We start from the raw sequence: 106888 nt of genomic DNA on the forward strand, positions 1-106888 counted from the left end.
GATTCGGTGGCGTCGCAACGGCTCCCGAGGGGACGAAGACCTTCAACCCGGCCTTCGACGTCACGCCCGCGGAGCTGGTCACCGCGGTGGTCACCGAATACGGCGTGCTCGATGACCCGAGTGCCGCCCGGACCCACGCTACCGAGCCGACCGGCACGGTCGGATCTGCTGCGGCCGGTGCCGAGATCGCCGACATCGCGCGCGGGCTGTACGCGAGCGGCTGGATGCCGGGCACGGCGGGCAATATCTCTGTGCGCCAGGGCGATACGGCCGTGATCACCGCGAGCGGTCTTTCGAAGGGCGAGCTCACCGCCACCGATATGGTGACCGTCGCGGTCGTGGATTCGAAGCCGGTCGACGGCTCCGGTCGCAAGCCTTCGGCGGAGACCACCATCCACACCGCGGTCTACCGCACCCGCGGCGCGGACGCGGTGGTCCACGTGCACCCGCCGCATGCCACGGCGGTATCGATCGAGACCGCTGGATCCGGTGTCACCACCGCGCGTTTCGCGGGCTACGAGCTGATCAAGGGCCTCGGTTCGGCGCGTCCGGATCTCATCGAGATCCCGGTGTTCCCGAATCACGCCGATGTCCCGCAGATCGGCGTGGACATCGAGAAGTACCTGACCGAGCATCCCGACGCCCCGCCCGTGCTGTTCATCGCCGGGCACGGCATCACCGCCTGGGGCTCGTCCCTGGCGCAGGCGCGGGATCGCGCCGAATGCCTCGAGGCCATGTGCGAGCTGACCACATTGACCGGTCACCGTGAGATCCCGGTGCGCCAGAATTAGTTCCGGAGAAAGGAACCCCCTATGACTCTGTTGCAGATCATGTCCGACAAGGATGCCGCCGATGTCGTGCTGCGCACCTCCGATGACGCGGTGATCGCCGCCGAGCTCGGCAAGCGCGGCATCACCTTCGAGCGCTGGCCGCTGCTGGAAGGCTTCAGCGCCGCCACCACCACCGAGGAACTGCTGGCCGAATACCGGTCGCGCATCGACGAATTGAATGCCGACGGCCGCTACAAGTTCATCGACGTGGCGCGCATCCACCCCGACGACGCCGACCCGGAATGGCCCGCCAAGGCGGTCGCCGCGCGCACCAAGTTCCTCGACGAGCACCGGCACGCCGAGGACGAGGTCCGCTTCTTCGCCGCCGGCGCGGGCTGCTTCTACCTGCACCTGGGCGACGAGGTGCTCGCCACCGTGTGCACCGCGGGCGATCTGGTGTCGGTCCCGGCGGGCACCCTGCACTGGTTCGACATGGGCACCCGCCCCGAGTTCGTGGCCGTGCGCTTCTTCGAAGAGGAAGACGGCTGGATCGGCGACTTCACCGGCGACAAGATCTCCGGCGGCTTCCCGACCCTCGACGAACTGCTGGCCCCGGCATGATCAAGGCGGTCGTACTCGACATCGAGGGCACCACCAGCCCGACCAGCTCGGTGCGGGAGGACCTCTACGGCTACACCCGTGACCGCCTGCCCGGCTGGCTGGCCGAAAACCAGGGCGGCGCAGCCGATCCCATCATCGAGGCCACCCGCACCCAGGCCGGCCGCCCCGACGCGGACGCCGCCGAGGTGGCCCAGATCCTCCTCACCTGGCTCGACACCGACGTGAAGTCCGAGCCCCTCAAGGCCGCCCAGGGCATCATCTGCGCCGAGGGCTTCCGCAACGGCTCCCTGCACGGCGAGTTCTTCCCCGACGTCCCCCCGGTCCTGCGCGCCTGGCGCGACGCGGGCCTCGAGCTCTACATCTACTCCTCGGGTTCGGTCCGCAACCAGAAGGACTGGTTCGCCTTCGCCCGCGGCGGCGACCTGTCCCCACTGATCAGCGGCCACTTCGACCTGTCGACCGCGGGCCCGAAGCGCGAACCGTCGTCGTACGAGAAGATCGCCAGCGCCATCGGCGTTCCGCCCGAACAGATCCTGTTCCTCTCCGACCATCCGGACGAGGTGGACGCCGCGGTCGCGGCCGGGTGGCACGCCGTCGGCGTCACCCGTCCGGGCGAGCCGAACAGCCCACGCGGCGAGCATCGCTGGATCAGCGATTTCGCCGAGATCGAACCCAACTGACCGCCTATTTCAGCAGGGGCTCGAGCAGAACGATCGGAATGACGCGCGTCGTATGACGTTGGTATTCCGCGATATTCGGCCAGAAGGCCGTATGGGATTCCCACAACCGATCGCGCTCCGGCCCCTGCGCTACCGCGGCTTCGGCCTCGAAGCGCTCGGATCCGGCCTCCACCGATACGTGCGGGTTCGCCAGCACATTGTGGAACCAGCCGGGATGTTTCGGCGCTCCGAGCTTCGAGGCCGCGACGACGTACCGGTTGCCGTCGCGGGTGTATCCCAGGGGACTGACGTACGTGGTGCCGCTGCGCGCGCCGATGGTAGTCAGCAACAGTGTCGGCGTTCCCTGAAACTGCCCCTCGGCGATCATTCCGCCGTTGGCTCGAAAGAGTCGGATCTGCTCCTGATTGAGCGCTTCCCATTCCGCACGGGAGAGCGCCACCCCCGCGGCACTGCTGAACTGCTCGATTTGTGTCTGACTCAAAGCCTCGAAGTCGAAGTCACTCATGACGATACATACACCCGACCACCCGAAAACTCATCGCTGTCGGAGACCCTCGCTAAAGTCACGAACGTGACCGACCGCGAGACCTTCGCCCCTCTGGTGTTCTTCGAGTACGACCACAAGCCCGGGTTCTACGGCCTGACACTGTCCGACTCTCACATGGTGGCCGCCGAACCCGTCTTCGCCGAATTCGGCTACTACGGAAACGGTTACGGCTGGGCGGGCGTGGCTCGCTCGGCCACGGCGACCCTGGAAGCCGAGCTGTTCCAGCGGATCAACTTCGACGCCGAAGCCGGATCATTCGTTGCCTTCGGCCAGGACCCCGACGCCCTGCGGCAACTCGGGACGCTCCTCCGCGACGCACTCCGGGACCCCGCCGCGCTGCGCAGGCTCATCGCCGCCGGCGACCCCGAATGGTTCGACTGAGCTACGGGAGCCGGCTGGATGCCGGGCTCCTTGCGGGTCACATTCCGGTGCGGTGACGCGGTCGTCGGCGACCTAGCCCGCGGAAGAAGCCTTGGCGAGAACGCTTCTCCGACTTGGCTTCTCCACGCGCCTGAGTGCGGGCTTCCTTCGATCGCGCCGCTTTGCGATCGGCCCACGCCGTCACTGTGGCTTCGGTGTCGCGTGGCATGGTGATCAGCGGTGGCCCCGATGGCAGTTGGTGGCGAGCGTGCATCACCCGTTCGTTGAACTGGGCGATCTCGTGTCGAACGGCCTTCTCGTTCGACAGTTGATCGAGTTGATCGTCCAGGGCGGCGTCATCCTTGCGCAACTGAATCGAGGGTGGCAGGAAGACGAGCCCCTCACGTTTCATGAAGCTCTTCACCCACCAATCCGGGTCATCGGCATCGGACAGATCGAGTGGCTTGCCACTGCCGGGAAGGTTGTCGAAATCGCCCCGTTCGATCGCCTTCCGAATATGCATGTCGGCGAGCAGTGCGATCACCGTCTCGGAGTCGAACGCGAACGCGGAGGGGTTGCAGAACGTGAGGGGGAGCTGCTCATCCTTCATCGGAACTCCATGACGCGGACTTATTTAGGTCAAGTGTATTATGTCATGTGTATTGCAAAAATGAGGGGGCCGAGTGCCGAAGCAGGTTGATCACCACGAGCGACGTGAGTCGATCGCCCATGCGCTCTGGCGCGTCGTTGATCAGCACGGCTGGGCACGAGCGACGATGCGCGAAGTCGCCCGCGAGGCCGGAGTCTCACTGGGGCAATTGCAGCACTACTTCTCCTCGCGCGCCGAGATGTTGGCCTTCGCGATGGAGTTCGCTTCAGAACAGACATCTCGCCGAGTCTCACGAAGCCTGAGGTCACTCGACCAACCTCCGCATCCTCGCGACGTGCTGCGAGTAGTCCTCACGGAGATGCTTCCCTTGCGACCCGACTCCCGTGCTACCAGCCGCATGAACGCGGCTTACGTGCTGGAAGCGATGCACGACCCGTCGCTGCGCCAACAGATTGGCCTCGGACTGCGGGACGGACGCGCGATGATCGAAACCCTCATTCGCGAAGCGATGAGCCAGGGTCATATCCGTAGCGATTGCGATCCGATCATCGAAACGGACCTGGTCCTTGCGCTGACCGGCCTCGTTCCCCTTCTCGACCTCGACGTCATCGAACCGCAGGCGGCGCTCGCAGCCATCGACCAGCATCTCGATCGACTCTTCGCACCCGCGTCATGACGGACGCAGATGCCGCCTGACAACGATCGCGTCCGCCCGGGTCATCGGGGGACGCGATCGTCGTTGGGGGAGCGGCGAATCAGACGCGGGCGCCCGCTGCGCCTGTCGAGGCCGCGCGCTCGATGAGGTACTCGACCAGGGTCATGAGTACGTTCTTGCAGGAGGCGCGGTCGCGGGCGTCGCAGAGGAGGACCGGGATGCGTTCGTCGAGGTCGAGGGCGTCGCGGACTTCTACGGGGGTGTAGAGGGGGGCGCCTTCGAAGCAGTTGACGGCCACAGTGAAGGCTACGCCGCGGCGTTCGAAGAAATCGATTGCGGCGAAGGAGCCTTCGAGGCGGCGGGTGTCGGCCAGGACGACGGCGCCGAGGGCGCCGCGGGCGAGTTCGTCCCAGAGGAACCAGAATCTGTCCTGGCCGGGGGTGCCGAACAGGTAGAGCACCAGATTCTGGTCGATGGTGATGCGGCCGAAGTCCAGGGCCACCGTGGTGGTGGTCTTGCCTTCGACGCCGCGCAGATCGTCCACGCCCGCGGACAACTCGGTGATGAGTTCCTCGGTGCGCAGCGGGGTGATCTCGGAGATCGCCCCCACCATCGTTGTCTTGCCCACGCCGAAGCCGCCCGCGATGAGGATTTTCACCGAGGCGGCCATGGGCTGGGCGGTATCAGAGTTTTCGAATGCCATCGAGTACCGCTCGCAGAATGTTGAGGTCACCGGGCACGGTCTCGGGGGAGGCCGGCGCTCGGAAGTTGAGAATGTTGTCTGAAATCAAATCCCCCACCAGGATTTTGGTCACCGCCAACGGCAGCCGCAGGGCGGCCGACACCTCGGCCACCGACAGCGGCAGCCGGCACAACCGGACGATTTCCGCATACTCCGGTTCGACACGACGCAGCGGTGGGGCGGCATTGGGCACCACCACCACCGTGAGCATGTCCAGATCGTGTCCCGCTCCCATGGTTCGGCCACCGGTCCGTGCGTAGGGACGCACGAGCGGACCGGCCGCGTCGTCGAACCACTGTTCCCCCGGACCCGGCCTCATGACAGTCGGGGGTTGCCTTGTCCGGCCAGGTTCTGGCGGGGCGTGGTGGACAGGTAGTTGCCGACACGTTGGACGGTCAGGTTCATCTCGTAGGCGACCATGCCGAGGTTGGCCTGCTCGGTGGCCTGTAGCGCTAGGCAGGCGTGGCTGCCCGCGGCGGTCACGAACAGCACCGCACGCTCGAGCTCGATGACCGCCTGGCGGACCCCGCCGCCGTCGAATCGGCCACCGGCGCTGCGCGCCAGCCCATAGAGGGTGGAGGACATGGCACCGAAGTGCTCCGCGTCCTCGCGGCTCATGGCGGAGGAGCGGCCCAGCAGCAGCCCGTCGGTGGAATGCACCACCGCGTGACGGACGCCTGCGAGCCGGTCGACCAGATCATCGAGAAGCCAGTTGAGATCACCAGCGTTTGAGGTGGTCACCGTCGCCTTCCTGTCGTTCCGACTGTGTACTTCCGAGCGGTCGGCCTTCGAAGAAGGCCTGTGACTCAGACCCGAACGAACCGGGATCGGCCTGGCGGCCCTGCCTGGTTCCGTTTTCGATGGCGGAGAAAAGGTCTCGGGCCTGCTCGGCCGAGCGGCTGGCCGGAACCGCCGACTCGGGGGTCGACTGCTCCTGCGCCAATTCCGGTGCGAGACTTGCCTGCCGGCGCCTACGCGGGAGCGCGGGCCGGGCGTCGGAGCCAGTGTAATGGGAGCGCCCGAAATCGCGAGACCGGAAACCGTTTTCGACCGGCGGAACCTGATCGGCGGGCGGATCGGTCCGCGGCCGCGGATTGGTCGGCGGATCGAACGGCGCGGCAGCGCCGAAGGACATCGCCGGAGGCGGGTACGAACCGGTGGACGGACCGAACGGATCGGCTTGCGGCGCAACCGGTGCGGCGGGCGCGGCCGGGGGCTCCGGCGCGGGCGGCTCGTACGCCGGGGCCGCGGCCTGGTAGCCGACGATGGGCAGCTCGTAATTCGAGATCTGCGACGGCGGCGCGGCGGGCAGCTGCGGCAGCGCGGCCACCGCCAGCGCCGCCGCGGACGGCTCGACCGCATCCAGTTGCCGTGGCACGACCGGGATCTCACCGGTGCGACCGGCGGCCTGCACGGTCAGGCTGGTCGGCACCAGCACGATGGCGCGGACGCCGCCGTAGTCGGATTCGGTCAACCGCACCGAGATGCCGTTGCGCGCGGCCAGCTGGGCGATCACGAATCGGCCCAGGCGGAAGTCGTCGGGCATCATGCTGACACCGAAGTCCGGGGCGTCGCGCAGTACTTCGTTGACGCGCGCGAGCTCTTCCTCGGGCATACCCATGCCCTGGTCGATGACCTCGATGGCCACGCCCTTGCCGACGATATTGCCGCGCACCTCGACCTGCGACTGCGGCGGCGAGAAGGCGGCGGCATTGTCGACCAGCTCGGCCAGCAGGTGCACGAGGTCGGCTACGGCGGTGCCCACGATGGACACCTCGGGCAGCCGGGAGATCTTGACCCGGGTGTAGTCGAGGGTCTCACCGACACTCGAGCGCACGATCTCCAGCAGCTGCACGGGATTACGCCACTGCCGTCCGGGCTGACCGCCCGCGAGGATGATCAGATTCTCGGCGTTGCGGCGTTCGCGGGTGGCCAGGTGGTCGAGGCGGAAGTAGATGTCCAGCAGCGCCGGGTCTTCCTGCTGCGACTCGGCGGCGTCGAGGATCTCGAGCTGCCGGTGCACGATGACCTGGCTGCGGTGGGCGATATTGAGGAACATCGCCTTGACGCCCTCACGGGTGCGGGCCTCGGTGATGGCGGCGGCCACGGCGGCGGAGTGGGCGTGGGTGAACGCCTTTGCCACCTGGCCGATCTCGTCGTGGCCGAAGTCCAGCACCGCGGCCTCGGAGGCCGCGTCGACCGGCTTGCTCTCGCGCAGCTTGGCCATGATCTCGGGCAGCCGCTCGTCGGCGAGCACCAGGGTCTCGTTGCGCAGGCCCTTGAGCCGGCGGATGATCCGGTTGGCCAGCACCAGCGAGACCAGGAACGCCAGCGCCGACACCGCGAGCATGCCGCCGCCGGCGAGCGCGGAGTCGCGGGCGTTGCGGTCGCCCTCCTTGGCGGCCAATCCCTCGTTGTGCCTGCTCATCTGGTCCCACAGGTGCAGGATCTGAGTGTTGAGCTTGGCGACCGTGTCGCGCCATTCCTGCGGCGTGAAGGTCAGCGCCGCCACCTGCGGCGCGGTGCCGGGCTTGGTGGGGAACACGGTGATCGGATCGAGCGCCCGCGAGATCAGGACGTTCTCCATCATGACGATCTTCGCCCAGTCCGGATCGTTCATGAGGGCCTGCATGTCCTTGTCACCGGTGCCACCGTCACCGCCGGCCAGGACGCCCAGGTTCACGCGGTATGTGCCCGCCACGCGCGAGAATTCGATGGCCAGCTCGGGCGGCAGGGTGCCGCCCGCGAGCAGCACCTCGGCCACCGCGGCCTCGCGCGAGAGCATCTCGGAGGCCTGCGCGACCTGCAGGCCGTTCGCGACCTCGAGCGCCACTTCGGAGGTGGGCGCGTTGTCGGCGACCATGCGGGTGCCGATCCAGACGACTTCGAGCAGCTTGCCGTAGAAGTAGTAGACGTCGGACACCGCGACGCCGTTGGTGTCGATCTGCGTGCGCACCCCGGCGAGCTGAGTGCTCAGGGTGGTCAGTCCGCCGACATTGTCGCCGATGCCCTGGGGACCGAGCTTCGCCATGGTCGGCGTGATCGACGCCAACTCCTGCAACGCCTTGTCCAGGCGAACGCGCGCCTGCGCCAGGGATTTCGGACTGGCGTCGTCACCGCCGCTCATCTGGGCCAGCGACAGCTGACGCTCCTGCTGTACCGCGGAGATCAAGTCATTGGTGATGGGGGCCGCGGAGGTCAACGCGTCCGCCCACTCCCGTGCGTGCTTGCCCTCGACCACCAGGTACCCCGCGCCACCCACACCGATCGCGAGCAGCGCCAGGCTCGGGACGAGTGCGATGGCGAGCACGCGGGTCCGGACCCCGAGCCTCGCTCTGAACATCGGGCAAAGGTAACGGGACGTATGTCACATTCGCCGCTTCGGTCCCGTTGAGCGGGAACATGATTGACAGTCGCTGTCATGTATGCATTTGCATGACAGTCCGTGCCGCCGTCCCGGCCTCGGTCGCGACCGATAATCGACGGCGGCACAGCGGAATTCACCGGATTCAGGCGCGATGGCGCGGGGCGGCGGAAAGGAACGCCCCGACGCGCTGCACGGTCAGGTTCATCTCGTAGGCGACCATGCCCAGATTCGCGTCCGCCGCGGACTGCAAGGCCAGGCAGGCGTTCGCTCCCGCGGCCGTCACGAACAGCACCGCGTGGTCGAGCTCGATGACCGCCTGCCGCACCGCGCCCCCGTCGAAACGGTGTCCCGCACTACGGGAAAGACCGAACAGCGTGGACGACATCGCACAGAAATGCTCCGCATCCTCGCGAACCATCCCCGCCGACCGCCCGAGCAGCAGCCCGTCGGTGGAATGCACCACCGCGTGCCGCACCCCCGCGAGCTTGTCGACGAGATCATCGAGGAGCCAATCCAGATCACCAGCGTGGGAGGTGTTCACCGTCGCCTTCCTGTGGGTTCGAGGACGCCACGCCGGGATCGGCCCGCCGCCCTTGTCGAGTGCCGTTCTCGATGGCCGAGAACAGATCACGCGCCTGCTCGGCGGGGAGGGGAGGGTGCCGGGGCGTGTGGGGGCCGAGGTGGGCTGCGATCTCGCGGGTCAGTGGGGATTGGCTTGCGGACTGCTCCAATTCGGCGCTGCGTTGCGGCGGGTGGTTGGCGGTGCGGGTGTCTGCGGCTGCGATTTCGCCGACGATTATCGAGGAGGGGATCAGGACGATGGCGCGGATGCCGCCGTAGTCGGAGTCGGAGAGGCGGACCGAGACGTTGTGGCGGGCGGCCAGGCGGGAGACGACGAACAAGCCCAGGCGTGAGTCCTCGGACAGGCTGGTGACGGCGAAATCCGGTGGGGCGGAGAGGAGGGCGTTGAGGCGGTCCAGGTGGTCGGGGGTGATGCCCACGCCTTGGTCGCTGATCTCGACGGCGGCGCCTCGGCCCACCGACGAGCCGGTGATCTCCACTCGCGACTGCGGAGGTGAGAAGTGGGCGGCGTTGTCGACCAGTTCGGCCAGCAGGTGGATGAGGTCGGCGACGGCCGTTCCGGCGATGAAAGCCTGTGGCAGACGGGCGGTCTGGACCCGGGTGTAGTCGGCGGTCTCGCCGACGGCGCTGCGGACCAGTTCCAGCAGCGGAACCGGGTTGCGCCACTGCCGTCCGGGGCGGCCGCCCGCGAGGATGATGAGGTTTTCGGCGTTGCGGCGTTCGCGGGTGGCCAGGTGGTCGAGGCGGAAGTAGATGTCCAGCAGCGCCGGATCTTCCTGCTGCGACTCGGCGGCGTCGAGGATCTCGAGCTGGCGGTGCACCACCACCTGGCTGCGGTGGGCGATATTGAGGAAGACCGATTTCACGCCCTCGCGGGTGCGGGCCTCGGTGACCGCGGCCGCGACGGCCGTGGCGTGGGCGTGCCCGAAAGCCTCGGCGACCTGGCCGATTTCGTCGCGGCCGAAGTCCAGGGCGGGCGTCTCCACCTCGAGGTGTTCACCGGCGGCCAGGCGGCGCATGGTCTCGGGCAGTTCTTCGTCGGCCAGGGCGAAGGTGCGGTCGCGCAGTCGCCTGAGCCGGCCGATGATGCGATTGGCCAGAGCGAGCGCGACCAGGATCGCGATCAGCGCGACCACGACCATGCCCGCCCCGGCCCACAGCGTTTGGCGTGTGGTGTCGGAGGCGGCATCGGCGGCCAGGTGCTGCGCCTCGGTGTTCTCCGCCTGCCACAGATCGGCCAGACCGTGCGTGACCTCGTCGGCGCTGCGCTGCCACTCCGCGATCGAGATCGGAAGCTGCTGTACCGAAGGGCGTTTCGCCGAGGAGTCCGCGTCGGTGAGCGTGCGCTGGGCCAGCACCGGCTCGAGCACGCCGAGCCGCTGCCACGCCGGGGTGGACACCAGCGCCTTGGCCGCCGCGGCCTGCTTCTCGTCGGGCGCGGTGACGATCCCGTCGATCCGGGTGCGGTAATAGCCGACCAGGCTGAGGTATTCGGCCCCGAGCGCGGGGGAGAGGTTGTCGCCGTCGATGAGCGACGCGCCCAGCGCGTAGGCCCGGCTCATGGCCTCCAGTGAGCGCAGCACATCGGCGGCCTGGGTCAGCTCGAAGGTGGTGGCGGCGTCGGGCGCGGTCTTCTCGGCGACCTCGACGCCCGCCATCACACTCTGCGGGATGCGGTTGTAGAAGCTGTAGGCGTCGGCCGATGCGACGCTGCCCGTGTCGACCTCGGAGCGCAATCCGGCCAGCCGCTTGCCCATCTCGCTGATGGCATCGGTGGCCTGCCCCATGGATTCCGGGCCCATCTGCGTGAGCTTCGACTGCGTCGGGACGAGTACCCGCAACGCGTTGTCGAGTCGCTGCCGGGCCGTGGTCAGCTGCCGCACATCGATATCCATCCCGGCCACCCGCCACAGTGTCAGCTGCCGTTCGGCCTGCACGGCCTCGATCAGCTCGCGGGTGGGCGCGATACCGCCCTGCATTTCGTCGGCCCAGCCACGGGCCCGATGGGATTGGTCCACCAGGGTGCCGGCCGCGCTCACGCCGATGATCACCAGCGCCAAGCTCGGAACCAGCGCGATGGCCAGAATCCGGGTCCGGACCCCCAGCTTGGGAAAGCGCATCGCAGCAACGTAACTGCGGTCCTCATGCAATTGCGACGCGAGTCTTCTTGTGCGGGACGGGATTTGACATTTCCGCGGCAGCTCACGTAAGCCGGGGGTTTGCCGGTACCCAGCTGGCAACAAGAGGATACGTTAACCTGCGAGCCAGCTGGGAGTTTCCTGTGAGTTGAACGCGGGCAAACATGCAGCATTACCTTCGGCGGCGCCCGGGACAGCGGGCCGCGCGCGGTGCACCCGGGCGCGAGGACGGAGGAGACGAAGTGCAGAACCGTAAACGCGCCGGTCTCGGCGCGATCGCGGCCGCGACGGCCGCCGTGGCCGGGGCCTCGCTGGTCGCCGGATGCGGGTCGGAGACGAAGGCCGACAACGAGGTACGCAACATCATCTACCTGCTCGGCGACGGCATGGGACGCTCGCACGTCACCGCGGCCCGGCAGCGATTCGTCGGCGCGGGCGGCCGCCTGACCATGGAACAGCTGCCCTACGTGGGCGCGGTCTCGACCTACGCGGTCGAACCCGGCAGCGCTGAGCCGTCTCTGGTGACCGACTCGGCGTCCGCGGCGACGGCCTGGGCATCGGGCGTGAAGACCTACAACGCCGCCATCGGCGTGGACGCCTTCGGCAAGGCGGTGCCGACGCTCATGGAGCAGGCCAAGGCGGCCGGGTTCGCCACCGGCAATGTCAGCACCGCCGAAATCACCGACGCGACCCCCGCGGCCATGGTCAGCCACACTTTGCTGCGTGGTTGCCAGGGGCCCACCTACAGCGAATCGACCTGCCTGCCCAAGAAATCCGAGGGCGGCTACGAGGCGCAACCGGCGGACAAGACATTGGTCACCCCGATCGCCGAACAGATCGCCCGCGGCAACACCGCCGACGTCCTCTTCGGCGGCGGCCTGGCCCGCTTCGAGCCCGAGGACCAGAAGGCCATGCAGGACAACGGCTATGAGGTGCTGGGCAGCATGGGTGATCCGGCGCTGAAGGCGCAGACGCCCGAGAGTCAGCGGGTGGCCACCGCCGCGGATCTGAAGGCCGTGACCGCGAAGAAGGTGATCGGCCTGTTCAATCGCGGGAACATGACCGTCACCAATTCCCGCGACGCGCTGCCCGATTCGGCCCCGCAGAAGCAGGAGCCGACCCTGGCCGCGATGACCACCAAGGCCATCGATCTGCTCTCGAACACCAAGGGCGGCAAGGGCTTCCTGCTGCAGGTCGAGGGCGCGCTCATCGACAAGCGCTCACACGCCAACGACGCCGCCCAGACCCTCGACGAGGTCAAGGCCTTCGACGACGCGGTGGCCGCCGCGGTGGACTTCGCCAAGAAGGACGGCCACACCATGGTGATCGTGACCGCCGACCACGAGTGCGCGGGCTTCAACATCATCGAGAAGGGCACCTTCACCAACGCCGAGGCCGTCGCGCCGCCGACCAATGTCGACGCCACCAACCCGGCCAACAACGGCAAGCCCGGCCGCGACGGCAAGGACAACGTGAAGGACCCGGCGCGCTCGACCGGTGTCGTCAACGGTGCGGGACAGGCGGATCCGCGCGATTTCGCCCCCGCGACCTTCCGCACGCCCGATGACCCGGCCGAGGTGAAGGACGGTTCCCCGGAGGCGAGCCTGTGGCTGACCTACCTGTCGGGCAACCACACCGGCGCCGATGTCCAGGTCTACGCCTACGGCCCGGGAGCGCAGGTGTTCGCGGCCAACCAGGACAACACCTCCCTGTACGCCAAGATGCACAAGGCCCTGCTCCCGTGAGACGCGGCGCCGGTGTCCTGATCGGGGGTCTGCTTGCGGCGGTGCTCGCGGGCTGTTCCGCCACACCGCACCCCGCGGATTCCGCGCCCGCGGCGGCCCCTGTCGCCGCGCCGCGCTCGGCCGAACCGCCCGCCGCCACGGCATCGATCGCGCCCGGCGAGGTACGGCTGACCCCCGGCCCGTTCACCGACCGAGTCCGAGTGCGCGACACCCGTGTCGACGTTTCCTCGGTCCACGGCGTTCTCACCATCACGAGCGATGTGAGCGACGTGCTGGCCCTCGAGGTCCACGCGGCCTTCTACGACGCGACCGGCCATCTGGTGGCCACCGGAACCTTCGAGCAGGCCGCCGAGCAATCCCTCACGCCCGGTGCCCACACGCCCGGCGAGGAAGGCATCCCCTTCACGATCACCGCGGCTCCGGCCGAGGCGACGACGACGTCCGCGGTGCTGACGATTCCGGTGCTGGTGAACGAATAGACCCGGACCGCAACGGCTTCCGTTGATCCCGCATCCGCACCCCTCGTGCGGATGCGGGATCGAGGCCGGATCGGTCGGCGCTGCCCTCGCCGCCGAATCCCTGTCGGGTACCGCTACCCCCTGCCCGGGGTTACTACTGGCTGTAAGTTCGCTCCGGGATCGCGATCGGTTACAGATCTCGCAGGTAGAAGCCGAAATTGCGGCAATAGCGACAATTCGCCGCACCCTTTTCACCCGCCGGAAAGCCGACCCGAGCGGCCGGGATTCCACAGTCGCGGTCCAGTGCGCGCCTCGCGGGGTAGATTGTCTGTATCCCGAAGTTACTCGTAAGTAGGAGGCGATGATGCCGGTGCCGGCTGCCGCGGTGTTCGAACGGCTGGGGTCGTTCGCGGCCGTGGATACCGATCAGGACCACACGGGACGAGCGATTACCGAGGTGTTCACGGGGGAGACCCTGGGCACGGTGCCGGTGGGGACCGCCGCGGATGTCGGCGCGGCCATGGCCAAAGCCCGTGCCGCGCAGGTCGAATGGGCCGCGCGGACGCCCAAGCAGCGCGCCGAGGTGCTGGAGCGGTACCGGGCGCTGGTGGTGGAGAACCGTGAATTCCTGATGGACATCGTGCAGGCCGAGACCGGTAAGGCGCGGTGGGCGGCACAGGAAGAGATCATGGGGCTGATGTTCGCGGCCCGCTACTTCTCCCGCGTCGCGCCGCAGCTGCTCGCACCCCGCAGCGTGCCCGGCGCGTTCCCGGTGCTGAACCGGGCCTCGGTGCGCGCGGTGCCCAAGGGCGTGGTCGGCGTCATCGCGCCGTGGAACTACCCGATGCTGCTCTCGGTCGGTGATTCGATTCCGGCGCTGCTGGCCGGAAACGCCGTGGTGGTCAAGCCCGACAGCCAGACTCCGTACTCGTCGCTGGCCAATGCCGAGCTGTTCGTGCGGGCGGGTCTGCCGCGCGATCTGTTCGCCGTGGTCACCGGACCCGGCACGGTGGTCGGCACGGCCATCGTGGAGAACTGCGACTACCTCATGTTCACCGGATCCTCGGCCACCGGGCGCACCCTGGCCGAGCAGTGCGGTCGCCGACTGATCGGCTTCTCCGCCGAACTCGGCGGCAAGAACCCGATGATCGTGACGCGTGGCGCCGATCTGGACAAGGCCGCGAAAGCCGCTGTGCGGGCCTGCTTCTCGAATGCGGGACAGCTGTGTATCTCGATCGAGCGCATGTATGTCGAGCGCGCGGTGGCCGAGGAGTTCACCCAGAAGTTCGTGGCTGCGGTGAAGGCCGCCGAACTCGGTGCGTCCTACGACTATTCGAGTGATATCGGCAGTCTGATCTCCGAATCCCAGCTGGAGACGGTCACCAAGCATGTCGCCGACGCGGTCTCCAAGGGGGCGAAGGTGCTCGCCGGCGGCAATGCCCGCCCCGACCTCGGCCCCCTCTTCTACGAGCCGACCGTCTTGGCCGACGTCACCGACGCCATGGAATGCGGCCGCAACGAGACCTTCGGCCCGCTGGTGTCGATCTACCCGGTCGATTCGGTCCAGGAGGCCATCACCCGCGCCAACGACACCGAATACGGCCTCAACGCCAGCGTGTGGGCCGCCAGTAAGGCCGAAGGCGAGCGCATCGCCGAGCAATTGCACGCGGGCACAGTCAATGTCGACGAGGGCTACGCCCCCGCCTGGGGCACCACCGGCGCGCCCATGGGCGGTATGGGCATCTCCGGTGTCGGCCGCCGCCACGGCCCCGACGGTCTGCTGAAGTTCACCGAGCCCCAGTCCATCGTCGTCACCCGGATCCTCAACCTCGACGCCCCGGCCTTCATCCCCCAGGACAAGTGGCAGGGCCTGCTGATGACCTTGGCCCGCAGCTTCCGCTTCCTGCCCGGCCGCTGAGCCGGACTGGACCGCCCGCCCGGCGTGCGTACACTGTACCCGTCGGAAGGGTGGTCCAGATGTCGGAGAATCCGCTTGCCGCGCCCGCGGCGTGGGATCAGGTCGCTGAGAGCTATGACGACGTCGTGTCGGAAATGATGCGGCCGTTCGCGATTCATGCGTTGGACGCGGCGGAGCTGACCGGTCGAGCCCGCATCATCGACGTGGCCACCGGGCCCGGCGTGCTGGCACTGCTGGCCGCGCCGCGGGTCCGGGAGGTCGTCGCGGTCGACTTCTCCGAGGAGATGGTCCGGCGGCTGCGGCGGGCGATCATGCAGGGCGGTCTCGGGAATGTGCTCACCGGTGTCGGCGACGGTCAGGAATTGCGCTACGCCGCAAATACTTTCGATGCGGCGTTCTCGATGTTCGGGCTGATGTTCTTCCCCGATCGCGCCAAGGGTTTCACCGAGCTGCATCGGGTCCTGCGCCCGGGCGGGACCGCGGTGGTGTCGAGCTGGGCTCCCATCACGGAATCACCGCTGATGACGCTGCTGTTCGAGGCGTTCCAGGCGGGGATTCCGGGCTTCCCGGCTCCCCGGCCGAATCCGGAGAGCCTCGAGAATCCGGATGTCTTCGAAAAGGAGCTGCTCTCGGCGGGATTCGAGGACGTGACGGTCCGCGCGCACGCCGAATCGTTCAGTTATGACAGCGCCGAGCAGATGTGGGACAAACTGACCCGGGGGAGCGCGCCGCTGCAGGCGACCCGGCGCCGGACCGACAAGGCCGCGTGGGCCGCCCAGGAGCAGACCATGATCGGCTACCTGCGCGAGCACTACACCCCGGGCACGCCGCTGTCCACGACCGCCTGGATCGGCGCCGGTCGCGTTCCGCGATAACCGTTTTCGCGTAGCGAAGATTTCCGATGGCGCGGCCGACCCGGAGAAACCGGCCGCGCCACCTTCCTTCATCCGGCCAGTTCGTTGCCGCGCAGCGGAGCGGGAGCCGCTTCCAACGCCGCTGCCTCGGCATCGGTGAACAGGCGTGACCGGATGACGAATCGGACTCCCTCGGGTGCTTCGAGGGAGAAACCACCGCCGCGGCCGGGGACCACGTCGACGGTCAGATGGGTGTGGCGCCAGTATTCGAACTGGTCGGCGCTCATCCAGAACGCCGTATCCGGGAAGACGCGGCCGAGCAGCACATCGGCCGCGCCCACCCGGAATTCGCCGAGCGGATAACACATCGGGGAGCTGCCGTCGCAGCAGCCGCCCGACTGGTGGAACATCACCGGACCGTGGTGGGCGATCAAGTTCTGCAGCATGTCCGCCGCGGCCTCGGTGATGGTCACCCGGGAAATGGAACCTGCTTTCATCACGCTCCTCGCAGACTGTGCGGCTCGTCTGTCCTGGCTGCGTCCGTGCCAGACGCCTTACGGGTCAGAAGAATCCGAGCTTCTTGGCCGAGTAGGAGACGAGCAGGTTCTTGGTCTGCTGATAGTGGTCCAACATCATGCTGTGGTTCTCCCGGCCGATGCCGGACTTCTTGTAGCCGCCGAACGCCGCGTGCGCCGGGTAGGCGTGGAAACAGTTGGTCCACACCCGGCCGGCCTTGATGGCCCGGCCCATCCGGTAGGCGGTGCTCCCGTCGCGGCTCCAGACGCCCGCGCCCAAGCCGTAGAGGGTGTCATTGGCGATGGTGACCGCTTCGACCTCGTTGTCGAAGCGGGTCACCGCTACCACCGGGCCGAATATCTCCTCCTGGAACACCCGCATGGAGTTGTCGCCCTCGAAGATCGTCGGCTCGATGTAGTACCCATTGGGATAGCCCTCGACCTTGCGCATCTCGCCGCCGTAGAGCACCTTCGCGCCCTCTTTGCGGCCGATGTCGATGTAGGAGAGGATCTTCTCGTACTGGTCGTTACTGGCCTGCGCGCCGATCATGGTCGAATCGTCGAGCGGATTGCCGCCCTTGATCGCCTTGGTCCGTTCGATGGCGCGCGCCATGAACTCGTCGTAGATGGACGAGTGGATCAGCGCCCGCGACGGGCAGGTGCAGACCTCGCCCTGGTTGAGCGCGAACATCACGAAACCCTCGACGGCCTTGTCCAGGAAGTCGTCGTCGGCGGCCATCACGTCGGGGAAGAAGATGTTCGGGCTCTTGCCCCCGAGCTCCAGGGTCACCGGGATGATGTTCTCGCTGGCGTACTGCATGATCAGCCGCCCGGTGGTGGTCTCACCGGTGAAGGCGACCTTGGCCACCCGCGGGCTCGACGCCAGCGGCTTGCCCGCCTCGACGCCGAATCCGTTGACCACGTTCACGACTCCGGGCGGCAGCAGGTCGGCAATGAGCTCGATGACCAGCAGCAGCGAGGCCGGGGTCTGCTCGGCGGGCTTGATGACCACGCAGTTGCCCGCGGCGAGCGCCGGGGCCAGCTTCCAGGCCGCCATGAGGATCGGGAAGTTCCACGGAATGATCTGGCCGACCACGCCGAGCGGTTCGTGGAAGTGGTAGGCGACGGTGTCGGCGTCGATCTCGGAGATCGTGCCCTCCTGCGCCCGCACCGCTCCGGCGAAGTAGCGGAAGTGGTCGACCGTCAAAGGCAGGTCGGCGGCGAGGGTTTCGCGGACCGGCTTGCCGTTCTCCCAGGTTTCGGCGACGGCGAGCTTCTCCAGGTTCGCCTCGATCCGGTCAGCGATCTTGTTGAGGATATTGGCACGATCCGTCACCGAGGTGGCACCCCATGCCTCGGCCGCGCGGTGGGCGGCCTCGAGCGCCATATCGATGTCCGCGGCACTCGAACGCGCGACCGCACAGAAGGTTTCACCGTCGATCGGCGAGGGATTGTCGAAATATCTGCCCTCGATCGGCGCTTTCCACTCGCCGCCGATGAAGTTGTCATAGCGGCGGTCGAAGCTGACGATGCTGCCGTCGGTGCCAGGTTTTGCGTAGATCATGGCGCGGCTCCCTGATCGCATATCTGCGGTGACGGGGGTCACTATGAACCGCGAAGGTTGGCGGGAGGTTGGCGTGGGGTTGGCGAAACGTTGCTGAGTCACTGCCTCAGGTTGTCGAGCTGTGACCTGCGGATTCGATTGCGAGGCGGGACAATCCGGGCGAGGACTCGGAGTGGGGGCGCGATATGCACGATTGCATCCTGTGCGTTCGCTGTGGTGTGGCCGGACCGCTCCGGCTACGCGTGCAGTGCGGTGTGCAAGCGTGCGGTCGCCAGCGCGCGGCGGCTGTCGCCGTGCGGCAGCAGGCGCAAGGCGTGCTCGTGGATCTCGATGTCGTCGGGACAGCGCTGCCCGAAACGCAGGGCGTGCTCGGGATTGCCGTCGGCGAGCACGGCGGTGCGCAGGCAGACGTCGAGATGCTCGCGCCACTGCACGATGCCCGGCACATCCGAATCCGGCAGCAGCGGACCGCGATACAGCCGCACGGCCGTCGCCAGATCACCCGACTCGAGCGCCCCGAGCAACTCGACGGCGTCGCAGGCCAGGGGCTCGGTGAGCATGTAGCGGCGATCGGCGATCTGCCCGTCGGTGGCGGCGCGCAGGCGGGAGACGTCGGCCTTGAGGGTGCTCGAGGACACCGACCGGTCGCCATAGACGGCCTCGTGCAAGCGTTCCGGTGTGAAGCCCTCCGGCTCCAGCGCCAGCAGGGTGAGGATCTCGAGCTGCCGCGGGCGCATCGAGACCTGCTTGCCCTCCTTGTACAACCGCGGCACCCCCAGCGATTCCAGGCGGGTGCGGCCCGTGGGCCGGGACTGTTCGGCGTGCACTCGCGCTTCGATGGCGGTCACCAGGGCTCGGACGGTCGTCAGGATGAGTGGATGCGAGCGGTCCCAATACGTCGATAGATCCAGCACGCCGAGCTGGCGGCCGTCGGCGGCGCGAATGGGCGCGCAGTAGCAGACCCAGCCGTGCAGGGCCTCGACCAGATGCTCTGCGGCCCAGACCTGTGCGGGCCGCCCGCTGTGCAGGGAGAGCGCCACGCCGCTGGTGCCCATGTACGGCTCGTCCCAGCAGCCGCCGGGGGCGAGGTTGACCGACTCGGCCCGCCGCCGGACCGACCGGTCGCCACAACTGAAGAGGACGGTACCGGTGTCATCGGTGACCACCGCGACCATGCCCGAGTCCTCCGCCAGCGCCCGCAGCTCGCCGGCCATCTCGGTGATCGGGATGCGCAATGGCGATTCGGCCCAGCGCGAACCCAATTCGTCGCGGTCGGTGGCGGGGGCGACGGCGCGGCCCGGATCCACGGTGCGCAGGGACCGTTCCCAGGACTCCACGACCTCGTGGCGCAGCACCACATCGGTACTCGGTGGTGTCTGCCCCGAGCCGGAAGTCCAGCGCTCCCACGCCTTCTCCAACTCCGCACGGTGGTGCGCCGGGGCGGGCAGCTGTGTCATGGCGCAAACTCCTCGCGGTGCGTCCGGACCGTGCGATATCCCATGATGGCGCGCGGTTCCGTCGCGCGGGCCGCATTCGCCGCAGTCCGTGCAGTAATTCGTTCCGTGCGGCTTCGCAGCCTTCGCCGCCGGACGATTCCGCGCCGGCTGGAGCCCGCCGGGACGGCCGGGCCGGATCCGGATTCCACTGGTAGACAAGAACCATGGTCCTCCCTTTCCGGTTCGGCGTGAACCTGCCCTCGCCCACCTCCCGCACCGAATGGATCGAGAAGTGCCGTCGCGCCGAGAGTCTCGGGTTCGACGTCATCGGTGTGCCCGACCATCTCGGCATGCCCGCGCCGTTCCCGGCGCTCATGCTGGCCGCCGAGGTGACCGAGCGGCCGCGGCTGAACACCTTCGTGCTGAACACGCCCTTCTACAACCCGACGCTGCTGGCCCGCGATGTGGCGAGCTTCGATCAGCTGACCGACGGACGCTTCGAGCTCGGACTCGGAGCCGGGTACGTGCAGGCCGAATTCGATACGGCCGGAATCTCGTTCCCCACCGCCGGGCAACGGATCGCCCACCTCGAACAGACGGTGACGACCCTGCGCCGGCTGTTCGCCGATCCGGAATACCGGCCGCGCCCGGCCGCGCCCGCCGGACCGCCGCTGCTCATCGCCGGATGGGGCGAGCGCGCCCTGGCGCTGGCCGCCGCGCACGCCGATATCGTCGGCTTCACCGGCGCGAGTGCCGCCGACAGCGGCAAACTCACCCTGGCCACCGCCGAGACGACCGAGAAGAAGACCGACCACGTGCGCGGACTGCTCGGAAACCGGGACGGCAGCGTGGAATTCAATCTGCTGATCCAGGGCATCGCGGCACCCTCCGAGCGCGACGCCGCCCTCGCGTACCTGACCGACCACCTGCCGTTCGGCTTCGCGGGCGCACCCGAGGACCTGCCGACCATCCTGCTCGGCACCACCGCGCAGATGGCCGAGGCCCTGCGCGAACGCCGGGAACGCTTCGGCTTCAACTACATCACCGTGCTCGAGCACAATATGGGCAAGTTCGCCGCGCTCATCGAGGAGCTGAAGGGGGAGTAGCGGCCGATCAGCTGGTGGGGGGCACCGCGTCGGGCGCGATGAACATGTAGCTCTTCTCCTCGACGCGCTGCTGGATGCGCCATTCGCCGTCCACCCGCACGAAGGTGTCGTGGTACCAGAGGCCGCAGAGCATGAGCCGGCGGGTGCCGTCGGCGGAGGTGACCAGCATCGGGTTGTGGCACATGGTGCGCGCGGTGGCGTGGTCGCCCTCCACCCGGATCGAGGAATTGCTGATCATGTGTTGGAAGGCGGAGAAATTGGGCATGACGGTGGCGAGGAATTTCTTGGTGGATTCCACGTCACCGGCCGGGCCGCCCATCGCGGTGTAGTCGATGTGGGCGTCGGGGGTGAAGAGCTCGTCCAGCAGCTCCCACTGATGGGTGTCCACGGCGTGGGAATAGCGGACCATGAGGTCCTCTATTTCCATCCGGTCCGAAATCTCCTGCAGGGACAGCATGGTGCCTCCGAGTCGTGCCGAAACTGTTCAGGGACGGTGGGCCAGCGTACGGCGAGGCGACCGTTGATCTTGCCTTTTCCGAAATATACGGGGATGCAATAGATCTCGTTCAGACCGGTCCGTCAGCGCCGGGCGGGGGATTCGGCGAACCGGTAATCCTTGGCTGCGATGGTCCGGGCGACCTTCTGCGGGGCGCCACCGATGAGTCCACGCCACGGCAGGTAGGGCAGCAGCCGCACGTTCAGATTGCGGAAAGCGATCATGGCCTTGCTGTTCGGCGCGTACCAGCCGCCCACGCCCTCGGCGAACTTCTGGCAGGCCTCCACCATGGGCCGCAGCTCCTGCTCGTAGCGGGCGAAGGCCAGCGTGTGATCACCCGCGGCGGCCGCCAATTCACCGGCCAGCACGTAGGCCCCGACGAGTGACAGATCCGCACCCTGACCCGAGAGCGGGGAGGCGCAGTAGCCGGCGTCGCCGACCAGGGCCACCCGTCCCCGGGACCAGCTGTCCATACGGACCTGGGCCATGGCGTCGAAGTAGAAGTCGGGGGCATCCGGCAGCGCCGCGAGCAGGCGCGGCACCTCCCAGCCCTGTCCGGCAAAGGTTTCGGTGAGGATGCGGCGCTGGGCGTCGGTGTCGCGGTAGTCGTAGTCGAGCGGGTCCGAGGCCCACGCGAAGATCGCCTTGGCCTCGGTGTTCTCGCGGGCGCTGTAGCTTCCGGCGATCGTGCCGGGGGCGTTGTAGTCCAGTTCCCAGTGGTCGAGGCCCAGCAGGTTCGGTGTCGTGAAGATCGAGATGTAGTAGCCCATGTGGTGCACGAAGTCCGACTCGGGCCCGAAAACCAGCTTGCGCGTGTGGGAGTGGACACCGTCCGCGCCGATGACCAGATCGAAGGTGCGGGCGGGGGAGTGCTCGAAGGTGACGTGCACGCCGCGCTCGTCCTCGCGCAGTGCCGCGATGGAGTCGCCGAACAGGTACTCGACGTCGTCGCGGGTGGCCTCGTACAGCACCTCGGCCAGATCGCCCCGCTGAATCTCGGTGTCGCCGTTGGCTCCGACGCCGTTGAACTCCTCGCTGGAGATGGTCGCGCGGGCCTTGCCGTCGGCATCTACATAGGAGGTGCCCCGCTTACCGGTGCTGCGGGCGTGCACCTGGTCGAGCAGACCCATGCGCCGCACCACCTCGGTGGCGGTACCCAGCACATCGATGGCCTGACCACCGGGGCGCAGGACGGGGGACTTCTCGACGATCGTCGGGTTGAACCCGTAGCGCTCGAGCCAGAAGGCGAGGGCGGGGCCCGCGATGCTCGCGCCGGAGATCAGGACGTTCTTGGAGCTGTTCTGGTGCATGTCCCCACGGTACGACGGAGTTGGGCAAATGCGCAAGACATTTGTCTCAGGCGAATGCGCTAGAGTGTCGACCATGGGAAATCGTGAGGACCTGCTCGCCGGCGCCCGGAAGTGCCTGTTCGACAAGGGCTATGCCCGCACCACCGTGCGCGATATCGCGACCGCGTCCGGGGTGAGCATGGCGGCCATCGGCTACCACTTCGGCTCGAAGGAAGCGCTGCTCACCGCGGCCCTCGCCGAGGCGACCCGGGAATGGGGCGATGAACTCGGCCACACGCTGGGTGCCACCGAATCCGACCCGGATCCCTTGCGTCGCTTCGCCGCCCGCTGGGACGCGGTTCGCGACTCCGTCGACACCCACCGCGGCCTCTGGGCGGCCACCTTCGACGCCCTCTCCCACCCCGAGACCCGCGCGCAACTCGCCGCCCAGACCGACGAATCCCGCACCGGACTGGCCGCGCTGCTGGAAGGCGACGAGGACCCCGACGCCGGTCGCACCGTCGGCGCGCTGTACCAGGCGCTCCTGATCGGCATTGCCGCCCAATCCCTGATCGACCCCGAAACCGCCCCCACCGGAGCCGATCTCGCCGAAGGGCTGCGCCGAATCACTGAGGGAGCAGACAAGATGTGATCAACTCCGACGCCCGACTGAAGACCCGGGCCACATCCGAGACGGTTTCGTCTCTGTCCTCGCCGAATACCCGACCCGCGCCGCGCCGCCGCTTCGGCATACGGCAAGGTGGGCCGTGGCCGCCCTCGTCGACTGTCGAGTACGGCGACGAGAGGGGCGATCTGCCTGCGGCCCCGGGGCTCGAAGGCTATCGACCACCGCCCCGCCGAATAGGCAACCCGCGCCGCGCTGTCGAGCCGGGATGCGGCAAGGTAGGGCTGTGCCCAGCATCGTCTTGGATCGGGTCAGTCTCGGGCACGGGGCGACCTCGGTCCTCTCGGAGGTCGACGCGACGTTCGCGGCCGATCGGTGTACCGCCGTGGTCGGGCCGAGCGGGGCGGGTAAGACGACGTTGCTGCGGCTGCTGAATCGGTTCGGGGAGCCCGATAGTGGGCGAGTGCTGCTGGACGGGACGCCCGTGACGGAGCTGGATGTGCTGGCATTGCGGCGGCGGGTGGGGCTGGTGCCGCAGCGGCCGACGCTGCTCACCGAAGCCGTGGGCGAGGAAGTTCGGGTGGGGCGGGAGGTGGGGGCGCAGCGGGTGGAGGAGTTGCTCTCGACGGTCGGATTGCCCGACGGGTTCGCTGGGCGGCGATGTGCCGAGCTGTCGGGCGGTGAGGCGCAACGGGTTTGCCTGGCTCGGGCGCTCGCCGTCGAGCCTGAGGTGTTGCTGCTGGACGAGCCGACGTCGGCGCTGGACGGCGCCTCGGCGGTCGCGATCGGGAAAATGATTCGCGCGCATGTCGGATCCGGGGGCAGCGTGGTGCTGGTCAGCCATGATCCGGGGTTCGTGGCCGAGGTGGCGGATGAGGTGTGGACGCTGGCGGGTGGGCGGCTCACCCGGGGCGCGGAAGCGGGGAAGTAGCTGTGACTCAGGGGCTTTCGGTGCCGGATTGGACAGGGGTCGGGGCTTCGCTGCTGCTGGTGGCGTTGGCGGCGGTGATCGCGTATCGACAGCACCTGCATTTGACACGGGAGTTGCTCATCGCGGCGGCGCGGGCGGGGGTGCAGCTGATCGCGGTGGGTGCGATTCTGCTGATCCTGTTCCGGCACACCGGGTTGCCGGGGGCGCTGGGGTGGGTGGTGCTCATGATCGTCATCGCCGGGCGGGTGGCCGGGCGGCGGGGTGAGGGGCTGCCGCATGCGCAGCGGTCGGCGACCGTCGGGGTGGCGTTCGGGGCGTCGATCACGCTGGGGTCGTTGATCGTGCTGGGCATCATCTCCACGCAGGCGCGGGTGGTGGTGCCGGTGGGCGGGATGATCGTGTCGTCGGCCATGCAGTCGACCGGAATCGCGTTGCGCCGCTTGGTCGAGGATGCCCGGCGGGCCCGTGATAGCGTGGAAGCACGGCTGGCGCTGGGGCTTTCGGCGCATCAGGCGTTCCTGCCCAATCAGCGATCGGCGCTGCGGACTGCTCTGATCCCGGCCATCGACTCGACCAAGGTGGTCGGTCTGATCAGTCTGCCGGGGGCGATGACGGGCCTGATTCTGGCGGGCGTGGATCCGCTGACCGCTATCCGGTATCAGATCGTGGTCATGTACATGCTGCTCGCCGCAACGACTTTGGCGGCCCTGGCCGCGACCCGGGTGGCCGAGCGGACGCTGTTCGATGGCGCACAACGGCTCGTGTCGCTGCCCGACTGACGACCGTCCAGCCCGCAGAATCCTAATGACTGGGATTTCAGATGCGAGTGCAAACGTCCGAAATGCCGTTATCGTTACGATGTCCTCGATAAACTGGTTGGGGGATAGGTAGTTTCGTATGGAAGCAATCGAATTCTTCATGCCATTCGACGCCGCGGGCCTCAACCCCGCGGAACCGGTGGCCGAGGCGGGTATGTGGTCGTGGCTCGAGGCCCACGACCTGGTGCCGACCGAGCTCACCCGCCGACGTATGGAGCGTACCCGGCCGGCCCGCATGTACGCCCTGTGGTGCCCGCGGGCCGCGGCCGAGGAGCTCACGCTGCTCAGCCAGTACACGGCCTGGGCGTTCATCGTGGACGACCAGTTCGATATCGAGATTCCCGAACCCGCGCGGTGTTTGGACGCCATCACCGCCATCGAAGCCGTACTGGACGGTACCGCAACACCTTCCGGGGTGCTGGCGGTCGCGTTCGCCGACCTGTGGGAGCGGCTGTGCCGCGGCCGTTCGACGGCCTGGCGCGAAAGTGTGCGCGGCGAGATCCGCGACTGGCTGTGGACCTACTACACCGAAAGCGTCGGCCGGCTCTCGGGCAACCTGCCCGACCTCGAGACCTACCGCGCGCATCGACGAGACGGGGTGGCGCTGTTCGTATTCCTCGATATCAGTGAACGCGCCGAGGGCGTCGACCTGAGTGCCGCGGTGCGGCATCTGCCCTCCATGCGCAGCCTGCGCGAGGCCGCCGTCGAACACATGGGACTGTTCAACGACGTGCTCTCGGTCGCCTCCGACGAGGCGTCGGGCTACCTCTACAACTCGGTGCTGCTCGCGCAATACCACTACGGGCACAGTCGAGCTCGAGCTCAGCAATTGGTCAACGACATGCTCTCCGAATGCGTCCAGCGCATGATCGACGCGGTGCAGCGTCTGCCGACCGAGCTGAACGATGCCGGCATCACCGGCGGCGAGTACAAGGACACTCTGGTCACAGCCCAGAACTACACCGACTACGTACGCGCCAACCACGATTACCACTATCAGGCGGCCCGCTACACGAGTGCACCCGCGGAAGCGCTCGAGCACGGCCTGCCACTGACCTGAGGTACCGGACCTGCTGACGTTGCCGAACTGGAATCCGCAGGCAACCCTTAGGTTCCGGGATGTGATGGGACCATGAGCATCCGTATCGGAGAGAGCGGGGCCGATTATGCGAGCGGCGAGAACGATCAAATTCACCGTCGGACAACACCTCGAGGGCAGGCGCCGGTGGGGACTGTCCCGCCCGGCGGCCGCCGCCCTCGCCGGGCATGATGAGACCTTCGTGCGCGCGAACGATTCCGTGTCCCTGCCACTGGACGGAGCGACCGAACGAAGAGCCCGGAAACGCCTGAGCGAGGCCCGGACCGCCATCGATCCGGTGCTGCGCGCCGCGATCGGCTCACTGGCCGAACCACTGGACCGGATGGCCGGATACCACTTCGGCTGGTGCGATGCCGATGGGGTGGAACTCGAAGGCGCGCAGGGTAAATCGCTGCGCCCGGCACTGACCTTCGCCGCCGCGGCGGCCTGCGGCGGCAGCGTCCAGGACGCGGTGCACGCCGCGGCCGCGGTCGAACTGCTGCACAACTTCTCACTGGTGCACGACGACGTGATGGACACCGCCCCGTTCCGGCACGGCCGCCCGACGGTCTGGCGAGTCTGGGGCGAGACCAACGCGACCCTGCTCGGGGACGCGCTGCAGGCCCTCGCGCTCGGCGTGCTCTGTGACGGCGCGCCGGAGGCGGTGACCGCCGAGGCGGTCATCCGGCTGGCGCGCACCACGGTCACGCTGTGCCGGGGCCAATACGAGGACTGCGCCTTCGAAACCCGGCCGACGGTCACCGTCGACGAGTATCTGAACATGGCCGCCGGGAAAACCGGTGCGCTGCTGGGCTGTGCGTGCGCCCTGGGCGCGCTGTGCGCGGGGGCCGATCATCGCGTGGTGTCGGCCATGCACACGTTCGGCACCGAACTGGGCCTGGTCTTCCAGCTCGTCGACGACTTCATCGACATCTGGGGCGATCCCGCGATCACCGGAAAACCCGCGCACAGCGACCTGATTCACCGAAAGCAGTCGTTCCCGGTGGTGTGCGCACTCGAATCGGAGACCGCGGCGGGCCGAGACCTGGCCCGCCTCTACCAATCCCGCCACCCCATGACCGCGGCCCGCGCGGCCCGGGCGGCGGACATGGTCGAACAGGCCGGTGGCCGTCAGCGCACGTTGGGGCGGGCGTCGGCCTCCTTGGACGCGGCCTTCGCGGCGCTACCGGACGACCTGGCCACCGACGACCTGACCGCCCTCGCGCACCTCGTGGCCCGCCGCGACCACTAGGGCACGCCGGGAGGCTTGTCCATCAACACCGGTGCGGTGACGGAACTCTCGGCGGTACCGAACCGAATACCCTTGGCCTCCTTGCCGATCGAGGTCAGGATCGCCACGGCCAGGAACACCGGCACCGCGGTGACGGCGAGAGCGAACGGGTAGCCGTGCGAGGCGGCCAGCCGCTCCTGGATCGGAAGGTTCAACGAGGCGAGCAGATTGCCCAGCTGATAGGTGACGCCGGGGTAGAAGCCCCGGATCGCGTCGGGCGACATCTCCGTGAGGTGTGCGGGGATGACGCCCCACGCGCCCTGCACCGCGACCTGGATCAGGAACGAGCCCAGGCACAACATCGCCGCGGTCTTGGAGTAGGCGAACAGCGGCACGATCGGCAGGCCGAGCAGGGCGCAGAAGATGATCGTGTAACGGCGGCCGTACCTTTGGGACAGCGTGCCGAAGACCAGGCCGCCGAGGATCGCGCCGATGTTGTAGATGACGGCGATCCATTTCGCGGTCACCGTGGACAATCCCGCACCGCCGTGCTCGTGGGCGGACAGGAAGGTCGGGTACACGTCCTGGGTGCCGTGACTCATCCAGTTGAAGGCCGTCATCAGGATCACCAGATAGATGAACCGGCGCACGATCGCGGGATTGGTGACAATGGTCTTGAACGAGGTCCGAGTGGACTTCAGCCGCTCCTGAGTGGTCTCCCAGATCTCGGACTCTTTCACCCGGGCGCGCAGGATCAGGATGATCAGGGCCGGGATGATCGACAGGCCGAACAGCCAACGCCACGACAGCCCGAGCCAGTTGGTCACCAGCAGCGAAGCCAGCGAGGCGAGCAGGTAGCCGAACGAATAGCCTTCCTGCAGCAATCCCGAGAAGAAGCCGCGGCGTTCCACCGGGATCTTCTCCATGGCCAGTGCCGCGCCCAGCCCCCATTCACCGCCCATGCCGATGCCGTAGAGCATGCGCAGGATGACCAGCACGGTGAAGTTCGGGGCGAACGCGCACATGAACCCGACCACCGAATACAGCGCGACGTCGACCATGAGCGGGATGCGCCGGCCGATCCGGTCGGCCCAGAGCCCGAATAGCAATGCGCCCACCGGGCGCATGATCAAGGTCGCGGTTGTGATGAACGCGACCTCGCTCTTCTGCATGTGGAAGCTCTTGGCGATGTCGGCGTAGACGAATACGACCAGGAAATAGTCGAAGGCGTCCATCGTCCAGCCGAGCTGCGCGGCAATGAAGGAGTTGCGCTGATCCGGCGTGAGTCGGGTGCGTATCGCCATGGTGCTGCGATCCTGTCCTCGGGAAACCGATCCGGCTGCGTCCAGCGGCGAGAACCCGACCGGTCCCCACCCGGCGCAGCCTGTCAATCTTGCGCGTCCCGTACCGATCTTTGCGGGGATTTGCCGGAATTCCACGATCGAACGCGGTGTGTGGCCGGTTTCGGCTCGTCGCGAACGAACGCGACCGCATCGGTACGGGCCCGTACCCTCTGACGAATGAGCACGCCCCCTGCTGCGGCGACATCGCCGTGGACGCCCTTGCGCATCAATACCTTTCGCGCACTGTGGCTCGCCTCGATCGCGTCCAATGTCGGATCCTGGATGCACCTGGTCAGCGCGTCATGGCTGATGACGACGCTGACCGGATCCGCGGCACTGGTGGCACTGCTGTCCACCGCGAGCGCCATGCCCAGCTTCGTGCTGGCCCTGCCCGCCGGAGCGCTGGCCGACATCCTCGATCGGCGTCGGCTGATCCTGTTCACACAAGCCTGGCAGCTGGTGATGGCGGCGCTGCTCGGCGCACTCACGTTGGCGCACAGCGTGAATCCCGCACTGCTGCTGACAGCGACCCTGCTGCTGGGCGTCGGCGCGACGCTGGGGATGCCCGCGTTCAGCTCGATCACACCCGAGCTGGTCCCGGCCACCCAACTACCCGCGGCGATCAGCCTCAACTCGGTGGCGATGACGGCCTCGCAGGCGATCGGCCCGGCCATCGGGGGTGTGCTGGTGGCCGCGGTCGGGTCCGGGGGAGTGTTCCTGCTCAACGCCGCTTCATTCCTGGGAGTGCTTGCGGTGGTGTACGTCTGGCGTCGGCAGGTCACCGCGGGCGCGTTGCCGCCGGAGCATCTGACCACCGCGATTCGCACCGGCCTGCGGTATGTCGCCAACGCGCCCGAGTTACGCGCGGTGCTGGTTCGCGCCGCAGGTTTCGTGCTCTGCTACGGCGCACTGCCGTCGCTGCTGGCCGTGGTCACCCGCGTCCGTCTGCATCAATCGGCATCCACGTACGGTCTGCTGCTGGGTGTGCTCGGCGTCGGCGGCGTATGTGGCGCACTGATTTTGCCGCGCGTCCGTGGCCGCTTCTCACCCGATCGCATCGCGCTCATCTTCAGCTTGCTCTACGCGGCGTGCCTGCTGACCGTCGCCCAGTTGACCGCTTTCCCGCCCGCGGTCCCCGTCCTGTTCCTGGCCGGAATGGCCGGGATGGGAGTGATGTCGACACTGAACATCGCCGCACAATCGGTGCTGCCCAGCTGGATTCGCGGGCGCGGGCTCGCGGTGTTCCAGTTGGTGTTCCAGCTCGGATTCGCGCTGAGCGCGGCGGGCTGGGGTGCGGTGGCCAGCGGCGTCGGATTGCCGGTGGCGCTGAGCGCTGCCGGGATCGCACTCGCCGTCCAAACGGCCCTCGGCGTGTGGTTCCGCCTCGCGGCGGCCGAGTCCGTCGACGTCCAGGCCGCCCACGTACTCGAACCGTTCGTTCCCCTCACCCTGGCTCCCGACGACGGCCCGATCATGCTCACCGTCGAGTACCGCATCCCGGCCGACAGCCTGGCCGAGTTCCACGCCGCCATCCCCGACCTGCGCCGGTCACGCCGACGCGACGGGGCGATGCACTGGGCGATGTACTCCGATCCGGTGGACACCGACCGGCATGTCGAGACCTTCATCAGCCCGTCGTGGGTGGAGCACGAGCGGCTGAGCCAGCGCATGACCGGAACGGATGCCCTTGCCGTGCAACGGATTCTGTCACTTCACGTGGGAACAGAGGATCCGATGCTGCGCGCGCTGGTGAGCGATCGGGTGCGGAGGGGCTGAAAAACAAAGTACCTGTAACCGACGGTTACAGGTACTTTGGCTTTTCGGAAATATCTGATGAGGTAGCCAGACTCTATCAGAGCCGCCGGATGCGTGCCATCCAGGCCGCGACGTCGACGAGCCCGTTCGGAGACACGTCCAGGTGGGCCGCCTGATCGGCGACGGAAGCGGTGACGCGACCGCGGTAACGGGTGGGCTCGAGGCTTTCCAGTTCCCAGCCGTCGCCGAAGGATTCGCGGATCACGGTGTCGCTGATGCGGGGTCCGAAGCCGGGTTCGACGTCGGAGAGGGCGAGGAGATGGACGACGCCGCCGGGCTTGCAGACCGCGTGCAGGCTTCGGACGTAGGCGGCGCGGGCCACGGGTTCGGTGCCGAAGACGTGGAAGAGGGCGCTGTCGACGACGGTGTCGTAGGCGGCCGCGAAGTCCGGGTGGTCTCCGAGGGTCAGGGCGTCGGCCACCTCGAAGCGGACATTGGGAACGCCCTGTGTTTCGGCGTTGGCGCGGGCGTAGTCGATCGCGCTGGGGGAGAAGTCGATGCCGAGGATGTCGTAGCCGAGCCGGGTCAGCAGGATGGTGTGCTCACCCGCGCCGCAGCCGGGTTCCAGGACGTGACCCTGGATCTCACCCGCGCGTTCGAGCGCGATGATCGCGGGCTGGGGTTCGCCGATGATCCAGGGGGCGGAGTCTTCGTCGTAGACGGTGTTCCAGATTTCGACCGGTCGTGTCATGTCTCCACCGTGCAACCTCGAGTCCACTCGAGGTCAATACCGCGATAGATGTCAACCGTTCGGGGTCGACCATCGACAATGTGGGGATGCCCAAGCCCTGTCTGCTGTTGCAGCTGCGACCCGAGCAAGCGGCCTCCGATCAGGAGTATCAGGCGATCCTCGATGCCGGTGGGCTCACCGCCTCGGACGTGGAGCGCGTGGAGATGAACCATGGGATGCCCGATGTGGAACTAGATGACTATTGGGCGGTGGTCGTCGGTGGCGGTCCGAGCAATCTCAGCTATCCCGAGGACAAGAAGTACGACTATCAGAAGGTGTTCGAGCCGAAGTTGAAGAAGCTTCTCATCGAGGTGGTGCGGCGGGACTTTCCTTATCTTGGGGCGTGTTACGGGCTGAGCATGCTCGCGGATGCGCTGGGTGGGCGGGTCAGTACCGAGCGCTATGGCGAGACGGCCGGGGCGACCACCATCGAGCTCACCGAGAATGCTGCGAAAGATCCGCTGCTGCATGGGCTTCCGGAGGCGTTTCGGGCGTTTGTGGGGCACAAAGAGTCCTGTCAGGACGTGCCGCCGGGGGCTGTGCTGTTGGCTGGGTCGGCTGGGTGTCCGGTACAGGCGGTTCGGGTCGGTGAGAATGTGTATGCGACGCAGTTTCATCCCGAGCTCGATAGTCATGGGTTGGAGTTGAGGATCGAGATCTATCGGAATGAAGGGTATTTCGATCCCAGTGAGGCGGATTCGCTTACCGAGTTGGGGCATCGGGAGCGCATCACGGTTCCTCAGGAGATTTTGCGGCGGTTTGTTGCTCGGTATCGGCCGGAGGGGTAGGGCGGAAGAGCAAGAGCCAGAAGAGACAAGAGATAAAAGAACAAAAGATAAAAGATGCCTGGAGGAGGGAGAGGGGATGGCTGGGTTGGGAGGCCCGGCTCACGTTCCAGCCTCCTCTAGGCTCGAACCGCGTTGGCCTCCCGGGGTGAGGAGAAAAGAGATTCTCTGTGTAGTTGTCAGTGAACGTGATCCGTGCAGTCCGTGGGCTGGGATCGAAGGCTGACGGCTCCCGGCTGGGCGTCAGCCCAGGTCCGGTAGGGCAGGCGAGGCGACCACACTTCCGGTACATCCCCGCCGCCAGCCAATCCGGTTCGCGGTTTCATTCACCCGGGGAGGTCTTTCCCCGGGTTACCTGGCCTCATGGGTCTGAATCACATGTTCACGCCGCGCGAGAAACCTGCTCGCGTGACCGCGCCTCGAGGGTGGAGGCGACCCGCTCCCCCACGTGATGGTTCTCGTTGACTCGGGGAGTTTGGGTGGGGTCGATCGATTTCGGGGCGATCCACCCCACCCGCCCGGCGTGTGGGGAGTCTTTGCCCAACATGACGGTCTTCCATCCGGTTTCGCTGTCGTTGACCATGGCGTGGTGGTGATCGCAGACCAGGGCGAGGTTGTTCAGGTCGGTGGGTCCGCCCTTGGCCCAATCGATCACGTGGTGGGCAGCGCACATGCTCGCAGGCATGTCACAGCCGGGGTGGGTGCAGCCCCGGTCGCGGGCGATCAGCCCGAGGCGTTGTCCACCGGAGGCGAGGCGCTTGCCGCGAGCCAGGTAGACCGGGACGCCGTGCTCGTCGAGGACGGCGAGGACCGGACGAGTGCCGGTGGCCATCTTCAACGCCGAGTCGATCGGCACCTGCACCCCGGAGGCGGTGGTCGCCATGCCGGTGCCGCGTTCGACATCGGCGAGGTTCATGACGAACACCGTCTGCACCGCCATGCCCCGATGCTTACCCAGCTTGCTCATGTCCACCCCGGGTTGCAGCATCGCGATGAACGCATCATGGGTCCGCTGGGCCGCGTCACGACGATCCCGGCGCGCGGCAGCGTCCAGGAGTGTGGAGTCGATGACGGCATTGCTGGCGGTGCTGGGGCTTTCGGCGTCGTCGGGGTTGCACATGCCGGGGCGGGCGTATTTGGCCAGGAACGGATCCAGCAAGGCACGCAGTTCGGGGGTGAGGTAGCCCTCGATCCAGGTCATGCCGTCGATGCCGGGACGCCCGACTTTGATGCCGCGCTTGCGCTGCCGGTCGGCGGTGTTGAACACCGTCCCATCAGGATCGACGCGGGCCATGATCTCGCGTCCGATCTTGGGCAGGTCATCGGGAAGCAAACCTTCACACGACTTCTCGACCAGCAGTTCCTCGGTGCGGGCGCGTTCCTCGGCGGGCAGGTCGGACGGCAGGTGGGTCATGATCTTGACGATGTTGCGGGCATGATCCCGCGAAACCTCCCCCGCCGCAGCAGCTTCGGCCAGCACCGGCAGAGCGGCCGGGTTCAGCTGCCCGTTCAATCCACGGAACTCTCCGCATTCGCGGGCGAGCTTGACCCGCACCGACGCATCAGCCGCACTCAATCCCAGGGTTTGACGCAGGAACGGAATCAGTTTCCCTGCGCCAGTGGTTTCGGGCAGGCACCGTTCGGAGGCTTCCAGGATCAGTTTCGGATCCAGCGCGGCGAGTTGGCGTTTGCAGGTTTCGAGCTGCTGCATGAACTCCACGACCTCACCGTCGGCGAACGGTGTCAGGTCCCCGTGCCCGATCGTGTCGCACAGGTAGTGGACTGCGGTCACCAGGTCGGTGAGACCGCTGCTGTCGAGTGTTACCCCCTTCGAACCCATGAGCTAATTCTACCGCCAATAAGCCCTCAATTCTATGCGAATTACTATGTGATATAAGGCTATTCAGATTCAGCAGATTAATTATGTCAAGCGAGCGGAAATTGTTGCCGCAGCTTCGTTTACTGCTGTTCCGAAGATTGGTTCCGAGTCGGGGGTTAGGCGGCCTATTGGGAGATTTACGCTGAGACTGGCTATTGGGTGGCCATCGGGCCCGAGGACGGCGGCGGCGACTGCGCCTACGTCGGAACGCCATTCGCCATTGTTGACTGCGAAGCCTCGGGTGCGAATGTGTTTCAACTCCGTGCGGAGAGCTTCGGGGTCGGTGATCGTGGTGTCGGTGTAGCGGGGGAGGTCGTGGCGGAGTAGGGGGCGGAGGGCTTCGGCGGGGGTGAAGGCCAGGACGGCTTTGCCGTTGGCGGAGGCGTGCATGGGGAGGGCGTGGCCGAGGGCCATGCTGGTGCGGACTGGTTTGTCGGTTTCCAGGCGCTCTATCAGGACCATCTTGCCGTTTTCGGGGATGGTCAGGTGAATGGTTTCGCCGGTGTGGCGGCGGAGGTCCTCGAGGATGGGGAGGGCGATGCCGCGCAGGCCGAGGTCGCCGCCAGCGCTGCCGCCGACGGCGAGAGCCTTGGTGGTGATGACCCAGCGGGTCACTTCGCCGGTGGCGGGGCGGATCCAGCCTGCGGTGTCGAGGGTGACGAGGGCGCGTTGGACCGTGCTCTTCGGGAGGTCGAGAACTCGGGACAGTTCGCCGACTCCGATGGGCTGGCGGGCGGCGACTTCCTCCAGGACTCGCAAGGCGTTCAAGACATTTCGCAAGGTATTGACTCCTTCATCGCGCATCCCTACCCTTGCTGCACCTTTTCACGGCACAGTGTGCCATATCACGGCACAGGACGGAAGTTCGAGCTATGACAGCCCACAGTGGACGGCATTTTCTGCAGATTCCCGGACCGACCAATGTCCCCGATCGGGTGCTGCGAGCCATCGCGCAACCGACCATCGACCATCGGGGACCCGAATTCGCCGATCTCGCAAAGGATCTGCTGCAGCGGGTGCGGCCGGTGTTTGGGACATCGGGGCCGGTGGTCATCTATCCCTCGTCCGGCACCGCGGCCTGGGAGGCGGCGCTGGTCAACACCCTCTCGCCGGGTGATCGCGTACTCGCTTTCGAGACCGGGCATTTCGCCACCCTGTGGCGGCAGATGGCCGAGCGCCTCGGGCTCGAGGTGGAGTTCGTGCCAGGTGATTGGCGGCACGGTGTGGATCCGGCGGCGGTGGCCGAGCATCTGAATACCGATACCGCGCACCGCATTTCAGCCGTCATGGTCGTGCACAACGAGACCTCGACCGGTGTCACCAGCCAGATTCCGGAGATCCGCGCGGCCATCGACGAGGCTGAGCATCCCGCACTGTTGCTGGTCGACACCATTTCCTCGCTGGGGTCCATCGACTACCGACACGAGGAGTGGGGTGTCGACGTCACGGTGGGATGCTCACAGAAGGGGCTGATGCTGCCACCGGGCTTGGGCTTCAACGCGATCAGCGAGAAGGCGCTCACCGCCTCCCGGACTGCGAAGTTGCCGCGCTCCTACTTCGAATGGTCGGCGATCCTCGACGCCAACGAGCAAGGCTTCTTTCCCTACACCCCCGCCACGAACCTGCTCTACGGGTTGCGCGAAGCCTGCCTGATGCTCGAAGAAGAAGGGCTCGCAAACGTTTTCGCGCGCCACGATCGCCACGCCGCAGCCACCCGTGCGGCCGTCCGGGGTTGGGGGCTCGAGGTGTTGTGCGCCGACGAGCGCGAATACTCCAGCTCGCTGACCGCCGTCCTGGTCGGCGGCGCACACGATGCCGACAAGGTGCGGCGAATCATCCTGGACCGCTTCGACATGTCGCTGGGCACCGGGCTGGGCAAGCTGGCCGGCCGGGTGTTCCGAATCGGGCACCTCGGCGATTTCAACGACCTGACGCTGGCCGGAACCCTGGCCGGAGTGCAGATGGGGCTGGAGCTGTCAGGTGTCACCGTCGATCCGGGCGGCCTGCAGGACGCCCTCGAGGTGCTGCGCGGAGAGTGAACTCCGCTCCGCACCTCCATCTTTCCCTTTTGCACGCCGGGAGGCCAACGCGGCCGAGCCGTGAGAAGGCTGGAAGCCGAACCCTTGGCTCCCAGCCCAGCCCGCCCCTCTCCCTCATCCAGGCCCTCTTTGTCTTTTGGCTCTTTTTCTCTCTTTACCTTCGCTCCACGCTGGGCGGCCGTCGATACCGGCCCGCAGATCTCGCACGCGCAGATGCTCCGCTCAGAGCGATTTCCTACGAGGAGGTAGGCCGTGATCGAGCGGACGTCCCCTGTCCGACGACTGTCCCACATGAAGCGGTGGACTTATATTCTGCCGGTCGTCGTCTTCATCTACGTCATCTGTTACATCGACCGCACGAACATCAGTTTCGCCCTGCCACACCTGAAAACGGATATGCATCTCACCGGCGCACAGCAGGGCCTGGCCAGCGGCATCTTCTTCTGGGGCTACCTACTGTTGCAGATTCCCGGCGGCTACATGGCCGAGCGATGGAGCGCCCGGCAGTGGATCGCCATCCTGATGGTGTTGTGGAGTATCGCAGCCATGGCTTCGGGCCTGACCAATTCGGTCGGCCAGCTGCTGTTAGCGCGATTTCTCCTAGGCGTCGCCGAGGGCGGCGTCCAGCCCGCACTCATGACCACCATCCGCGCCTGGTTCCCCTTCGCCGAAAGAAGCCGGGCCTTCGCAATATTCAAGCTCTACACCCCGATCGCCGCGATCGTCGCCGCACCGTTCTCCGGCATCATCCTCACCTACTTCGACTGGCGATGGATGTTCATCATCCAGGGCGGCGCTCCGCTCATCGTCGGCCTCATCGCGTGGCTGGCGATCGTGCGCGACACCCCGGCCAAGGCGAAATGGCTCTCACCGACCGAACGCGACTACATCGAGACCGCCCGCATACAGGAGGGCGAGCAACTGCAGTCGCGGGGAACGTTCAAGGCGGCGTTCACCTCCCGCATCGTCTGGCACTTCGCCCTCATCTACACCCTCACCCAGATGGGCCTGCTCGGACTGACCCTATGGATGCCCAGCGTGCTCAAAAAAGCGTTCCACACCGACCTCAAGGTCGGCATGGTGGCAATCCTGCCGCAGATCGCGGCCGGCGCGGCCATCATCCTGGTCGGACGGTCGGCCGATCGCCGGGGCGGCCACATCGCGCACATGTCGGTGGTCCTCGGTTCGGCGGCCCTGATCCTGGCGGGCGCGAGTCTGGTGTCCGCGGACCAGAAGTGGATCGTGCTGCTGGCCATGATCTTCGGCACGGCGGCGTCCATCGCCTGGTACGGACCCTTCTGGGCGACGGTCACCAAGCTCACGCCGGTGGCCGCGGCCGGGGCCGGCATGGGATTGATCAATGGCGTGGGCAATCTGGGGAGCTTCTTCGGACCGTATGTCGGCGGCTGGCTCAGCGACCTCAGCGGCGGCGGATACGCGCTGACGCAGGTGTTCTTCGGAGTCGTCTTCGGGGTCGCGGCCCTGCTGGTGCTCACCCTGCGCAAGCAGCTGCGGGCGGCGACACAGGGCGCAGCGGTAACCGTGACCGAGGCCAGGCAGCCGATGACCGTGGACAACAAGGACTTTCAATGACAATGATCGATGACCACACCGTGGCGGCCGACGCCACGGAGACGAGCGGAAAGCTCGAGCAGGCACTCCGCGCCGTCATGGACGGCGAGGTCGCCTTCGACGACTACACCCGGCATCTGTTCTCCCGTGACGCCAGCATGTACTCGATCACCCCACTGGGCGTGGCCTTTCCGCGCCACGCGGAAGATGTCGCCGCCGCGGTGAAGGTGGCCGCCGAGCTCGGAGTGCCGATCGTGGCCCGCGGTGCGGGGACCAGCCTGGCCGGGCAGACCGTGGGACCCGGCCTGGTGCTGGACATGTCGCGGCACTTGAACCGCATCATCATCGACGCCGAGACCCGCACCGCGCTGGTCGAGGTCGGGGTGGTGCAGGACCAGCTCAACAAGGCAGCGGCCGCGCACGGCCTGATGTTCGGGCCCGACACCTCGACCAGCAACCGGGCCACCATCGGCGGGATGATCGGAAACAATTCCGCCGGAAGCGGTTCGCTCACCTACGGCATGACCATCGATCACGTCCGGGCGCTGGATGTGGTGCTCGCCGACGGGTCGCGGGCACGGCTCGAGCCCATCGACGACGCCGAACGGCAACGGCGCGCGACAGCGGACACCCTCGAGGGACGGATCTATCGGGAACTGCCGGACCTTGTCCGCGCCAACGAGGAGGTCATCCGGTCCGGGATGCCGCTGTTCTGGCGGCGAGCCGGAGGCTATCGGCTCGATCGACTGGTCGGATTCGGGAAGGGCGCCCCCTTCGATCTGGCCAAGTTCGTGGTCGGAGCCGAGGGCACGCTGGTGATCGCGACCCATGCGCTGGTGGATCTGATTCCCCGGCCCGCCCACACCGTCTACGCCGTCGGCCATTTCGACGACACGCACAGCGCCATCGCCGCCACCACCGACGCCCTGAGCTGCGATCCGCATCAGGTCGAGCTGATGGATCGCACCATCCTCGAACTGTCACGGCAGAAGATCGAGTACGCGGACCTGGGCACTATTCTGGTCGGCGATCCGGGCGCACTGCTGTTCGTGTCCTTCAGCGGTGACGACGAGGTGGCCCTGGTCGCGAAACTCGATGAGCTCGAGGCACTCTGGCGGCGCTCGGGGCACGGCTATCACACCCTGCGGGCGGTGACGCCCGCCGATCAGAAGGCGCTGCTCAAGGTCCGCAAATCCAGCCTAGGGCTCCTCATGGCCGCCGGTGAGGGCACCCGCCGGCCCCTGGCGTTCGTCGAGGACACCGCCGTCGACCCGGTCCACCTGGCCGCGTACACCAAGCGGTTCAAGGAGATTCTCGACGAACACCACATGGAGGCGGGCTTCTACGGACACTGCTCGGTGGGCTGCCTGCACATCCGGCCGTTCGTTGACCTCACCGACCCCGAGCAGGTGACGCGCATGCGGGCGGTCGCCGAGGCGGTGAAGGATCTCGTCGCCGAATACGGCGGAGTGAACTCCAGCGAGCACGGTGACGGCCTGGCCCGCAGCGAGTTCAATCGCGAGATCTTCGGCGAGGAACTCTACGAGGCCATGCGAAAGGTCAAGCAGCTGTTCGATCCAGCCGGAATCATGAACCCCGGCAAGATCGTGGACGCCGCGCCCATGACCGAGAATCTGCGCGACCGCGACGCCCTGCCGCCCGCACCGCCGCTGACCACGAAGCTGACCTTCGAGGTCGTCGGCGGGATGCGCGGTGCGGCGGACCGCTGCATGAACATCGGCCTGTGCCGCAAGGCCGGGCCGGGCGTGATGTGCCCGTCCTACATCGCGACCATGAACGAGGAACACGCCACCCGCGGCCGCGCCAACGCCTTGGTCAAAGCGCTCTCCGAACCGGATCCCCATGTCGCGCTGGGCGATGAGCGACTGCACGAGATCCTCGACCTGTGCCTGATGTGCAAGGCGTGCAAGAGCGAATGCCCGATGAGCGTGGACATGGCCTCACTCAAGGCCGAAACGCTCGCGCATCACCACGAGATCCACGGAACACCCTTGCGTTCACGGCTTTTCGGGTCGATTCGCTCGCTCAACCGGCTCGGCTCGGCGACCGCTCCGCTGTCGAACCTGTCCGGCCGCAGTTGGCTGCTGCGCCGCGCGCTGGACAAGACCCTCGGTATCGCGGCGGCCCGCCCGCTGCCGGTGTTCCAGCGGCGCAACCTGATTCGCTGGTTCGCCCGCCGGAACGCGGCCGGAGCGCCCGCGCCGCTGGGGACGGTGAACTGGCTCGCCGACTCGTTCACCACCTTCACCGAGCCGCACATCGGGCAGGCCGCCATCGAACTGCTGGAGCGGGCAGGGTGGCAGGTGGAGCTGGCCTCCGGGGGCTGCTGCGGGCGGTCGAGCATGTCGAAGGGACTGCTCGACGACGCCAAGAAGAAGGCCGGGGGACTGGTCGATTCGCTGGCGCACACCACCGTCCCGGGCTCGCCGATCGTCGGATGCGAGCCGTCGTGCGTGTTCATGCTGCGCGACGAGAACAACGCCTTGATGCCGGACTCCGCGGCGGTACGCGAGGTGGCGGCCCGGGTATGCCAGGTGGAGGAACTGCTCGTCGAAGCCATCGACGCCGGGCGGCTGCGGCTGCGCGCGGATTCGCCGTTGGCCGGGCGGCGCATCGTGTTCCACGGCCACTGTCATCAGAAGGCCGAGGTCGGCACCGCCGCCACCATGGCGTTGCTGCGCCGCATCCCCGGCGTCATCGTCGAGGAGATCGATTCCGGGTGCTGCGGCATGGCCGGATCGTTCGGCTTCGAATCCGAGCACTACGAGATGTCCCTCGCGGTCGGCGAGGATCGATTGTTCCCGGCCTTGGCCGCCGAACCGGCCGACACCATCGTGGCCGCGACCGGCGTCTCCTGCCGCCAGCAGATCTTCCACGGGGCCGGGCGCACGGCCTGGCATCCGGTCGAGCTGGTGCGGGAAGCGCTGGCGGAGAACGGGTAACGGGATGCGGATCGTTCGATACGCGGTCGACGGGCGAATCGGGCGCGGCGTCGTGCTCGGGGATTCGGTGCACGAATTCTCCTGGGGCGACACCGAACCCGGCGCGCTCGTGGCCCGTACCACGGAGCTGGAACTGCTGGCCCCGTGCCTGCCGCGCACCATCGTGTGCGCGGGCAGCAATTATCGCGGCCACCTCGCGGTGCAGGGCCGGACCCTGCCCGAGCAGCCGTCACTGTTCCTGAAGTCCCCCAACGCGATCACCGGCCCGGACACCTCGATCCGGCGACCCGGAGACGTGCGGCGACTCGAGTACGAGGGCGAGCTGGCCGTGGTCATCGGGCGCACCGCGCGCCGGGTACCGGTCGAGCACGCGGGGGAGTACGTGCTCGGATACACCTGCGCCAACGACGTCACCGCCCATGATTGGCGCTCCGACGGTCAATGGGCGCGGGCCAAGAGCGCCGACACCTTCTGCCCGCTGGGCCCCTGGATCGAGACCGATATCCGCGAGCCGTCCGACCTGCACATCACCACCCGGGTGGGCGGCCGGGTGGTGCAATCGGAATCGACCTCGGACATGGTGTTCGGCGTCGGCAGACTGCTCGCCTATGTCACCCGATGGATCACCCTGCAGCCCGGTGACGTCCTGCTGACCGGGAGCCCCGCCGGTGTGGGAGCGCTGCTGCCAAGTGATGTGGTCGAGGTGGAGATCAGCGGCATCGGCGTGCTGCGCAACACCGTGGTGGAGCGTGGATAACGCCTGATCGAAACTCGCGTCGTCAGCGGAGTGAAGTTCCTACCCTAGGAAAGGCGGGGATGCCGATGTAGATAGGGGCCGATCCGATGAAAAATACACGCGCACTTCGGAATGCGGTCCGCACGACAGTGGTGTGCGCGCTCGTGGCATGCACGTCGGTCATCGCCTCGAGCGCGCACGCCCACGGCGCGTACCTCGATCGGATCGAACAGCGCGGTCCCAACGAGCTGGCGATCTACGTCTATTCGGCGGCCATGGATCGCGTCATCGAACAGGACGTCCTGATACCCGACGGCGGCAGCGCGGGCCGGCCGACGGCGTATCTGCTCATCGGTGCGGTCGCCGAAGGCCAGGACGTCGACTGGCCGACCAAGACCGACCTGCTGCGGTTCGCGCCGGGCACCGGCGTCAACGTGGTCATTCCCCACGGCGGGGCCGCCACCTATTACACCGACTGGCAGCGCGACGACCCCAACCTCGGCCGGAACAAATGGACCACGTATCTGACCTCCGAACTGCCCGGGATCATCGACGCCGCCCTGCGCGATTCCGGACGCAATGCGATTGTCGGACTGTCGATGTCGAGCACCTCGGCGCTGGCGCTCACCGAGACGGCCCCGGATCTGTACGAAGCCGTCGGCGCGTTCAGCGGATGCGCGGAGACCAGCACTCCGCTCGGACAGGAGTACGTGAAGCTGACCACCGAGAAGGGCGGCGGGACCGTCGAGAACATGTGGGGTCCGCTCGACGGCCCCGGCTGGCCCGCGAATGATCCGCTCCTGCACGCGGATCGGTTGCGCGGCCACACCATCTACATCTCGAGCGGCACCGGGATCCCCGACGGTCACGACACGCTGAGCGACTACCGGATCGACGGCGATCAGAACCTGCTGACGACCCAGATCGTCGAGGGCGGCGCGATCGAGTTCGCGACCAGCCAGTGCACCCGGCATCTCGCGGCTCGGTTGTCCGATCTCGGTATCCCCGCGCTGTATCGGCCGCATCCGGGCACCCACTCGTGGGGCTACTGGCAGGACGACCTGCACGCGTTCTGGCCGGTCATGGCGGCGGCCATCGGCGCATGAACGGCCTCAGCCCAGCCCGGACAGCACGGCTTTGACCTGCGGGAAGTCGATGTAGGTGTCCTTGCGCTCCACCAATCCGGCGGAGTCGACGGTGACGATGTCGAGGCAGTCGTAGCGGATCGGGTGCGGTCGCCCGCTCGCATCGGTGAGCACCGCCGTGAGCGTCCAATCCAGGACCCAGTGCCGCTCGCCGATCAGCAGCCGGTGCACGTCGAAGCCGAATTCCGGCCATTGCCGGAACATTTCGGCGAAGGCGTCGCGGACGGCGGGACGGCCGTGGATCGGCCGGGCGCCGGAATGCAGCCAGAACTGGGTGTCGGGGGTGTGCAGCGCGATGATGGCGTCGGCGTCGTGGGCCGACCACGCCGCGGCGTAGGTGTCGAAGACGGTGGCCGGATCGAGTGTCGTGGTCATGGGGAAATCCATTCCGCGGGAGAACTATTCGATGGTGTAGACGCGGTAGGCGATGTGCGTTCGGGACAGCTCGGCGAAACCGACATTGACGGTGCCGTTGAGCCACGAGTACTGCTCGGCTCCGGTTTCGAAGACCGGGAGGGTGCGCGCGCGGATGTCCTCGCCGCGCAGGGTCTCCCCGGCCATATACCGTTGCATCGCGGCCGGATCGGTGAGAGCGACCCGGCCGGTGGCCGTCAGGTACAGGTATTCGCCGTCGTCGGTCCGCAGGGTGGCCCGGACGTCGAGCCGGCAGATCAGGTCCTTGCCCATGGTGAGCCAGTCGCCGCCGCCGGGCCGGATCGCGCCCCGCAGCCTGGGGCCCGAGAAGGTCCCCTGTGCGGCGACGGCGATCAATCGGAACGCGGCGGGCGTCCGGAATATTTGTGTCTCTTGGAATTTCAGGTTGATGTCCATCAGGTGTTCGACGCCCAGAGTCGACCGGACCGGCCCCTCCAGCACTCCCGAAGCACCTCGCGTGGTGCTAGCTGACATGAGTCAACTATAGCCAGCTAGGGCGCGGATCCCAAGGGTGGGATCGGCGTGGGTATCAGTTGCGGGACTCGACCGGATCCGGCCGGGTCTGGAGCTGGGTGCGGCGCAGCCAGAACGCGGTCGCGGCGAACAACGCGAGCGTCAGCCAGATATAGGCGTTGTGGTCGAAGACCGCGAAGGGGCCGCGGCCGGGGAGGTCGAACACGCTGCCGTAGTGCAGGTCGACCAGGTCCATGACGCCGCCCGAGGTGACGGCGAAGGTCACCAGCAGGCCCGCCAGCGTGGGCAGGTTGCGGTAGCGGATCGCCAAGTGGGCCAGGTAGATCAGCAGCGGTGCCAGCCACACCCAGTGGTGGATCCAGCTGTACGGGGAGACGACGGTGCTGGTGAGACCGCACAGGGTCACCGCGGCCAGTTCGTGGCCGGTGGCCCAGAGCCGGCGGGCCAGCAGCAGGCAGACCACGGCGATCGCGATCGCGGCCGCCAGCCACAGCAATTGCCACGCCCCCGTCGCGCCCAAGGCGCGCGCGATCATTCCGCGCAACGATTCGTTCTGCGGATTCTCCGGGACCCCGACGCGGGTCGGGTCGGCGAACGCGCCGCTCCAGAAGGTCAGCGAATCCCTCGGCAGCACCGCCAGACCCACGACCATGGTGGCGGCCAGCGCGCCGATCGCGGTGCCGGCGGCCCGGAATCGACGCGTCACCAGCAGGTAGACCACGAAGAACACCGGGGTGAGCTTGATTCCGGCGGCGACGCCGGTCATCGCACCCTTCCAGCGGGAGGAGTCCGGCAGCGCCATATCGGCCAGCACGAGCAGCAGCAGGAGGATATTGACCTGGCCGAACGCCTCGGTCTCGCGAATCGGCTCACACAGCAACAGCATCGCGGCCACGGACGGGCCCACGATCAGCAGCCGCCGGTCGAAACGGTAGCCGAGCACCGACAATGCCGCCCAGACCGAACCGGTCAGGAGCGCGAAATTGCCGAGCCCGCCGACCCAGGTGAACACCGATCCGTGCAGAAACGCCAATGGCGCGAACATGACTGCGGCGAAGGGCGTGTAGACGAATTCGAACACCCCGCGCGTGTGACCGCGCAACGGGCTGTCATATACGGAGATACCGTCGACCACACGTTCGGCGGCGACCTGGTAGGCCCCCAGATCGACCAGGTGCAGCATCATGCGCGGCGCGGCCGCCACCTGCCCGAGGTAATACCATCCGGCCAGCGCGCCCAGCACCGCCACACCCCACGTCACCACCAGCGGGATCGAACGCCGCTGCGGCGCAGCCTCTCGTGTGACTGTGACCTGGTCGAACGCCGATACCGGCATACTCACCCCCGTGTAGTGGGCTTCCCGATTGCCCGCCCCACCGTAGTAACCCCGCTGCCGGATTGCCACTCGGCGCTCATGCCGAATACCAACCGGTCCCGGCTGATTGCGCGCCGATTCGCTTGGTGCGCAATCATTTTCAAGTAGTCGATCACCGTGTAGCGGACAATCACGGAAATGTACGATTACCACCTCGATTGGAAATACGCGGCGGCTCCCGAGAAGCATCCGCGTCCGCAACCGTGCGGATACATGATCGGTTTGCAGCTCGACGCGGCGACCACGCTGGCGGCGGATCTCATCACCCCGGCGACCTACACCGGCGTCCCGAAATATCCGGGAATCGGCACCGCGTACGATCCCGCCAACAACCAGATGCGGACCTGCGGAATCATCGAAAGCCTGCACTGGGACGGCCAGACGACGGGCACGCTCGACGTCAGCTTCTTCGTGACTTCGCCCAACCAGCAAGCGCTACACCAGGCGCTGCGGGACGCCAAAGCCGCGATGCCGATCTCGAATTTCCAGTTCTGGGTGGTCGGCTACGAGTACCCGACCAAATCCAAGCCGGGCACCTGGTACGAAATGGCCTATCCGATCGGACCGTCCAACGAGAAGTCGGGAGCCGTGCACGGCCGGGTGAACCACACCGGCGCCATGCTCGATTTCACAGTCTCCGATGTTCCCACCCCGGTCGACCCGACGGGGGTGAAGATGTTCGCCATCAGCATGCGGATGCTCCCGGCCGTGAACACCGCCTTCACCATGTTCGAGGCCACCTCTCCGACCGACAGCCGGGAACTCGTCTGGGGCAAGACCGCGCAGTGACGCTCGAGGAAGCATGACGAGCTTGCCGGTGGCGCGGTTGTCCTCCATGTAGCGATGGGCCTCGGCGATATCGTCCAGGCGGAAGACGCGGTCGACGTTGGGGCGGTAGACACCGGCCTCGACCTCGCGCACGACCCGCTGCAGGAGGGCCGTCTCACCTTTGTAGCTGTCGCTGTGAAAAGCGGTGAGCTTGGTGCCGGGCGGGATCATGGCGATCGGTTCGAAGTCGGGGATCAGCCACCCGCTCAACGAGCCCGACACGCACACGGTCCCACCGCGCCGGACCAGCCGCAGCGAATCCGCCAGGGTGGCCGAGCCGACCAGATCCAGCACGTAATCCGGTCCCTCGGGCCAGAATTCGCGGATGGTCTCGGCCGGAGATCCGCCGTCGTCGAGAAGCACATGATCGACACCCGCGCCGGTCAGGGCAGCGGCCTTGCCCGGCTGGCGGGTCGTGGCGGCGATATCGAGACCGTAGCCGGAGGCGATCGATGCGGCCGCCATTCCCACCGACGACGTCCCGCCGCGGATCAGCAGGCGGGACCGATCACCGGGCGCGACGCCCAGCGCGTCCATTGCGCCCTGCGCGGTCAGGTAGGTCTCGGGCAGGGCCGCCAGCACCTCCCAGGGCAGCTCGGTTTCGATCGGCATGAGCAGGGAATTGGGCAGCAGGGCGTATTCGGCGTAGCCGCCATCGAATTCGCGGCCCATCTCGCCCATGACCGCGGCGACGGTGGTCCCTTCCGGCAGGCGGGGATCGGTCGAGGCAGCCACGGTACCGACGCATTCGATGCCGAGCACGCGCGGGAATCGCACGCTCGGCGAATGCCCTTGCCGGGTCCGCAATTCCGACCGGTTCAGGCCCGCGCCCATCACCCGCACCAGACTCCAGCCCTCGCGCACGCGGGGCACCGGCAGCTCACGGACCTCCAGCACCTCGGGTCCGCCCGCGGCGACACAGATCGCGGCTCGCATTGTCGTGCTCACGTTTTCGATCATTCGTCCACTCTCACCGAGTGCGGGCCTGGCGAGCTACCGATAGACTGCCAAGCTATGCCCGCTCGCCGCCAAACCTCCGATACCGTCCCGGTCTCGCGGTTATGGGCGTCGGGCGGGGCGCATCTGTGGCCGTCCGGGGGTGCCAGCACCGGGCATTCCCATCCGCGCGGGCACCTGGTGTACGCCGCGCGCGGCGTGCTGTCGGTGCACACCGAGACCGGCACGTCGATCGTGCCCGCCAATCGAATCGCCTGGACGCCAGCGGGATTCGCACACTATCACCGCGCGCACGGCGACACCGACATGCGCATCCTGTTCCTGCCCCCGTCCCAGGCCCGGCTCGCGCCGGATCGGCCCGCCGTCTTCGCGGTCTCCGATCTCGCCCGCGAACTGATCCTGACCCTCACCGGCCCCGGCAATTACGACGGCACCGCACGCGCCTACGATCCCGCGGCACAGTCCCGCATGCGCCGCGTCCTCGTCGACGAACTCGACCGGGCCCAGGAAAATCCCCTTCACCTGCCCGAACCCCACGACGACCGCCTGCGCGCGATCGCCCGCAGGCTCTACGACACCCCGGCCGACAACACCGCCCTGGCCGATCTGGGTCGCGCGATCGGCGCCAGCTCACGCACCCTGAGCCGCCTGTTCCAGTCGGAACTGGGAATGACCTTCTACGAGTGGCGAACCCAGCTCCGCGTCTACCACGCCCTCATCCTTCTGGCCGAAGGCCACGACACCACCCACACCGCCCACGCCTGCGGCTGGTCCAACCCCAGCCACTTCATCGCCGCCTTCACCAACCTGGTCGGCGCCACCCCGGGCCGCTACCGAGCCGGCCGAGGATCGCCGTAGCGGCGCTCGGCAGCGGGCGCTGTTCCGGTACGGGGTCCGGCGTCGGCGCCGTTCAGTTCGTGCGGTCGGCCCAGCCGGGCGGCAGGTCGGAGGGGGCGCAGGCGATGGCGGATTCGTCGTCGGGGCCGACGTTCTCGATGAAGGTGATCTCGGCGAATTCGGGGACCACGTAGATCGGGTAGGTCGGGCCCTGGTCGCGGTAGGCGCGCATCTGGTCCAGGTGATCGTTCTGGAACAGCACGGTGCGTTCTCCGTGGGTGCGGATCCAGTCGGGGAAGAAGATGACCCCGTGCAGGCGGCGCTTGCCGGGCAGGATGTTCACGCACACCGAGGTGCCGGTCGGCTCGGTCCACGACACCTTGAAGCAGTCGTCGTCGATCTGCACCAGATCCACCTGCTGATCCTTGACCCAGCGCCCGCCGACGTGGCCGGTGTGGATCCGGTAATCGATGGTGTGGTCGTTCTTGACGTACATCTCGTACTGCCAGCCGTTGCCGTAGGTGTAGATGAAGCGGTGACCGACGAAACCCGAAAGGTCCTGCGGCGGAACCGGATTCTCCACGGTGGTGACGAACTCGCCGTTGTCGCGCATGATGCTGCCTCCGAACATTGTCACGTGGATGTAGTTTTGTGACAAAACTGTTTTGTCAGAAAACTGTATACCATGCGAGACTGAGCGCATGACCACCGCCGACGCCGCCATCGCACGCCACCTGAGCGGGCTGCTCGGGCCGCTGCGCCGCGCCGTGCTGCGCCGGACCCGCGCGGCGGCCGGACTGCCCGACCTCCCCGATGCCCAGATCGAACTGCTGCGCGCGCTGACCGCCACCGGCTCGGCCACGCCGAAGGAGCTCGCCGATCGGCTGCGCATGGCGCCGTCGACGATCAGCAATCTGGTGCGCGCCATGACCGGTGCGCACCTGATCACTCGCACGGCCTCCGAAACCGATCTGCGCGTGGTGCATCTGGCCCCGTCGGCCCTGGCGCGCGATCTGCTCGACCGCTACGACAGCGCCAGCGCGCAGACCCTGCAGGCGGCGATCGACGCCCTTCCCCCGGCCGACCGCAAGACCCTGCGAGCCGCCCTGCCCGCGCTGACCCGACTCCTGGCCGAGCTGGAACGCTCCTGACCAGCAGTCGGGTCCGGGCAGATCAGCTGTCGCGCATGGCGATCAGGCCGGGGAGAACACCGAGATACGCTGTGCCGTCGGGGCCGATCGCGATTCCGGCGTAGTTGTTGTTGAAGCCAGGGCCGGTTCCGGCCAGTTGCTTCCAGACCGTCGCCCCCGTGCGGAAGTCCAGGGCCGTCAGGTACCAAGGGTCGTTGACCTCGACGCCCTTGGTGTAGGTGTAGATCAGGCCGGTGGCCAGGGACAGCTTGGGCACCACCGTGGGGGCGGACTCGGTGGTATCGGCCCAAACCTGGTGGCAGCCATTGCCGTCGGGGTCGATGTCGATGCGGGCGAAACCGGGGGTGGTGGTCTTGCCGAGCAGGGCGGCCTCGGGGCCCGAGTAGCCGTAGTTGTTCTCGACGATCAACGCGTTGCCCGCGCTGATCAGTGAATTCTCGGTGTCGCTCGCGCCCGCGCCGAAGACCGGGACCGCGCACACCTGCCGTTGGGTCGCCTCGGGCGCGGTGCGGTAGACGACGACGTTCATCGGATCGGCGTTGTCGGTGATGGCGACATAGCCGCCGGACAGAATGGTCGGCGTGGTGCCGGTGCCGTCGTCGACCTGGCCCGGCTTGCGCAGTCCGCTGTTGGCGTAGGTGACCCGCCAGGTGACGGCGGGCTCGCCGCCGGGGCCGGCGTCGAAGCGCAGCAGTTCCCGGTTGGTCGCGATGTACACGTCGCCGTCATTACCGACGGCGAAGGAGTTCTCGATCTCACCCTCGGCGCCCTCGCCGAGGCGGATCACCTGTGCCGCACCGGTATTCAAATCCAGCGTGCCGACCACGCCATCGGTGCGGGTGACGAACCACAGCAGCCCCTTGCTGTCGGGCAGCGCCGAGTTGAAGGTCTCGCCGGGGCGCAGGACACCGCTGAGGTCGTAGTCGTGCACAAGGGTGAAGCCGTCGCCGCCGTTCTCGGCGAAGATGCGGACGTGGCCGTCACGTGAGGCGATCACCGCGCGATCCTGGTTGTCCAGATAGAAGTACGCGCCGCCGGTGAAATTGCCGAATGCGCCGGGCTTCAGGAAAGCGCCCGGATCGCCGGGTAACGCGGTGCGGCCCAGCACGTTCAGGGTGACCGGGTCGAGGAGATACAGCGCCGGGGACGGGCCGATGCAGGTGGTGACGATGCGTCCGGCGCGGTCGAAGGTCAGCGACCCGCACTCCCCGCCGATCACGGCCGACACCGTCCGGATATCGTGGCCCAGCGGTCCGGGCACGGTGCTGGTATTGCTCATCCAGCCGTCGTCGTGGATGCCGGACTTGCCGTTGGGCGCGAGGTAGGGATGCTGGGGGACCGACGGCACATCGGTAACCGGCTGCGCGACAGCGGGATTGCCGATGAACGTGGGCGGCGCGCCGGGAACGGCGGGGATCGGGAGGGCCGCGGCCGCACCGGCCACCGCGACGAGCAGTCCGGCCGTGGCGCCCGTGACAGCCCCGCCTCGGAGGCTATTTCGCACCGATACCGTCCCGCAGGAAGTCGGAGAGCTGCTCGCCGAAGGGTTTCGCGGTCTGGGTGTTGTAGTCGTTCCAGCCGTCCTGCTGCGCCTGCAGCAGGTAGGCGGGTAGTGGCTCGTGGAGTTCGCCGACCGCCTCGTCGTGCAGTCGGCTCATGGTGTCGCGCAGGGTTCCTCCGATGGCCGCGACATTGTCCAGCTCCAGCCGACCGTCGTCGGTCGAGTAGTCGTAGAGCTCGTACTCCTCCTGCTGTCCCGCGTCGATCTGCGCCGAGCCCTGCACCCAGTGCGAGTAGCGGACGAACTTGGCCTCGGCGGTGCGCACCGCGATGACATGACCGGGCGCGTCGTCGTTGAACCGCACCGCGGCCTCCTCGATGGAGTGCTCGTCGGTGGTGTGCAGCACCCACGGCCGGCCCGGCGCGCGCGGATCCCGGGCGACCGCGGCGAGGTCGTGCCGACCGGCCAGGTGGGCGTAGCGGCCGTCGCCGCGCCACCCGTCGCCGCCGGTGCCGATGGTCAGCAGCAATGCGGCCAGGTCGATGCTGGAGGTCAGCTGATCGCGCGTGCCGGGGGCCGGGGTGAGCTGTCCGCGCGGATCGTGAATGAACAGCGGCACCCGGATGGCCTCGTCGTAGGCGGCGCCGCCCTTGCCGTGCAGGCCGTGCGATCCGGCGTAGTCGCCGTGGTCGGAGGTGAACACCACCACGGTGTTGGCAGCGACCTCGGGCTGGGACGCCAATTCGTCGAGCACGCGCCCGATCTGGAGGTCGACCTGCTGCTGGAACCACAGGTAGAGGTTGCGCAGGTCGATCCACTCCTGGTCGGCGCCGGGCGTGCCGTAGGGTGCCAGCCCGAAGGTCACCGCCGACACCTCCACCAGTGCCTTCTGCAGCCGCGGTTTGCGCGAGAGCTGATCGAGGGTCTCGAAGTTGCCCGGCAGGTCGTTGATCCAGCGCGGAATGTCGTTGTACGCCAGGGTGCGTCGCGTCCAGCGCGGCCACCACTGGATGTCGTGCGGATTGACCAGCGACACGGTCGTGCACCAAGGCCCCTGTGCCGCAGCGTTGTTGAACCAGTCGACGAACTGATCGACGATGCGCCCGTCCATCTGCAAGCCCTGTTCGGGCGCGCCGTTGGGGGAGGGATAGGTGCCGCCGTCGAAGCCGTAGCGGTCCAGGCCGCCCGGGGTGGTGTCGGCGTAGTGGCCCAGATGCCATTTGCCCCACCAGGTGGTGAGATACCCCTGGTCGCGCAGCATCGAGCCCCAGGTCGGGAAGCCCGCCGCGAGCTCGGACTGCGAGGTGGACAGGCAGCCGGTCTGATGGGAGTACAGGCCCGTCACCAGCGCGCCGCGCGAGGGCGTGCAGTCGTTGGCGGCGGTGTAGTGCTGCTGGAACGAGACCGACTTCTCCCGCAGCGCGGCGATATTCGGCAGGATCGTGTCCAGCACCGGCTGTTCGGGGAACCACATCGGAAAGCGCATCTCGTCGACGATGACGACGAGGATGTTCGGTTTGTCGGGGTGGTTGTCCATGCGTCGCGGCGTGGCGGCCGCGGGCCCGGCGGCCGCGACCGCGGCGGCCGTGGCGCCCGCGGCCGCTCCGGTGCCGAAAAAGCCTCGTCTGCTGATCATTTCGCGGATCCTTCGATGGTCGGGGTGGCGGCCATGAAGTCGGCCACCACCGCGGCGAGCTGCGGGCCGCGGTCCTCCTGCAGGAAGTGACCGCCGCCGACGATGGTGGTGTGGGGCTGTCCCGCGGCACCGGGCACCTTCTCCTGGAAGACGCGCTGGCCGCCGGCGGTGATGGGGTCGCCGTCGGAGAAGGCCGTGAGCACCGGTTTGCCGAAGTGCGCCAAGCGTTCCCAAGCCCGCCGGTTGGCCGGGCCCGCCGGATCGTCGGGGCGGGTCGGGACCAGCAGCGGGAAGGCGCGGGCGCCCGCCTTGAAGGTCTCGTCGGGGAACGGAGCGTCGTAGGCGGCGACCGCTTCCGGTGAGAGCGGGGTCCGGCAGCCGCCGGCGACGATCGAGCCGACCGGGAAGGTCGGGGTCTCCTGTGAGAACCGCTGCCAGGCGGCGAAGGCGTCGGTCAGTTTCGCGTCGCCGGTGGGCAGCCCGGTATTGGCGGCCACCACTCGCGCGAATCGTTCGGGATGCTCGGCGACCAGGCGCAGCCCGATCAGCCCACCCCAGTCCTGGCAGACCAGCGTGATGCCGTACAGGTCGAGATCGTCGAACAGCGCCTCCCGCAGCCACTCGACGTGGCGGGCATAGCTGTAGTCCGCGCGCTCGGCGGGCTTGTCACTGCGGCCGAATCCGATGAGATCCGGTGCGATGCAGCGCTTCCCTGCGGCGACCAGCACCGGGATCATGGTGCGGTACAGGAAGCTCCAGGACGGTTCGCCGTGCAGCAGCAGGACGATCTCCCCATCGCGGGGACCCTCGTCGAGATAGTGCATCCGCAGCCGGGTATCGCTCCCGTCCCCGGCCGCGACCTCGAGGTAGTAGGGCTCGAAGGGGAAGTCCGGCAGGTCGGCGAACCGCTCCTCCGGTGTCCGCAATGCGTGCATGGTCCGACCCTAAAGGTATTTGCATGATGCGTGCAACATTTCTGGCGGCTGTGTAGGGTTGCTCGCGATGGACGGACGTACCGCGAGGGCGGCAAAGAACCGTCAGGCGGTGCTCGACGCCGCGCTGGCGCTGATCGACGAAGGCAACCTGCAGCCGACCGCGCAGGCGGTGGCCGAGCGCGCCGGCGTCGCGACCCGCTCGGTGTATCACCACTTCCGGGACCTGGAGACGCTGTATCTCGATGCCGCCCAGACCCAGATCGCCCGGCACTGGGTGGTGCTGCTGGAACCGGTCACCGGTGAACTCGGCGAGCGGATCGATGCGCTGGTCACCGTGCGGTCCCAGCTGTTCGACAACGTCACCGGCACCCGTCGCGCCGCACTGCTGCGCGAACACGAATCCGCGGTGCTCTCGGAACGATTGAACGAGAGCCGCGCCGCTCTGCGCGCCCACCTGCGCACCCATCTGCCCGAGTTGGACGCGCTCGAACCCGCCGCCCGCGAGGCCGCCTACGCCATGTGCTCGTGGGAGACCTGGGAAGTATTGCGCCGCCATCAATCCCTGTCACCCGCGGAGGCCCGCGCCGCTGTCACCGCGGTACTCACTCGCATGCTCACCGACCGAGCGCGCGGATAGGCTGGTTTTCGAGAGTTCCGCCGAAGTCGTTGGCTCCCAACCGATGAATTTCCGCGTCGGCCGAGGTCTATATCTCCGGGAGGTAGTGACATGACGCGTGTCCTGGATGCGACGGAACTGCGAGAGCTATGCCTGGAGGCCGGTGCCGACGATGTGGGGTTCGCGGCCCTCGACACCCAGGGCCTCGAGGGTGAGGTCGAGTATGTGCGCGAGGCGCTGCCGAGTACGAGGTCGCTGATCGCGGTGTGTGTACGGCTGTCGCGGGAGAATTTCACCAGCCGGGCGGCCAGCCTGGTCAATACCGAGATCGACACCGCGATCCCGGTACTCGACCGGATCGGGCACAAGATCAGTATCGCGTTGCAGGACCGTGGTTTTCGAACGCTGTACCCGTCGGTGACGTTTCCGGTGGAGGCGCATCGGCTCCCGAGCCGCGGCTGGACGGTGTCGCACAAGCCGGTGGCGGTCGCGGCGGGCCTGGGGCACATGGGGATCCACCGGTGCGTGATCCATCCCAAGTTCGGCAGCTTCATCGGGCTGGGCACGGTGCTGACCGAGGCCGAGATCGCGCCGTATTCCCAACCGCTGGACTGGAATCCGTGCCTGGGCTGCTACCTGTGCGTGGCGGCGTGCCCGGTGGGGGCGATCCACAATGACGGCAGCTTCGATTTCAACAGCTGCTACACCCACACCTACAACCAGTTCGTCAACAACTTCGCCGACTGGGCCGAGACCATGGCCGACAGCCGCGACGCCGCCGATTACACCGAGCGGATGAGCCCGCGCGAGACGACCATGCAGTCGCGGCGGCAGTATCGCTCCGGGTATTGCGTCGCGGTGTGCCCGGCGGGTGAGGACGTCATCGGACCGTACCTGGCCGACCGCAAGGAGCACCTGCAGCTGGTGCTGCGCCCCTTGCAGCGCAAACCGGAGAACATCTACGTGAGTCCCGGGTCGAACGCGGAAACCCATGTGCGCAAACGGTACAAGGCCAAGACCGTGCGCTACGTCGATACCGGGATCATGCCGCCCGACGGCATCGACGCGGCCCCGGAGGCGAAATGAACGACGCCGAGCGGCTGTGGAGTCCCCTGCACGTACCGGTCCGGCGCGGGACCCGCGACCACGAACATCCGACCGTCGCGGCGGCACGGGCCCGGGCGGAGCACGAAACCCCCGGTGAGCCTGCCGAACTCGACGCCGAATGGCTGCGGGAGCTGTGCTCGAGCGCCGGGCTCGACGACGTCGGATTCGTGGCACTGTCCACCCCGGGTCTGGAGGCTGAACGGGATTACGTGCTCGAGGCGCTCCCCGGTACCCGGTCGCTCATCGGATTCTGCCTGCGCACCAGCCGCGACAACCTGCAGAGCCGATCCACCAGCGCCGCCAATCGCGATGTGGCCACCACCCAGGAGCTGGCGCACGAGGCGGCCCGGCGCATCTGCCTGGAATTGCAGCGGCGCGGTGTGCGCGCACTGTATCCGGCGAGCGGATTCCCCGCCGAGATCCACCGGTATCCGAATCGCAGCTGGGTGGTCTCGCACAAACTCGTGGCGGTGGCCGCGGGCCTGGGGCAGATGGGGTTGCACCGCAATGTCATCCACCCGAAGTTCGGAACCTTCATCGTGCTGGGCACGATCCTGCTCGACCGGCCGATCTCCCGGTATTCGCAGCCCACCGCCTCGAACCCGTGCATCGACTGCGGGCTGTGCGTGACCACCTGTCCGGTCGGCGCGATCCACGCCGACGGCGGGTTCGACTTCGACGCGTGCTTCACCCACAACAACCACCACGAGCTGTCGAACTTCGCGGGCTGGGTCGAGGAGGTCGTCGACAGTGCCGACGCGGCCGACTACCGCCGCCGGGTCACCCCCGGCGAGACCCTGTCGGTGTGGCAGAGCCTGTCGTTCCAGCCGCAGTTCCGGGCGGGGTACTGCGTGGCCGTGTGCCCGGCGGGGGAGGACGTGCTGGGCCGGTACGTCGCCGATCCCGAGGCGCACGCCCGCGACATCGTGCGACCGCTGACCCGGAAGCCGGAATACGTCTACGTCGACGCTGATTCCGCGGCCGAGGACCATGTGCGAACACGGTTCCCGCACAAGACGATCCGCCATCCGCGTCGCGTGGAGGTGCCCGCCCCCGAGATCGATCCGGTGCCCGAACACCATGACTAGCTACGACTTCCGCCGCGACCTGCCGATTTTCGAGATCTACTCGGGCGCGAACGGCGCACGCCTCGAGATCCATCCGTGGTTCTTCGTCGACGGACGGCAGTATCTGGGGATCACCCGGATCCTGCCGCCGGGCACCGGCAAGGGACCCGCGCACGTGCACCCGGGCATCACGCAGCATTCGTTCCTGCTCAGCGGCCGGGCAGCCCGCTACAGGCGCGGAATACGTTCCGGCACATTGCCCCTCGGCGATGAGCTGATCATTCCGCCGGGCGCGCCCCACGTCGATCCCTACAACGACTCCGATGAGCCGATCGTGCTCCGCACCCTCTATTCACCCGGCCCGGTGTGGATGCTGTCGTTCGGCAAGACCCTCGGCCACGCCATCCGCGACGGAAACACCAACTCCCAGCAGGAACTTCGCCTGCTCCACCTGCTGATGATGCTGGGCACCCCGGGGTCGGTGACCTTCGCCGCCGGTCTTCCGCTCGCGGCGCAACGCCGCGTCCTGCTGCCCCTGGCGATGCGCCTCGCCCGCCGCCGCGGCTACGCCCCGGCACCGGGTCTGCGTGCCCATATCTTCGAAGCGGGGTGAGATCTTCGGCCCGATTTCCAGGCGTATCGTTCTTCGGGTACATGACCGTGTACTGCGTGTGATCGATCGACAGCGAGTGAACCTTCTGAGAAAGGAACAGTCGTGAGCGATACCTTGCAGATCGGTGACGAACTCGGGCTGGGTCAGTCCCTTCAGAACGGCACGTACACGCTGACCTTGCAGAACGACGGCAATCTGGTGTTGAACGAACCGGGCGACGAGGTGTGGGCCTCGGGCACCCACGGTCAGGATGTGCAGCGGGCCGTCATGCAGGACGACGGCAATTTCGTGCTCTACAAATCCGACGGCTCGGCCGCCTGGTCGACCGAAACCAACGGCAAGGGCGGCACTCGGCTGACCTTGCTGCCGGACCGCAATCTGGTGCTGTACGCGGGCGACAAGGCCGTCTGGTCGACGCGCACCGCCACCGATATCCCGACCTCGGCGGCCGAAGCCGCCGCGTCGGCGCCGGGTGCGTCGCGACCGCACACCTACACCGTCGGACCCGGCGACACCCTCGAACTGATCGCGGAACACGAACTCGGCAGCCGTGATCGATTCATGGAGATCGTGCGGGCCAATGGGCTCGACAATCCGGACATGATCAATGTCGGGCAGGTTCTGAACATCCCCTGAAGGCACAACGGCCGGGTTCGATCTGCCTCACACGGGGCCGGACGCGCTATTTCTTGCGGGTCTGACGCAGCGCCAGCTGCATTCGCGCGAGGTGGATCGGGCTCGGGGGTGCCCAACCCGGTTGGAACGCCTGGCCGAGACCGTCGCGATCGGCCCAGCGCTCGATCGCCCGGCCGTCTCGCACAGCGATTCGGCGCTGTCCTGGTCCGAAATGATCACACTGTTCACCGATGCCGCCGCGCTGGACGGCGACCAGACCGTACGCCCATGACCGATCGCCGCTGCCGGAACCGGATACGATCACTCGGCAAACAGCCTGTACCAGCGAAGACGAGGCACTGATGACCGGCGTGGGGCCGACGATGCAATCAGCGGCCGGGACTCGACTCAATCGGCGCGGCCGCGAGACCCGGCAGCGGTTGCTCGATGTTGCCATCAACTGTCTCGCAGCGGGATTCGGGGAGCCGCTGTCGGCCAACCGGGTGGCCCGCGAGGCCGGGGTCAGCTGGGGGACGTTGAAGCATCAGTTCGGTGACCTCGATGGGTTGTGGGCGGCGGTGCTGATCGAGGTGACCGACCGCAGCGGCGCCAACAATCCCGAGATCTGGCCCAGCTTCAGCGGATCGATCCGCGAGCGGCTGCGGGAGATGATCGAGGCCATCTGGACCATCCTCGATACCCCGGAGGGTCGTGCGGTCGAGACGCTGCGCTCGGGCCTGCCCAACGATCGCAACGAAAGGCTCGCGGCGTTTCCGCGGACCGCGGCCGCCATGGCCGGGTACGAGGACGCCTGGTTCCGGGCCTTCGAGTATTCGCTGGCGGACCTGTCCCTCGACGCGGACAAGGTGGGCCGGATCCGGTTCCTGATCCCGATGGCCATGCGCGGCATCAATAGTGAGCGCCGGCTGCTCTCGGCCGCCGATCTGGGCAGTGCGCGTGCGGCTTTGGTCGATGCGATGGCGTCCTACCTGGGATGACGCCCATTCTTTAAGAACCCTTGTTGACAATTGCGGAGCGGGAGTCCATGGTTACCCGCAGCTTTCGCAGTTCCCTCAGGAGTGATCAATGTCTCCCACTCAGGACGAACCCGGGATGCGGTTGCAGCGGAGCAGCCGCGACACCGCCACTCTGATTCCGCGCCTCACCGAGTGGCTCGCCACGCAGCTACCGCCCGCCGCCGACCCTCGCCTGACCCTGCTCTCCGGTATCGACAGCAACGGCATGTCGGCCGAAACCCTCGTGCTCACCATGGCCTGGACCGAGAACGGCCCGCAGCGGACCGACCTGATCGGCCGAATGGTCCCGGCCGCGGGCGATTTCCCGATTCTCGAGACCTACGACCTGCAAGCCCAGTTCGACACCATGCGCATCGTGGCCGAACAGAGCCGGGTGCCGGTCCCGCGGGTGCGATTCATCGAACCGACCGGGGAGGTGCTGGGCACGCCGTTCCTGCTGATGGACCGCGTCGAGGGCCTGGTGCCGCCCGACGTCATGCCCTACACCTTCGGTGACAACTGGCTCTTCGACGCCGACGCCGAACAGCGGCTTCGATTGCAGCACAGCACCATCCAGGCCCTCGCCGAGCTGCACGCCATTCCGGGCGCCGCCACCACCTTCGCCTTCCTCGACCCGCGACAGCCGGGGTCGAGCCCGCTGGAACGAACCCTGAACCGGGCGCGCAGCTGGTACGAATTCGCGGCTCGCGACAGCGGGCGATCGCCGCTCGCGGAGCGAATCCTGGCCTGGCTCACCGCGAATCTGCCCGACACCTCCGGCGGCGAGACCGTCCTGTCCTGGGGTGACGCCCGCATCGGCAACTGCATGTATCGCGACTTCACGCCCGCCGCGGTGCTCGACTGGGAGCTGGCCACCATCGGTCCCCGCGAACTCGACCTGGCCTGGGTCATCTTCGCGCACCGTGTCTTCCAGACCATCGCCGACACCTTCGGGCTGCCCGGCATGCCCGAGTTCCTCGACGAGAAGGACGTGAAGGCGGCCTATCGCGAGTATTCGGGCGTCGAGATCGGCGACCTCACCTGGTACACGCTGTTCGCCGCGCTCAACTACTGCGTCGTGTTCATGCGCGCGGGCGGCCGCCAGGTCCACTTCGGTGAGATGGAGCGGCCGGAGAGCATCGAGGTGCTCTTCCACCACAAGGCGCTCGTCGAGCTATTGCTGACCGAGATCGGCGCCTGACTTCCGGCGTCGCCGCGCATCATTTCGAAACTAATTGGGGAGCAATACTTCTCGTGATCGACCAACTGAACGAACTGGCCTACTACTGCATCACCCGCCATCCCGCCGACGCCCGGGTGCTGTTCCCGGAGGCGCGCACGGCCGAGGAGATCGGCCTCGGCTCGTGCATGATCGGCGAGCGCATGACCGTCAAGGACTCCGCGGTGCTCTCGGGCGGGCTCGCCGGATGCACCACCGAGCTGGGCATCGCGGCGGCCGCCACCAATCACCACACCCGGCACCCGATGGTCACCGCGACGATCGGCTCCACCATGCAGGCCATCAGCGAGGGCCGCTATGCCATGGCGTTCGGACGCGGCGTCACCGCGAACTGGAACGCCATCGGCCTGCCCGCGGTCACCGAGGCGCGACTGCGGGATTTCGTCGGGATCCTGCGGCGGCTGTGGGCGGGGGAGACGATCCTGAATCACGATGGGCCTGCGGGCAAATGGCCCGTCCTGTATCACCAGAACGGGCTCGAGGACTGCCCGCCGATCGGCTTCGTCGCGGTCGGTCCCAAGACCATGGAACTCGCCGGCGAGATCGGCGACTTCGTCGTCCTGCACACCTTCTTCTCCGACGAAGCCACCGCGAATTCCATTGCGGCGGTGCGCCGTGGCGCGGAACGGGCAGGCAAGGACCCCGACAGCGTGCGCATCTGGTCGTGCCTGGCCACCGCCAGTGACGCGCTCACCCCCGAGGACCAGCTCCGCCGGCGCGCGGGCCGGCTGGTGACCTACCTGCAGGCCTACGCCGACATCCTGATCGCCGCCAACGGCTGGGATCCGCAGGTGTGGGAGCGCATCCGCGCCACCCAGCTGTACCAGGACGCGGCGGCGGCCGGACCCATCGACGCCTCCGCCTCCGTCGAGGTGCTCGAGCAGCTGGATGCGATGCTCCCCGACGAATGGCTCGCCTCGGCCGCCTACGGCACGCCCGAGCAGTGCGTGCAGAAGATCTCGCGCGAGTACGACCTCGGCTGCCACTCGGTGATCATGCACGGCGCGAGCCCGCACGAACTGGCCTCGGTAGTGTCCGCCTACCGCGCCGCACGACCCACCCTGCGGCGGGCCGTGGCGGCGAATCCGGGCAAGTTCCTCGACTGACCGGCGGTCGTCACACCGGGTCGGCGAGGACGAGGAACTCGCCGTAGAAGGCCATCAGACCGGCGGCGGAGGCGATGGCTGCCAGCAGCCAGAAGCGAATGGAGACAGTGGTTTCGGGCCAGCTGCTCAATTCGAAATGGTGGTGCAGCGGGGCCATTTTGAACAGGCGGCGGCTGGTGCTGCGGAACACGACGATCTGCAACAGGACCGACAGGATCTCGGCGCAGAACAGCGCACCGACGACGACCATCAGCAGTTCGGTGCGGGTGGTGATCGACAGGCCCGCCAGCAGGCCGCCGAGCGCCAGCGAACCGGTGTCGCCCATGAAGATCTTCGCCGGTGCGGCGTTCCACCACAGGAATCCGACGCACGCGCCGCCCGCCGCCGCGCAGACGAGCGCCAGGTCCAGCGGGTCGCGCACCGCGTAGCAGCCCGCGCCCGGCCGGGTGGTGCAGGCATTGGTGTACTGCCAGAAGGTGATCAGCACGTAGGCGCCCAGCGTCAGGCCCATCGACCCGGCGGCCAATCCGTCCAGGCCGTCGGTGATATTGACCGCGTTCGACCACGCCACCACCAGGAAGCACACGGCCAGCAGGAACAGGATCGGGGTGAGCGACAGCCAGGTGTCGCGCACGATCGATACGTGCCTGCTGGCCGGGGTCAGGCCCGTGCTGTTGGGGAAACGCAGCGCCAGCACACCGAAGATGATCGCGGCGCCGAACTGGCCGATGTACTTGCCCTTGGCGGTCAGCCCGAGATTGCGGCGCCTGGACAGCTTGATGAAGTCGTCGAGAAACCCGACGATCCCGAGGGCGGTCGCCAAGCCCAGCACCAGCAGGCCCGATGCCGACATCCCGGGCGAGTTCGAGCCCAGGCCGATCAGATGTGATCCGAGATACCCGGCCCACATGCCGATCACGATCGCGATCCCGCCCATGGTCGGCGTGCCGCGCTTGGCCTGGTGACTCTGCGGCCCCTCCGCCCGGATCTCCTGTCCCAGCTTCACCCGTGTGAAAACCCGAACGAGTATCGGCGTCAACGCAATCGAGACCGCCAACGCGATCGAGGCCGCAAACAGGATGTCTCTCATCCGCCCCCCTGGGAACCACTTGCGCGGCGGGATCCGCCGACCTGACACACTTACCGAATCGCAAGAATGTTAGCCACCGAACCGGACGGCGGCCTCCGCAAAACCTTTTGGCCGATCACCGCGATGCCTGCTACCGTGCGGAGGCCGTGCAACAAACCGAGGAGGTGGTATCCGTGAACGCAGTATCGACATGGGTGCTCCCCTCCGGGGTCACGGTCGGGCGGTAGGTCGTCCGGGAGCGCCGTTCAGAGCACTCCCGAAAGGCACGACCGTGCAATTCACTTCCGAAAAACGCCTCGACGACGACACTCTCGAGCGCGAATTCACTCTCGGCGAGATCTCCGGCATCCTGTGGACGCCCGGATCCGCTGCCACACCGACCCCGCTGATCCTGCTCGGGCAACCCGGCGGGCTCGGGCTGCGCAAGATGTACCCCCGATTGGCGGCCCGGGCCAAGGCCGCGGCGGCGGAAGGCATCGCCACGGCCACCATCGAACTGCCGGAGACCGGTGACCGGCCTGTTTCGGCGGCCAGCAAGCAGGCCCGGACCGACCTGCGCGCGGCATTGCAGGCCGGGGAGCCGGTGACCGATGACATCATCGATCGGCTCACCCTGCCGCTGGTCGACCAGTCGGTCCCGGAATGGCAGGCCACCCTGGATGCCCTGCTGGAACTGCCCGAGATCGGCGGACCGGTCGGGTTCGCGGGCGGGGTGATCGCCATCGGCGTCCGCCTGGCGGTGGTCGAGCCGCGCATCGTCGCGGCCGGTCTCTTCGCCGGAAGTTACGTCCCCCGCTCCACTTTCGAGGAGGCCCGCCGGGTCACCATCCCGCTGCACGTCCTGCTGCAGTGGGACGACGAAGGCAACGACCGGCAGATGGCCCTGGATCTCTTCGACGCCTTCGCCTCCAAGGAGAAGACACTGCTGGCCAACATGGGCGGCCACACCGGCGTCCCGCAACACGCGGGCGAGGACGGAAACCGGTTCTTCGCCCGGCATCTGAAGTGATCCCGGGCCGTCCGGTCGCGGGCGAACGGTAGGAGCCGGCCCGCGGACTCACAGCCGCCCTGATCATGGCGGTACCGGCCATCGCCGGTGCCGACCGGTCAGGGCGGCGCGGCTCCGCGCCGGGAGAGCTGGCACCGACCGCGCGAACCCGCTATTCGAGGGCGCGTTCGGACGCGACCAGCTCGTCGATGCACACCACGATCGCCAGCGCCAGCGGCACATTCGGGTGATAGATCTCCACCCCGTAGGTGTCGCGGATCCGGAACCACTTGCGCGAGGTCTCCGCGACCACTCCCTGCGGTCCCTCCAAGGCGTAGTTCTTCTCGATCAGGTCGCCGCGGGCGATCCACTACTCCCCATCGGCCAGCGAGATCCGGAAACTGTGCCGGACCGGACTGAACAGCTTCTTCCGGATCGTCGCGGCATGCGCGCCACCGGATTTCACCACCATGGTGTCGCGCAACGCCAGCACCTTCTTGTGCGCGTGGGCGTACACCTCGCCCTGCGGTCCCTTCAACTCGAATCCCCGCCGAAACGAGAACACCTTGCCGTCAACCAGAAACGCCCGATTCCCACCCTCATCGGTCACCCAATAGTCGTTCCCGAGACTGAGCACCCGATGCCGCATCACATATCGCACGAGGCCAGTCTGCCGAACGCCGACCGTCGCCGCTCGAGACGAGCCTGAGAATCTCACGACGATTGCGCCACGGAGGACTTATCCATCCGGGGTGCGGCTGCGAACACCTTGTAACGCCCCGGGCCCGTGTCGGCCGGGGTGACGGCTCGGTCGGATGAGGTGCTCGGCAATGGAATTCGAAGGCGTGCTGGCCGCTTCCCGGACTCACCTCGATGTCGTTCGGCTCGCGGAGACGTTGAAGCGGGTCCATCGGCTGCCGGTGGCGGGTGTCGAGGCCGCGGGGTGGGATCCGTTCGCCGGGCTGGCGCGGGGAATCGTCGCGGCGGACCTGCTCGACGGGGAGGATCGACGGTGGGTGACCGGGTACCTGTCCGAATTGCGAGGGCGTTGGAAGGGGCTGCCCAGCGGCGCGGCCGCATCCGTCATCCACGGCACGACGTGGATCGATCGGGTGATCACCGGCGACGACGACTGCGCGAGCGCATTGACGTTGGGAGCGAGCGCGATCGGGCCGCCGGAGTGGGACCTGGTGCCTATCGCCATGGCGTACTGGTCATTTGGATGGATCGGCACGGCCCCGTACGGGGCGTTCTGCCGGACCTACGGCCAGGACGTGGCGCGGTGCGGCCGCTACTACCTGCTCCGGGACATCCAGGAGTTGGCGATGACCATCGCGGCCCTGCGGTCCGCGAACGGCGATCCGCGGCAGCGCAGCCAAGCCGAACGCCGACTCGCGTCGATACGCGGCGACATCGGGCCACGACCGTGGCCGGGCTGGCTGCCTATCCCGATTGTCTGACGATGTACTTCATTTCGACCTGAGGGGCGGCGGCCATCACGCCGCCCGCCTCGATCCATTCGCCGTTGACGCGGGCGGCGTCGCGGGCCGGGTTGTAGATGTCCTCCTCGCCGGCGAACAGGCCGTCACCGGCGTAGACCAACCGCGTCGTATTGGGCAACCAGAATTCCACGCCGGGCTCGGTCGGATGGTCGAGCAGGTTCTTGATGCCGACCACGACGGCGTCGTTGTCCTCGTCGTAGGCGATCCACTCGTGCGGGAAACGCATGTGCGGGAACGAAGGTGCCGGCTGTAGTGGTGCAGTGCGTCTTCCAGCTCGGCTCGGCTGAATTTGCCCATGGTGCATCTCTTTTCGCTCGTACGCGCCGCATCGACACGTACGAGCGAATTGATCACTATCGCTTGAAGCCGTCAATGGCCGTCTTACAGAACGGGACCGGTTACTGCTTCAGGAGCGTCGCGACCTGGAGGTGCGGCCAGTCGATCTGCTTGGCGGGATCGGGATTCGGACCCGCCGGGAAGCGCAGGATCGACTGCTGGCTGTACTGGAGTTGCAGTGCCTCGGACTCGTCCGAGCCCTGCAGCGTCTCCAACCAGAAGGTGGAGTGCAGGGTGGTCGCGTCGGCATTGGCGGAGACGAACCCGATATTGCGGATATCGCCGTCGCCGGTGCGCACGTCGAGGGTGGTGGTGTTCACCACCGTCTGCTCCTTGAGGACGGCGGTGAGCAGAACCGTCGGATCCTGCAGGGCCGCGTCGGGAATCCCGGCCGGGAGCACGGTGCCCGTGGGCGGGAAATAGCCACCGCCGAAGGTGAATCCGGTCGGGACCGAGCTGAGCGGTGAAATGGTCGGCGCCCCGGGGATATCCGGCACCTCGGGGCCTTGCGCCAGGAAGGCGTCACCGTGCGGGACAGTGGCCATCCGCACCAGTGCGGGACCGGCCGCGGGTTCGGTGGTGGCCGGGACATACAGCCACATCCCGGTCTCCACGTGCACCGCCTCGTTGGTGGCGGCGTCACTGATGTGCTGCAGATAGTGCACGCCACGGAAGACGATGTCGTCCTGTGCGCTCCCGCGGTTGGGTATCGGCGCGCCGATCGCGGTGAACGTCAACGTCTCCCTGGTGGCGGTGAGCTTCAGATGGAACGGATCGCCGTTGCGCGCCGGCAATTCCACCAGACTGAAGCCCGAACCCATCCAGGTTCCGGGCAGATTCCGCAATGGGCCCAGGTCCGCGATGGATATTGCCGTCGGCGCCGCAGCGCGAAAGAGCTCGGTCATCTTTTCCCCCGATGTCGAAGTATCCTCCCGACATCAAGGTTTTACCGGCTTTCGCCGGAGAAGTCACTCGATTACGAGGAACTCGAGCTGGGTTGCGGCAGTTTGCAATCCGACACTTTGGGGTCGAGCCCGAGGTAGTTCAGCGGACCGGCGACCACGTTCACGGCGATGGTGCCGAAATCGCTGCACTCCTGGCTCACATGGGTGAGATAGCCACGCTGTCCGGCGGCCACCAGCCCGACGACCAGCCACGCGAACACCAGCAGTGAACCCAGACGCATGACCGATCTCCCTGTTCCGGACGCCTTCCTCATCATGCCAGCCGTACTCCGGACGCGGCGCGCCCGGCTCCCGACTACACCGCGACCGACTCACGCCATGCCGAGGGAACGTGCAACTCTCGCAGCCGCACGCCCGCGATGCGGGTGAGGATCAGGCCGATCACGACCGCGGCCAGGGCCGAGATCGCGCCGCCGGTGGCGAAGCCGATGCGGGGGCCGTAGGTGTCGGTGATCCAGCCGACCAGGGGCGCGCCGAGCGGGGTGCCGCCGGTGAAGACCATCATGTACAGCGCCATGACCCGGCCGCGCATGGCCGGGTCGGTGGCCATCTGGATCGAGGAATTGGCGGTCACGTTGACGGTCAGTCCGGCCATGCCGATCGGGATGAGCAGCACTGCGAACAACCAGAAGGACGGGGTGATCGCGGCGACGATCTCGAGCAGGCCGAAGATCAGCGCCGCCGCGACCAGCATGCGCAGCCGCGAGGTGGCGCGCCGCGCCGCCAGCAGGGCGCCGGCCAGCGAGCCCGCCGCCATCAGGGTGTTGAGCAGACCGTATGTCTGTGCGCCCGAATCGAAGACGGTGTGGGTGAACGCCGTGAGCCAGATGGCGAAGTTGAACCCGAACGTGCCGATGAAGCCGACCAGCACGATCGGCCACAGTAACTCCGGACGGCCCGCCACATAGCGCAGTCCTTCACGCAACTGGCCCTTGCCGCGCGGAGTGCGTTGGACCGCGCGCAGGTCGGCGGTGCGCATCAGCAGCAGGGCCGCGATCGGGGCCAGGAACGACAGTCCGTTGAACACGAACGCGTAGCCGCTGCCGACAGCGCCGATGAGCACGCCCGCGACGGCGGGACCGACGAGCCGGGCGGACTGGAAGTTCGCCGAGTTCAAGCTGACCGCGTTGGCCAGCTGGTCCGGGCCGACCATCTCCGAGACGAAGGTCTGGCGGGCCGGATTGTCGACGACGGTGACCAGGCCGAGCGTGAAAGCCGTTGCGTAGACGTGCCATACCTGCACGTGACCGGTGAGGGTGAGCACGCCGAGCACGAGACCGGTCGCGCCCATCGCGGATTGGGTGAACAGCAGCAGCGGCCGCTTGGGCAGCCGGTCGACCAGCACGCCGCCGTAGAGCCCGAACAACAGCATGGGCAGGAACTGCAGTGCCGTGGTGATGCCGACCGCGGCCGCGGACCCGGTGAGGCTGAGCACCAGCCAGTCCTGCGCGATCCGCTGCATCCAGGTGCCGATATTGGAGACCACCTGGCCGGTGAAGAACAGGCGGTAGTTACGGATACGCAGGGAACCGAAGGTGCTGTGCGGGGGAGTGTCGCCGGGGGTGTGTCGGATATCGGTCTCGGGCGGCGCTACAACTCCCGGCCTCACAGGTCTGCCTCCTAGGGGTGCGACGGACTACACGTGTGCGGGTCCGCGCCCCGAACAAGCAACCGCCCGGAGGGGGTGGAACAGCCGACGCCGTCGAGGCGTTCGGACTCGGATATCGCCCGCGCTGCGAATACATCGGCAGCGCAGATGCGGTGATCGAATCAATGCACGAGAGCGAGTTCGCTCCGGCTGCGGGGCAGGCCAGACGACGTCATCGGCGCGGCCGGGAAGCCCAACACTTTCCTTAGCCTAATGAAGTTACTGCGCGAATGCCACTGATTTTGGGCAGGCTCACAGTGAGGCGGCAGACCGATCGCGGCGGCACCTACCACCGTCACCAAGCCTCGACCGCGTGATCGACCGCGTCCTGCAGCGCCCGCTGCACGAGGGCCGTGATCTCGGCCGGTTCGCTCGGCAGGTTCCGGATCGGCGGGCCGAAATGGAAACTGGCCGAACGTACTTGTTCTTTGCTGGGGTTCGCGTGCGGGCCGTAGCTGAGGCCGAGGGTCACCACCGCGGGCTTGGCGCCGAGCCGCCGGGCCCGGTCCGCGATCTGCCCGACGCCGCCGTTCAGCGGCAGCAGGTGGGACAGGTCGGGGGAGTTGTTGACGGTGCCCTCTGGGAAGAGGGCGATGCTGTCGCCCCGGGCCATGCGTTCCGCGCAGGTGTCGAGCAGGCGGTTGCTACTCGCGCCGACCGCGTCCGAACCGTGGTCCTTGCCGCGGAACACCGGCATTCCGCCCATCATGTCGAGCTTGGTGCGCAGGCTCGTGGTGAACAGCTCGTCCTTCGCCAGCACCCGGGTGCGCCCGATCACCGGGCGTAGTTCGCTGCGCCACGCCGCGGCGCTCACCGTGTACGGGTCGAGTTCGGACAGGTGATTCATGACGATCAGCAGCGGTCGCCGATCCTCGCGGATCAGGGTGCGCAGCGAGTCCCGAGCCCCGGCCGCGTACCCGACCCGCGGCACGAACCGCCGCCCCAGCAGCGCGTACGCCGCCCAGGCCAGCAACCGATTCGGCCGATGATCCCGGTAGTAGTCGTACACCGCATCCCAGTTCGGGAGAACCACATGGGGCCGCTCTGAACGTGCCACCCGCTCAGATTAGCTCCCGCGTTGCCGGCTAGGGATTCTCTTGGAGGGTCAGGCCGTAGAAGTCGACGTGATAGTCGCCCACGCGTTGCGCGTGGTCGCTCAGGCTGAGGTCTCGAGGGGAGGCGACACCCAGGCCGCGCAAGGTGTCGACCAGCATCCGGGCCAGGTGCGATCCATCGACCTCGCCTATTCCGAAGTCCCCGGAGTGGTAGGGGGTTTCGATCCAGTGGTCCAGGACGCAGGGCCGGTCGGTGTGCGGAATCCATCCGTAGGAAGCCGGGTCCGTGATCTCGCCCGCGAGTTCCTCTGTGTCATAAACGATCTCGAGTCGCTCGCCGCAGGAGAGGTGGAACAGGACGGGACCGTAGGTACCGGGCACCCGGGCGTGGAAACCCAGGTCCAATTCGATACCGAGCGCGTGCGTCTCCGCCGGGAGAGTGCGGAGAAACTCACCCAGAGCCCGCGCGAAGATATCCCAGTCGTCGGTGCTCCAGCCGCCCGGTTGGCCCAGACCGGCGTTCGCGGGATCACGGCGTGTGCCGAAGAATCCACCGAGGGCAAAGGGCTCGCCGTGCCCCTGCCGCCAGAACCAGTTCTCCACCGGCTCGGTCGGCTGGAGCAGCAACTCGGGGCCATGCTCGCCGGCCTGCAGCTCGACGGTGTTGGCGGGCCCACGCCAGCGCAGAAATGGGCTGCCCCACAACGGGGCAGAATCATAGAACGGCCCGAGGTCACCGTAGGCGCCCATGATCGGCGCGGGCCCGAACTCCTCGGTCAGCGCCTCGGCAACCACCCGGAAAGCCCCCGCCTTCCCGGCCGCATCATCACCCGGCAGCGCGACGGGCACCGACAGCCCCACGAATTCCGCACCGCCGTACACGAAGTCCTTCTCGAATCCGCCCACCGGCCGCAACCGAGCCTCCACCCCTGCAGCCGCATCCCCGACGAGCCGCGGTCCACCGGCGCTGTCCTGCCACCGCCACCCGAGCCCCTCCGCCACCGCTCGCAGCGCCGCCCGACTCCAGTCGCCGGTCTCCGCACCCCGCAGCCGCCGCGCAAGCTCGACCACCCGCGCCCCGTCCCACACCACCGTCATCCCGAACTCCCCATTCCGTCGCATGTTCGTGGGAACCCTGCCATACGGCGGCGACATCCGGCCAACGTGATCTAGGTCCACCTCGGGGCCCGAATGGATGAAGACTGCTGCAGTGCAGCCGCATTCGTTCTCGTTGCCCGAGGGTCGAGTCCTAGTGGTTGCGGCTGCGGTGCTGGGCGACGTGGACGCGGGTCGAGCAGCGGGTAGAGCAGAAGCGGCGCTTGCCGTTTCGGGAGGTGTCGATGAAGACGATCTCGCAGCCCTCGCGGTCGCAGCGGCCGATCCGTCCGGGGTCCTCGCAGAACAGGGTGGCCAGGCCGAAGGCGGTGTAAGCCTTGACGCGTTCGTCGATGGGGGCGGTCTCCTGGGAGTAGTGCAGGTGCGGGGCTCTGCCGTCGTGGGTCGAGATGTAGGGGCGATTGGCGGTCTCGGCGAGTAGGGCATTGAGGACCTCGACGGTGGTGTTGCTGAAGGCCACGTCCAGTTCTCTTGTCCAGCGGCGCAATTCGGCATCCTGGCGGGCATCGATCGAGCCGACCGGGCGATACCCGGCCTCGACGAGCAGCTGCTCGAGGTCCTGTTCCGGCGCGGCGTTCACCAGCCGGGCCGCGATCTCCGCCGCCATCCCACCGTAAGGGTTGAAATGCACTAGGGCATTACATCAGGCTGTGAACATGCCCGCAACCTGCCCCGAATGCTCCTGGCCCGCTCCCACTCTCGTCTCCGCGCACGGCGACCTCCGCTATCTGCGCTGTGTGTGCGGGAAGTGGCTCATCGAGGAGCATGCGGTGGTGATCGCGGCCGCGGGCGACAGCGCATTCGCCGAATCCGGCGACCCGGCCCGCGCCGGCATCGGCCATGCCGAAACCTCGTCCAGGCTCCGGCAATGACCGACATCGCAGGTACTTTGAGCCCCGATCAGGAATCACGACTGCGTGCGAGCATTGGACGCCAAACCCTGCTCACCACACTCGGAATCGAAATCTCGAGCCTGGCCCCTGGTCGTGTCGTCCTCGAACTCCCGTTCCGCGACGATCTGCGCCAGCAGAACGGTTTCATCCACGCCGGAGCGATCACCACCCTCGCCGACTCGGCCTGCGGCTACGCCGCGATGTCACTGCAACCTCCCGACCGCGACATCCTCACCGTCGAATTCAAGGTCAACCTCATGAGTCCGGCGGTAGGACAACGGTTTCTGGCCACCGCGACGGTCCTGAAGTCCGGCCGCACCCTCACCGTCTGCACCGCCGAAGTCACCACCGACACCGACAACGCCGCCCCGATCGCCCTCATGCAGGCCACGCTCATGGCCCTACCGGCGACCGGGCCCTGATCCTCGAGCGTCGGCGACCGCCGCGACGGGAGCCCGGACCGTTGAGGAGTGGGCATGGCGCATCGGCCATTCGGCCGGTCCGACACCCTTCATTCGGGCCGAACGGCCGATGTCGCGCTCTGCCAAAGCCGGTGAGGATGGGAGGCGCGGGGCGATTCGAGCTCGTCGGCCCGGCGCCGTCCAGCAATTCCTGTTCGCGATCGAACGGAAGATTCGTCAGGAGCGAAGATGGCCGACCATCGGCGACAACTCACTGCAGATCAACCCGATCCGCACTGCGGGGACGAAGATCCAGCAACCGTGCATCTGGTGTCGGGCCTCTCCGCGGCGGGCGCTTTGCGGTCGGCTCTCGACGCCGATCCGACAACGGCGGGCAGCTCGATCGCGATCTTCCCCGATCACCTCAGCTGCGGCCCCCTGGCGTCCGGCGATCCCGGGGTGCGGGTGCGCTGGTGGCAGTCGTGGTGGCCGGATCTGCTGCGCGCCGAAGGATACATCGATGATCCGGAGTCTTGGACAGCCCGACTGCCGGAGAGGCTCGAGAAGTTCTGGCACACAGTCGATGTCGCGGCCCGGCTGGTCGTATGGCGCGGCGTGGGCAATGCGAATGAACTGCTGGTTTTCCACGCGATCACCGATCACCTGGGTGAGCGGGTCTTCGACATCGTCGACGTACCGCACCCGGTCGGCACCGCGACGCCCGCGGAGTTCCGGGCGTTGTTATCGACGGCGCGGGCGATCACGCCGGCGGAGCGCGTCGCGAGCCGATGCCTGTGGCAGCGGCTCGAACAGGACAACGCGATGTTCCGGGTCATCACCTCGGCTGGTCTGCGCTCTGTCCCGCCGGACCATTATGACGCCGCCTTGCTCGACGCGGCCGGTCGGGAATGGACACCGATCGTCCGGGTGGTCGCGCCCGTCATGGCGGCGATGAACGCCGGAGACGCGGAACTGTTCTGGCGGGTTGCGTCCTTGGTCGACTCCGGCGCCCTGAGCGCCGATGGGAATCCGTGGGAGGTCAAGACGACCAAAGTGAAACGCGCATGACAGGAGTGCCTTCCGCCGTCGGCGAATCTGCCACGCGCACTGAGTATCCGGCGACCACGTACCCGGCTCGGGAAGTCGCCTGTATCGAGTCAAGCATTGATTCTGTTGGGGCACAGTCGATTGCGTAAATTCATCGGTTTCGGACGCGTGACCAGAATTTAACGATGTTTCGGTCATGAACTTCGCGGGTTCGGCGTAGCGTGCCTTGAACATTCACCGAGGTTCCCCGTTCTGAGAGTCTCGGTAGGCAAGCAGGCAATACCGCCGATTCCTGGTCGGTCGGTGCCGTAGACATGATGGCGGACAATGTGATCGATGATTCGACATCGGCCCCGACAGCACCGGATACGCAGCCGGACCGCGCTGTGCGGCTGGCCCTCGACGGCGGTGATCCGGTACGGCGCACGCCTTGGCCGACTTACGACAGGGGCGCGGTCTGCGTCCATCCCGAGGATGAGGAAGCGGCGCTGCGCGCGATTCGCAGCCACCTCTTTTTCCGATACGACCATCGCCCGCCGCAGGAGACCGAGTGCGCGCGATTCGAGGCGGAACTGTGCGACTACTTCGGAAGCGCGCACGCGCTGGCCACCTCGAGCGGCACCACCGCGCTGGCGCTGGCGATCATGGCTTCCGGAATCGAGCCCGGAGACCTGATCGCTTGTCCCGGTTTCACTTTCGCTGCCACACCCAGCGCCATCTTGCTCGCCGGATGTACACCGTTCCTGGTCGAGGCCGATGAGAACCTGCACCTCGACGTGGACGATCTGCGCCGTCGGTGGACACCGCGGATCCGGGCCATCGTGGTGGTGCACATGCGCGGCTTCGCCGGGGACATGGACGCGCTGCTCCGATTCGCGGACGAACAAGGCGTGCCGGTGTTCGAGGACGCTGTCCCCGCGCTCGGCGCGGAACTGAACGGACGCAAACTCGGCACCTTCGGCCTGGCCGGCGCCTTCAGCACGCAGTCGGACAAGTCGCTCAACAGCGGCGAGGGCGGTTTCCTCGTCACCGATGACAGCACCCTGTTCGCCCGCGCCACTGTACTTTCCGGCGCGTACGAGGGTCGGCTGCGCCGGCATTTCAGCGATGGCCGCCCGCCGCTGGCCACCGATCTGGAACTGCCGCTGTACAGCTTCCGCATGGACGAGATCCGGGCCGCGCTGCTGCGATCCGAACTGGAACGGCTTCCACTGCGGCTGGCCGCCTTCCGTGAGAACTACGACTATGTCGCCGGTCAACTGGCCGATCTCGACGGCATTCGGATTCGGCGTCCGGTCGCGCCGGGCGCATATCTGGGGGAGGCCTTCATCTTCCAGGTCGCCGAGGGCCGCGCGCAGTGGTTCGCGCGGGCGTTGTGCCAGGAGGGTATCGAGGCGCGCAACCTCGGCTCGGATACCGATCACAACATCCGCGCCTTCTGGAATTGGCGGTTCCTGTTCCGCGGCAAGGAAACCGCCGCTGTCAAGGCATCCCTGCCCAATACGACGCGCTATCTGCAACGGGCCGTTGACATTCCCTTGTCCTCGACGCTCTCGCGGGCGGACTGCGACGATCTCGTCACCGCGGTGCGCAAGGTGGCGGCCGCTCTGACCGCAACGGAGGCCGACGCGAATTCCTCGTGTGCGGGGCGGCCATGACGGCCTCGCCCGAGACCGGAACACTGCCGCGGCTCGCACTGACCGGGGTGTTCGGCGGATTGTTCTGCGGCTATCTGGGCCTGTCCGCGGCCATTCCGGTACTGCCCGACCATGTGCGCGACCGGTTCGGCGCGGGCGATCTGAGCGTCGGGCTCGTGGTGACGGCCACCGCCCTGACCGCGCTGCTCACCCGGCCCGTGTTCGGCGGGTTGGCCGACCGGCACGGCTATCGGCAGGTCATGCGGTTCGGCGCGCTCGCCATCGCGGTCGGCGGGCTGCTGTACTTCCTGCCGCTCGGCCTGGCCGGGCTGATCGTGGTGCGGCTGCTGGTCGGCGTCGGTGAGGCCGCGCTGTTCGTGGCGGGCGCGGCCTGGACCGTCACGCTCGCGCCGCACAATCGGCGCGGCCAGCTCATCGGCCTCTACGGGGTGGCCATGTGGGGTGGCATCTCGGCGGGGACGGCGCTCGGTGCGGCCCTGCGGCACTTCGGGATCGGGACGGTGTGGGCGCTGTGCGCGGTCGCGCCGCTCGCCGGACTCGCCCTGATCACCATAGCCGGGCCCGAGCCGCAGATCGCGCGGCCCACCGGCGGTCGCGGGCTGATGCTGAAGCCCGCGGCGTTGCCCGGTCTGGCCCTCGCCCTCGCCGCGGCGGGGTATGTGGGACTGGCCGCGTTCATCATCCGTGATCTGCAGGTGCGCGGGATCGGTTCCGGCGCAGTAGTTCTGGCCGTCTTCAGTGCGGTGTATGCGGGTACCCGGCTGGTCATCGGCAAGCTGCCGGACCAGCTCGGACCGCGGCGCGTGGGCACCTGGTCGGGACTCGGCGAGGCGGCGGGGCTGTTGATCGTCGCGTGGTCACCGAACCTGCCGGTGGCGGTGCTGGGGGTCGTCGTCATGGGCGTCGGCTTCTCGCTACTGCATCCGTCGCTGGCGCTGATGGTCATGAACAACGCCGAGAGCTCGAAACAGGGTGCGGCACTGGGGGCTTACACCTCGTTCTGGGATCTGGGGCTGTTCGTCTGGGGCCCGGCGACCGGCGCCATCGCGAGCGGGCTCGGCTATCCCGCCGTGTACCTGGTCGGCGCGGGCTGCGCGTTCACCGCCGCGATCATGGCCTACACGATTCGGCAATCGGCCACCACCGAATGAGAGGGGAGGCCGCAGATGAGCAGCGCGCCACCGGTCAAGATTCTGTGCGTCACCGGGTGGTGCCGCAACGGCAGCACCATCCTGGGCAACATCCTCAATGAGATTCCGGGTGTATTCCACGTCGGTGAACTGCACTTCCTGTGGAAGAACGCCGCCGGGCGCGGCGTGAACGAGCTGTGCGGCTGCGGGCACAAGCTCGTCGACTGCCCGTTCTGGTCCACCGTCCTTCCGGTCGGCAGGCCGGAGGGAACGACGCTGGAAGACCACGCGGACACTGTGATTCGGCGACAGCTCGGCCATTTCCGCACCCGCCACACGTGGCAGGTGCTCGGGCGCGGCTTGCGCAACGAGCCGATGCGCGCGCATGCGGAGCTGCTGGCCCAGGTCTACCGCACTATTGCCGAACGCAGCGAGGCGCGGGTGATCGTCGACACCTCGAAGATGCCGGGGGAGGCGGCGCTGCTGTCCCACCTCGACGGAGTCGACCCGTACTACCTGCACCTGGTGCGCGATCCCCGGGCCGTCGCCCAATCCTGGAGCAAGCCCAAGGAATACGTGTACGCCATGTCGGCGGCCAAGAGCACCGGTTACTGGACCGGCTTCAACCTCGCATCGCACGCGATCGGCCGCCGGTACCCGCGGCGGTCGCTGTTCCTGCGATACGAGGACTTCATCGCCGATCCGGCCGGGACCGTCGACGCGGTGCTGCGACTGTGCGAGATCGATCCGGCGGCCAACCCGATGTCCGGCCGCACCATCGAGCTGCACGCCAATCACACGGTCACCGGGAACCCGGACCGTTTCAACACCGGCGTCACCGTCATCCGCCCGACCGACGACTCGTGGCGCGGCGCGCTGCCGAACTCGGCGAAAGCGACCGCGACGGCACTGTCGTGGCCGCTGGCGCTCCGGTACGGGTATCTGACCCCGCATCGACATGGGAGGGGTTGAGCGACAGTGGATCTGGGACTCGCCGACAAGGTCGCGCTGGTAGCGGGCGGCTCGAGCGGCATCGGGCTGGCGATCGCGCAGGAACTGGCCGCCGAGGGCGCACACGTCGCCATCGGAGCGCGTGACCCGGGACGCCTGGCCGCCGCCGAACGCGCGATCAAAGCGGTGGCACGCGCGCGAGTTCATGCCAGCCGCGTGGACATCACCGACCCGGCGGCGACACAACACTGGGTCGACGAGGTCGCCGCGGAGTTCGGCGGGCTCCACATCGTGGGCGTCAGCGGTGGCACACCGCCCACCGGGAACGCGACGGCCTTCGAGGCGAGCGCGTACCGGCAGGCCATCGACACGGTGCTCATGCCCGCGGTCCAGCTGACATTGGCGGCCCTGCCGCATCTGCGGCAGGCGCGGTGGGGCCGAATCCTTCTCGTGGCCTCGGAGACCGCGGTGGTCCCCATCAGCGGGCTGGCCCTGTCCGGAGTGAGCCGGGCGGCGATCGTGCGATTCGCGCAGGCCCTCGCCGCGGACGTCGGACGCGACGGCGTGACCGTCAATGTGCTCGCGCCGAGCGCGACCCGCACGCCGCTGCTGGAACGGGTCCTGGCGCAGGGCTCCGCGGCCGGAATCGAGGCGGAGTTGGCCGCCGTGGGCCGCAAGACCGCGGTCGGCCGCGTCGCGCGGCCCGACGAAATCGCCGCCATGGCAGCGTTTTTGGCCAGTGAGAGGGCGGGCTACCTCACCGGCACCGTCCAGTTGATCGACGGCGGCTCGAGCGTGCTCGGCGCGTCCTCATCGCATTACACCGTTTCCCAGGAGGGGACATGCTGAAGGCAGATTCGATCAAATCGACGCTGGCGCAGGTCGTCGCGGACCGCAAGCACGAGCTGTCGCCGGGCCGGCAGTTCGTCGAGGCCTGCGAGCAATACGGGCTGGACGCGGCGGTCGAATACGACGTCACGATCACCGATTCGCTGACCAGTTCGCGGCGCAAGCCGCGCAATCCGGCCCGCAACATGCTCAAGACGATCGACCTCTCGCGCGATCCACGCCAGTTCTACTGGCACGAGAGCGCTCCCGCGCCGGACGACACCCCGATCGAGGGCGCGGAAATCCGGCGCGAGCTGGCCAGCAGATTCCACAAGTCGCCGATTCCGGAGCTGCTCACCACCACCGCGTGGGTACAGGTCCCACCGGATCTGTGGACCGACCCCGACACCTTCGAGAACTTCCTCAACTACCGGCTGATCGTGCGCCTGTGCACCGCCGAGAACCACACCATCATCAGCGGTCCGGGCGGGCTGCTGAACATGCCCGAGATCGCGCGGATGCCCGAGCCGGGGCCCTTCGCCTCCACAATCCTGCGCGCCTGCAACGAGATCGAGCAGATGGGCGGCACCGCCGACGGCATGATCATCAACCCGGTCGACTACTACCGGGCCATGGGCAGCGGGCGGCTGATGGACGACCTCGAGCAGAACGGTGTGTTCATCGTCCGCACCAGGCTGGTCGAACCGGGGAGCGCCATCGTCGGCGACTTCGGCCACGGCGCACAGCTTTTCGACGCCGGACGCTCGGTGATCCGATTCGCCGAGCCGCCCGCGGGCACCTTCACCGAGCCGGGGATCGCGTTGAAGGCCGAGATCTACGAGCGGGTCGTGGTCAATCTGCCGACGAACTTCTTCGTCGTCAGCATCTAGGCCGCGGTCATGACACCCGAGCAGGGAACTCTCGAGGACCCGGATGTGGTGGTCATCGGCGGGGGAGTCGTCGGCCTGTTCTGTGCGCAGCAGTTGCGGCGACGCGGGGCCGGGGTCACGGTGCTCGAGCGTGGTGCGCTGGGCGGGTCACAATCGTGCTCGTCCGGCAATACGGGATTCGTCGGCACGCACGGTGCCGCACCCCTGGCCGCACCCGACATGCTCGCACTCGCCGAACCGGGTGCGACGGATCCGGACTCGCCCTGGTACATCGAGCCGCGCGAGGACGCCGGATTAGCCCGCTGGCTGGGGCATTTCCGGCAGGCTTGCTCGGCCGAGGCCGCGGCGCACGGATTCCGGGTGCTGATCGGGATGAAGCGGCGCGGCCTCGCGATCCTGCGCGAGCTGTGTGCCGCGGAGGACATGGCGGCGCTGTTGGAGTCACCGGGCATCGTGTTGGCCTTCAAGACTGCGACAGGCTTCGACGAGGCCGCTCGGAGCGTGGCACGCACCGTGGCCGGTGGTGTGCCGTTGCGGGTCCTCGGGCCCGGTGAGCTCGACGAGCTCGCGCCGAAGACGACCTTCGACATTCACGGCGCGCTGTACAACCCTGAGGGTGCTTACCTGCACGTCCCGGAATTCCTGCTCGAATTCGGCCGGGTTCTGCGCGAGGCGGGCGTAGAGATCCGCGAGCACACCGACGTCACCGATTTCGAGATTCGGGATCGGAATATCGTGCGGCTCAGCACTACTCGCGGAGAGCTACGCCCCGGCGCTGTGGTCATCGCGGCGGGCGCGTGGAGTACCGAGTGCGCCCGCATGGCGGGAACGGATCTGGTGCTGCAACCGATCCAGGGCCACAGCCTCACCATGGGCTTGCCGCCGAGCGCACCCGGCCTACCGGTGTTGCTGAGCGAGGCCAAGGTCGCGATGGTTCCGCTCGGCGACCGGCTCCGGATCGGCGGTCAGCTCGCGCTGACCGGGATGAACCGGGAGGTCTCCGAACACCGGCTCGAGGCATTGCGGCGCGCCGTCCACGAGTTCCTGCCCGAGCTCGAGGAGACGCCGATCCTGGAGCGCTGGAGCGGATTACGGCCTTGTACTCCGGACAGCCTGCCGCTGATCGGTCCCGCCGGCGACCTCCGCAACCTCCTCGTCGCCGCCGGACACGGCCATATCGGCATGGGCCTCGCACCCGCCGGTGGTGAGCTCATCGCACAACTCCTGGCGGGCGAGCAGCCATTTACCGACCCGATCCCGTTGCGGCCGAATCGGTTTCGGATCGCCTAGCTCAGCCGGTGAGGATATGGACAGAACAGACGTGCGGATCGGTGTCCTGTGCCTCGACACAGCGTTCACCAAACTTCCCGGCCACATCCGCAATCCAGCCACCTTCGACTTTCCGGTCGTCTATCAAGTCGTCACCGGCGCGACCCCGCGCCGCGTGGTGAGCGAGGCGGATCCCACCCTGCTCGACCCGTTCATCGACGCGGCCCGCAAACTCGAAGCCGAAGGCGTGCAAGCGATCACCGCCGCCTGCGGCTTCCTGGTCCTGTTCCAACAGCGGCTCGCCGACGCCGTCCATGTCCCGCTCTACAGCTCGAGCCTCATCCAATTGCCCATGGTCCACCGCATGCTGGCCACCGACCGCACCGTCGGCCTACTCGTCGCCGACGCCCAAGCCCTCACCCGACGCCACCTGGAAGCCATTGGCGGCGAGTCGATCCCGATCCGCGTCACCGGAATGTCCCGATACCCGGAATTCCGCGAGGTAATCCTCGAAGGCCGCCGCAACAACCTCGACGCCGACCGCCTCGGCGCGGAGGTCCTCGACGCAGCCTCCCAACTCGCCACCGACAACCCCGGCCTGGGCGCACTCGTCATCGAATGCACCGACCTCGTACCCTACGGCCACGCCATCCAGCAACTGCTGGACATCCCGGTATTCGACATCGTGACCCTCACCAACATGGTCCACCAAACCCTGTCCCACATGCCTTTCCGCATCAGCGATCGCTGAAGGCAGTGGCGATCGCCACTATTACGCCATGTAGTAGATCCATGGCATCATGGGCAGATGTCAACCGCTACGCACGCCGCCGCCGGGCAACCGATCGACGACACCTATCAGGACGCGCAAATCTCCGCGATCCATGTGCACTGGTGCGACGCGGAATCCGGATACATCGCGCGATCCGACCAGCATCCCGGAATAACGAACACGGATCGCTGGTCCTCGCTCGCAGCCATGAACGGTCTGCTCGACATCATCCGAGAACGAATCGAATGAATCGCGGCCCCGCCCAATTCCGCGGGGGGATATGACACACGCGAGTTGATTCGGTTGCCAGGTGGCGACTGATCCGAGAGTCAACTCGTGAAGACGAGCGGACTCCAACCGCGACCACCATCGCGGGTGACCAGTATCTGTCGGGCGTGCGGTGGACCGTTGGGGTCGGGATCCATCAGGACGAAACCCTCAGTGGCCGAGACGAACTCGACGCCTTCGAACTCGGCGCTCGGCGGCCCTGTGTAGGCGGTCGTCCACTGCGCCCCGCCGTCGGCCGTGATCAGCAACTGGTTCTTGTCGGTGGCCGCGAGCAGTCCGGGTGTGGCGGTGAGGGAAGGATAGAAGTCCCGGTCGCGCGGCCACCCGGCGTTGGACGCGACGAAGGTCGCGCCCCCGTCCGCCGAGGTCATCGCCTGCGGCAGGCGCTGTCCGACGTGATAGGGGCCGGGACCCCCGCATTCCACGAGCAGCAGTCGGTTCGCGGGGGACAGGCTCGCCTCGAGCGGACCGGCGGCACCGCAGGGCTGGGCGGTGGACACCCAGGTTCCGTCGACCAGTCGGGCGGTGGCAACCACGGAGTTCTTGCCGTACACCATCAGCCAGCCGTAGGGGCCGGACAGGTCGATGGCCGGATACCCGTGCAACTCTCGTCTGTCCTCGGCCGTGAGTCCGCTGAGATCGAGGTCCACCCGCACGTCGGTCCAGTCACTCTGCCGGTCGACATCGCTCGACAAGATGTGCAGGCCATCGGATCGGAGGTCGGCCACCTGAATCCGGCCCGCCGCCACCGCCATCGACGACTGCGGACCGACACCGGGGATCGTTTGCTCGGACCAGGTCATGCCACCGTCATGCGTCGCCCACAACGTGTCCCCCGAGTGGGTGAAAGCCGTTCGCGCATCGACGAGAGTCATTCCGTAGGTAACGAATTCAGAAGGGGCCGCAGGTAGGTTCCGCCAGGTCCGGCCACCGTCATGGGTGCACTTGATCCGGATGGGCAGGTTGTAACCGCAGTCGGCTCGTCCGACCGCCCAGCCCTCCTCCGGGGACGAGAACTTCACATAGTCGGGTTCGAAGCATGGACCCGCCGCCGCCGCAGCCGCGGGCGTCGACGGCAGCCCGCTCGCGTCACCCGGTGAGTGCCTCACGGACCCACCACGCACCAACACGATCCCGGTCAGCACCATGCCGACGACCGCCATCCCGATCACCGCGATCAGCCTGCGTCTCAACGCCATCCCCTCCCTCGGACCGCAACCCGGCCCCACAACGACGACTCTTCATTCCACAGCCACCGACGCCGACGAAGTCGTCGATGGTGTATCGAGGATGGATTCGAGATCCGGCCGACTCGGTGTTAACACGCCTGGACAACTCGAGGCCATAAGGCGCAGAGCAGGAATCGCGGACCCGAAACGGACGCCTTCGATCGGCGAGAACAGCTGTTTGTCGAGTTGCGGCGCCGGTCGTGGCTGCCTTGGAAACACCCGCATCGGGGATATCCTTGCGTCGACCGGTTTGTCACTTTGTCGAAGGTTGGCAGCAGAGAGGGTCTGGGAGGCCGTGACCGACGCGCGGACACGAGCGGCGTTGACGGAATTGCGTACTGCGGCTCACCGTTGCGTGGACACCCTCGAGGTGACGAGCCCCGAGCCCGGCGATGTGACCGCCGTCGGGGCCGCTGATTTCCTGACGCGAGCGCACCTGCACGTCGACCTATTGTTTGCGCTGCTCATCGACGGCACTGATCCGGCCGACACCGCGCTGGCCCCGATCGTCGAGGCCGCGCGCGCCTCGGTCGGCCACGGCCGCACCCTCGAGGAAGTCCTCGATATCCGCCTGGGCGCAATCGAACATATCTGGCGTCAGTTGCTCGCCGCCGCCGACGAGCCCACTCGGCGACTGCTGTCCGACCAGGCGCTGGCGCTGTCGCGCTACAACGCGATCGTGTCGACCCGCGTCGCTGTCGCGTGCGCCGACTTCACCGCTCACCCTCGATGGGAACAGCTCGAACGGCGTCACGACCTCGCCGATGCTCTCCTCACGGGTCGATACAGCGTGGGCATGCACGCCGATCCGACGATCCGGCTCGCGGAGAAGTACCTTGTCGTCGTTGCCCGGGCCGCCGACCCGGCTCCGCGCACCGTCGGCAATCTGCGTTTGCATTTCCCGCACATCTCCACCGCTCTGGTGCGCGCCGATGCCGGCGGCTGGACCGCTCTGCTGCCGCTGGACAGTGAGACCGACGCCGCGACCGCGACCTCCGAACTCGAACGACGAGTGCGTCCGATTCGTGACACGCTGCCCCGATTCTGGCTGGGAGTGTCGGCGAGCCCGGTGCCGGGGCTACCGGAGGCATTCGTGGAAGCGCGGACGCTCGCCGAGCTCGGCCGCGGCCTCGATAGCGTTGAGATCGTCTGCCGCCGTGAGCAGTTCATGGTCGAATACGCGATCGCCGCGGATTCGCAAACCCGAATGCGGCTCGCCCACGTCCTCGACGCCCTCGACGAACAGCCGATCCTCGCGGAGACCTATGACGTGTTCGTCCGCAACAATTACGCGCTGAATCCCACCGCCGATGCCTTGCACATCCACCGCAACACCGTCACCTATCGGCTCACCCGCATTACCGACCTGACTGGATACGATCCCCAAAATCCCACCGAGGCAATGACATTGGCCGCCGCGCGCACCGCGCGTCTGCTGCAGCGAGCCAATGTCTCCACCATGTGACGTGGCGGGTGCGAGGTGTAGCGGTTGCGAAACCGGTCAGAGCAACATCTTTTCCTTCAGCGCGGTGGTGTCGGCATCGGTGAGTTTCAACCCGTCGCGGACGTAATTGCGGAAGCTGCCATAGCTTTGATCCACCTGGTCGAAAGCGGCATCCAGCGCGCCGGGCACGACCCCGTTGGCGGTGTCTCCAGGGGCGGCGCCGCGGTAATAGTTGGACAGCAGGTAGTCGTAATAGACGGTGTCGCGGTCGACGCCGAGAACGGTCAGCAGAATGGCCGTGGTCCAGCCGGTGCGGTCCTTGCCCGAGGTGCAGTGGTAGAGAACCGTGCCGTCGGTGGTGTCGATGATGTCGTGCAGGACCGATGCGAAGCCCTCGTTCGCGCCGGGTGTGGTGATGAAGGCCCGGTAGAGGTCGGGGCCCGCGTTCTGGGCGGACGCGATGACCTGCGGCGAGGCTTGTCCCACGACATCCGCGTTGCGGTAGGCCGCTCCCGTCGCGACTCGGTCGGGGGCCTCGGTGATCTCGGATCGCAGCCGCAGGTCGTCGTCGACTTTCAAATCGTGGCCGGTGAGGTAGGCCAAGGCCGAATCGCTTGCCGTGGACAGTTCGCCGGAGCGGTACACCAGACCGGTCCGGATCCGGCGGCCATCGACCGTGCGATAACCGCCCACGTCGCGCGCGTTCTCTACGCCGGGCAGGGGCAGTGCCCGCTCGTCGACGCCGACAACGACCGCGGAGGTCCGTGCGGGCGGCTCGACCACGGCGTCGGTTCTGGTAGAACAGGCGCTGACCGTGACTGCCGCCGTGAAAGCCAGCATCAGAGTTAGTCCACGAGAATGCATGCGCCGCCTCCTTCGTTCCAGTCGGACAATTCTCCTGACCATCTCTCGGTTGTCATCGACATGCCATTGGCAATCTAACGGAAAATCTGCGGAGAATTTCTATATCTTGCCAAACGTCCGGAAAACAGCTCCCTGATCTGCGGTTCTCTATTTCGAAAGTCGTGCTATCGGCCCGGTTTGCTCAATTTGTACCCCTCGTGATCTTTGACACCGGAACAATTATTGAATTTGTCCCTATTCTCAATTTCATGGCAATCATCGAAGAACGAGTTCAGGAAGGGCCTGTCCATGCTGTGGCCCGTAATGCGTGGCAGTCGATTCTGGTCACCGGCATCATCTCGGTGGCGTTGGGCATCGTGATTCTGGTGTGGCCCGGGCCCACCCTGGTCGTCGCCGGTGTCCTGTTCGGCATTTACCTGGTGGTGTCGGGTGTGATCGGGTTGATCGCCGCGTTCGGGATACCCGTCAGTCCATGGACGCGGGTGCTGTCGTTCATTGCCGCGATCGCGTCCCTCGTACTGGGTTTCTTCTGCTTCCGCAACGATTTTCAGGCCATCGCCCTGCTGGCACTGTGGATCGGCATCACCTGGACCTTCCGTGGCACCGTTCTCCTGGTGACCGCCCTGTCGGATACGGTGATCCCGGGGCGGGGCTGGCAGGTCCTGCTCGGCATCGTGCTCGTCGCCGGCGGCGGTCTGCTGATCGTCGAACCGTTCCGCTCGATCGCGACGCTCGTCATCGTGGTCGGCTGCTGGCTGATCGCCATCGGCGTCTTCGAGGTGATCTCGGCCTTCCAGGTCAAGAACCGACTGGTATCCAATACAACCGGAGGTGCCTGATGGGTAGTGGACTTCTTCGTCGTGATCCGCATATCGATCGCTACCCGGCATTACGGGCGCGGATGTTCCAGGCGATGTTCCCGATCGTGGAACGCCTGCGGTACTCCTCGCCGCACGTGCAGTTCGCGACCAAACCGATCGGCAAGCCTACGACCATGACGGTCCCGACACGGCACGGTCCAGTCCGCACATTGGTCTACGCTCCCGTTGGCGCCGATGTCGCCGCAACCCGTGCCGAGGGCCGCAAGCCGCCTGTCCACCTGATCATCCACGGTGGCGCGTTCGTCATTCGCCGCCCTGCGCAGGAGGACAATGTCGCACGGTTTCTCTGTTCGGAGCTCGGCTGCTACGTCGTCCTGCCCGATTACGACACCGCGCCGTCGGTTCGATTTCCCGTGTCGGAGGAGCAGTGCTCCGATGTCCTGGCCTGGTTGCGTGACAATGCTGCGGACCTGGGCTGGGACCGCGACCGGATCAGCCTCGGCGGCGCCAGCGCCGGCGGCAAGCTCGCCTTGTCCGTGGCACTCGACGCGATCGACCGCGGCGCCTTCGTCCCGATCGCGATCAGCATCGAATACGGCGCCGCGAACCTGTCCCTTCCCGACTCCGAACGGACCTCACCCAAACGCAATCCAGTGGTAGGTCCGTCACTGATGAACCTGATCCGGACCACCTACTTCAAAGACGTCGACACCACCCTGCCCACGGCGTCTCCCGCACTACACCCCCGCAGGGGAGAGCTCCCGCCCACCTTGATCATCACCGCTGATCAAGACACCGTCCGGCACGAAATGAACCACCTCGCCGCCGACCTACGCGAGCGCGGGGTCGCGGTGACCCACCACGAATTCCCCGGTGTCGACCACGGATTCACCCACGCCGAGCCCGTCGAGCAATGCCGCGCCGCGCTGGAAATGATCCGCGATCACCTCGGTTCCGCATATCAGGCCCCACTGACCCGATCGACCGTGGAGACCCGCAGTGACAGCTCCCGATAATGCACGAAAGCCGTTGCACAGCAACGCCGTTTGTTTCGATATGCGTCCGGGGGAGTCATGACCACTGCGCACGCGTGTTCAACCGGAAAAACCGATACTTCGTCAACATGACTTCGACGGACAGATGCGCTCGCCGCGTACGAATCCAGACCTTGGCTGGCGTGCTTGATATGCCACCTCGAACGGGTCGGCGGTGTCAAAGTCCGCGTTCGTTCTCGACCCGGCCGAGCCGGGGTGAACGGGTGTATGACGCCGCTACTGCCGTGGGGCCGCGAAGTATCCGCGGCAGCTGAACTGTGTGTCGATGTCGCCGTGCGGTTCGGCGTGGCCGTCGTGCAGCATGTTCTCGGTGGGAGCCAGATATGCCTCCCCGGGGTGGATGGTGAGGCGGGTGACCGGATAGTGGGGGAAGACCTCCATGAAGCGTTGCCCGAGTGCGTACTTCGGGTCCGCGGCGCCCGACAGGAGATCGACTTGCGCCAGAGCCTGTGCCATTCCCTGGAGTGGCGCGTTCACGAACAGTAGGTGCCGGTCGTGGCTTCCGAGGTTGACGGACAGGCGATTCGGTGCGGTGGACCGGTCGGATAGCGGATCGGTGTACCAGCTGTCGACATGCAGGCCGACGCGGCGGCCGTGGCCGCCGGTGGTCATGGTCGGCTGGCCGGCGGGGCTCTTGCCGTACAGCAGTGGGGCTTCGATCCCGGGGCGGGCGGGATCGGTCAGGGTGGCGGCCCAGCGCAGAATCTCGACCAGCGCGGTCCGGCCCGCCGGGCCGTGGGCCAGCTCCCGGACACCCGACTCGCCGGTGGCGAGCGGCAGTCCACGAAAAACGGCGCACGCCTCCAGAACACGGGCGGGCGCGGGCAGCACCGCGAGCCATTCGCCCGGCAGCGCGGCGGGCACCGGACGGCCGAACAGCAGGGCGCGCTCGTGGCAGGTGGGTGCTCGCCAAGGCCCGCGGGGCACGAAGGCACGGTCGGCGTAGTCCTCGGCATAGGACGTCTCGGAGGCGAGCCGAATTCCGGAGCTGAGCCTGATCCGGTCCGTGGTGGGCGCGCCGGGCGGTAGCAGCATGGTCATCCCGGCGCGAAGTCCGGTGTGGTCGAGGGCCGTTCGATGCTCGAGCGTCATAGCTCGGTCTCGTGCAGTCGCTCCGCGATATAGGCGATGACCGGTCGGCCACTGCACAGCATGGTGCCCGCACCGTCCTCGTCGCGCTCGCAGGATTCGGTCTCCGCCAGCAGGGTTCCGCCGCAGGCGTCGAAGAACGGACAGGGCAGGCAGTTCAGGGCGACCCGGCGTTCGGCCTGCACCGCGCAGCGTTCGAAGACCGGGCCCGACAGCATGTCGGCCACCGAGTCGGTGAAGATATTGCCGATCGACCAGTCCGCGTCGCCGTACGGTTCGCCATAGGTGTAGCAAGAGCCATCGGTGTCGACCAGCACCACCGGCAGCCAGGCACGCCGGTCCTGGTATTCGGGTCCCGGGGCGGCGGACAGGTATCGGGCCGCGATCTCCACGTATCCATCCAGGGGTGCGGGCGGCCGCTGCATGAGGTCGCTGGCCAGCCACAGTTCGAAGAGGCGTGCGAGCGCGAAAAGCTCTTGCTCCCGGTCGATTTCGAAGGGCGTGGTCTGTCCGGGCTCACCGGTGTCGAACAGCGGCAGCACCCGGAAGTGGAGTCGCCGTGCCTCGAAGAACCGGAACAGCTCGTCCACAGCCTGAATGTTCTGGGCGGTCAGCACCGAGATGCAGCCGACCCGGCCGCCGTCGGCCACCAGCCGATCCAGATTGCCCGTGACCCGACGCTGTGAATCCCGCCCGGCCAAATTGACCCGCAATCCGCCGATCACATCCAGTGAGACGCCCACCGAGTCGAACCCGTGTAACAGCAACCGGCGACGCTCGTCGTCCAGGAGCACCAGATTGGTTTGCACGCTGTTGCGTACCGGGATCCGCTCGCCGAAGATCTCACGTTGATCCGCCCATGTCTGCCAATAGAATTCGGCGGGCTGCATGAGCGGCTCGCCGCCGTGCCAGACGAAATGCAAGCCGGTAGCCAGGCCGTCGCGGGCGTCGACGACATCGAGGTGGTCGCGCAGGGTGCGATACATAGCGCTGACCTGCGCCCGCGACATGGCTGCCCGGTTGCCCAGTTCCGGGTACTCGTAGCAGTAGCGGCATCGTAGATTGCAGAACTTCGAGACCTTCACCACGATCTGCATGGTCCGGTTGGTCGAATTCATTTGGTGCACTCTCTTTTTCGCGGAGACGAACGACGCTGCCCCGTCGTCAGGCGTGCGCACACCTGACGACGGGTGTGAGAAATTGCTCCGATCGCGGCGAATCGTCCGGTCAGCCGTGCCCCGGACGCGACGCCGACGATCCCGGACTACGGCTCCGACAACTCCTGGAAGGGGTCACCGGGAGCCTGGTGGAACGGGATGTCCTGACCGAACGGCGAGCCCTGGCGGAACGGCCCCTGATGGAACTGCTGGAACTGATGGAACGGGTTCGGTTTCAGCACATGGGGATTCGTCGCCTGATCGGCCGAGAGCCGCTCGGTGGTGACGCCCGGGCCCAGCAGCGTCGACAAATGCGCCCGCGCCGCCGTGCCGACATCGGCACTCTGCTGCACGGGCGCCTGCGCCGCCTGGGCCGAACCGGCGATGATGACCGCGACCGCGGGGGCCGCGGCCATCGTCGCCGCGATACCGGCGAGCCGTGCGATCGCCGCCGTGCGGCGATGTGATGGAGGTGGCATTCGGATGTCCTTCCGGTCCATGTCCCGTCGAATCACTGTGGCCCCGGGGTACTTTCGACGAACGCGACGAGACATCTACAGATAAGGAAGGGGGTTACACCCCGCGCTGTCGCCGCCGATCCAACACTGACCTCTAGGTTCCGGCTTGCTGGCTCGCGGCGCCCGTGACCACCAACAGCAGGATCGTGACACCGAACGGTAGGGAGAATCTCGAGCAGAACAGGGTGAGATCGATCTGGCCCAGACGGTTCGAACCCCTACTTCCGAACGTCGACACCGCGCCCAGATCAATTCGGCCCAGTGTGGACGGCGAAGCCGATGCGCCTGGCAAACCGAAGCCTGGATCAGGCCGGTTGGGGGTCAGGGCGGTAGCGGGCCATGGGCAAGACACCCCGGTCCTGCAGCCGGGCAGCCGAATTGGAGAGTGGCCCACCGGGTACCTGGACCGGATCCTGGCCGGGACCCGGCCCCGCCATCAAGTGTCCAAGTAGCCGTGAGGCGCGCTGATCGAACCGACCAGCGCAGCGGGGCGGAAGGTCCAGTGGCAGTATCGGTCTGAGGTTGACCGAACGTCCTGCATCGCCGGTTACAAGATGTCAACCGCGGGGATGGTGTGGTAGCGGCGGCTGGCGGCGATCGACACGGTGGCGACCAGAACCGCCAGCACCAGCCCGGTGCCGAGGGCGACCACAGGTGGGGTCCCTGCCAGTCCAAGGCCAGTAGTACGACGCTGGCTGCGAGCCACAAACACAGCCGTGAGCGGTCCGGATGTCCGATGCGGTCGGATTCGATGAGTGTCAGTACCAGCAGGAACACCACGACCGGCAGGGTCAGAGCGAGACCGGCCACCCGGTGGGCGACCTGATGGCCGTCATGGCTGCCGCCGAGGGCGGCGACGGCGGTTTCGAGGCCGGCGCCGAGGGCTGCCAGTGCCGCGAGGCTCGAGATTCGACGGCCCGAACTCTTCCGCGTTGCCCAGGTCGGAGAGTGACCGGCGTGTCCCCGTCGGTAACGATATGGACACGCGACCATTTTGGCGGGGGGCGCACCAGCAATAGCTGGCGTGAATCGGATAGTGCTGGAACGTCATTCGAGGCCGTGGCCAGCGGGATGTGGCGGGTGCCACGGTCCGGCCATTCGGTGATGGGCATCTCATTTGACTGTCGGGACGTCCGTCCCTTGTGAAAACCTCCGCAAGAAGTTTGCTAGATGTTTACTGATTGCGGAGAGGTGTTCTGGGTGTCTGTGCGACAAACGGCGACTGCTGGTGCTGGAGTACTGGCCACAGTCCTTCTGGTAGGGGTTTGGGCGGAAGGTTCGGCGAGTGCGGATGGGGTTGCTGACAAGTATCGGCAGACCGTGACCGATGACGGTTGGACACTGGCGGTCACCAAGACGGGGGAGAATCTGGATCGGTGGCCGAACCTGGCGGGATCTCCGGTCAGCCGGGAAGGATTCGTCAGTCTCAAGGCGATCGCCGAGGTTACCGGCGCCGGAACGCAGCCCGTTACCGGCGGCACCGTCACCCTCGGTTACCAGATCGGGTGCGCGGTCGATGTCTCCAACGGGCTGACTCTCGGGATGGGGTTGTCGATCGGTCCGAACGCCAGCGTCACCATCTCGCAATTCCCGGGAGTGACGATCGGCGGGCAGGCCTCGGTGAACCCGAACATCTCCACCACCCTGCGACCCGGTGCGATCTCCACGGTCGCGTTCGGTTCGAAACCGCTTGCCGCGTCGAGGGGTTCGATCACCGCCGAGCAGGTCGAGATCCGCGTGGACGCCTGCGCGGGACCGGTGACCATCCGCTCCTACGCCACCGCCGCGATCTCGACCCCGACCGCCGATCACAACATCACCGTCTACGGCGACGCCATCTGGCTGTGAAACACAGCCGTGCCCCACTCCTTTCACCTCACCTCGTAGTGCGTTAGTCAAGGAAGGCCGACATCGATGACCGACACCATTTCCGGCAGCACGACCGCGAGGACTCCCGACACGAAATCTGCTCCGCAACCATTGAATCCGACCGTTGTCGCGTTCGGTGGTCTGGCGCTGGGACTCGTGCTGTTGATCGTGGCCTTCGCGAATCTGAACCAGATGCCGGGCTGGGCCGACGATTACGGTTCGATCCTCGTCTATATGGCATTCTTCCTCTACATGTCGATCGCCGGCCGGCTGACCTGGTGGGGCATCGACACACTGCGCGACCAGGCCACGGCCCGCCGAGGCCGCCGGTGAGCATCCCGTTCACGCGCCTGTCCGCGCTCGGATTGGCCACGGGCGCAATCGGTCTCGGGATCGGCGCGCTGGCGCTCGCGGGGTCACCAGCCGCGGACGCGCAAGGTTATGTGCCCTGCGAGCAATGGCAGGCCATGCATCCGGGCTGGCCCTGCATCGATGTCCCGACCCCGCCGCCCGGCGGACCGCCGACGATCTCGACCCCGCCGCCGCTGCCATCACAGACTCCCGGCGTGCCGTCCCAGCCCGGCGGCGGCGGGGGAATCGGCGCAGGCGCGCTCACCCCGCCGTCCATCGCGCCGGGCACCGGAACACCGATCGTGCCCATCCCGGCACCTCCAGTGGAATCCGGCGAGGTGTCCGCGCCAACCCCGGACCCGTCGCATTCGCCGGCCCCGGTCGCACCGGAAGATCCTGCGAGGCATCCGCACCCGGCCGGTGATACCCCCGCGCCCGAGCCGACCGACACACCGGTTCCGCCGCCCGTACTCGCCCCGAGCCCGTCGCGGGACGAAGCGCCGGCCGCGCCGAGTCCGGCGCGTGAGGGCGGTGACGGACGAATCCCGTGGCTCCTGCTCGCAGGAGCGGGGGCCTTCCTGGCGCCGGCGCTGCGGCTGCGTGGCGGTAGCGCCGCGCGACAGCTGACGATCAACAAGCCCTGGGACGGCGGGCAACAGACCTTCATTCTGATGACCGACCCGAGCGCACCGCGCGAATACCGTTTCCCGCAAAACATTCCGCCCGGCGGCCGGTTGCGCAAGAATCCCGATGGATCGATCGACGTACTCGACAACGCGGGAGCCGTTGTCTCGCACACGAAACCGCCCTGGGCCTACGACGCCCTGGGACGGCCCGTCCGCACGTGGTACGACATCGAGGACGACACCATCGTCCAGCACATCGAACCCGACAGCGAGACGGTCTACCCGATCCTGGCCGACCCCGACACCGTGCCGCAGTGCACGATCAGCGATGACGGCCACGGTGGCACCACCACCTCGAGCAGCCACGGCGACGGCAGTGTCTTCAGCGCCCACGACGACGGGCACGGCAACGTCTCGACCGCCACCTCCACACCCGTACCCGGCAGTGGCGGCACCATCGACACCCGCATCGACAACGCCGACGGCACCACCAGCGACGTCCGGTCGGTCCCGGACGGAAACGGCGGGGTGACGACCTGGACCCGCAACCCCGACGGCTCACACACCGTCCAATACCCCGACGGCACGTTCTACCAGGAACCCGCCGCGGGCTCCGACAATCCCATCCACGTGCAAGGACAGGTCACCGACACCGGAATCGACTCCCAATTCACCGACGGTTCCGGCAACGTCACCACCGCCACGACCACGACCACACCCGGAAACACCGACCTACACACCGAATACGAGACCCCGACCGGGCACGCGAGCAGTGACAGTCAGGTCACCGCCGGGAATTCGATCATCACCAAAACCCTCGACCAGGACGGTGTTCCGATTGTCACCAGGTCGGTCCCGAATGCCGACGGCACGGTGTCCACACACTCGATCGTGGCGCAGACCACCGACGACCAGGGCAATGTGGTCTATCTGCAAGACGACGGCACACTGTTCACCCCCGATGTCGGTGACGGGACATCGGCCACCACGACCGTGGCCGACGACGGAACGATCACCATCGTGTCCTCGGACCTTTCGAAAATCGTCCTGTTCGCCGACGGTTCGGCAGCGGCATTCGACAAGTTCGGCAACAAGATCGACAAAGCCATCGACAAACAACTCCAACGATGGCCACAGCGTGCCGCGCAGGGCGGCGCGGCGGCCACGAAGTTCCTCGTCGAGCGTCAACTCTCCTCGGTGCTGAGCGCGATGGAAAATCTCACTGCACAGCTTTCCCGCGGGCAGGCCGTGATGAACGTCAGCACCGATTTCGATGCCGCATGGCTCGCGGCGTCGCGCTCGGCTTCGCAGAGCGCCGCGGCGGCCGAGGCGCTCGCGCCCGCGGCGTCGCGGCTCGGATTGGCCGCGAAGGTCCTCGGCAAGAGCGCGATCATCCTCGCCCCGCTCGGCATGTATTTCGATATCAAGCAGGGCGTTCGTCCGGGGCAGGCGATCACCTCCGGCACCGCGGGTGTCGCGGCCGGCATCCTCGCAGCCCCCGCCATCGCCGCAGGCGTAGCAGCGGCGGGGCTCGCAGCTCCGGCGATCGTCACAGGTGCCGCGGTGATCGGAGTCAGTGTCGGTGTCTACCTCGGCACCAAATGGCTGTACGGGCAGATGCCGACTGGCTGGCAAGATGGAATCGATGGTGGACTGCGATCGGTATGGAGCGGAATAAAAGGAGTGTTCTCATGAGACGGCTGTTCGGAAAACTGGCAATATGGTTTGCCTATTTCCTCAACCCGTCGTCCTCCCCCTCTCCACTGGATGCCGAAGACTTGGTCGAGAATCGACGCCAATCGGTGAAAGAGCGTCTTGCCGCATCCGAACGCCTATTGGACGAATACCGGGCAGCCCGCGGACTCCCACCCAAGCGCCGCTAGATCGCGGCGATCGAGTCACGGGAAGACACCTAGCCGCGACCCGGGCGGTTCGACCCCGCCAGCGTGACGCCACCGAAGATCAACGAGCCGAATATATCCCGTTGAGCCATCCGCTCATGGCGCCCCTTCAGGTCAAGACCTGGTTCGGGTGTCGGGGTTACTCTGTTTGGTGGGTCCGGGATATGGCTTGTCCGAAGGATCGGTGTGCGGGTTGGAGCCGGTCGCGCTGGAGTGTGTAGTCGTTCCCGATTGCCCTCCCAGGCCTGCTAATTCGTGTCGGTCCTGGTCTGTGAGCATGCGTGTGTAGACGCTGTTGGACAGGCGGCGCTTGAGTGCTCGCATTGCTTCCATCGAGGTCTTGCCTGCGAGTCTTTTGCGGTCGTAGTAGGCGCGCCCGGGGTGCGGTGGCGGAGCTGGACAACGGCCATGATGTGGAGCACCCGGTTGATCTTGCGGTTGCCAGAGCGGGAAAGTCGATGCCGTTTCTGGTCTCCGGAGGAGGCGTCCAGCGGTGCGGTTCCGTTCCAGGACGCGAACCGGTCGCGGGTCGCGAAGCGGTGGATATCGCCAGTGTCGGCGAGAAGTCTTGCGGCGCTGGTCGTTGCCGCGGACGACTGACATCCGACTCGTCGACGTGTCCCGGCTGAAGATCAATGACGTGCGGCATCTCGGGGCTGAATCGGGCGATGTTATCGGCCCGTGCTGATCCCGAACATCTCGTGCGCCACGCCGAAGCCGAGGTCGTGGACCAGGCGGCGTTTCCAGGGGCGGGTGGCGATGGCGTGGGTCAATCGGCGGGTCGTGCGTGGTTGTTTCATGATGGTCTCAGCCAGTTCCCTCGCTCGGGGAAGCAGCTTTGTCGGGGGGAGAACCTCATTGACCAGTCCGAGTTCGAGCGCTTCCCGGGCGTCAATGGGCCGACCGGTGTAGAGGTGATAGGACGCGCGCTTGGTGCCGAGGATCTCCTGCAGGGTCAGTTGCTGGCCGTCGCCGGGTGCGGTTCCCACCAGGAAGTGCGGATCGGTGATGGTGGCTGTTTCTGCTGCCAAGGTGATGTCGCACAGCAGCGCGAATTCCGTGTGCGCGATGCTCGGGCCGTTGATCGCTGCGATCGTAGGGATGTCGATGCCGAAGACGAAGTTCTCCATCAGCTTGGTCGCGTCGTAATAGCCGTGCTCGTAACCGAAGTCCGGTGGGAAGGGGCCGGAGGTCGTCCTTCGCGCGGATTCAGCCGGTGCCGGGTCCGGAGCGCCGAGCCACCGGTCTCCGGTTCCGGTGAGGATGAGCACCTCGTTCTCCGGGTCGTTGCCGATCTCGAGCCATGCCTGTGCCCACGCGTTGTGAACGGCGAAATCGAACTGCGCGGGACCGTCATCGGTGTGCATCCGCAGCTCGAGGATGCCGTCTCGGCGTTGCATGGCGAAATACCTCGAGTACTTCTGCGCGTAGTCGTCGAAGTCGGGGCGTGGTACGAAACCGCCTGTGCGCGTGCGCCATTCGTCCAGACTGCCGGGCATGATGTTGACCTTTCGTCGCCGATCCGGGCTGGGTAACCCGTAAGTCGGACGATACGAGTACTCATGCTCTGTCGCCAGGTCGACAAGGTGGCGCCCGTAACGAAATGACGACTACGGCAATGGTTGTCGCGTAACGTGGCGGGACGAGTTGATCTCGCCGGGCCAGGGCGCGTTGTCGCCCCGCTGGGAGCGTCGCACGCGGCGCGCAGTAAAGCAGAGCCGCTGACTGGATACGTGGCAATACAATGGCTTTCGAGCCCCAACAGGATGCGCTCAACCGCGCGAATCATGTTGGGGGGTGCGAGCGGTACGCCTCGTGACGAAAGAGAGCAACCCCTTGTTGATCGTAACGAAAACAGTCACGAAACGGCGATTGCGACTGACCTACCGCGCGATCACGTCGACGGAGAAGATCGAAGCCGAACATTCCGGCCAAGGTACAACCGAGAGCCTTCCGCAGCTTTGCGTGCTGGCTCCTAGCCTAGGTTGCCCAGGACAAGCAACGCACTGCCCTAGCTGCGAGACGCGCTGATCGAACCGGTCAGCGCAGCGGGGCGGAAGGTCCAGTGGCGGTACAGGTCCGAGGTTGACCGAAAGTCCTCCAGCGGAATGCAGGGCGTGGTCAGATCTCGAGTCGGATCGGTTCGCTGACCGGGCCGCGGGCAGGTCGACTCCGTCATCGTAGGGGTGATTGACGAGGTGGAGCGTTTTCTCTCAATTGTGCTGTGCTCGTGAGACTCTGGAGGGGTGGGGATTCTGAACGTGCGCATCGATGACCGCTTCGGTTACCCGTGTGTGTGGCTGTGGTCGCCCGACCCAGATCTGGACCGCGTGTTACGCGAACGACTCCTCGACCGCGACCCGCCATGGTTCGGTGGCCGCCTCGAATTGGAGGTGTTTCGCCGAGGCTGGAACGGTAGATCGCGGTCGGAGTTTCGCCTGTTGCTCGAATCGCTGTCCGAGCAGCAATTGCTGACCGGGATATCGGTCAGCTACTTCGTGGACGCTCGAACCGCGGTGCTCGGTGTCGATGGTGGCGGCCTGGACACTTTGATGTCGATGCTCGACGACGCACTGACCAAACCCCTTGTGGAACTCAGTTTGCGGCTGTTGAGTGCCGAGCGGGTTGTGATCTACGACGTACCAGAGGTCTTGGAGGAGATCTACGCGGACGGTTTGCGGGATCTGGGTCTCTCATGGACTGTCGACACTACAAGGCGAGATCAGGAACTGGCCCGACGGCAACAGCAGAAGAGAAGGCACGGTGGGGGATTCAGGATGTCGGCACCGCCTGGAATCGACATGATCGTTGCAGTCAGCGCCACCGAAGACGCGCAGACGCTCACCACTCGGATACTGAACGGATTCATCGATCGATACCGTGTGAAAAGACTCGACATCCAGTTGGTAGACGGAACCACACTCGCGATCGAGGACGCGACACCAGCTTCCATCGAGCCCCTGCTGGTTCGGATCGACAAGTTGTCGTAGCTGCCCCGTTCCGTTCGGCGATGCAGATCCGAGCTTGGGGACGCAGCTGGAGCTGCGACGAATCCCTTGGAAACATCAACCAGCAGAGTCTATCTCGGATCCTGAGCGAACCAGTGCACGTCAGCGCCTTCACCCGCGTCGAATTCGAGGGTTCCGGCGTGTCTACGCAGGGCGACGCCGTGCGGCTGACCGCTGCTCACGCGGAGGCCCCGGCTGGAGCCGCCCGTCTCACGCCAGTAGCTTGCCCCATCGAGAATCGAGCAGCGGGGCGCCGGCGAGTTGCAGACAGCGCCACAGTGTCACCGCGACCGAGTCCAGAACCGCTGTGCCGGTGTTCGACTCCAGCTCGGCCACGATCGGCGCCCCGTACAGATTCGTGCACAGGAACACCAGAGCGTCGGGGCGGTCCCGCGCCAGTTCGAGTGAGCCCGGGAGCAGCTCGCCGGCCCGGACACGGGCGAAGGACTCGTTGTCGCTCAGTCCCAGGGCGCGGTGGGCGGAGACGCGGACCCCTTCGTCGGCATAGCGATCGATCACCTGCCGGTTGACATCCGCGGTGTAGGGAGTCATGAGCCCGATCGTCGCGATCCCGAATTCGGCGAAGGCGTCGAGGTAGGCCAGCGTCGACGTCGTTGCGGGAACGCCTGTGGCTGAGGTGATCTCGGCCGCGATCTCCCGGTCGTGCCGCGGTCCGAGCCATGAGCCGGAGGTGCCGTTCCAGGCGATGACGTCGACGTCGGCGGTGGCGAGCAGTTCGGCGGCCCGCCGCATGCCCTCGACATCGAACTGTCGATCCGAGCCCGCGTCGAGCGCGATTCGGGTGACGGGGATGCGTGCGGAGTGGATCGTGACATCCGCACGGTCGCCGAGGATCCGATAACTCATCGGCTCGAGACACGTGTTCGACGAGGGCACGATCATGCCGATTCTGGTCGGGCGTCGGGCATCCACTGTGATCACCTTCCTGCTGCTGCGACGAGTTCTTCGCGTGCCGCCGCCTCGCGGTAGCCGCGGCGCGCGAGGAAACGACCCACCGGTCCGGGGTCGTGGAAGCCACGCTCGTCGAGGACCACTCGGCCACCCGCCACCACGATCTGCGGCCAGCCGCGCAACAGCTCTCCCTCGAACGGGGAGAAATCGGTGCCCATGTGCAACGCCCGGCTGTCGACGGCGCGGACCTCGGCGGGGTCGAATACGACGAGGTCGGCGTCGTAGCCGGGCGCGATCACACCCTTGCCGGGCAACGCGTTGATACGAGCCGGGCCCGTGGAGAACAGTTCCACGAACCGTTCGAGTGCCCGCGGTGTCGGTGAGCCCAGAGCCGTGAACGCGACAGGCATGCGTGTCTCGACCCCGGGCAGCCCGTGCGGCATCTGCCGGATGTCGTCGCTGCGCTCACGCTTCTGGGTGAGGTCGTAGCAGGAGTGGTCGCTGGCGATCGTGTGGATCGAGCCGTCCGCGAACCGCTTCCGCAGTGCCGCAACCGTTTCGGGCGAGCGCATGGGCGGGCAGCACGCGAACCGTTCCGGGAAGCGCGACGCGTACACGCCATCGTCGAGTACCAGGTAATGCGGGCAGGTTTCGGAGTGGACGTCGAGGCCGCGGGCGCGGGCCGCCGCGACCAGGTCGACGGCGCCGGGCGTCGACTGATGGACGAAATACACCGGTGCGCCGGTGTATTCGGCCATCGCGAGGACCTCACGGACCGAGGCTTCCTCGGCGAGCTCGGGCCGGGTCTCGTGCAGGTGCGCGATCCCGATCTCACCCGCGGCGGCGTGCCGGGCCGTGCAATCCACGACCAGGGCGTCGTGCTCGGCGTGAATGTAGGTCAGGCCGTCCAGGCGCACCATTTCCCGCATGACCCGCAGGACGGTGTCGTCGTCGGCCATCGTGGTGCCGCGATTGGTCATGTACATCTTGACCGAGCGAATGCCGAGCGCCGCGAGTTCCTCGAGCTGCGCCGGTACCGTCTCGTCCCAGGTGATGACCGACGCGTGCAGGGCGACGTCGCAGCGGGCCGCGCGGGCGAGGTCGAGCTTGTTCCGCGCGGCCGCCAGCGGAGATTCGTCCGCGTCGCGCGGGATGCCGAAGTCGAGAATCGTGGTCGTGCCGCCCCACAGTGCGGCCGTCGACGTCACCGCGAAGTCGTCGAGCGTGCGATAGCGGCCCGTCACCTGGGCGACGTGGCAATGCCCGTCGACCCCGCCCGGGATCACCACGCGTCCCGTCGCGTCGACGACTCGCAGGGCTTCGGGTACCGGCTCGGACGCGTCGAGGACAGCGATCACCCGACCCCCGGAGACGACGACGTGCGCGGCCTGCGAGCCGGAGGCGTTGACGACGAGACCATGGGCGATCACGAGATCGGCCTTCATGCGGTTCTCCCTTCGGCCTGGGCCGCGGCGATCGCGGATTCAAGCGCCGTTCCGAGACCGCGACGCGGTTTGGGCGGCGGGGCCGCGAACGAACCGGCCCGGTGCGGCCCGGACGCGAGACCGACGACGGCCTCGGCGAACCGGATGCCCGCCCCGATGCCGTCGACGACGGGAACCGGGATCTCGGCCATGACATCGCGGGCGAGGCCGGCCAGCGGCGCACCGGCGAGGATCACGACATCGGCACCGTCGTCGGCGACCGCGCGCTGTGCCAGCTCCACGAGTGGTGCGCGGAAATCGTCCTGGACGGAACCGATTCCGCGCAGTGCCTGTTTGATCGACCGGATCGAGGCGAGGCGATTCCCGAACCCGAAGTGCTCGACGCATTCGCGATACCACGGCGTGATGCGGTCCGAGATCGCGATGATCGAGAAGCGCCGGCCCTGCAGCGCCGCCGCACACAACGCGGCCTCGGTGATCCCGATGACGGGCACGTCCACGAGCTCTTTGAGAGCGGGCATGCCCGGATCGCCGAACGCGGCGACCACCACACCGTCCACATCGCGATGCTCGGCGATCAGCTCCGCGACGGCCTGCGCGGCGAGCAGCGCCTCGAACCTGGTCTCGATGTACTCGACTCCGTGAGCGGCCGTGCGCACGAGGAGTCCCGTCGTCGGTGCCACCGAGCGCATCGCCTCGGCACGGATCAACTCGGTGACGTCGTCGCTGATGTTGGGGTTGACGACGAGAAGTCTCATGAAGATCCCTCTCTCTCAGATGGTTTCGGGGTATTGCGCGCGGTACTTGTCGATGTGCTGCGCCGACTGCGCCGCCGCGCGCTCGGGGTCGCCGCTCGCGATGGCGGCGAGCAGGTCGCGGTGCTCTTGCACGAGCTCGGGCAGGTTGGTGACGTGGCGGAAGAGCCAGTGCATGCGACCCTGCAGCGGCTCGAGCGCCGTTCGGAGGAAGCGGTTGTCGGCGATCCTGGTGATCTCGTCGTGGAATTCGCTGTTGGCCCGATGCGCCTCGTTGATGCTGCCGCGGGACAACGCGTCCACGGCGCGGTCGAGAATGCCCTCGAGTCGTGCGAGGTCCTCGGCGGTGGCGCGCTGGGCGACAAGCGAGCAGGCGAGCACTTCCAGTGAGTGCCGCACTTCGAACAGATCCGCCACATCCTTCTCGCTCAGCTCCGCGACCACCGAACCGCGTCCGCGTTCGGTGACCAGGCCCTCCTGGACGAGCATCCGCAGCGCCTCGCGAACCGGGAGCCGGGAGACATCGAACTCGGCGGCGAGGTCGCGTTCGACGAGCCGCGTGCCCGGGGCGTAGTGGCCTTCGAAGATGCGCGTCCGAAGCCTGTCGCGGACCACCTCACGCAGCGGGCGATCTCGCTGTGGCGCTTCGACGGGCGGTGTCATCACGTCTTCTCCTCGAGTCGGGCTTCTGATTCGATTTCCATTCGAGCACACCGGGTTACACCGGCAGCCGCCTGCTGTAATCGAGAGTGAGGACGCTGCCGCCCATGAGGATCGCAGCACCCACGAAGTACAGCAGCGCGCCCGTGTAGCCGCCCGTCGCTCCCACGATGAATCCGACGGCGATCGGCGTCACGAAGCCCGAGATATTGCCGGCCAGGTTCATCGCGCCGCCCAGGACTCCGGCGTTCGTACGGCCGCCGAGGGTTGCCGGAACAGACCAGAACAGTCCCACCCAGCGCAGGAAGAACAGCACCAACGACAGCAGCGCCACCGCGGCGATGGGCTTGCTCACGATCGTCACGCCTACCAGGCCCATGACGACGAACAGGCTCGAGACACCCAGCAACGAGCGCATGACGACATTGGTGTGGAATCCCTTGACGCGGAGCCGGTCGGCGAGCAGGCCGCCGAGGATCTCCCCGACGAAGCCCGCACCGAAGATCACGAACGTCGACCAGCCGATCGAGGCGAGCTTGAAGCCCTTGGCCTCCGACAGATACAGCGGCCCCCAGGTGAGCAGGCCGTAGAACACGCCGTTGAAGCCGAGCCAGCCCAGGCACATCGCCCAGAACGAGCGGAACTTCAGATACGGCAACAGGCCACGGCGGGTCGTGCCGCCCTCGGCGAGCGCCGCCTCGTCCTCGGCCCGGTGCGACGCCTCGATATACGCGGCCTCGGCCTCGTTGACTCCCGGGTGCTGACGCGGGTTGTCCCGCACGTACCACCACACCAGCGCCCCGAGCAGCGCCGTCACGACGCCGGCGATGATGAACGCCATCCGCCAGCCGCCGAATGCCGCGATCAGTCCCGTCACGAGGATGCCGCCGACGCCCGCGCCGAGCGGAGCACCGGCGTCGAGAATCGTTGCCCCACGGCCACGTTCCTTGGAATGCATCCATATCGCATTGAGCTTCCCGCCCGCGGGCATCACGCCGGCCTCGGTGACGCCGATGCCCATGCGTGCGATGAACATGCTGACGAACCCGCCGGCCAACCCCGAGGCCGCGGTCGCGGCACCCCATCCGACACACGAGGCCGTGATGACCTTGCGCGGGCCGAAGCGGTCGATCAGTAAGCCGACCGGCACCTGCATGGCGGCATAGGACCAGAAGAACGCTGAGAGCAGAAGGCCCACGAGAGTATGCGAGAGCCCGAAGTCCTTCTGGATGAGGGGGAGCGCGACCGAGATCGAACCCCGGTCGACATAGTTGATGGCCACGAGAAACAGCAGCAGGACGAACAGCTTCCACCGGACGTTCGTCCGCGCGACCGGGGCGATGTCCACGGTGTGCGGTGGTAGGGCATTGGCAGCAGTGCCTTTGCCCGAGGTCTCCTCTTGAAGGGACATCAGCTCCTCCTTCAACATGGGGAAAGGTCCGTCCGGCTCGTGCGCGGCCGTCCTGGGAGGCAAGTAGAGAATATCTTGGGATCCCGCAGTGGGATTCCAGGATCGTAAGTGCACGTCAGGCCGCAGTCAAGACTTTGGGATCCCAATGTGGGATCCTATCGGAATGCTGCTGGGAGAAGTGGGCAGAAGCGCTGATCGCGGCTCTGCGGAAACGACTGGAGGGTTCTCCATTACTCACTCGCTGAAAAACGCCGTGAACCGCTCGCCACAGTTCACGGCGCCGTCGATCCATCCGGGAGTCCAGTCGTGAAGCTGCTGCGGGTAGGGGCCAAGGGTTTCGAAAAGCCCGCGGCCATCGATGATCAGAGCGTGCTGCGCGACCTGTCGTCCGTTACCGGCGACATCGACGGGCAGCTGCTCGGCGACCCGGTCGCGCTGCAAACCGTCCAGAGCGCACTGGCCTCGGGCACCCTGCCCGAGCTGGATGCCGACCGGATCGGCGCTCCGATTGCCCGGCCCGGCAAGGTGATCGGAATCGGGCTCAACTACACCGACCACGCCGCCGACATCGGCGCGGCCATTCCCGAGCGACCGGTGGTGTTCCTCAAGCCGGGCACCACGATCAACGGACCGTACGACCCCATCGAACTACCGCGCGGCAGCGAGGCCACCGATCACGAGGTGGAACTGGGCGTGGTGATCGGGCAGCGGCTGCGCGATTGCGCCGATCCCGTCGCCGCGCTGGGGGCGGTCGGAGGGTATGTCACCGCCAACGACATCACCGAGCGCAGTCGTAACGCGGGGGAACCGACCTGGGCGAAGGGGAAGTCCTACGACACCTTCACACCGATCGGTCCGTGGCTGGTGACGCCGGACGAGGTCGCCGAACCGCAGTCGCTGAGCCTGCAGCTGTGGGTCAACGGCGAACGGCGGCAGTCGAGTACGACCCGGAACATGGTCGCCGGGGTCGGTGAGCTGCTGGTGTACCTGAGCTCGCTGATGACGATGGAACCGGGCGATCTGGTGCTGACCGGAACGCCCGGGGGCGTCGCGGCCGGCAGGCTGGAACCGAAACCGTATCTGCGCGACGGGGATGTCGTCGTCGCGGAGGTCGCCGGCTTGGGGCGCCAGCAGACCTTGGCCACCGGCGTGCGTGGGTAGCGATCCCGAAAGGCGCTCCGCTTCGGGCCAAATACGGAGTGGGGTTCTGGGGCTAGCCTGTGTGTCGGGTCCGGGTTGCACGCTGTCCGAATCGGACGGCGTCGCGGGGCAGAAGATCAAGTGGCCGTGGCGATCTGACGTCCGCGAACGCACTGAACTGCCGAGTGGCGCACGTCGCAGGCCCTGCTGTGGTCACCGGTTGACGGCCAGCACTGCGGCGAGACCGTCTTGCAAGTCCTTGACGAACTGTTCGGGAACCTCCAGCGACGGGAAATGGCCGCCGGTTTCGGGCGCGTGCCATCGGACGATCTGACGGAATCGTTCCTCTGCCCACGGGCGTGGGCACTTCTCGATGTCGTGGGGATACATGCTGAGCGCCGACGGGACGTCGACCCGAAGGTCAGGGTCGAACGCGTTGATGCCGCCGTGGCTTTCGGAGTAGATGCGGGCCGACGATGCGCCGGTCCGTGTCAACCAGTACAGGGTCACGTTGTCGAGAACGCGATCCACGGAGACAGTCTCGAATGGGCTGTCTTCGGTGTCGGTCCACTCGGCGAACTTGTCGAGGATCCAGGCGAGAAGCCCGACCGGAGAGTCGACGAGTGAGTATCCGATGGTCTGCGGTCGGGCCGCCTGAAGCTTCGCGAACGCCGCCCGGGGCCCCTCCCAGAAATCCCGGGTTGCCTCGACCCAGGTGCGATCGGCCGCCGATAGCCCGTCCGTTGTCAATCCGGGCGGTGCCTGTGGGGTGAGCGTGTGGATACCGAGAACATGCTCCGGAAACCTGGCGCCGAGGACCGTTGTGATCACCCCTCCCCAGTCACCGCCGTGCGCTACGAACTCGGTGTAACCGAGCCTGTCCATCAGTTCCACCCAGGCGGTCGCGATCTTTCCGATTCCCCACCCGGTGATCGCCGGCTTCTCGCTGTAGCCGAAGCCTGGCAGCGACGGAATCACGACATGGAACGCCGGTGCGCCCGCATCTTTCGGATCCGCCAGTTCGTCTACAACATCGACGAATTCGGCAATGCTGCCCGGCCAACCGTGCGTCACGATCAGGGGAGTGGCGTCCGCGCGCGTGGACCTTCGGTGCAGGAAGTGAATGCCCAGGCCATCGATGGTCGTGCGGAACTGGCCGATCTGGTTGAGGCGCTCTTCGAACGATCGCCAGTTGTACCGGGTGCGCCAATAGTTCACGAGATCGACGAGATCGGCGAGCGGAACGCCCTGCTCCCATCGGCGAGGACCGGGCTCGGCACGATGGACCGTCTCGGTCTCCGGTAATCGCGCCGTGGCCAATCGCGTGCGCAGATCGTCGAGTTCGGCGTCGGTCGCGTGGGCTTCGAATGCTTGAACGTCGACGTGGCCGAGTGCGGACATGAGACCTCCTGATTGTCGCGGAACCACCCGAGGTGACCAATCCTGCTGGGATACCCGAATTTCGCTTCGCTAACGAGTTGACGACAAACGTCACAGAACGCTTTCGGCCGTGCGGTGGAAGCAGCAGGTACCGACCGAGGTCATCTGGGCCCTCCGAATGCACGGCATTGCCGATGAGCGTGTCAACGTATGCGCTGCCCGAAGCCCCTCATAGGCTCCGCGTCGAGCAAAGTCACGCAAGTCCGACCAACGGGAAGTGCGCCGGAAAGGATCCGACGATGAGCGCAGGGGCCAAGCCGATTCGGCAGACCGAAGAGTTCCGGCGGCTCCAACACGACGAGCGTTTCCGAGCCTGGCTGCGGATGCAGGAAGCTGCGTTGGAGATCGAGTTCATCGTCACCGATGTGCCAGAGCTGAACAACCTGGACGCGCTATGGTCCCGGGATGGGCTCGCCATCGTCGAAGAGGATGCGCTGCGCCGGTGGAGTTCCGAGCAGCAGGCGTTCACCGGCGATGAGTTCCCGATGGCGATGCGGTTCTGCTACTTCATCGGTGAAACGTTCCGCCGGGAAGTCGAGGGGAACTGGGTCGCCCTACCGCCGCATCCGCCGACGCGGGGGATGCGCTCGGTCATCGACGCCGAGTACCGGGCCCGCTTCTACGACCCCGCCGACATGCTCGGAATCGCCCTGCTGCGTCGCACGGGCGATCAGCTCTCCAAGATCTTCGGCTATGCCGTCGAGGCTCACCGCGAGTGGGTAGAGGCAGGTCGTCCGGCGCGGGGACACTGGCCCGGATCGGCGTAGTTGAGGGCTAAGTAGTTGCAAGATGGACCCAAACTCTGTTGGGGACACTGCGCATGAACGAGACGATACGAGGGGCAGTGTGGGTTTTAGAACTGTGGTGATCTCTGAGGATCTGCCGTACGCGTTGCCGACGTGGTTCGTCGAGGCCCATCCCGAGCTGCACTTCGGCAACGGCGTGGACGGATCGTCTCGCCTACCGATCGCGAGTCGCTTTGAGCGAAAGTTCTATGGCTCCAAGGACGATCCGCTCTTTCTCGACCTGCAGCGGGTGTTGAACGAAACTGCGTCATGGAGACACCATGTCGAGCTGATCCTGTTCCACGAGTGCGGTGGGATTACCAAGGTGCTGGTCACGCGCGACCGGATACGTATGGCCGAACCCACGGGCTGGTCCGAAGTCGACGAGATCGAACACTGGTTCTGCGGCTGCTCATTCGACACTCAAATTGAGCCCGCGCGCTCCGAACCCGAGATCGGGAAGGCCGTCAGCCCACAGGTCGGACCGGACGAAGAGTGACGATCCGAATCTGGGGCTTTGTCAGCACGCGCGACCTCCAGCACGGACACCGCACGATAATGCCGCTATGCCGCTCTGACCGATTCGGCCTGAGTGTGTGCCACGATCGGGTCCATGGATCCACATGTGGCCGCCGAAGCGACTGTCGAGGCATGGAAGTCGCGGCTGGTCACGCTTGCGGACTGCCCGGAGTACGTGTTCGTGGACACGCCACAGGAGTTGATCGACGAGCATCGTGCCCGGCTAACCGCCTTCAACGGTTGTAGCGACGCGGAAATCGAGGCAGTAGAGGCGCAGATCGGTGGACGGTTCCCCGCGGTGTTTCGCCAGTACCTGTTGCAGATGGGTGAGGAGTGCGGTGGCCTGTTCCGTGGCAGCGACCGAGCAGGCATACGCGGCTTCGACCGGCTGCGCGCCGACGCCCGCGAGATCGTCGACGAGGTCGGTGCTGGGTGGAGGCTGCCGACGGATGCGGCCATCGTTCTCACACACCAGGGCTACATGTTCGACTATGTGCGTGCGGTCGGAGGGTTCGACACTCCGGTCATGCGGTGGACCGACGGGAAGCCGAACGAGGACACTCAGGTGGCGATCACGTTCGCACACTACGTCGACGCGCATCTGCAACTGATGGAGCACAACGCCCGCAGCACCCGGGCGCAAGGCGGCTACTACCTCACCCTGCACCCTGGCGGTGGGCGACAAGTGCACCCCGCCCGCAACTCTAGCGACCGCCCACTCGATTCTCGGTGAAAGGCAAACCGGCGCCAACGCACCACATTGCCGCGGACGGCGCTGACCGAACCGGCCAGCACAGCGGGGCGGAAGATCAAGTGGGGGTGTCGGTCTGAGGTCGACCGAACGTCCTGCACTGGCTCCCCTCTATGTCAACCCCGCGGAGTGGGGTTGGGGTTAGCCTAGAACACGGGTCCGGGATGTGGCTTGTCCGAAGGATCGGTGTGCGGGTTGGAGCCGGTCGCGCTGGAGTCAGGAGTCGTTCCCGATTGCCCTCCCGGGCCTGTTAATTCACGGCGTCGCTGGTCGGCGAGCATCCGTGTGTAGATGACGTTGGAGAGTCGGCGTTTGAGTGCGCGCAGGGCTTCCATGGAGGTCTTGCCGCCGGTCTTGCGCAGGTCGTAGTAGACGCGTCCGGGTGTGGGGTTTCGTAGTTGAACGATGGCCATGATGTGCAGAACCCGGTTGATTTTTCGGTTGCCGGCGCGGGAGAGGCGGTGGCGTTGCTGCTCGCCCGAGGAGGCGTCCAGGGGTGCGGTGCCGTTCCAGGACGCGAACCGGTCCCGGTCACGGAATCGGTGGATGTCGCCGGTGTCGGCCAAAAGCCTTGCCGCTGAGGATGGTCCGATGCCGTGCAGGTCCATCAGGGTGGACCCGCGGTCGAGGACGAGTTGTCGCAGTTCTTTGTCCGCGGCGCGGGTTTTGCGGTCGATGGTCTCCAATTCTTCGATCATTTCCTCGACCAGCCGCCGCCGGACCCGCGACGCGGCATCGTGCGGGGCGACCTCGGCGATCAACGCGCGGGCCTGTCGAGCGGTGAGGAACACCTTGGCGCCACCGGGAATCAGTTCGAGCAGCAGCCGGTGAATCCGGCACAGGATCGCGGTGTGAGCGCGGCCGAGTTCGTCGCGGCGGTCGGCGAGCATGCCCAGGGCCACCAGGTCCCGATCGGCTTCGACCCGCCGCAATCCCGGCGCGTGCAGGGCGGCCAGCGCGACCGAATGGGCATCGACCGGGTCGGTCTTGCGGCCGTTGCCGGTGGCGAACACCCGGACCTGCGCCGACAGTTTCGTCGGGACGTCGATCACCGTCTCGCCGTCGTGGACCAGCCGGTGCGCGAGGTGGCGTCCGATGCCGTTGCATCCCTCGACGGCCCATACTCGATCGGTGAATCGCCTTCCGACGGTGAGCATTTCCGCAAAGCCCGCATTGTCGGTGGTGTATCTGCCGGTGACCAGAACGCGCCCGGTCGGGTCGACGGCTTCGATGGTGGCCGAGCGTTTGTGCGGATCCATCTCGATGATGACCCTCATCATCCCTCCCGTACTCACTGACTTCGTTGGTGTCCGTGCGGGAGGGCACCGCTAGTACGAGCATGGGGCAAACCCCTCTTCAGCCACTCCCTGCACGGTGACCGGTGGGAGGCAAGCCAAAAGAGAGCCACACCAATCCAGACGGTGGGCAGCCGCATAAGAGGAGCATCCCACCGGGCACCTGGACCTGATCCTGGCCGGGATCCGATCCTGACACCAGTGTCTTACTAGCCGCGATGCGCGCTGACCGAACCGGCCGGCGCGGGGCGTCGGAAGATCAACTGGCTGTATCGATCCGTGCATCCCCGCACATCCGCACTGCCGAGATCCGGATAACTGTCCTAATCCCGCACTTCTCAACGCCGTACGGCGTTGAGAAGTGAATTCTGCTGCAATAGTGCGGGTTCAGGCCGGATGATCTTGCCACTGATCCGCTCACGCGAGCATCCGCTCATGGCTCACCAGTTGTGTACCGAGCTGAGAGAAGCCGGCCAAGGCGGGGCGGCCGAAGATCAACGGGCTGAACTCATTTCAGCCAGGGGTCGGCGTCACCAGCGCGCGCAGTGCGGCAACGCCCATACCGGTGAAGGCGAGCGCTGGAACCGCGGCCGCGGCGGTCCGCACGATGTTGGATTGCCCGGACGCGGCCGCGACGAGCACGACACCAATCATCAGGCACGCACCCGTCCAACGGGGTAGCACCTGCGCCCGCATCACACCCCAACCGAAACAGAGCCCGCCCAGGACCAGGATCGCGCCGTGGATGGTCATCCACACGCCGAACGCTTCGGTCAGGGCTGCCCAGTTTCGAGTGCGGGCTATCAGCGCGTAGACCACGGTGCTGGTGAAGAACACATACGCGTAGGCATAAGCCAGCGCGCCGAAGAACCCGACCACGCCGATCCGCCCGCGCTGGACCGCGTAGAGCCCGAGCAGGAAAAACGGAATGCCCGCTTCACCGATATAGGTCAGCACCAGACGAAATGTCGAGAAGTCTCCCTGGCCAACCTCGATCAGATCGGAGACAAAGTAGATCGCGGTGAACCCGATGGCCGCCACCCCTACCGCGATCCGGAGACCAGTTCCGGCCTCGGTCGTCGTTCCGTCTCCGTCAATATGCACCGTTACGAGCCTCCTCGTGCACGGCGTGATCGCAAAGGGCCTAATGGCCTCATCTGATCGTCGGTGCCCGGGGCACGTGCAGCATCCACCGGCGGTCCCGGTGGTGATCCGTACTTCGCAGGCTGCGGCTGGTTTGGGTCTGTCCAGATAACGGTGTAACTCGGGTTGATTGAGTCATTTCCGTGCGGCGGTGAGTCGGCCGTCGAAGGTGATGTCGAAGGCGTTCAACGCCGATTTCCAGCGGGTGATCCACCGTTTCT

106 protein-coding genes and 2 pseudogenes (1 of these 108 running past the window's edge) are annotated in these 106888 nt (G+C 66.9%); 58 read left to right on the forward strand and 50 right to left on the reverse strand.

Going from position 1 to position 106888, the window contains the following annotated elements:
* The 3 genes in view from mtnA to mtnC are tightly spaced (at most 21 nt apart) and all read left to right on the forward strand, a layout consistent with a single transcriptional unit that may run on beyond the window.
* Window positions 1-791 carry the 3' portion of an S-methyl-5-thioribose-1-phosphate isomerase gene (gene mtnA / locus GPX89_RS36535; RefSeq protein ID WP_157392297.1) on the forward strand. The gene continues 874 nt to the left of window position 1, outside the view, so the window shows 791 of its 1665 coding nt (coding positions 875-1665); its start codon lies off the left edge, out of view; the stop codon is at window positions 789-791.
* A 21-nt stretch (window positions 792-812) separates the two neighbouring features.
* Window positions 813-1391 carry a 1,2-dihydroxy-3-keto-5-methylthiopentene dioxygenase gene (locus tag GPX89_RS36540; protein ID WP_157392298.1) on the forward strand — a complete coding sequence of 193 codons (579 nt, stop codon included), beginning with the start codon at window positions 813-815 and terminating at the stop codon, window positions 1389-1391.
* Window positions 1388-2071, forward strand: a complete 684-nt coding sequence (mtnC, locus tag GPX89_RS36545) for an acireductone synthase (protein WP_157392299.1) — start codon at window positions 1388-1390, stop codon at window positions 2069-2071. The genes GPX89_RS36540 and mtnC overlap by 4 nt, the downstream gene beginning before the upstream one ends.
* A 4-nt stretch (window positions 2072-2075) precedes the next feature.
* Here the strand turns inward: mtnC and GPX89_RS36550 are convergent, their stop codons facing one another.
* Window positions 2076-2576, reverse strand: coding sequence for a nitroreductase family deazaflavin-dependent oxidoreductase (locus tag GPX89_RS36550; RefSeq protein ID WP_157392300.1), 501 nt, complete (start codon window positions 2574-2576; stop codon window positions 2076-2078).
* Window positions 2577-2642: 66 nt separating this feature from the next.
* On the opposite strand from GPX89_RS36550, the gene GPX89_RS45660 reads away from it, so the two are divergent.
* Window positions 2643-2999, forward strand: coding sequence for an immunity 51 family protein (locus GPX89_RS45660; RefSeq protein WP_198347765.1), 357 nt, complete (start codon window positions 2643-2645; stop codon window positions 2997-2999).
* A gap of 37 nt (window positions 3000-3036) precedes the next feature.
* Here GPX89_RS45660 and GPX89_RS36560 read toward each other — a convergent pair whose 3' ends face one another.
* Window positions 3037-3588, reverse strand: coding sequence for a DnaJ family domain-containing protein (locus GPX89_RS36560; protein ID WP_157392301.1), 552 nt, complete (start codon window positions 3586-3588; stop codon window positions 3037-3039).
* Window positions 3589-3661: 73 nt separating this feature from the next.
* Here GPX89_RS36560 and GPX89_RS36565 point away from each other — a divergent pair, with 73 nt between their 5' ends.
* Window positions 3662-4264: a TetR/AcrR family transcriptional regulator gene (locus GPX89_RS36565; RefSeq protein ID WP_328602715.1), complete on the forward strand. Its 603-nt coding sequence runs from the start codon at window positions 3662-3664 to the stop codon at window positions 4262-4264.
* Window positions 4265-4343: 79 nt separating this feature from the next.
* On the opposite strand, the gene GPX89_RS36570 is transcribed toward GPX89_RS36565, so the two are convergent.
* The 6 genes from GPX89_RS36570 to GPX89_RS36595 all read right to left on the reverse strand — a co-directional run bounded on the left by GPX89_RS36570 (window position 4344) and on the right by GPX89_RS36595 (window position 11054).
* On the reverse strand, window positions 4344-4946 hold the full coding sequence (locus GPX89_RS36570; protein WP_157392302.1) for a GTP-binding protein: 603 nt from the start codon (window positions 4944-4946) through the stop codon (window positions 4344-4346).
* A complete protein-coding gene (locus tag GPX89_RS36575; RefSeq protein ID WP_157392303.1) occupies window positions 4927-5304 on the reverse strand; it encodes a DUF742 domain-containing protein in 378 nt (125 codons plus the stop codon). The genes GPX89_RS36570 and GPX89_RS36575 overlap by 20 nt, the downstream gene beginning before the upstream one ends.
* Window positions 5301-5726, reverse strand: coding sequence for a roadblock/LC7 domain-containing protein (locus tag GPX89_RS36580; RefSeq protein ID WP_040808376.1), 426 nt, complete (start codon window positions 5724-5726; stop codon window positions 5301-5303). The genes GPX89_RS36575 and GPX89_RS36580 overlap by 4 nt, the downstream gene beginning before the upstream one ends.
* Entirely contained in the window at window positions 5704-8328 is a 2625-nt protein-coding gene (locus GPX89_RS36585) for a sensor histidine kinase (protein ID WP_157392304.1), read from the reverse strand. Before GPX89_RS36585 ends, GPX89_RS36580 begins: the two co-directional genes overlap by 23 nt.
* A 166-nt stretch (window positions 8329-8494) precedes the next feature.
* Window positions 8495-8893, reverse strand: a complete 399-nt coding sequence (locus GPX89_RS36590) for a roadblock/LC7 domain-containing protein (RefSeq protein WP_328602716.1) — start codon at window positions 8891-8893, stop codon at window positions 8495-8497.
* On the reverse strand, window positions 8871-11054 hold the full coding sequence (locus GPX89_RS36595) for a sensor histidine kinase (protein WP_157392305.1): 2184 nt from the start codon (window positions 11052-11054) through the stop codon (window positions 8871-8873). Before GPX89_RS36595 ends, GPX89_RS36590 begins: the two co-directional genes overlap by 23 nt.
* A 260-nt stretch (window positions 11055-11314) precedes the next feature.
* Here GPX89_RS36595 and GPX89_RS36600 point away from each other — a divergent pair, with 260 nt between their 5' ends.
* The 4 genes from GPX89_RS36600 to GPX89_RS36615 all read left to right on the forward strand — a co-directional run bounded on the left by GPX89_RS36600 (window position 11315) and on the right by GPX89_RS36615 (window position 16068).
* Window positions 11315-12817 (forward strand): alkaline phosphatase, encoded by a 1503-nt coding sequence (locus GPX89_RS36600; RefSeq protein ID WP_198347766.1) that lies wholly within the window; start codon window positions 11315-11317, stop codon window positions 12815-12817.
* Complete coding sequence (locus GPX89_RS36605) at window positions 12814-13296, forward strand: hypothetical protein (protein ID WP_157392307.1); 483 nt, start codon at window positions 12814-12816, stop codon at window positions 13294-13296. Before GPX89_RS36600 ends, GPX89_RS36605 begins: the two co-directional genes overlap by 4 nt.
* A gap of 343 nt (window positions 13297-13639) precedes the next feature.
* Entirely contained in the window at window positions 13640-15193 is a 1554-nt protein-coding gene (locus GPX89_RS36610) for a succinic semialdehyde dehydrogenase (protein WP_157392308.1), read from the forward strand.
* A 59-nt stretch (window positions 15194-15252) separates the two neighbouring features.
* Window positions 15253-16068, forward strand: coding sequence for a class I SAM-dependent methyltransferase (locus GPX89_RS36615; protein ID WP_157392309.1), 816 nt, complete (start codon window positions 15253-15255; stop codon window positions 16066-16068).
* 68 nt (window positions 16069-16136) lie between these two features.
* Here GPX89_RS36615 and GPX89_RS36620 read toward each other — a convergent pair whose 3' ends face one another.
* From GPX89_RS36620 to GPX89_RS36630, 3 genes are all read right to left on the reverse strand, one after another.
* Window positions 16137-16544 carry a DUF779 domain-containing protein gene (locus tag GPX89_RS36620; RefSeq protein WP_157392310.1) on the reverse strand — a complete coding sequence of 136 codons (408 nt, stop codon included), beginning with the start codon at window positions 16542-16544 and terminating at the stop codon, window positions 16137-16139.
* Window positions 16545-16608: 64 nt separating this feature from the next.
* The gene (gene adh / locus GPX89_RS36625) at window positions 16609-18126 is read right to left on the reverse strand and encodes an aldehyde dehydrogenase (protein WP_157392311.1); all 1518 of its coding nucleotides are present in this window, start codon (window positions 18124-18126) and stop codon (window positions 16609-16611) included.
* 236 nt (window positions 18127-18362) lie between these two features.
* Window positions 18363-19583, reverse strand: coding sequence for a helix-turn-helix domain-containing protein (locus GPX89_RS36630; protein ID WP_157392312.1), 1221 nt, complete (start codon window positions 19581-19583; stop codon window positions 18363-18365).
* A 203-nt stretch (window positions 19584-19786) separates the two neighbouring features.
* Between GPX89_RS36630 and GPX89_RS36635 the strand changes: the two genes are divergently transcribed.
* Window positions 19787-20668 (forward strand): TIGR03621 family F420-dependent LLM class oxidoreductase, encoded by an 882-nt coding sequence (locus GPX89_RS36635; RefSeq protein WP_157392313.1) that lies wholly within the window; start codon window positions 19787-19789, stop codon window positions 20666-20668.
* Window positions 20669-20675: 7 nt separating this feature from the next.
* Here the strand turns inward: GPX89_RS36635 and GPX89_RS36640 are convergent, their stop codons facing one another.
* On the reverse strand, window positions 20676-21125 hold the full coding sequence (locus GPX89_RS36640; protein WP_157392314.1) for a nuclear transport factor 2 family protein: 450 nt from the start codon (window positions 21123-21125) through the stop codon (window positions 20676-20678).
* A gap of 122 nt (window positions 21126-21247) precedes the next feature.
* Complete coding sequence (locus GPX89_RS36645) at window positions 21248-22474, reverse strand: FAD-dependent monooxygenase (protein ID WP_157392315.1); 1227 nt, start codon at window positions 22472-22474, stop codon at window positions 21248-21250.
* A gap of 73 nt (window positions 22475-22547) precedes the next feature.
* Here GPX89_RS36645 and GPX89_RS36650 point away from each other — a divergent pair, with 73 nt between their 5' ends.
* The 5 genes from GPX89_RS36650 to GPX89_RS36670 all read left to right on the forward strand — a co-directional run bounded on the left by GPX89_RS36650 (window position 22548) and on the right by GPX89_RS36670 (window position 27157).
* Window positions 22548-23105, forward strand: coding sequence for a TetR/AcrR family transcriptional regulator (locus GPX89_RS36650; protein WP_157392316.1), 558 nt, complete (start codon window positions 22548-22550; stop codon window positions 23103-23105).
* 259 nt (window positions 23106-23364) lie between these two features.
* Window positions 23365-24009 (forward strand): ABC transporter ATP-binding protein, encoded by a 645-nt coding sequence (locus GPX89_RS36655; protein ID WP_328602717.1) that lies wholly within the window; start codon window positions 23365-23367, stop codon window positions 24007-24009.
* A gap of 20 nt (window positions 24010-24029) precedes the next feature.
* Window positions 24030-24788, forward strand: a complete 759-nt coding sequence (locus tag GPX89_RS36660) for an ABC transporter permease (protein ID WP_328602718.1) — start codon at window positions 24030-24032, stop codon at window positions 24786-24788.
* Window positions 24789-24906: 118 nt separating this feature from the next.
* Entirely contained in the window at window positions 24907-25887 is a 981-nt protein-coding gene (locus GPX89_RS36665) for a terpene synthase family protein (RefSeq protein ID WP_157392318.1), read from the forward strand.
* Between the two features lie 220 nt (window positions 25888-26107).
* Window positions 26108-27157 carry a polyprenyl synthetase family protein gene (locus GPX89_RS36670; RefSeq protein WP_328602719.1) on the forward strand — a complete coding sequence of 350 codons (1050 nt, stop codon included), beginning with the start codon at window positions 26108-26110 and terminating at the stop codon, window positions 27155-27157.
* Here the strand turns inward: GPX89_RS36670 and GPX89_RS36675 are convergent.
* Complete coding sequence (locus GPX89_RS36675; RefSeq protein ID WP_157392320.1) at window positions 27154-28440, reverse strand: MFS transporter; 1287 nt, start codon at window positions 28438-28440, stop codon at window positions 27154-27156. The genes GPX89_RS36670 and GPX89_RS36675 overlap by 4 nt on opposite strands.
* A gap of 216 nt (window positions 28441-28656) precedes the next feature.
* Here GPX89_RS36675 and GPX89_RS36680 point away from each other — a divergent pair, with 216 nt between their 5' ends.
* Window positions 28657-30255: an MFS transporter gene (locus GPX89_RS36680; RefSeq protein ID WP_157392321.1), complete on the forward strand. Its 1599-nt coding sequence runs from the start codon at window positions 28657-28659 to the stop codon at window positions 30253-30255.
* Between the two features lie 76 nt (window positions 30256-30331).
* Here the strand turns inward: GPX89_RS36680 and GPX89_RS36685 are convergent, their stop codons facing one another.
* Window positions 30332-30985 (reverse strand): class I SAM-dependent methyltransferase, encoded by a 654-nt coding sequence (locus tag GPX89_RS36685; protein ID WP_157392322.1) that lies wholly within the window; start codon window positions 30983-30985, stop codon window positions 30332-30334.
* 86 nt (window positions 30986-31071) lie between these two features.
* Between GPX89_RS36685 and GPX89_RS36690 the strand changes: the two genes are divergently transcribed.
* Window positions 31072-31812, forward strand: coding sequence for a glutamine amidotransferase (locus tag GPX89_RS36690; protein WP_157392425.1), 741 nt, complete (start codon window positions 31072-31074; stop codon window positions 31810-31812).
* A gap of 379 nt (window positions 31813-32191) precedes the next feature.
* Here GPX89_RS36690 and GPX89_RS36695 read toward each other — a convergent pair whose 3' ends face one another.
* The gene (locus tag GPX89_RS36695; RefSeq protein WP_157392323.1) at window positions 32192-33649 is read right to left on the reverse strand and encodes an HNH endonuclease signature motif containing protein; all 1458 of its coding nucleotides are present in this window, start codon (window positions 33647-33649) and stop codon (window positions 32192-32194) included.
* Window positions 33650-33730: 81 nt separating this feature from the next.
* Window positions 33731-34468 (reverse strand): IclR family transcriptional regulator, encoded by a 738-nt coding sequence (locus GPX89_RS36700; RefSeq protein WP_157392324.1) that lies wholly within the window; start codon window positions 34466-34468, stop codon window positions 33731-33733.
* Window positions 34469-34560: 92 nt separating this feature from the next.
* Here GPX89_RS36700 and GPX89_RS36705 point away from each other — a divergent pair, with 92 nt between their 5' ends.
* The 5 genes from GPX89_RS36705 to GPX89_RS36725 all read left to right on the forward strand — a co-directional run bounded on the left by GPX89_RS36705 (window position 34561) and on the right by GPX89_RS36725 (window position 42104).
* Complete coding sequence (locus tag GPX89_RS36705; RefSeq protein WP_157392325.1) at window positions 34561-35727, forward strand: pyridoxal-phosphate-dependent aminotransferase family protein; 1167 nt, start codon at window positions 34561-34563, stop codon at window positions 35725-35727.
* 291 nt (window positions 35728-36018) lie between these two features.
* Window positions 36019-37320 (forward strand): MFS transporter, encoded by a 1302-nt coding sequence (locus GPX89_RS36710; protein WP_207710609.1) that lies wholly within the window; start codon window positions 36019-36021, stop codon window positions 37318-37320.
* Complete coding sequence (locus tag GPX89_RS36715; protein WP_235948923.1) at window positions 37317-40262, forward strand: FAD-binding and (Fe-S)-binding domain-containing protein; 2946 nt, start codon at window positions 37317-37319, stop codon at window positions 40260-40262. Before GPX89_RS36710 ends, GPX89_RS36715 begins: the two co-directional genes overlap by 4 nt.
* 4 nt (window positions 40263-40266) lie before the next feature.
* Window positions 40267-41019: a fumarylacetoacetate hydrolase family protein gene (locus tag GPX89_RS36720; RefSeq protein ID WP_157392327.1), complete on the forward strand. Its 753-nt coding sequence runs from the start codon at window positions 40267-40269 to the stop codon at window positions 41017-41019.
* Window positions 41020-41105: 86 nt separating this feature from the next.
* Window positions 41106-42104 carry an alpha/beta hydrolase gene (locus tag GPX89_RS36725; RefSeq protein ID WP_407939537.1) on the forward strand — a complete coding sequence of 333 codons (999 nt, stop codon included), beginning with the start codon at window positions 41106-41108 and terminating at the stop codon, window positions 42102-42104.
* A 6-nt stretch (window positions 42105-42110) separates the two neighbouring features.
* Here GPX89_RS36725 and GPX89_RS36730 read toward each other — a convergent pair whose 3' ends face one another.
* The 4 genes from GPX89_RS36730 to GPX89_RS46085 form a co-directional block, all read right to left on the reverse strand.
* Window positions 42111-42518, reverse strand: a complete 408-nt coding sequence (locus tag GPX89_RS36730; protein WP_157392329.1) for a nuclear transport factor 2 family protein — start codon at window positions 42516-42518, stop codon at window positions 42111-42113.
* A 24-nt stretch (window positions 42519-42542) separates the two neighbouring features.
* A complete protein-coding gene (locus GPX89_RS36735; RefSeq protein WP_157392330.1) occupies window positions 42543-43052 on the reverse strand; it encodes a DUF3237 domain-containing protein in 510 nt (169 codons plus the stop codon).
* A gap of 55 nt (window positions 43053-43107) precedes the next feature.
* Window positions 43108-44457 carry a glycosyltransferase 87 family protein gene (locus GPX89_RS36740; RefSeq protein WP_328602720.1) on the reverse strand — a complete coding sequence of 450 codons (1350 nt, stop codon included), beginning with the start codon at window positions 44455-44457 and terminating at the stop codon, window positions 43108-43110.
* 405 nt (window positions 44458-44862) lie between these two features.
* On the reverse strand, window positions 44863-46203 hold the full coding sequence (locus tag GPX89_RS46085) for a zinc-binding dehydrogenase (protein ID WP_198347767.1): 1341 nt from the start codon (window positions 46201-46203) through the stop codon (window positions 44863-44865).
* Window positions 46204-46269: 66 nt separating this feature from the next.
* On the opposite strand from GPX89_RS46085, the gene GPX89_RS36750 reads away from it, so the two are divergent.
* On the forward strand, window positions 46270-47070 hold the full coding sequence (locus GPX89_RS36750) for an AraC family transcriptional regulator (protein WP_157392332.1): 801 nt from the start codon (window positions 46270-46272) through the stop codon (window positions 47068-47070).
* Window positions 47071-47122: 52 nt separating this feature from the next.
* Here GPX89_RS36750 and GPX89_RS36755 read toward each other — a convergent pair whose 3' ends face one another.
* On the reverse strand, window positions 47123-47680 hold the full coding sequence (locus GPX89_RS36755; protein WP_407939542.1) for a phenolic acid decarboxylase: 558 nt from the start codon (window positions 47678-47680) through the stop codon (window positions 47123-47125).
* A 70-nt stretch (window positions 47681-47750) separates the two neighbouring features.
* Between GPX89_RS36755 and GPX89_RS36760 the strand changes: the two genes are divergently transcribed.
* Complete coding sequence (locus GPX89_RS36760; RefSeq protein ID WP_157392333.1) at window positions 47751-48200, forward strand: MarR family winged helix-turn-helix transcriptional regulator; 450 nt, start codon at window positions 47751-47753, stop codon at window positions 48198-48200.
* Between the two features lie 22 nt (window positions 48201-48222).
* On the opposite strand, the gene GPX89_RS36765 is transcribed toward GPX89_RS36760, so the two are convergent.
* Genes GPX89_RS36765 through GPX89_RS36775 form a run of 3 tightly spaced genes read right to left on the reverse strand, consistent with a single transcriptional unit; the run spans window position 48223 to window position 52272 of the window.
* On the reverse strand, window positions 48223-49704 hold the full coding sequence (locus GPX89_RS36765; RefSeq protein ID WP_198347768.1) for a hypothetical protein: 1482 nt from the start codon (window positions 49702-49704) through the stop codon (window positions 48223-48225).
* Complete coding sequence (locus tag GPX89_RS36770; protein ID WP_157392334.1) at window positions 49694-51337, reverse strand: sulfatase-like hydrolase/transferase; 1644 nt, start codon at window positions 51335-51337, stop codon at window positions 49694-49696. The genes GPX89_RS36765 and GPX89_RS36770 overlap by 11 nt, the downstream gene beginning before the upstream one ends.
* A complete protein-coding gene (locus tag GPX89_RS36775) occupies window positions 51334-52272 on the reverse strand; it encodes a haloalkane dehalogenase (protein ID WP_157392335.1) in 939 nt (312 codons plus the stop codon). The genes GPX89_RS36770 and GPX89_RS36775 overlap by 4 nt, the downstream gene beginning before the upstream one ends.
* 67 nt (window positions 52273-52339) lie before the next feature.
* Between GPX89_RS36775 and GPX89_RS36780 the strand changes: the two genes are divergently transcribed.
* From GPX89_RS36780 to GPX89_RS36820, 9 genes are all read left to right on the forward strand, one after another.
* Entirely contained in the window at window positions 52340-52909 is a 570-nt protein-coding gene (locus GPX89_RS36780; protein WP_157392336.1) for a TetR/AcrR family transcriptional regulator, read from the forward strand.
* A 90-nt stretch (window positions 52910-52999) separates the two neighbouring features.
* The gene (locus GPX89_RS36785; RefSeq protein WP_157392337.1) at window positions 53000-53974 is read left to right on the forward strand and encodes a 4Fe-4S binding protein; all 975 of its coding nucleotides are present in this window, start codon (window positions 53000-53002) and stop codon (window positions 53972-53974) included.
* Window positions 53971-55083, forward strand: coding sequence for a 4Fe-4S binding protein (locus GPX89_RS36790; protein ID WP_157392338.1), 1113 nt, complete (start codon window positions 53971-53973; stop codon window positions 55081-55083). Before GPX89_RS36785 ends, GPX89_RS36790 begins: the two co-directional genes overlap by 4 nt.
* Window positions 55076-55675 carry a cupin domain-containing protein gene (locus tag GPX89_RS36795; RefSeq protein ID WP_198347769.1) on the forward strand — a complete coding sequence of 200 codons (600 nt, stop codon included), beginning with the start codon at window positions 55076-55078 and terminating at the stop codon, window positions 55673-55675. Before GPX89_RS36790 ends, GPX89_RS36795 begins: the two co-directional genes overlap by 8 nt.
* Before the next feature lie 102 nt (window positions 55676-55777).
* Entirely contained in the window at window positions 55778-56311 is a 534-nt protein-coding gene (locus GPX89_RS36800) for a LysM peptidoglycan-binding domain-containing protein (RefSeq protein ID WP_328602721.1), read from the forward strand.
* A 121-nt stretch (window positions 56312-56432) separates the two neighbouring features.
* Window positions 56433-56582, forward strand: a complete 150-nt coding sequence (locus tag GPX89_RS36805; protein WP_157392340.1) for a hypothetical protein — start codon at window positions 56433-56435, stop codon at window positions 56580-56582.
* Between the two features lie 70 nt (window positions 56583-56652).
* A complete protein-coding gene (locus tag GPX89_RS36810; protein ID WP_157392341.1) occupies window positions 56653-57288 on the forward strand; it encodes a TetR/AcrR family transcriptional regulator in 636 nt (211 codons plus the stop codon).
* Window positions 57289-57376: 88 nt separating this feature from the next.
* Window positions 57377-58507: a phosphotransferase family protein gene (locus GPX89_RS36815; protein ID WP_235948926.1), complete on the forward strand. Its 1131-nt coding sequence runs from the start codon at window positions 57377-57379 to the stop codon at window positions 58505-58507.
* A 56-nt stretch (window positions 58508-58563) separates the two neighbouring features.
* Entirely contained in the window at window positions 58564-59652 is a 1089-nt protein-coding gene (locus GPX89_RS36820; protein ID WP_328602735.1) for a TIGR03857 family LLM class F420-dependent oxidoreductase, read from the forward strand.
* A gap of 10 nt (window positions 59653-59662) precedes the next feature.
* Here GPX89_RS36820 and mraY read toward each other — a convergent pair whose 3' ends face one another.
* Entirely contained in the window at window positions 59663-60742 is a 1080-nt protein-coding gene (gene mraY, locus GPX89_RS36825) for a phospho-N-acetylmuramoyl-pentapeptide-transferase (protein WP_157392342.1), read from the reverse strand.
* 271 nt (window positions 60743-61013) lie between these two features.
* Between mraY and GPX89_RS36830 the strand changes: the two genes are divergently transcribed.
* Window positions 61014-61751, forward strand: coding sequence for an alpha/beta hydrolase (locus GPX89_RS36830; RefSeq protein WP_328602722.1), 738 nt, complete (start codon window positions 61014-61016; stop codon window positions 61749-61751).
* A gap of 151 nt (window positions 61752-61902) precedes the next feature.
* Here the strand turns inward: GPX89_RS36830 and GPX89_RS36835 are convergent, their stop codons facing one another.
* Both GPX89_RS36835 and GPX89_RS36840 read right to left on the reverse strand, forming a co-directional pair.
* Window positions 61903-62061: an LURP-one-related/scramblase family protein gene (locus GPX89_RS36835; protein WP_157392343.1), complete on the reverse strand. Its 159-nt coding sequence runs from the start codon at window positions 62059-62061 to the stop codon at window positions 61903-61905.
* A gap of 39 nt (window positions 62062-62100) precedes the next feature.
* Window positions 62101-62391 carry an LURP-one-related/scramblase family protein gene (locus GPX89_RS36840; RefSeq protein WP_157392344.1) on the reverse strand — a complete coding sequence of 97 codons (291 nt, stop codon included), beginning with the start codon at window positions 62389-62391 and terminating at the stop codon, window positions 62101-62103.
* Window positions 62392-62560: 169 nt separating this feature from the next.
* On the opposite strand from GPX89_RS36840, the gene GPX89_RS36845 reads away from it, so the two are divergent.
* Window positions 62561-63190 (forward strand): phosphotransferase, encoded by a 630-nt coding sequence (locus GPX89_RS36845; protein ID WP_157392345.1) that lies wholly within the window; start codon window positions 62561-62563, stop codon window positions 63188-63190.
* Here GPX89_RS36845 and GPX89_RS36850 read toward each other — a convergent pair.
* The 7 genes and pseudogenes from GPX89_RS36850 to GPX89_RS36880 form a co-directional block, all read right to left on the reverse strand.
* Window positions 63174-63467: pseudogene (locus tag GPX89_RS36850) on the reverse strand (hypothetical protein); the annotation flags it as partial. The gene GPX89_RS36845 and the pseudogene GPX89_RS36850 overlap by 17 nt on opposite strands.
* Window positions 63468-63630: 163 nt before the next feature.
* Window positions 63631-64473 carry a heme-binding protein gene (locus tag GPX89_RS36855; RefSeq protein WP_157392346.1) on the reverse strand — a complete coding sequence of 281 codons (843 nt, stop codon included), beginning with the start codon at window positions 64471-64473 and terminating at the stop codon, window positions 63631-63633.
* Window positions 64474-64544: 71 nt separating this feature from the next.
* Entirely contained in the window at window positions 64545-64754 is a 210-nt protein-coding gene (locus tag GPX89_RS36860) for a hypothetical protein (RefSeq protein WP_198347770.1), read from the reverse strand.
* Window positions 64755-64828: 74 nt separating this feature from the next.
* A complete protein-coding gene (locus GPX89_RS36865) occupies window positions 64829-66142 on the reverse strand; it encodes an MFS transporter (RefSeq protein WP_198347771.1) in 1314 nt (437 codons plus the stop codon).
* A 334-nt stretch (window positions 66143-66476) separates the two neighbouring features.
* On the reverse strand, window positions 66477-67238 hold the full coding sequence (locus tag GPX89_RS36870; RefSeq protein WP_328602723.1) for a lysophospholipid acyltransferase family protein: 762 nt from the start codon (window positions 67236-67238) through the stop codon (window positions 66477-66479).
* A 28-nt stretch (window positions 67239-67266) separates the two neighbouring features.
* Window positions 67267-68334: a hypothetical protein gene (locus GPX89_RS36875; RefSeq protein WP_157392348.1), complete on the reverse strand. Its 1068-nt coding sequence runs from the start codon at window positions 68332-68334 to the stop codon at window positions 67267-67269.
* A 151-nt stretch (window positions 68335-68485) separates the two neighbouring features.
* Entirely contained in the window at window positions 68486-68983 is a 498-nt protein-coding gene (locus GPX89_RS36880; RefSeq protein ID WP_328602724.1) for a CGNR zinc finger domain-containing protein, read from the reverse strand.
* A 25-nt stretch (window positions 68984-69008) separates the two neighbouring features.
* Here GPX89_RS36880 and GPX89_RS36885 point away from each other — a divergent pair, with 25 nt between their 5' ends.
* The 11 genes from GPX89_RS36885 (at window position 69009) to GPX89_RS36935 (ending at window position 78440) form a co-directional block, all read left to right on the forward strand.
* Window positions 69009-69224 (forward strand): hypothetical protein, encoded by a 216-nt coding sequence (locus tag GPX89_RS36885; protein ID WP_157392349.1) that lies wholly within the window; start codon window positions 69009-69011, stop codon window positions 69222-69224.
* Window positions 69221-69667: a PaaI family thioesterase gene (locus tag GPX89_RS36890; protein WP_157392350.1), complete on the forward strand. Its 447-nt coding sequence runs from the start codon at window positions 69221-69223 to the stop codon at window positions 69665-69667. Before GPX89_RS36885 ends, GPX89_RS36890 begins: the two co-directional genes overlap by 4 nt.
* Window positions 69668-69976: 309 nt before the next feature.
* Window positions 69977-70714 (forward strand): DUF3658 domain-containing protein, encoded by a 738-nt coding sequence (locus GPX89_RS36895; protein WP_198347772.1) that lies wholly within the window; start codon window positions 69977-69979, stop codon window positions 70712-70714.
* 293 nt (window positions 70715-71007) lie between these two features.
* Window positions 71008-72351 carry a DegT/DnrJ/EryC1/StrS family aminotransferase gene (locus GPX89_RS36900; protein ID WP_235948928.1) on the forward strand — a complete coding sequence of 448 codons (1344 nt, stop codon included), beginning with the start codon at window positions 71008-71010 and terminating at the stop codon, window positions 72349-72351.
* Window positions 72348-73502, forward strand: a complete 1155-nt coding sequence (locus tag GPX89_RS36905; protein ID WP_157392352.1) for an MFS transporter — start codon at window positions 72348-72350, stop codon at window positions 73500-73502. Before GPX89_RS36900 ends, GPX89_RS36905 begins: the two co-directional genes overlap by 4 nt.
* 15 nt (window positions 73503-73517) lie before the next feature.
* Window positions 73518-74453, forward strand: coding sequence for a sulfotransferase (locus tag GPX89_RS36910; protein WP_157392353.1), 936 nt, complete (start codon window positions 73518-73520; stop codon window positions 74451-74453).
* 6 nt (window positions 74454-74459) lie between these two features.
* A complete protein-coding gene (locus GPX89_RS36915) occupies window positions 74460-75281 on the forward strand; it encodes an SDR family NAD(P)-dependent oxidoreductase (protein WP_328602725.1) in 822 nt (273 codons plus the stop codon).
* Window positions 75275-76150 carry a family 3 encapsulin nanocompartment shell protein gene (locus tag GPX89_RS36920; RefSeq protein ID WP_157392354.1) on the forward strand — a complete coding sequence of 292 codons (876 nt, stop codon included), beginning with the start codon at window positions 75275-75277 and terminating at the stop codon, window positions 76148-76150. The genes GPX89_RS36915 and GPX89_RS36920 overlap by 7 nt, the downstream gene beginning before the upstream one ends.
* A gap of 9 nt (window positions 76151-76159) precedes the next feature.
* The gene (locus GPX89_RS36925; RefSeq protein WP_157392355.1) at window positions 76160-77440 is read left to right on the forward strand and encodes an NAD(P)/FAD-dependent oxidoreductase; all 1281 of its coding nucleotides are present in this window, start codon (window positions 76160-76162) and stop codon (window positions 77438-77440) included.
* Between the two features lie 16 nt (window positions 77441-77456).
* On the forward strand, window positions 77457-78170 hold the full coding sequence (locus tag GPX89_RS36930; protein WP_157392356.1) for an aspartate/glutamate racemase family protein: 714 nt from the start codon (window positions 77457-77459) through the stop codon (window positions 78168-78170).
* 57 nt (window positions 78171-78227) lie between these two features.
* Window positions 78228-78440, forward strand: a complete 213-nt coding sequence (locus tag GPX89_RS36935; RefSeq protein ID WP_157392357.1) for a hypothetical protein — start codon at window positions 78228-78230, stop codon at window positions 78438-78440.
* Window positions 78441-78520: 80 nt separating this feature from the next.
* Here GPX89_RS36935 and GPX89_RS36940 read toward each other — a convergent pair whose 3' ends face one another.
* A complete protein-coding gene (locus GPX89_RS36940; RefSeq protein WP_157392358.1) occupies window positions 78521-79672 on the reverse strand; it encodes a sialidase family protein in 1152 nt (383 codons plus the stop codon).
* A gap of 331 nt (window positions 79673-80003) precedes the next feature.
* On the opposite strand from GPX89_RS36940, the gene GPX89_RS46090 reads away from it, so the two are divergent.
* Window positions 80004-81173 carry a PucR family transcriptional regulator gene (locus GPX89_RS46090; protein ID WP_157392359.1) on the forward strand — a complete coding sequence of 390 codons (1170 nt, stop codon included), beginning with the start codon at window positions 80004-80006 and terminating at the stop codon, window positions 81171-81173.
* A gap of 36 nt (window positions 81174-81209) precedes the next feature.
* Here the strand turns inward: GPX89_RS46090 and GPX89_RS36950 are convergent, their stop codons facing one another.
* On the reverse strand, window positions 81210-82016 hold the full coding sequence (locus GPX89_RS36950) for a tyrosine-protein phosphatase (RefSeq protein WP_157392360.1): 807 nt from the start codon (window positions 82014-82016) through the stop codon (window positions 81210-81212).
* 197 nt (window positions 82017-82213) lie between these two features.
* Here GPX89_RS36950 and GPX89_RS36955 point away from each other — a divergent pair, with 197 nt between their 5' ends.
* Together GPX89_RS36955 and GPX89_RS36960 are read left to right on the forward strand one after the other, a co-directional pair.
* Window positions 82214-82855, forward strand: a complete 642-nt coding sequence (locus GPX89_RS36955; RefSeq protein ID WP_328602726.1) for an HdeD family acid-resistance protein — start codon at window positions 82214-82216, stop codon at window positions 82853-82855.
* A complete protein-coding gene (locus tag GPX89_RS36960; RefSeq protein WP_157392361.1) occupies window positions 82855-83853 on the forward strand; it encodes an alpha/beta hydrolase in 999 nt (332 codons plus the stop codon). Before GPX89_RS36955 ends, GPX89_RS36960 begins: the two co-directional genes overlap by 1 nt.
* Window positions 83854-84108: 255 nt before the next feature.
* On the opposite strand, the gene GPX89_RS36965 is transcribed toward GPX89_RS36960, so the two are convergent.
* From GPX89_RS36965 to GPX89_RS36975, 3 genes are all read right to left on the reverse strand, one after another.
* Window positions 84109-84984 carry a hypothetical protein gene (locus GPX89_RS36965; RefSeq protein ID WP_157392362.1) on the reverse strand — a complete coding sequence of 292 codons (876 nt, stop codon included), beginning with the start codon at window positions 84982-84984 and terminating at the stop codon, window positions 84109-84111.
* On the reverse strand, window positions 84981-86099 hold the full coding sequence (locus tag GPX89_RS36970; RefSeq protein WP_157392363.1) for a radical SAM protein: 1119 nt from the start codon (window positions 86097-86099) through the stop codon (window positions 84981-84983). The genes GPX89_RS36965 and GPX89_RS36970 overlap by 4 nt, the downstream gene beginning before the upstream one ends.
* Before the next feature lie 146 nt (window positions 86100-86245).
* Complete coding sequence (locus GPX89_RS36975; RefSeq protein ID WP_157392364.1) at window positions 86246-86617, reverse strand: hypothetical protein; 372 nt, start codon at window positions 86615-86617, stop codon at window positions 86246-86248.
* 1359 nt (window positions 86618-87976) lie between these two features.
* Here GPX89_RS36975 and GPX89_RS36980 point away from each other — a divergent pair.
* The 4 genes from GPX89_RS36980 (at window position 87977) to GPX89_RS36995 (ending at window position 91385) form a co-directional block, all read left to right on the forward strand.
* Window positions 87977-88504 (forward strand): MspA family porin, encoded by a 528-nt coding sequence (locus GPX89_RS36980; RefSeq protein WP_328602727.1) that lies wholly within the window; start codon window positions 87977-87979, stop codon window positions 88502-88504.
* A 66-nt stretch (window positions 88505-88570) separates the two neighbouring features.
* Entirely contained in the window at window positions 88571-88858 is a 288-nt protein-coding gene (locus GPX89_RS36985) for a hypothetical protein (RefSeq protein ID WP_157392366.1), read from the forward strand.
* Window positions 88855-91197, forward strand: coding sequence for a hypothetical protein (locus GPX89_RS36990; RefSeq protein ID WP_157392367.1), 2343 nt, complete (start codon window positions 88855-88857; stop codon window positions 91195-91197). Before GPX89_RS36985 ends, GPX89_RS36990 begins: the two co-directional genes overlap by 4 nt.
* On the forward strand, window positions 91194-91385 hold the full coding sequence (locus tag GPX89_RS36995; RefSeq protein WP_157392368.1) for a hypothetical protein: 192 nt from the start codon (window positions 91194-91196) through the stop codon (window positions 91383-91385). Before GPX89_RS36990 ends, GPX89_RS36995 begins: the two co-directional genes overlap by 4 nt.
* A gap of 266 nt (window positions 91386-91651) precedes the next feature.
* On the opposite strand, the pseudogene GPX89_RS46360 reads toward GPX89_RS36995, so the two are convergent.
* A pseudogene (locus GPX89_RS46360) lies at window positions 91652-91975 on the reverse strand (IS110 family transposase); the annotation flags it as partial.
* 99 nt (window positions 91976-92074) lie between these two features.
* Entirely contained in the window at window positions 92075-92902 is an 828-nt protein-coding gene (locus GPX89_RS37005) for an enoyl-CoA hydratase/isomerase family protein (RefSeq protein ID WP_157392369.1), read from the reverse strand.
* A gap of 747 nt (window positions 92903-93649) precedes the next feature.
* Here GPX89_RS37005 and GPX89_RS37010 point away from each other — a divergent pair.
* The gene (locus GPX89_RS37010) at window positions 93650-94393 is read left to right on the forward strand and encodes a hypothetical protein (RefSeq protein WP_157392370.1); all 744 of its coding nucleotides are present in this window, start codon (window positions 93650-93652) and stop codon (window positions 94391-94393) included.
* Window positions 94394-94621: 228 nt separating this feature from the next.
* Here the strand turns inward: GPX89_RS37010 and GPX89_RS37015 are convergent, their stop codons facing one another.
* From GPX89_RS37015 to GPX89_RS37035, 5 genes are read right to left on the reverse strand one after another with little or no spacing between them, the layout of a single operon-like run.
* Window positions 94622-95344 carry a maleate cis-trans isomerase family protein gene (locus GPX89_RS37015; RefSeq protein WP_328602728.1) on the reverse strand — a complete coding sequence of 241 codons (723 nt, stop codon included), beginning with the start codon at window positions 95342-95344 and terminating at the stop codon, window positions 94622-94624.
* A gap of 5 nt (window positions 95345-95349) precedes the next feature.
* Window positions 95350-96768, reverse strand: a complete 1419-nt coding sequence (locus tag GPX89_RS37020; protein ID WP_157392371.1) for an amidohydrolase family protein — start codon at window positions 96766-96768, stop codon at window positions 95350-95352.
* Complete coding sequence (locus tag GPX89_RS37025) at window positions 96765-97526, reverse strand: aspartate/glutamate racemase family protein (protein WP_157392372.1); 762 nt, start codon at window positions 97524-97526, stop codon at window positions 96765-96767. The genes GPX89_RS37020 and GPX89_RS37025 overlap by 4 nt, the downstream gene beginning before the upstream one ends.
* A 15-nt stretch (window positions 97527-97541) precedes the next feature.
* Window positions 97542-98186 (reverse strand): GntR family transcriptional regulator, encoded by a 645-nt coding sequence (locus GPX89_RS37030; RefSeq protein ID WP_157392373.1) that lies wholly within the window; start codon window positions 98184-98186, stop codon window positions 97542-97544.
* 55 nt (window positions 98187-98241) lie between these two features.
* A complete protein-coding gene (locus GPX89_RS37035; protein ID WP_157392374.1) occupies window positions 98242-99594 on the reverse strand; it encodes an MFS transporter in 1353 nt (450 codons plus the stop codon).
* Window positions 99595-99900: 306 nt separating this feature from the next.
* Between GPX89_RS37035 and GPX89_RS37040 the strand changes: the two genes are divergently transcribed.
* Window positions 99901-100755 (forward strand): fumarylacetoacetate hydrolase family protein, encoded by an 855-nt coding sequence (locus tag GPX89_RS37040; RefSeq protein WP_328602729.1) that lies wholly within the window; start codon window positions 99901-99903, stop codon window positions 100753-100755.
* Window positions 100756-100947: 192 nt separating this feature from the next.
* Here GPX89_RS37040 and GPX89_RS37045 read toward each other — a convergent pair whose 3' ends face one another.
* Complete coding sequence (locus GPX89_RS37045; RefSeq protein ID WP_157392375.1) at window positions 100948-102135, reverse strand: epoxide hydrolase family protein; 1188 nt, start codon at window positions 102133-102135, stop codon at window positions 100948-100950.
* A gap of 278 nt (window positions 102136-102413) precedes the next feature.
* Between GPX89_RS37045 and GPX89_RS37050 the strand changes: the two genes are divergently transcribed.
* The 3 genes from GPX89_RS37050 to GPX89_RS37060 all read left to right on the forward strand — a co-directional run bounded on the left by GPX89_RS37050 (window position 102414) and on the right by GPX89_RS37060 (window position 104211).
* On the forward strand, window positions 102414-102941 hold the full coding sequence (locus GPX89_RS37050) for a hypothetical protein (protein WP_157392376.1): 528 nt from the start codon (window positions 102414-102416) through the stop codon (window positions 102939-102941).
* A 94-nt stretch (window positions 102942-103035) separates the two neighbouring features.
* Window positions 103036-103458 (forward strand): hypothetical protein, encoded by a 423-nt coding sequence (locus tag GPX89_RS37055; RefSeq protein WP_157392377.1) that lies wholly within the window; start codon window positions 103036-103038, stop codon window positions 103456-103458.
* A gap of 126 nt (window positions 103459-103584) precedes the next feature.
* On the forward strand, window positions 103585-104211 hold the full coding sequence (locus GPX89_RS37060) for an SMI1/KNR4 family protein (RefSeq protein ID WP_157392378.1): 627 nt from the start codon (window positions 103585-103587) through the stop codon (window positions 104209-104211).
* Window positions 104212-104375: 164 nt separating this feature from the next.
* Here GPX89_RS37060 and GPX89_RS37065 read toward each other — a convergent pair whose 3' ends face one another.
* Together GPX89_RS37065 and GPX89_RS37070 are read right to left on the reverse strand one after the other, a co-directional pair.
* Entirely contained in the window at window positions 104376-105506 is a 1131-nt protein-coding gene (locus GPX89_RS37065) for an IS110 family RNA-guided transposase (RefSeq protein WP_157392379.1), read from the reverse strand.
* Window positions 105507-106037: 531 nt separating this feature from the next.
* Window positions 106038-106628, reverse strand: coding sequence for a hypothetical protein (locus GPX89_RS37070; RefSeq protein ID WP_157392380.1), 591 nt, complete (start codon window positions 106626-106628; stop codon window positions 106038-106040).
* Window positions 106629-106888 lie beyond the last annotated feature (260 nt).

The organism is Nocardia terrae, from assembly GCF_009760405.1.
In the GTDB taxonomy this organism is placed as follows: Bacteria; Actinomycetota; Actinomycetes; order Mycobacteriales; family Mycobacteriaceae; genus Nocardia; species Nocardia terrae.

Coding starts and splice junctions, on each gene's coding strand:
- GPX89_RS36875 (WP_157392348.1), bottom strand. CDS start 68,334: ATGACGGTGGTGTGGGACGGGGCGCGGGTGGTCGAGCTTGCGCGGCGG.
- GPX89_RS36930 (WP_157392356.1), top strand. CDS start 77,457: ATGGACAGAACAGACGTGCGGATCGGTGTCCTGTGCCTCGACACAGCG.
- GPX89_RS36595 (WP_157392305.1), bottom strand. CDS start 11,054: ATGCGCTTTCCCAAGCTGGGGGTCCGGACCCGGATTCTGGCCATCGCG.
- GPX89_RS36790 (WP_157392338.1), top strand. CDS start 53,971: ATGAACGACGCCGAGCGGCTGTGGAGTCCCCTGCACGTACCGGTCCGG.
- GPX89_RS36995 (WP_157392368.1), top strand. CDS start 91,194: ATGAGACGGCTGTTCGGAAAACTGGCAATATGGTTTGCCTATTTCCTC.
- GPX89_RS36725 (WP_407939537.1), top strand. CDS start 41,106: ATGAAAAATACACGCGCACTTCGGAATGCGGTCCGCACGACAGTGGTG.
- GPX89_RS36785 (WP_157392337.1), top strand. CDS start 53,000: ATGACGCGTGTCCTGGATGCGACGGAACTGCGAGAGCTATGCCTGGAG.
- GPX89_RS36910 (WP_157392353.1), top strand. CDS start 73,518: ATGAGCAGCGCGCCACCGGTCAAGATTCTGTGCGTCACCGGGTGGTGC.
- GPX89_RS36720 (WP_157392327.1), top strand. CDS start 40,267: ATGCGGATCGTTCGATACGCGGTCGACGGGCGAATCGGGCGCGGCGTC.
- GPX89_RS36735 (WP_157392330.1), bottom strand. CDS start 43,052: ATGTCAGCTAGCACCACGCGAGGTGCTTCGGGAGTGCTGGAGGGGCCG.
- GPX89_RS36925 (WP_157392355.1), top strand. CDS start 76,160: ATGACACCCGAGCAGGGAACTCTCGAGGACCCGGATGTGGTGGTCATC.
- GPX89_RS36685 (WP_157392322.1), bottom strand. CDS start 30,985: ATGACACGACCGGTCGAAATCTGGAACACCGTCTACGACGAAGACTCC.
- GPX89_RS36570 (WP_157392302.1), bottom strand. CDS start 4,946: ATGGCATTCGAAAACTCTGATACCGCCCAGCCCATGGCCGCCTCGGTG.
- GPX89_RS37065 (WP_157392379.1), bottom strand. CDS start 105,506: ATGAGGGTCATCATCGAGATGGATCCGCACAAACGCTCGGCCACCATC.
- GPX89_RS36550 (WP_157392300.1), bottom strand. CDS start 2,576: ATGAGTGACTTCGACTTCGAGGCTTTGAGTCAGACACAAATCGAGCAG.
- GPX89_RS37050 (WP_157392376.1), top strand. CDS start 102,414: ATGAGCGCAGGGGCCAAGCCGATTCGGCAGACCGAAGAGTTCCGGCGG.
- GPX89_RS36695 (WP_157392323.1), bottom strand. CDS start 33,649: ATGGGTTCGAAGGGGGTAACACTCGACAGCAGCGGTCTCACCGACCTG.
- GPX89_RS36970 (WP_157392363.1), bottom strand. CDS start 86,099: ATGAATTCGACCAACCGGACCATGCAGATCGTGGTGAAGGTCTCGAAG.
- GPX89_RS36630 (WP_157392312.1), bottom strand. CDS start 19,583: ATGACACAGCTGCCCGCCCCGGCGCACCACCGTGCGGAGTTGGAGAAG.
- GPX89_RS36705 (WP_157392325.1), top strand. CDS start 34,561: ATGACAGCCCACAGTGGACGGCATTTTCTGCAGATTCCCGGACCGACC.
- GPX89_RS36645 (WP_157392315.1), bottom strand. CDS start 22,474: ATGCACCAGAACAGCTCCAAGAACGTCCTGATCTCCGGCGCGAGCATC.
- GPX89_RS36680 (WP_157392321.1), top strand. CDS start 28,657: ATGAGCACGCCCCCTGCTGCGGCGACATCGCCGTGGACGCCCTTGCGC.
- GPX89_RS36845 (WP_157392345.1), top strand. CDS start 62,561: ATGGAATTCGAAGGCGTGCTGGCCGCTTCCCGGACTCACCTCGATGTC.
- GPX89_RS36860 (WP_198347770.1), bottom strand. CDS start 64,754: ATGCGTCTGGGTTCACTGCTGGTGTTCGCGTGGCTGGTCGTCGGGCTG.
- GPX89_RS36540 (WP_157392298.1), top strand. CDS start 813: ATGACTCTGTTGCAGATCATGTCCGACAAGGATGCCGCCGATGTCGTG.
- GPX89_RS36985 (WP_157392366.1), top strand. CDS start 88,571: ATGACCGACACCATTTCCGGCAGCACGACCGCGAGGACTCCCGACACG.
- GPX89_RS37025 (WP_157392372.1), bottom strand. CDS start 97,526: ATGAGACTTCTCGTCGTCAACCCCAACATCAGCGACGACGTCACCGAG.
- GPX89_RS36815 (WP_235948926.1), top strand. CDS start 57,377: ATGTCTCCCACTCAGGACGAACCCGGGATGCGGTTGCAGCGGAGCAGC.
- GPX89_RS37035 (WP_157392374.1), bottom strand. CDS start 99,594: ATGTCCCTTCAAGAGGAGACCTCGGGCAAAGGCACTGCTGCCAATGCC.
- GPX89_RS36920 (WP_157392354.1), top strand. CDS start 75,275: ATGCTGAAGGCAGATTCGATCAAATCGACGCTGGCGCAGGTCGTCGCG.
- GPX89_RS36620 (WP_157392310.1), bottom strand. CDS start 16,544: ATGAAAGCAGGTTCCATTTCCCGGGTGACCATCACCGAGGCCGCGGCG.
- GPX89_RS36780 (WP_157392336.1), top strand. CDS start 52,340: ATGGACGGACGTACCGCGAGGGCGGCAAAGAACCGTCAGGCGGTGCTC.
- GPX89_RS37020 (WP_157392371.1), bottom strand. CDS start 96,768: ATGAAGGCCGATCTCGTGATCGCCCATGGTCTCGTCGTCAACGCCTCC.
- GPX89_RS36710 (WP_207710609.1), top strand. CDS start 36,019: ATGAAGCGGTGGACTTATATTCTGCCGGTCGTCGTCTTCATCTACGTC.
- GPX89_RS36715 (WP_235948923.1), top strand. CDS start 37,317: ATGACAATGATCGATGACCACACCGTGGCGGCCGACGCCACGGAGACG.
- mraY (WP_157392342.1), bottom strand. CDS start 60,742: ATGAGAGACATCCTGTTTGCGGCCTCGATCGCGTTGGCGGTCTCGATT.
- GPX89_RS36890 (WP_157392350.1), top strand. CDS start 69,221: ATGACCGACATCGCAGGTACTTTGAGCCCCGATCAGGAATCACGACTG.
- GPX89_RS36575 (WP_157392303.1), bottom strand. CDS start 5,304: ATGAGGCCGGGTCCGGGGGAACAGTGGTTCGACGACGCGGCCGGTCCG.
- GPX89_RS36635 (WP_157392313.1), top strand. CDS start 19,787: ATGGTCCTCCCTTTCCGGTTCGGCGTGAACCTGCCCTCGCCCACCTCC.
- GPX89_RS36640 (WP_157392314.1), bottom strand. CDS start 21,125: ATGCTGTCCCTGCAGGAGATTTCGGACCGGATGGAAATAGAGGACCTC.
- GPX89_RS37005 (WP_157392369.1), bottom strand. CDS start 92,902: ATGCCCGGCAGTCTGGACGAATGGCGCACGCGCACAGGCGGTTTCGTA.
- mtnC (WP_157392299.1), top strand. CDS start 1,388: ATGATCAAGGCGGTCGTACTCGACATCGAGGGCACCACCAGCCCGACC.
- GPX89_RS36810 (WP_157392341.1), top strand. CDS start 56,653: ATGACCGGCGTGGGGCCGACGATGCAATCAGCGGCCGGGACTCGACTC.
- GPX89_RS36615 (WP_157392309.1), top strand. CDS start 15,253: ATGTCGGAGAATCCGCTTGCCGCGCCCGCGGCGTGGGATCAGGTCGCT.
- GPX89_RS36775 (WP_157392335.1), bottom strand. CDS start 52,272: ATGCACGCATTGCGGACACCGGAGGAGCGGTTCGCCGACCTGCCGGAC.
- GPX89_RS37045 (WP_157392375.1), bottom strand. CDS start 102,135: ATGTCCGCACTCGGCCACGTCGACGTTCAAGCATTCGAAGCCCACGCG.
- GPX89_RS36675 (WP_157392320.1), bottom strand. CDS start 28,440: ATGGCGATACGCACCCGACTCACGCCGGATCAGCGCAACTCCTTCATT.
- GPX89_RS36960 (WP_157392361.1), top strand. CDS start 82,855: ATGGGTAGTGGACTTCTTCGTCGTGATCCGCATATCGATCGCTACCCG.
- GPX89_RS36905 (WP_157392352.1), top strand. CDS start 72,348: ATGACGGCCTCGCCCGAGACCGGAACACTGCCGCGGCTCGCACTGACC.
- GPX89_RS36900 (WP_235948928.1), top strand. CDS start 71,008: ATGATGGCGGACAATGTGATCGATGATTCGACATCGGCCCCGACAGCA.
- GPX89_RS36755 (WP_407939542.1), bottom strand. CDS start 47,680: ATGTTCGGAGGCAGCATCATGCGCGACAACGGCGAGTTCGTCACCACC.
- adh (WP_157392311.1), bottom strand. CDS start 18,126: ATGATCTACGCAAAACCTGGCACCGACGGCAGCATCGTCAGCTTCGAC.
- GPX89_RS36665 (WP_157392318.1), top strand. CDS start 24,907: ATGGAAGCAATCGAATTCTTCATGCCATTCGACGCCGCGGGCCTCAAC.
- GPX89_RS36560 (WP_157392301.1), bottom strand. CDS start 3,588: ATGAAGGATGAGCAGCTCCCCCTCACGTTCTGCAACCCCTCCGCGTTC.
- GPX89_RS36690 (WP_157392425.1), top strand. CDS start 31,072: ATGCCCAAGCCCTGTCTGCTGTTGCAGCTGCGACCCGAGCAAGCGGCC.
- GPX89_RS36760 (WP_157392333.1), top strand. CDS start 47,751: ATGACCACCGCCGACGCCGCCATCGCACGCCACCTGAGCGGGCTGCTC.
- GPX89_RS36950 (WP_157392360.1), bottom strand. CDS start 82,016: ATGCATTCTCGTGGACTAACTCTGATGCTGGCTTTCACGGCGGCAGTC.
- GPX89_RS37030 (WP_157392373.1), bottom strand. CDS start 98,186: ATGACACCGCCCGTCGAAGCGCCACAGCGAGATCGCCCGCTGCGTGAG.
- GPX89_RS36650 (WP_157392316.1), top strand. CDS start 22,548: ATGGGAAATCGTGAGGACCTGCTCGCCGGCGCCCGGAAGTGCCTGTTC.
- GPX89_RS36965 (WP_157392362.1), bottom strand. CDS start 84,984: ATGACGCTCGAGCATCGAACGGCCCTCGACCACACCGGACTTCGCGCC.
- GPX89_RS36935 (WP_157392357.1), top strand. CDS start 78,228: ATGTCAACCGCTACGCACGCCGCCGCCGGGCAACCGATCGACGACACC.
- GPX89_RS36770 (WP_157392334.1), bottom strand. CDS start 51,337: ATGATCAGCAGACGAGGCTTTTTCGGCACCGGAGCGGCCGCGGGCGCC.
- GPX89_RS36585 (WP_157392304.1), bottom strand. CDS start 8,328: ATGTTCAGAGCGAGGCTCGGGGTCCGGACCCGCGTGCTCGCCATCGCA.
- GPX89_RS36975 (WP_157392364.1), bottom strand. CDS start 86,617: ATGCCACCTCCATCACATCGCCGCACGGCGGCGATCGCACGGCTCGCC.
- GPX89_RS36730 (WP_157392329.1), bottom strand. CDS start 42,518: ATGACCACGACACTCGATCCGGCCACCGTCTTCGACACCTACGCCGCG.
- GPX89_RS36610 (WP_157392308.1), top strand. CDS start 13,640: ATGCCGGTGCCGGCTGCCGCGGTGTTCGAACGGCTGGGGTCGTTCGCG.
- GPX89_RS36855 (WP_157392346.1), bottom strand. CDS start 64,473: ATGACCGAGCTCTTTCGCGCTGCGGCGCCGACGGCAATATCCATCGCG.
- GPX89_RS36750 (WP_157392332.1), top strand. CDS start 46,270: ATGCCCGCTCGCCGCCAAACCTCCGATACCGTCCCGGTCTCGCGGTTA.
- GPX89_RS36795 (WP_198347769.1), top strand. CDS start 55,076: ATGACTAGCTACGACTTCCGCCGCGACCTGCCGATTTTCGAGATCTAC.
- GPX89_RS36885 (WP_157392349.1), top strand. CDS start 69,009: ATGCCCGCAACCTGCCCCGAATGCTCCTGGCCCGCTCCCACTCTCGTC.